The sequence below is a fragment of the Raoultibacter massiliensis genome (assembly GCF_900199545.1).
Lineage (GTDB): Bacteria > Actinomycetota > Coriobacteriia > Coriobacteriales > Eggerthellaceae > Raoultibacter > Raoultibacter massiliensis.
The window spans coordinates 57,672-173,014 of sequence record NZ_LT962670.1; the positions used below are offsets into that span (position 1 = coordinate 57,672).

Genomic DNA, 115,343 nt, shown 5'->3' on the forward strand with positions numbered 1-115,343 from the left:
TTCGAACAGATGACGCCTTTAACGGCACCGTCCTCTTTGTAGAGCTGCACGGCCGGGGTGTTGTAGAAGAACTCGGCACCTGCCGCAGCAAGCCTCTCGGCTATCGCAAGGGCTGCTGCGTTATGGTTGCCCTCCACGTGAAAATACGTGTTGGCATGCAGGTGAATGTCGTACCCGTTGTAGGTAAGCACCGAATCGTGGGGCTTCGATTCGACACCGCCCTGGGCGGCCTCTTCGGCCCACCATCCAATCGCCTCCTGGGAATTATGAGCCCACACGTTTACCAGATCGCGATTCGATCGGTAGTCGCTTTTCCAGTTGATAAAGCTCACGCACGCCTGAACGGCGGCTTCGTCGGTCTGCGACAAATCGATGGAAGCCGCCATGTTGCCGGTCGTCTGCGCGGTGCCGATGTTCTGCACGCATGCAACCGAAGCGCCCGCCTCGAGTGCCGTGTGCACAGCGGAAAGACCCGATTCCCCCGCTCCGACGACAATCACATCGAATTCCTTGGTCTCGGCGAAATCGGTTATCGGCTCGGGCGCTTGCAGAAACGAAGGCCCGCCGGTTGCGGCAGCCTCGCTTGCAGAGGCCTTGGGGTTTTGGTTGGGCTGTCCGCATCCTGCAAGGGTCCCCGCTCCAAGCGCTCCCAATGCAGCTACTCCCCCCAACTTGATGAGGCTTCGACGCGTGACGTTCATATGCTCTCCCATGATTTCCCTTCCTATCCGTATAGATTCTCGGAGGCCACCCGGATCGGCGGCGCCCTCTCGGATATCCACTATGAAACGGCGGAGCCCGTTGCGCATCGACCGGAAGCAAATTTGAAGTTTACTTTTATAAACCAGACTATAAACCTGCCTTGCGAACTGGTATTATCGCCATCAAACACAGAAAGCGCACCGCTTGCCGCATGGATGAAGAACCGGTATGCAGCCTGGCGTTGCACGTGAAACAATGCACTCGGGAGCACGAGCAGTGCCGAGGGGATCGCATCGGAGGTCGTCGTTGCAACAGAAACAGGCAAACCATGTAGTGCGCGGAATCGTCTGCGCGGCGGCTGGCGGTATCTGCTGGGGATTTTCGGGTACCTGCGCCCAATTGCTCACTTCGGGTTTGGACATTCCCGTTTCGTGGATAACCTGCGTCCGCCTGCTTGCAGCGGCTGCAATCTTCTTGGCCATCTGCATCATCAAAGACAGGCGAAACCTGCTCGCAGTGTTTCGGGATCGCGAATCGCTCGTCCAGATCGCGGGGTTCGCGTTGCTGGGCGTATTGTTGACGCAGATGAGCTATCTCACAACCATTTCGTATACCAATGCCGGCACCGGCACGGTGCTCGAGCGGCTTGGGCTTCTCGTCATCATGGCTTATGTGTGCATTCGCGTGCGCCGCCTTCCGAAGCTTCGGGAATTCATCGGGCTTGTGCTCGCCATCGGCGGCACGTTCCTCATTGCAACCAAGGGGCACTTCGATTCGCTCGCCATTCCTCCCGAAGCTCTTTTCTGGGGAGGCATGTCAGCGATAGCGTTGGCTTTCTACACTTTGCTGCCCGTCAAAGTCCTCAAAAAATGGGGGAGTCTGATCGTTACCGGCCTTGCCATGCTGATAGGCGGAGTCGTCGCCACCGCGTTCGTGCGACCATGGACGATTCCCGTCGCCGTTGACGGAGAGGTTCTGCTCGTTTTGGGGCTCATGACCGCAATCGGCACGGTAGCCGCCTACATACTCTACTTGCAGGGCATCACCGACGCAGGTCCCGTTCGGGCAGGGTTGGTAGGATGCGTCGAGCCGGTGTCGGCCACGCTCATATCCGCCGTGTGGCTGCATACGCCCGTAGCGCCCGTCGATATCGTCGGAGTCGTCATGATCATCGCCATGGTATTCCTCGTGACCGACCGCGGCAACGATGCCGAAGGGAAGGAAGAAGAATACGGCGGGGCGCGCGGAGACGTTCCCCTCTTCGAAGGACGCGCTTCGATGCTCGGCTATTATTCTGCACGGAAGGCAGTGCATGCCGACTATCGGCGCATCATGACCCTGCTTGACGAAGGGCACCGCTCCCTCAAGGAAATCGGCGTTGTCGAAGGATTCAAGAAGTATCCCTCGGCAAGGCGCGTCATGAGAAGCATCGACGAGGGGAGCTGCTATGTTGTGGCCGATGACGAAAATATCATCGGAATGTTCGCGATCGAGATGAACGGAGACCCCCACTACAAGCTTGCCCTCGACGGTCAATGGCTCGTCGAAGGAGTCGGGGGCGAACCCGTCTACGCGGCGCTTCATTGGGTCAACGTCGCACCCGAAGCACGGGAATGCGGTGTGGGTTCGTTCATCCTTGGGAGTGCCGAGCGCATCGCACGGGAAACGGGCAAGGAAAGCATCTGCGCCGATATCTACCCGGGAAACGAGCCCATGCGCAACATGCTGCTCAAACACGGCTACCTCGAATGCGGATCGATCCGCATCAAAGACTATCTCGAACGTGAGAAGCAGCGGGCGGTTTTCGAGAAAATCCTGTAGCGCGACACGGGGGCGGGGCATCGCAGCACTGCAGGATTTCGAACAAGGTGCAGAAGCAATCGCGCAACGCTTCGCAAACAAGATTTGGCGCGCCGGATCTCCCAGGGAAAGAGGCTGGTGACAAAAAAGCGGCGGCCCGAAGGTCGCCGCTTTGGATGCTATGTTCTTATCGTGTCAGATCGAACAGAGCTATGCGCGAATCAGTGCTATTTGGCAGCGCCGATACGGCAGATGGTGGTGCCGCAATCGGGGCACTTGCCCTTGGTGATCGGCTTGCCGTTTTTAGTCGTGCTCTCGACGGGATCTTTCATTTCCTTCTTCGCCTTGCACTTCACGCAATATGCTTCAATTGCCATGGTGGTTGAACCTCTCTGTTCGTTCCTGTGGGCCGAAGCCCTCTTTCATACTATGACTGCATAGGCGGCGCATGCATACTCTGCCTGGCTCCTAGTGGTCATTGCTGCGGCCATTATACTGCAAGCACGCATAATACCAGCATATTCGCTGGGTGGCCACTATATATTCTTTAGTAACTCCATAACGAAATCCGAGTTGCGATACAACGTATCCGGATCGACGTTCTCCAAAACATCGTCTCCCTGCGCGAAGAACGCGGGTTTCGAACCGTCCATCCCCGCGATGCTCATCGCCTGGAAACCATGGCGCAACGCAACCGAGGAAGCGCTCTCCGTCCACGCGATCGGCGCCGTCGAAAATTCGACGCCGGTAGCCTGGCTTGCTTTCTTCATATAGCGCTTCATGCGCGACGATGCGGAAACGCGGCGGAACTTGCCCTCTTTCTCAATGAGGCTCAAATCTCCCGCGCCGAGCGCATCGAGGTTGATGATCACCGATCCGCGCAGTTCAGTGCCGTGCTCTGCAAGAAATGCCTTTATGCCGGCGTTACCGGAAAGCTCGGAGCCAAGCGCCACGAACCATACTTCCACGTTCACGTCGGGATGGCGGAACTGATATACCTGCTGCAGCTCTTCGGAAACCTGAGGGTCGGGAGAACTCTGCAGATATGCCGAGCCGTCGCCCTCGTCGGCCTCTTCACCCTGATTGACGAGACGGCGGCGGGAGAACGCTCCGCCCTGCCAAGTGCGCTTGCCGCTGCCGAAATCATCGTCATCGAAATCGTCGATTCCGCGGGAGCCGTCGAACGCTTCGCCCTCGTCAAGTTCGTCATATTCGCTGTAACCATCGGTTTCATCGAAGGATTCCTGCTGGAAGCTTTCCCAACTGCCGCGAGCCGCACCGACGCTGCGGGCTTCGAAATCCTCATCGACGTCGAGCCATTCTTGCGGGCTTACTTCTTCCTGCTTGTTCTTCTTGCCAAAGCGGTCGAAGAAGCGGCGGACGCGCGATTTGGGCATCTCGACGTAGCCGGGCCCTGCAAACGCACCGGTTTCGGTAATGCCCCCCATGTAGTCGGAATCGTCGGCATCGTCGACGTAGATATCGTCGGGGTCCACATTTTCGATCAGCTCGTCGCCTACGGGGGCGAACGTTCCAGTCATCCCCATCGAAGCAAACGATCCCGCCTTGCTCACGCTTCCCGTTGCTTGAACCGCATCGTCGCCGCTATCGGTCTTTCTGATTTCGCCGCTCAGCGAGGGAAGCGCACGCAGATCGGGTTTGGCAGCCGCAGAGGACTCCTGATGGACTTGCGCTGGATCTTTGCCATCCTTCTCGGCGGCGATCTCATCGGCGCCTATGGAGGGAAGCATGGTCAAGAGGCTTTTCGCCGCGACTTTCGTCGACTGCTCCGCTTCGGCAAGCGGGGCGCGTTGCTTGCCCGTTTCGATGACCGGCGGCAGCGTTGCCGCCGACAACCCGATATCGGGAAGGACGATCGCGGGTTTGGACTGCTCGGAATCGACTTCGGGCTTCTGCAATTCAGCAACCTGTGCGCGAAGATCGCTCACGTCTATCGGTGGCATGGCCGTCGTCGAACCAGGTGCCCCACCGACAGGTTGCTGCTGCACGCTGTCGGCAGCGCTCACAGGCCCCGAAGTCCACGGCTCGTCGGGAACGCGCATGCCATCGGGCATCGAAGCATCTGAAACCGAACCGGCCTGCGCGGGAGATGCGGCGTCGAAGGCGGTCGGCGCCGCTTCCGTGCGATCTGCGTTCGAAGAATCCGGCTGGCCTGCCGCGTCCTGCACCGTACGCGGTTCCATAATGCCTTCGCGCATCTGCCTGATGCGCTGTTCGGTTTCCGCGTCGACGATGCGGTTTGCCTGCTCGAAATGGGACGTGCTTTCCGTAACGGCCGCATCGAGCGCATCGGCGTAGCGGGAACGATGGATCTCGCCCGGTTGCGGGGTGCGCGGCTTCTTCGCATTCTCCTGCGCTTTCCTAAACCAGTCGGGAACCGACGAGTCGGATTCGGGCTGGAGTGCGCCAACCTCTGCGAAACCTCCCTGGGCAGACGCAGATGCAACCGCCGCAGCTCCTGCAGCAGCGCCCGCAGCCGCCACTGCACCGGCTTGCGCGTCGACCGCCGTCTCTGCTTCCTGAATCTGCCCATCGGCAACATCGGCACCCACCTGCACCCCAGCCGGGATGCTCGTGAGCGCTTCGCGCGTTTCGTCGCGCTGCTCTCGTATCTCATCTTCGGTGGGTTGCCCGATGGGCGCTTCTTTAACCTGCACAAGATTGCTCGCAATATCCCTCACCGGTTCGCTTGCGGGAATCGGCTTGCCCGTCAAGGCCGCAATCGCGGCCTTCGCCGACGCAAGGCGGTCTTCGGGGGTCTGCGGAGCAGGCTCGGGAGGTTGGACTTTGGCGGCTTCGTAGGCGAGTTTCGCGCCTTCGGGAACGAGGCCGGAAGCGATCGCTTCTTCTTCGCCGTGAATGATCGTGCCATCGGCTTCGGCGCGCGCCTCAAGCTCTGAAGCGCTGACGCGGCCCCGCCCCACGCGGCGGGCCACATCGAGAAGCACCGCGGTTCCCGCAGCATTGGCGTTCGCCGCTTCGTTGTAGGCGGAAAACTTGTGAACGATGGCAACGATGAGCGGCAAAGCGGTGAAGAACAGGCAGATGCCGATGATCACGTAGAACACGATCGCCGTCGTGCCTTCGGCATGCAGGAAGAAAAAGTTGCGTACGATGAGAATGAGGGGCACCAAAATGATGGAAACGAGCACCGCCCACTGAATAAACGGCAGAACGCCCAAAATGGGCGCTTTGAGTTCGGGTCGCACTTTTCCGCTGTCGTAGCGGGCTACAAGGATCACCTTCCGGCGGCGGGCTCCACCCGCCTCGGCGGAATACCCCGGTTCGTACTTCGCCACAACGTTTTGGCTTACCCCGCGGGCGAGAAACCGCGATACGATCGGACGGCCCGTCGCTTCAAACGCGTACAGAATCGCCGAGATTGCTGTGAGGATCATTGCGGGGATGGCAAGAACCGGTAAGAACAGCGATGCAAGGGCAACGACGAATGTTACTGCGCAGCAAAGCGCGCGCGGAGTTTCGGCGTTCGAGGCGCTGTTGAAATCCTCGATAACCGCCGAGAGGCCCGCATCTTTTTGCATCTGCTCGGTGATGTAGAGGGCGGCTTGCTGCTCCTCTTCAGTCCCAGCAGGACGAGGACCGATTTCTTGCGACAGAAACGCAACATGATCCATTAGTTCTGGCATATGCGTGCCTTCCGTTCTTCATCTGGTCATATTTGCATGTAGGCATACCGTAGGTAAGTATACGCTATTTACCGTTTGACCCCAAATAATCACGAATAAATGCATCTGCGGTCGCCGCGACGGAGCGTGCTTCGCTATAGAGCTTGCCAGGTTCTTCGATATCTCGAAGATATGCGCTCCTCACCTGGTCAGAAGGGCTATCCGACAACGTTTCGGCAAGCGCGGCGGCCTCCTGGTCAACCTGGTTGTACGCATCGTTTTGCGAAGCTGCGGTGTCTTTGTCGTATGCGAGGATCGCATCGTCCGAGGCGATTGCATAGTCCATCGCGGCGATGCGCTTCTCGATGTATTCGATGTGGGCGGAAAGATTTGCGCTGGGATACTCTTGAGCCGCGTTCTCGAATTGGACGCGCGCGTCGGAGAACAGTTCCTTGGCCTCGATGCTCTTCGCCTTCGACGCCTCGACGTTTTCCATAGTCGTATCCGCTATGAGCGCTGCGGCGTCGCGCGCAAGGTTGTCAGCCCGAATGACTTCGGCCCATGCAACTTCGACGATATCCGAAGCCTCCTTTGCGGAAGCGGCGGTATCCATGAGAATCGGCCCTTGGGAGATCATATCGCGGCGTGCCGCTATCGAAGCGCGCGCCGTCGCTATCGCCTCTTTTTCCTCGGAAGAATTCGATTCCGATTCCGCTGCCTGAACCGAAGCTTCCGCCGAATCGAGCAGCGCAGCCGCATCGGGAAGCCTCTCTTCGATAGCCGGCACCCTTGCCGCATCCTCGTCGCTCATCTCGCCGGTGATGACGGAATCCATCTCAACGGTAATCTCGTCGGCTTTCATAAGATCGGAAAGCGCCGCCTCGAGATAGGTTACCCGCTCGGTGTGATCGGTGTATTCCTTGTAGAGAAACGATGCGCCCGTTGCCGCAAGGGCGACAAGCGCGATCGCGACTACGCCGATCGCAAGGCCGTTTCGCACGCGGCGGCGCATCTTCCTTCGGGCAATCTCATCGACAGGGGGTTCGTACTTCTTCGTCTTCGCTTCGGGAGCGACCGGAATGGGAGACGATAGCTGGGCGGGCATGCCGACCGGTCCCTTGCTCGGCAAGGGCAGCGCGTCTTCTTTCTGCAGAGTCGTGTGGAGCTTCTTTTTCCCCGGCAGCGTGAACAAGGGGATGCCGCCGAAACGCGGCACCTTCGCCTTCGAGTCGAGCCCCTCCCCTGCATCGGCCGCATTTTTCGCGGCATCGAGCACGCTGAATGACAGCTCGTTCGATGTGCCTTCGGTGTGCCGCTTGATGTGCGCGGCGTGAGAGAGCTTCGTATGCTTGTTCTTGCGACCCATGGTTTGCCTATTGTACGGTATTCGCTCTCGGCAGACGATGCCTGACACAGAATAGGCGTGCTATTCCATGTGAAACGAGCGTTCGTATCAGTCGGTTTCCCTTTCGATGCAACGGATCGTTTCTGCCATCGTGCAAACCTTGATGGTCTTGCTGGGAAGCGAATTGAGAAACGCCTTGCCGTACCCTTTGGTAAGCAACCGCTTGTCGGCCAGGATAAGCGATCCCGAATCCGTAGATTTGCGGATGAGCCTTCCTGCAGCCTGTTTGGTTTCCAAAACCGCTGCCGGGAGTACGTAATGGCTCCATGCATGGGAATCCCTATCGGCCCGCTCGCACGAGAGCGGATCGCTTGGCTTGGTGAAGGGAAGCTTCGGGATGACCACTCCCTTGAGCGTTGCGCCGGGCGCGTCGAATCCTTCCCAAAAGCTTTTGAGGGCGAAAAGCGACAGGTGCTCGTCCACGAGGAAATCGTCGCGCAACCCCTTCACCGACACCCCCCACTTCTGGCAGACCAACCTGAGATCGTCGGATTTGAGAATCGGCTGCACTACATCGTAGCACCGTTCCATTTCCTTGCGGTTGGTGAACAGCGTGAGCATCGAGCCGTTCTGGGCACGGTGAACGCCGATGAGAAGCTCCTGCAGCGCCTCGAGGTAACCAGGCGCATTCGGCTCGGGCATGTCTTCGACAACGTAGACCGTCATCTGCTCGTCGAAGTTGTAGCTTGAAGGCAGTTCGCACATCGAAGTCTGCGAGAATTCGGTCTTGTTGAGACCGAGCGACTGTTCGAATGCCGAAAATTTACCGTCGACCGTCATGGTGGCGGACGCGAAAACGACCGAGTGGGTGTTCGCATACAGCGTTTCGTTCATCTTGTCGCCCACATCGAGGAGAAGAGCCTGCAGGCTTTCGGCGACCCGGTCGTTTTTCTTCGAAAGCGACGCCGCATACGCGTACGTCGGCGGCGCCGATACGAGTATCGTCTCGGCTGCGTTTATCATTTCTTTAAGGGCAATCGCCGTCGAAGCTATTTCCCGCTGCAATTCGGCGGCGCCGTCGAGATCCTCTAGATAGGCGACGATGTCCTGGCACGCTTTCACGAGTTTTTCGGCCTTGTCCGAAAACACCTTGCCGTACGAGCATAAGCCGGCGAACGTATCGCTGTTTCGTATCTGGTCGTTTATCCACAGCTCGACGAACTCGTACCCCTTCGATTTGCTGCTGGGATCGAAGTACAGGAGGTCTTTCATGTGCGCGCTGAACTCAGATGCAGCCTGCTCGAATTCCTTGCCCGCGCTTCGGGCCTTCGACGTCAAAGCGAACAGCAACGTTGATCCGTCGGGCGCATCGCCCAACCGCCGTTCGGTTCGGATGAACACGTTTCGCGACGCGTCATCGGCGGAAACGCGCGATGCCGTCCTCATGATCTCCTCGGCGGAAAGCGCGAGGGAAAACGCCTTGCGCGCTTCCGCTTCCGCACCGTGGGCCTCGTCGACGATCCAATAGCGAATCGGCGGGAGCAATCCCCCATCGGCTACGAGATCGCAGAAGAGCAGGCTATGGTTGGTTACCACGATATCGGCCGACTCGGCGCGGCGGCGAGCTCCGTGAACGAAGCACAGGGTTCCGAAGAACGGGCATTTCCGCCGAAGGCAATCGGTGCTCGATGTGGTGATGGTGTAGCGCGGCAGAGCGCGATAGTCGATTTTCAAACCGTCGATATCGTCGTACTCGCTCTGCTCGATGAAAGAGAGCAGTCCCGCAAGCGAGGGCGCCTGCACGATGTCCTTGCCAGCCACATTGCGCGTTTTGGGTCCTGCGATGACGATGCGGTTTATCTGTCGGAGGCAGGGGTAATGGGAAAACCCCTTAAGGGCGGCGTAATCGATGCCGCGCGATGTCGGTTCGCTCTGTTCGGTCGGTTCGGGCGCGTTCTGCTCTGATTCGCCCGATGCCTCGCTGCATTCTTCCAGCCCGACTTCTCCTGACGGCGCTTCTTGCTCTCCCTGTTCGGCCGCGCGCTTCAACGCATCGTTCAAGAGGGGCAGCTCCTTGTACATCAGCTGATCGAGCAAGGCGTTCGTTTTCGTTGCCACTCCGATCGCAATGTTGTTTTTTCTCGCCGTCAAAGCGGCGGGAAGCAGATAGGCCATCGACTTGCCGACGCCCGTTCCCGCCTCCACGGCAAGATTGGTGGATGTAGCGAACGCTTGCCTCACCGATTCGGCCATTGCAACCTGCTCGACCCTCGTTTCGAAATCCTCGTACAGAGATCCGACGATACCTTCGGGCGAAAACGCCTCCTCTATCTCGCCTTCGGAGGGAAATTGCAAATGGCGAGTGGGATCCGACGCCAACATGTCGGCGTCGTTTTTCGCCTTCCGTTCGATCGACTTGACCCTGTTCTGTCGCATGGCTCGCAGAGAAAACGGTATCTTCTTTTCACGTGGTTCGCCCGCCGAAGCCGTTTGGTCTGCCAACTGCCCTTTTTCAACCTGTTCGGCATCCTGCGATTCCATATCGGACTCGGCTGCCATAGTCGAATCGACCGCAGCAGCAGCGGCGGCTTTTTCTGCAAAGTGCGCAAACACCTTGACGGTCGGCCACTCCTCGACAGTTGCCATCCCTGCGATTTCACTTACAAGGGCAGGCGGCATCGCGTCAACGGCGGCGAGCAGGATGCGATATACCGCGCACAGCGCCTCCACGTCGGCATCAGCTCGATGGGTCGATATGGGAGCATCGAACGCTCGAACGAGATCGATCAACCGATGGGATTTGAGTCGAGGCAGCGCGATGCGCGCGAGATCGAGCGAGTCGATCCACGTGTTTTCCGCAAGCGGCGTGCCATACATGTTCTTCGTTGTGAAATTACGATCGAACTCGGCGTTGTGCGCCACGATGTCCGATGTTCCAACGAATTCGACAAGATCGGCGAGAGCCTGGGCGGGAGTCGGGGCATCGGCGACGTCTTCGTCATGGATATCCGTCAGCCGCGCAACATCTTCGGGAATAGGCTTTCCCGGATTCACGAATGTCACGAACCATTCGATGATTTCCCCGTTTTTCATCCGGGCGGCGGCGATCTGCGTCAGTTCATCGTGGTTGACGGAAAATCCCGTGGTCTCCGTATCGAGAACGACGACATCGCGATCGAGCTCTCCGTAATCGGCGTGCTTCGCGGTTTCATCCAAACGCGCGTACCGATCGCGGATGTCGCGGGGTGTGCCTTCGACGATGTATTTTTGTATGGTATCTGTCTGTTGCGCATTATCTTTTTTCATAGAATGAAGCCTATCATCTATCATGATGTCGCACAAACCGAAAGATCGGGACGCGGAATAATCGCATAACCCACCACCCGCCTCCCTGAGAACCGAAAAGAGGAACTGCTATGCCGGACATCCCTTATTACGGAACGTATGCGCGATTCGACACTGCGTCGAAAAAGGATGCGGCTGTGCTTTTGGGTGCCGACAACCTCGTCGGAGATGTATTCGACATAGAATTCATTACCGAAGAGGGAGTGAGGACCGCTTGGATGAAAAACCGCTTCGGCGCGCTCGTTGGATTCTTCGAACCGGGAACTTCACGCAAATTGAGTTTGTGCGAGGCTAAGGGGTTTAAACTCCAAGCTCTGCTCTCTTTCATCGCTTACAGCGAATCACCTGATCCAGGTAGGTATTGGGGTGAAGCTGCACTTGTTTGCTACGACCCGAAAGATGCCGCCGCATTCGAATGTTTCACGGGAAACATTGCCGCGCGCATGATGGACGGCATACGCCCCGAAGTCGATCTGGGCGAGCAGGGTTTCAACAAAGTCATCGAAACAAACGGTTCCTGGAAACCGACCAAAACGGTCCCCCTCCCCCCGAAACAGGCAGGCGTCGCCCTCCTTAAGACAAGACGGAGCGTCTCAGAAAAGATGATCGAACAGGGCCGTAAGGGCAATAAAGGCTGCTACATCATCAGCTGGGTGTTTCTTCTTGCAGTTGTCGCCGGGGCGCTGTTCGGCCTCCGTTCGTGCGGCATCATCTAACCACCCTTCTCGCCGCATTCCCGAATGACGCATTCCGGAATGCGAAACGGCGGCATGGCGGCACCCGGGAGTACGAGGGCGAATCCAGGGTGAATCAAGGGTTAATTGATGGCGCGGGGCGTTATTCCAGCGCGAGCTCGATGAGCTTCGTGCAGAGAGCGGGAAAATCCATTCCCGCGGCACGCGCCGCATCGGGCAGCAACGAGGTTCCCGTCATGCCGGGAATCGTATTCGTTTCAAGAATCCAGAACGCACCTTCGCCATCCATGATGAAGTCGCTGCGTGAAACGCCTCGGCAGCCTAAAACCCTGTGGGCTTCGACGGCCATCCGCTGAACAGCAGCCGTAGCATCTTCGGATAACGGAGCGGGGCACAGGTGCTGCGAGCCGCCGGGAGCGTATTTCGATTCGAAATCGTAGAACTCATTCGTCGGAACGATCTGAATGACCGGAAGTGCTTCGGCTTCATCGTTTCCAATAACCGCAACGGTGTACTCGTCTCCCTCGACATAGGTTTCAACAAGCACTCCGTCATCTATCGCAAACGCCTTGCCCAGCGCATCGGCGATAGCTTCTTCTCCCTCGACGATGAATACGCCGAGCGCGCTGCCTTCCGTCGCGGGCTTTACCACGCAATGGCGTCCAACTTGCTCGATGATATCTTCAACCGACTTCTCATCAGGGGAGCAAAGCGTGACCGATTGCGGGGTTCTTATTCCCGCTTGCGTGTAGAATACCTTCGCTTTCGCTTTATCCATGGCAAGCGCGCTGCCCCATACGTTCGAGCCGATGTAGGGAAGACCGATTATCTCAAGCATGCCCTGCATCGTGCCGTCTTCGCCGTATTTTCCATGCAGGCAGATAAAGGCGACGTCGAAATCACCGTCGATGAGGGTTTTCAGATCCTCTTTATCGGCGGGATCGATGACCGTAACGGGAAACCCAGCTTCCTCGAGCGCTTTTTTCGCTCCCATGCCCGACGCAAGGGATATTTCCCGCTCGCCGCTTCTTCCCCCCGCAAGCAAAGCCACATTGCACGTTTGAGGTGTGAAAGTATCTGACATGAAAACCCTGCTCCGTTCGCACTGCGGCATACCTGCCGTCAAAAGGGCGCGGCATGCCGTCCATTTGTAATTTGCTGTCGCTTCACCTGCCAACATCTCGCGTAGGCAAAGACGGATGAAGTATAGCAAATACTCCATTTCGAACCATTGGCTGAGCGGTTAAAACATATTGCCCACCCCGGGTCGCCACACCACTTCCCCCTTACTTCGCATTCCGGAACGACACATTCTGGAATGCGTTTATAATGCGCTTATGAAAACCGACATCAAATCATTCACACGCAGCGAAATCGACGAGCTCATCGCCGAATGCAAGCAACCGTCGTTTCGCGCGCGACAGCTATTCCAATGGCTCTATGGACATCACGCCCGATCGTACAGTGAAATGACGAATTTGCCCGCATCGCTGAGGACCGATCTCGAAAGGGGTCACCCCCTCCTCACCGGTACGATAATCAACCGCCAGATTTCATCAGATGGAACGCGCAAATACGTTATCGAATTTCACGATGGTGCCCGGGTTGAAACCGTCGCTATGCCGAGCATGCACGAAGAATCCCCTGATAGGCTTTCTGTTTGCCTGTCGACGCAAGCAGGGTGCCCCATCGGATGCTCGTTCTGCGCAACGGGAAAAGAAGGATTCACCAGAAACCTCTCCGTTGGGGAGATGATCGACCAAATCGTTTTAGCTCAGTCCGATATGGATATGAAAACCAGCAGCGTCGTCGCCATGGGGCAAGGAGAGCCGTTTCTTAATTACGAGAATACGATCGAGGCGTTGCGTATAGCCAACTCCCCCGATTCCCTCAATATAGGAGCGCGTCATATCACCATTTCGACGTGCGGAATCATTCAGGGCATTCAGAGGCTCTCAGACGAGCCGGAGCAGTTCACGCTTGCAATTTCCCTTCACTCGGCTCAACAAGCGGTGAGAGACGCTCTCATGCCTTCCTTGGCACATATTCCACTGCGCCAACTGAAACGTTCGCTTCTTGATTACCGGGAAAAGACGAACCGCCGCGTATCTTTCGAATACTTGATGATCAAGGATTTAAATGACACCGACGAAGCGTTGAAAGCCCTCTTATCCTTCTGCAAAGGGATGCTTTGCCATGTAAATTTGCTTCCTCTCAACAAAACAGCTGGAAATCCCTTTCAACCGAGCGCCGCCGCAACGATGAAACATTGGGTTAGCGCATTATCGCAACACGGTATCGAAACAACCGTCCGCAATTCGCGAGGATCGGACATAGCTGGTGCGTGCGGCCAACTTAAAAACTCTCTATAGCATTCGAGCAAATAAAAAAGAGGGCCGCTCGAAACGTCGTCGAGCGGCCCTCTTTTTTATTTATTCCTGGCGATGTTATTCCGCCTTCTCCTTTTTAAATGAAGTCATGCTTTCGAACAAACGTTCTAATTCTTCTTCATCTTTGAATTCAATCTCGATCTTGTTCTTCCCTTGCACGGTTTTGACTCGCACATTCGTGTTAAACGATTCGCGTAAAGCCCGCGCTACCGTTTTAAACATCTTCGGCGTAGGAACGCGGACGGTCGCTTCCCCTTTTTCTTGCTTTCCAGAAAACAAGCGTGCAAGAGTTTCTGCTTCGCGAACGGATATCTTCTCCTGAACCATCTTATCGGTCAGTTTTTGCCTACCTTCTTTCGAAGGAATGGAAAGAATGGCTCTCGCATGGCCAGCCGAGATCTTCTCCTCGAATAAAAGCTGCTGGGCATCTTCAGGGAGTTCGAGGAGCCTAAGGGAATTGGCTATCGTGGAACGCCCTTTCGATACCGCTTGAGCCACTTCCGATTGCGTCATGTTCTGACGTTCCATCAAACGCCTGTATCCGTACGCTTCCTCGATAGGATTCAGATCCGAGCGTTGTATATTTTCAATTAGAGCAAGCTCAAGTGCTTTATCATCATCTGCTTCTTTGATGCGAATCGGAACCGTCTTCAAGCCAAGAGATTTGCATGCCTGCCAGCGACGCTCCCCTGCTATGATCTGGTATCTCCCTTTCGCGATAGAACGAACAAGGATCGGCTGAAGCAACCCATCCCTCTCAATCGAGGTTGCAAGCTCTTCTATTTCCTCTTGTTTGAAATAGGTTCGCGGCTGATCGGGGTTGGGCTCGATGGAATTCAGATCAACCTCGTCGATCTTCTTTTCCTTTACTTCGCGTTCAACGACACCCTTAATCGTAATATGGTCTTCCTCTTCGATATAAGGTTGATGCTTTTCGTTACCAGATTCGTTCTCGTTTTTTGAGACGACAGGGTTCTCTTGAGAAATTGCTTCACTGTATTGCGATTTCTTCTCAGAAATGGATTGTTTTGCCGGAGTCGGCTTTTGCGACGGTTTTGGCGAGGGGACATCCTCGTCTGCTTTCACCATAGTGCGCTGAACCGGTGCTATGGTCTCAGCCGGTAAAGCTTCTTCCATGCTACCGCTCAAGAGAGAATTCAAACCGCGGCCGAGGCCGCTTTTATTTTGTTTAGCCACGGATTATCACTTCCTTAGCAAGATCGATGTAAGACTGTGCGCCTTTGCCAGTAGGATCGTATTGGGTAATAGGCAATCCGTAACTCGGAGCTTCGGAAAGCTTTACTGTACGGGGAATCAATGTATCAAACACTGTCTTCCCAAAATATGATCTTACTTCGTCGACTACTTGTCGGGAGAGAGTTGTTCTTCCATCGTACATAGTGAGCAAGACACCATAGATATCCAAGCTTGGGTTTAGCAGGCTTTTGACACGTTTCATCGAATCAAGTAGTTTTGTCACACCTTCGAGTGCATAAAACTCGCATTGTATGGGAATCAGAAGCTTATCCGCTGCTACCAATGCATTCACGGTAAGGAGTCCAAGAGAAGGAGGACAATCGACGAAGATAAAATCGTACTTTCCCCTCAGTGAGCCGACGGCGTCCTTCAAGCGGTTTTCGCGCGCCATCTCTGAAACCAATTCGACTTCCGCTCCTGCAAGGTTGATAGTGGCCGGAATAACATCGAGGCCTTCGCAAACATCAGGGATTATTACATCTTCAACTGGCGTTTGGTTCAGAAGAACATCATAGACGCAGTGCTCTACCTGACTTTTCTCTATACCAAGACCACTTGATGAATTTCCCTGGGGGTCTAAATCAATAAGAAGAACCTGTTTTCCCATCTCGCCAAGCGCTGCCGATAAATTAATTGCCGTTGTCGACTTACCTACCCCACCTTTTTGATTGATGATGGCAAGTACCTTTGTTTGACCGATCACGTGTTTCACAGGATCTTTCTCTTTATAGGTCTTAAGGCGTTTAGGAGGTACTTCTTCGATTGTTTCACGTGAAACATCACGCTCCACCACTTCAACGTCCTCAATATCAATTTCTTGAACCTCATTATTGGAAGGAACTTCGGAAGAATCCTGAGTTTCATCCGGCGTGATAGTCTCTGATATCTTTTTTTCTCGTTTCAGACCATCAAACAAGCCCACTGTGCCCCCTTTCATGGATAATCTGCATCAGTATAGCGCAATTATTCAATCATAGTGCAGATATGGGAGTGTTTAACATTGTTTCACGTGAAACAATGCTCCGTTGTATCGCTCAACGTATGTTTCACGTGAAACATACGTTGGATTTATCTCGCAAGTACATGTGCCCCAACGTTGATTATTGTAAGAAATTCATCTCGGTCAGCCCCCATTGAGATGACTTCAAAACGTATCCCCATCTAATACCTGGCAAGATCGACTTGTTATGATTGCCATAACGGAGGTGACCGGATGGGCTTGCCAAGAAAGAATAATTTAGTTCCTCTAGCTTATCAACTTAAGCGGAATGCAACTAAAGAGGAGAGGAAACTCTGGTATAGGTTTCTCTGTACCTACCCCATCCCCTTTAGGCAACAAAAGATTATTGGAATCTATATTGTTGATTTCTTCTGCAATAAAGTAAGGCTCAGCATTGAACTTGATGGTTCGCAGCATTTCGAAAAAGAAGGCATGGTAAAGGACTCGTACAGAACACGATATTTGGAATTACTTGAAATTAAAGAGTTACGCTTTTCCAACTACGATATATGGAACAATTTCGAAGACGTTTGCGAAACAATACATAATGAAGTAACAACGAGGCGAAACGATATCATTACAGTACCTCTCGCTCGATTAACTAATAAAAAATAGCAGGATGTTTCACGTGAAACATCCTGCCCAGCGAGCCATCATACTTGAAATGTTTCACGTGAAACATTTCAAAGCGGTTTCTTCTGAGCCATTCCTGTTCTACGCGGCAATTTCAAAGTAGGATAGCCAACTTTCTCAAACACCACAATCCTTCGCGTTGTTACGCCATCACTCAACATGAAACTCCTGTCGCTGACCAGACGCATAGCTAACGTTTCCTTCAAAGCAACCGCATGTTCTAATTCGCTATCCTCTATATTTGCTTTATAACAAATCAGTCTTCCTTTTTGTTCCAGCAAGGGGCTCGCAAGCTCCATAAGCGATGACAGGGAACTTAAAGCACGTGCAGTAAGCACGGCGAATCGCCCTTTCTTTTCAAGAGCGAGTTCTTCAATTCTACCCCCATAGCATGTTATGCGATCTTGAACCCCTAATTCCCTGACCACCTCTTCTAACGCAGTTACCTTCTTTTTCACCGAATCAACCAGCAGAGTATCGCGCCCGGATACAAGGGCTAAAGGAACCCCAGGAAAACCTCCTCCAGTTCCAAGGTCAGCATACAAACCCGCAGGAGCCTCCTTTAATTCCTGAAATCCTGCAAGAGAATCCTCTAAATGGAGAACCCTGCCCGATTTCAAAGTTTCAATTCGAGTAAGATTGATTTTTTTATTTACCTCGATGATTTTCAACAGGTAAGACTCGAGTAATTGCACGGTTTCAACATCTAGACCGAAGGTACCGGCTATATCCTCAACCCAAGTATCTTTTTCTTCCATTAAAACTCCCACTATCTGCCATTCACAGCGTTTTTAAAAATAGTTCCATATTTCACGGCAAAAGAAAAGGATGTTTCACGTGAAACATCCTTTTCCATTCAATGTCGATTTGAAGCTACTGAGGTATCACCACAACATGTCGCGCGCTGCCTTCACCTTCGGAAGCGGTTTCAACCCGATCGTCATCGCGCAGAGTGATATGGACGATTCGACGCTCATAAGGTGTCATCGGACGAAGTTTTATACTGCGGTTCTGACCAGCCGCGCGATTCGCCGCCGAACGGGCAATCGATTCCAACTTCTGCCGTTGACGACTCTTGTATCCCTCTACATCAACAACAACGGGGTATCTGAATCCCATTTTCCTAACGGTAACAGCAGAAACAAGGAACTGCAGGGAATCCAGGGTCTTTCCGTGACGTCCGATCAGCACGGCAAGATCATCGCCGGTTATATCAAGGATAAGCTCTCCTTCATCACCTTCGTATTCGTCGATCGTCACTTCGCCAACATTGAAATACTTCAGGATATCTTGGAGAATGGAAATGGCTGTATCAGCCACCTCATCGAGCTCCTCATCGCTCAACTCGGGGACTCCGCTTTCCTCGGAAGAATTTCCCTCGTCTTCCGAAACCTCTTCCTCGGTTTCCACGGCATGTTCTTCGAATTCAAGTTCGCTGTTGGTTTCTTCCGCCATATCTATGCTCCTTAGTCAATTCAAGCACGGTTATATAGCCAACATCCTTACATGGATGCGGTTCTCGGAATTTACTTGCCTTTTTTAGTGGGGCGCGGTTTTTTCACCTTACGGGTAACGTCGACCTCGATCGGCTTGACCTCGATGCTCTCCTCGGCTTCCGCATCGCGGCGGCGCATAATCGCCATTGAAATCTGCTGCTGCCCGACGCCGATAAGCGAAGAAGTGCCCCAGAAGAGAAGAACGCCTGCAGGAGAATTCCAGCTGATCCAAAGCATGAATATGCTCATAACGCCACTCATGATGAGCATCTGCTTCTTTTGAGCGCCGTCGTTATTGCGTTGCTGAAGAACCATGGGAAGGAATGTTGCCCCCGCGAAAATGACCATCAGGATTACGTAGGGGATAAACGCGCCTATTCCTTCCGCAAACGCCTGCGAGGGAGTGGTGATGAGGCTGGGCACCAAATTGTAGAATTCATAAGTGGAGCCATGGGTACGAGTACCCATCTCCTGAAGTACCTGGAACAACGCAATGAAGATAGGCATTTGCAGCAACATGGGCAAACAGCCGGCGAGGGGATTGAATTTCGCTTCAGCGTAAAGCTTCTGCATTTCCTCTTGCTGCCTTACCGGATCGTCGGCAAATTTGGTCTGTATCTCTTTCATGAGAGGTTGGACCTTTTGCATCTGGAACGACGATTTCGTTTGCTTATGCATCAAAGGGGAGATGAGAATACGGAATATGACCGTAACGATGATGATGGCCATACCCCAGTCACCGCCGTTAGCGCCGCCAAGCAAATTGTAGAAGAACTCGATAATCCAGAAAATTAAATCTTTAAATGCATCCCACATACTCAGCTTTCCTTCCTATATACCAAAGAAACCCCAGATCATAAAGTGTTTACGGTACTGGATCGTAACCGTGGGGGCCTCCCGGACGACAGCGTAATATCCTCTTGGCGGTAAGTTTGAATCCTTTGAAGAAACCGTAACGGCGAAACGCGATTATTCCGTACTGAGAACAAGTAGGCTCGAAACGGCAACACGAAGGGAACAAGGGGGAAATTGCAGCTTGATAGAACGTAATGAGGAAAACCGCGGCTGAGCACGGTATCTTCTTTATAAAACGTACTATCTTATCCATCTCACAACCTTATTGAGAGGTTCGTAAGCCGATGTCGACAAGCGCCTTTTCACACGCATCGAGAACTTTACTATAAATAGCTTCAGTCGTACGTCGGCGAGCGAGAAATATCACATCGTAGCGATCCCACGGTCCCCCGAGATCCCGGCAAAGCGCTCGCATTCGGCGCTTTGCTCTGTTCCTCCAAACTGCGTTACCGAGTTTTTTACCCGCAACAAAAGCAACACGACCTGTTTGGCCGTGTTGCTTCTCATCCTGTAACACAATCAATGTAACAAAAGGAGTGTTCAAACGCTTCCCGTGCGTAAAGACATACGAAACTTCGGTGCTGGATTTAATTGTTTCCAACACGAGTACCTATCTTTACGCGCAAATGCGCTTGCGTCCTTTTGCGCGGCGAGCAGACAATACGGCACGACCACCTTTTGTCGACATACGTGCACGGAAACCGTGGCACTTCGCACGCTTACGAGTGTTAGGCTGATAAGTGCGCTTCATTTCACAATCCCTTCATGGTTCAAGAGTAACTTCCAAAGTATATACCGAAGAGCACTAAAGTCAAGGTATTTACGCAGGTAATTCTGCATAGATTCTTATCTTGGCATAGTCGTCGAATCGTTGCGTAGCCCACGCTTCTTCATGTTGTAGTTGAAGGTGTCCTATCCTCAATATGTAGGTTCCAAAGCTCGAAGATCAGATTTCCCCAAAGGTTGGTTTTATTTTGATTCTTAAAATATATAAATGGTTTGAATAGTTGTAATAATAAGGGCAGTGGAAATGTTGATAACTGATATCTCCGCAGATCAATCTATGGGATAGAAGACTTTTTTCGTGTTGAGAATCAGCTCTCTCCCTCAACAGTTTTTATCGCTTTTATTATCATTCCCAATTCATCCCAAGGTTTTTAACCAGGTTTGAGTCATAAATGCCTCGTTTGTTTCGGCCTTTAAGGAGACGCGCGGCAAAGAGACTCCCAAGACCCAAGCAATTCTCATGAGGTAGACAGAACCAGGATGTCAGATTTCGCGGATAAGCTGCTTGAGGGCTTCGAGTTCTTCTCTCAGCTCCCTGCTTTCCTTCATCTTCTCTTCAACGTTTGTTACTGAGTACATGACTGTGCTGTGATCGCGGTTGAATTGCTTTCCTATATCGTTAAAAGGCAGATCGAGCAGTTGGCGGCAAAGATATATGCCTATCTGACGTGCATAGATGATATTGCGCGTTCTTTTTTTACCGATGAGCTCGGCATGACTGATCTTGTAGAAGTTCTCGACTTCCTTCTGTATATCCGAGACTGTGAGCCGCTTCGACGGACCGCCGGAGAAGTGGTTCTCAAGCAGATCCCTTACGTCGGCGAGGCTGATATCGGGCTGGTTGAAGAACGTCATCTGGTAGATAACTTTGGTCACGGCGCTTTTCAGCTCCCTGATATTGGAACTGGAGCTTTCGGCGATGTAAAGCTGGATGTCTTCGGGGATGCTCAACTCGCGAATTCCCTCGTTGATCCTGTATTCTTCGACGAAACTCTTCACGATGCCGAGCTTCGTTTCGATTTCGGGGGGCTGGATGTCGAACGTACCGCCTGAATTGAAGCGACTTTTGTACCTCTCGTCGATATCGATGTTCTTCGGCGCCCTGTCTGCCGAGAGGACAACCTGCTTACCTTGGCTTGTGAGCTTGTTGAATATTTGAAAAACGATATCGAGCGTCTGCTTCTTGCCCTGTAAGTACTGGACGTCATCGATCAGCAGCACGTCGGCGTCCTCGTAGCGCGTTTTGAAGTTCTTATAGCTGGATTTTTCTTTATCGTGTGCCGCCGATGCTTCCATGTAATCGCTTAAGAGCTCAGCCGAATCCACGTAGATGGTTGAAAGGTGGGGCATGGTTTCGATGATGTAATTCTGGATGGCCCTGAGAAGATGGGTTTTGCCCAATCCGCTCTTCCCGTAAATAAACAGCGGATTAAGGTGCGCTTTCCCTGGCATTTCGGCAACCGCTACAGCCATGGAATACGCCATACGATTCGAATCTCCGATGACGAAATTCTCAAACGTAAGACTTGACGTGGGTTTTCCCATCTCATCGACATCGGATGAGATTCCATGGGCGGCATATTCCTCAGCGCCGGCCGGGGAAGACGAAGGACCTCCGAGTCCGACTGATGCGGCTCCACCGGCTGCATGGGACGGGGAAGCGTAGGGTTGAGATGGGGAGTACGGGTTGGACTGCGCGGCGGGGGTAGCGCTGACCGGTTGAGTTGCAGCGGCCGGCATCTGCGTTTGGGGTTGGACAGGCGAGGATTGCACAGGAGCGGGCTGGACGTTTGCCTGCGCCGCCGTTACATCGACCTCGATGACGACCATATAAGGAATATGGTAAAGATCGCCGAGCGCTTGTTTGATAACTTCGACGTAGTGTTTTTCAATCCACGTCTTGATGAAATCGTTGTCGGCCGTGAGCATGAGGAACCCCTCGCTCATCGCCTGGGGATGCAGCCGTGAGAAAAACGCGTTGATTTGAGTAGGGTCGATGTTGTTGTAACTTTTTACCTGGCTACATACATCTCCCCATGCTTTTTCGAGCATTTCGCTGTCCATGCCATACATCCTAATCGTTGTTCCGAAGCCGATCGAGCGATCCTGTTTGTTTGCAAATCAGGATGCAAACAAACAGCGAAGTACAGGAAACCACATCGGCGAACGAAAATAGACGCCGATTATACGCTCTCGCTGTGATTGTAGTAAAAATACGCAGGGTCGGCAAAAGAAGTTAGAGGGAATTCGCTACTTGAAACCCTAAATCGGTCAGAATTCGTTTCTGATTCACTGTCTTTTCGATAAGGCCGTATTCCTCGAGCTTTTTGAGCGTTACGTACGTGCTCGATTGGGGAAGTCCGGTGAGGTTAACCAAATCGGTCACTCCAAGGGCCCCTTCGTGAAGGAAGAACGGCAAAAGCTCCTTTTCCCGCGAACTCAACGGGGGAGTGAGAGACTCGATTTTCGGTTGATGCTGTTCGTTTTCGGCCTTAGGAGGAGCAAGACTGACGGTTACGACGGCCCCGGATTCGAGATTGTCTTCTATCGTGATGTTGCCGTTTGAGAAATCAAGATAATCCTTGACGATCGGAAGGCCGGATCCCACTCCTCGAATATAGTGTTTCATCGGCTCTATCGCGGAAGTGAATCCAGGGAGCTGCGCTTTGTCCTTGTTGGCGATTCCCGGTCCTTGATCGGAAAACCGTATGGTTTTCCCTTGGTCGAGGATGGATACGATTATTTCCGAGAATTGGGCGTGAATGAAATTCTCGGAAACTTCTCTGATAACGGTATAGGGGATGGTGCCACCTGCAAGCTTTGCCTGTTCGTAAATTTTCGATGCCAGATTTTCAATGAATTCAGCTGTTGTGTTCGGTTGAATTTCAATAACACGCGGCGCGCTGCGCAGATCGTCGTAGACCGCGATGCGGGCAATGGTTTCAACGAATGAATAATTGAAATCAGCCTTGTTCCCATCAGCGGATTTAGAAGTAATGTTCTGATCTGTCGGCATGGTATTCAGAAAAATTCCTCGTATATTCAGGTCTGTTCAGAAAATTATTCAATCGTATTCAGCCATATTCACACGATTTAGGCAAGAGTACAAGCATTCTACGTGTTTTCATGCGGTTTTCAGTCGATTATTCAGAATTCTTCAAAATGGAAACGTAGTTTTACAGGCAGTTTTCCGAGTTATCCACTTTTTATTCAGAAATTGTTAAAAACCTGGAAAATGCTTTCAGAGGAACGTGAAAAACGGTGAAGAAAAGCTTGCTGATTGTTGAAATTATTGCTTGACAATCGCCTAAAACAAGTTTTCCCAGATGGTTTGAATTCACTTGAGGGAAATATCAAATCTTTGTTCGCTTTTTAGTTGCAAAGTTCTGTATTTAAATCATCATTAGCTGGTATGAATTGCGTTATACCAGTTCAAACAGTATATTTATGATAAATAGACGAGAATTGTACCAAGAGGTGTTGATGTAAAGAATTCCGAAAAAGATTGCTTGACTTTGCTTCGATTTGGAGATTTCCACAGCTTCCTGCGAATAAAAAAATAGTTTTCCCCATTTTCCACAACACAAGGAATGAGAAATGTGGAAAAACAGCCATCTTCTCAAGAGATATCGCCTTTTCTTTCCATGCATGAAAGAAAAAGTTGAATATAGGGAGGTGAAAGGGGTGTAAGGGGCGGCAGGGTAATTAGCGATACCGAAAAGGTGGCTAAGATCCAATGTGGAAGGTGAAAGTGCGGCCCGCCCGCCGCATGGAGGCGGGTGGGCGGTAGGGGCGGCTAAATGGTTTGGCCGCGCAGTTTGGAGAATCGCGTACCGTCCCGCTTCATTATTTGAGATACTGATTGCAACGGAGAACGAAAGGGAGCCAACGTGAAGTTCAGCATCAATCAAACCGAATTGCAAAATGCACTGACGATCGTTATGAAGGGTGTTTCAACCCGTTCGACGCTGCCCATTCTTTCAGGGGTCTACATTCAAGCGCACAACGATTCTCTCACCATGCAAACAACGGATCTTGAACTATCGATTCAGTATACGGTAGACGCTCTCATCGAAGAGGAGGGCGAAACGGTTGTTCCGGGAAAGCTTTTCGCCGAGATAATAAAGAACCTCCCCGATGCCGCGGTTCACGTTGCGGGCAATGAAGAGGCTGTGGTCGTTACGTGCGATGCCGCATCGTTTTCTCTGAAAACCCTTAATCCGCAGGATTTTCCGGGATTTCCAACTGTCGATGTCCATCAAAGCATACAGATACCCTTCGATCGGTTCGCGACGATGGTGAAAAGGGTTGCTCGGGTCGTTTCGAAAGACGAATCCCGCGCTATTCTCACGGGCGTCTTGATTACGCTTGAGGACAAGCTCTTGAAGATGGTGGCCACTGATTCGTATCGCCTCGCGGTAACCGAAGCCGATGTGCCCGATGAAATGGCGGGCGATTTCGAAGCGGTCATTTCGGGTTCTTTCTTACAAGATATTGCGGCGCTGCCGAAAACGGATAACCCCGTTTCCCTGGCGCTCGCGGAAAACCAAATAGTCGTTACGTACTGCAACACGGTTTTCGTCAACCGGAGAATAGAAGGGAATTTCCCCAACTACCGGCAATTGCTCCCCGATTCTTATGTGACCCGCGCTTCCATGAACGTCGGACATCTTATTGCTGCGGTAAAGCGCGCGTCTCTGCTCAGCAACACTGCAACTCCCGTGAAATTCGATGTGAATGTGGGATCGCAAACCGCGCTCCTTTCGAGCACGGCCCAGGATATCGGATCTACTCAGGAGACTCTTTCATGCGAAGCCGAAGGGGAAGACGTAGAGATAGCGTTCAACTATGCGTACCTTCTTGATGGATTGAGTTCTGTGACTACCGAAAAAGTTTATCTCGAGGCGCAATCCTCGATGAAGCCGGGGATATTCAAAGCCGACGAGGGCGAAAACTTCCTGTACCTGGTCATGCCCGTCCGAATTTCCTAATATGGGCTTTTCTTCGGGATCTTATGACAGCCGAGCTTGCCGATAGCAAAGATCTTCGGATCGACTCGATCTCATTCGAGCATTTCAGAAACTACCCTTCGTTCGAACTGGGCGATATCGGTGCGTTGACGGTGTTCGTCGGGAAAAACGCGGTCGGTAAAACGAATATCGTCGAAGGCATTGAGCTTTTAACCGCCCTTTCGTCGTTTCGGAACCCGACGGCGCGCCAGTTGATAGCGTGGAACTCGAACGCCGCAAGACTCAAGGCGACGTTTCTGAACGCGCGGCGTCGTTTGGATGTCGAGTTGAAGATGGAAGACGGAAAACGGTCGTATTCTCTCAACGGGAAGCCGAAGAAAATCCAGACTCTCAAAGGGTTGCTCCCTGCGGTTTCCTTTACGCCTGACGATCTCGATCTCGTCAAGGGATCCCAGAGCGGAAAACGCGCGGCACTCGATGCGCTCGGGTCGCAATTGACTTCGAATTACTATGTGATCCGAAAAGATTACGAGAAGATCCTGCAGCATAAGAACAAGCTTTTGAAAGAGGAGGGATCTTCGTCGTACCTCGAAGCCATCGATGAGACGTTGGTGAGAGTAGGTGCGCAACTATATTGTTATAGAAGTTCGCTGTTTGCAAAGCTTCTTCTGGAAATTCAGAAGTACTATCGCGAGATAACCGGCGGCATAGAATCGGTTCAAGCGGTGTACGTTCCATCATGGCAAGAATCCGATCCGGAGAATATGGAAACCTTCATTCTCTCGAAAGAAGAAGCGACTCAGCAGATGTACGAAGCCCTTGTTGGGAAGAGGGAAGATGAGCGACGCCGCCATCGCGCCATCATCGGACCGCACGCTGATAAAGTGGAATTCTTCATTGAAGGAAAGAACGCGCGCATCTACGGGAGCCAGGGGCAGCAGCGGTCGATCGTGCTAAGTTTCAAACTTGCCGAAGTATCTTTGATCCGCGATATGCTCGATCAGAAGCCGGTGCTCTTGCTCGACGATGTTATGAGCGAACTCGATGAACAGAGGAGAAATGCCCTCGTCGGATTTATATCAGGCGATATCCAAACGTTCATAACGACGACGAATTTGCAATACTTCGCAAACGGCATTCTTGATGAAGCCCATGTGGTCGAACTGGGGTGCTGCCGATGAGGAAGCTGTCGAAAAGCATGCCGGCAACGCTGCTGGCGATGGGGCGGGATAACGGCGATGCAGCGAGGATTGCTCGAAGAACTGCGGAGGTCAGGCAGATGTGGGCGAACGCCGTCGAGAAGATGTGGCGCGATCCCGAAGCGGCGGCCATGATTCTTTCCCATACGAACGGCGTCGGTATCGTCGAGGAAAAAAACCATCGGGATGAAAGATATAAGAAACTCTACGTGTATGTTGACGATAGCATCGTCCTTACCGAGTTGAATGCGCTGCGCGAGCGTATTAAATTGCTGTTTCTGGCGGAATTCAACGAAGACGTCCAGGAGTTCGAAATACGAATCTCACGGGGAGCCCGGAAGAAAGACCGCCCTTACAAAGAAGAGGAACCGCCGCCCTACATCGATAAAACTCCTGCCAAACCCCTTTCGGCAGAAGAGATGGAAGAGGTCGAGCGCCGCGTCGCTTCCATCGAGAACGACTCGGTTAGAAAATCGATCCGTAAAGCTATGATTGCTGATTTACAGTGGAAAAAAGGGCAAAACGAGAAAAATGACAGGTGAGACCTTGATCGTCGCTTGTGTGCGTTCTCTGTTGCCTTAAACGCGTTCAAAACCGATATCACCAAACTACTATATATGGTATAATTTGCAGGTTGTCATGCATACCGTCTGATAACTCATTACATCAAGAAAAATGCAGTACAAAAGGAGCAGTACGTGGCGCAGAAAAATCCTGAGCATTACGATGGTTCGGATATTCAAGTCCTTGAGGGTTTGGAAGCGGTTCGCAAGCGTCCCGGCATGTACATCGGCTCGACGGGTCCGCGAGGCCTGCACCATCTCGTATACGAGGTGGTTGACAACTCCGTCGACGAGGCGTTAGCTGGATATTGCGACAAAATCGAAGTGTGGATACACCCCGACAATTCCGTCACCGTTTCCGATAACGGACGTGGTATCCCGATCGACAAGCATCCAAAAGAGAAGATCCCGACCGTCGAAGTCGTTTTGACCATCCTCCATGCCGGCGGCAAGTTCGGCGGCGAGGGGTACAAGGTGTCTGGCGGCCTGCACGGTGTTGGCGTGTCGGTTGTGAACGCGCTGTCTTCGCGCGTCGAGGTTTTCGTCAAACGCGATGGCGGCGAGTACAAGATCGCATTCGACCATGGCAAAACCTCCGAGAAGCTCGCTAAAGTCGGACCGGCGAAGGGAACGGGAACGAAAACGACGTTCTGGCCGGATCCCACCATCTTCACCGAGACGACCGTATTCGACTACACGACGCTGGCAAATCGCTTCCGCGAGATGGCTTTCCTCAACAAAGGACTCAAAATAGTCCTTCATGACGAGCGCGATCTCGACGAAGAGGGCAATTCGAAAACCGAGGTATTCCAGTATGCGGGCGGCATTCAGGACTTCGTGAAGTTTCTGAACGAAGGCAAGGAAACGCTCAACAAGCCGGTTTACTTTGAAGCTGAAAACGATGACGGAACGGTTGAAGTGGCCATGCAATGGTCTACATCCTATTCGACCAATTCCGTTCTTGCTTTCGCGAACAACATCAACACTCATGAAGGTGGCACGCACCTCGACGGCTTCAAGCAAGCCGTTACGCGTACCATCAACGAATATGCGCGCAGTAAAGGTATCCTCAAAGAGAAGGATCCCAATCTTTCAGGCGATGATACGCGCGAGGGCCTGGCGGCCATCATCTCGGTTAAGCTGCACGACCCGCAGTTCGAGGGGCAGACGAAAACGAAGCTCGGCAACACCGAGATCCGTCCGCTCGTTCAGAACGCGGTGACTCAAGGGCTTGCCGAGTATCTCGAAGAGAACCCGACGCCGGCGAAGCGCATCATCGGAAAGGCGACCCAGGCTCTGAAGGCTCGCGAAGCGGCCCGAAAGGCACGCGAGATGACGCGTCGTAAAGGCGTGCTCGATTCGTTCGCCCTTCCCGGCAAGCTTGCCGATTGCTCGAGCAAGACGGCATCAGAATCAGAGATATTCATCGTAGAGGGCGATTCCGCAGGCGGTTCGGCCAAACAGGCGCGCGACCGTAAGTACCAGGCGATCCTTCCTTTGCGAGGCAAGATTTTGAACGTCGAGCGCGCGGGTCTTCACCGTTCGCTTTCGTCTGACACGATCTCGTCGCTCATCACGGCAATCGGAACCAATATCGGCGAGGATTTCGATGCCGATCAGGCGCGCTATCATCGCATCATCATCATGACGGACGCCGATGTCGACGGCGCGCACATCCGTTGTCTGCTTTTGACGTTCTTCTACCGTTACATGCCCGAGCTCATCACGCGCGGCTACATCTACATTGCGCAGCCGCCTATCTTCGGGCTTAAGAAGAAGAATTCGCGTTCGCCGAAGATAGAGCGCTACATCTACGATGAGTCGGCTCTTTCGGCAACGCTTGCCGAATACGACAATCCTGACAAGTTCGATGTTCAGCGGTACAAGGGCCTTGGCGAGATGGACCCCGATCAGCTGTGGGAAACCACGATGGAACCCGAAACGCGCACGTTGCTTCAGGTGAACATCGACGATGCCGCCGAAGCTGAGCGCGTTGTAAGCGAACTCATGGGCGATCAGGTTGAGCCCCGTAAAGAATTTATCCAGAAGCACGCACGCGACGTGCGGTTCCTTGATATTTAAGGAGATAGTACGTGACTGACGAAACAAAAGATTTCGATTCGACCGATGAACCCGAGGACGGCGACGCTTCGCTGCCCGAGGATATCGATCGGCTGCTCGAGCGCGCCGAGGGTGATTCTGACGACGAGGATCAAGATGACGAAGAAGACGAAGCCCCCCGTTCAACGGGATCGGCGATGTCGGAGGAGGCCGTAGCGCGCTCCCTCATAGCCGATAATCTTCCGAGCGCTCATGGCGAGATAGTGGAAGGGGCCAACGGCGGCAACGGCACGATCGTACGTACCGCGTACCTTGGCAAGGAGATGCAGACTTCGTTCCTCGAATATTCGATGAGCGTTATCGTGGCGCGCGCCCTTCCCGACGTTCGCGACGGTTTGAAGCCGGTCCATCGCCGCATTCTGTACGCTATGAACGAATCGGGATACACTCCCAATAGGCCGCATATGAAATCGGCCCGTACGGTCGGCGACGTTATCGGCAAATACCATCCGCACGGCGACACGGCGGTCTACGACGCGATGGTGCGTTTGGCCCAGCCGTTCTCGCAGCGCGTCCCCCTTGTTGACGGCCATGGTAACTTCGGTTCCATCGACGGCGACGGCGCGGCTGCCATGCGCTACACCGAATCGCGCCTCGACAAAGCGGCTATGGAGCTGCTCCGCGATTTGGAAAAGGAAACGGTCGATTTCCAGCCCAACTACGACGAGAGCTTGGAAGAGCCCAAGGTTCTGCCCGCCCGCTTCCCGAACTTGCTCGTCAACGGTTCGCAGGGTATCGCCGTCGGCATGGCAACCAACATCCCGCCCCATAACCTGGGCGAGACGATCGATGCGACATGCCTCATGCTCGACAATCCCGATGTGACGACCGAAGAGCTTATGAAGGTGCTTCCCGGTCCGGACTTCCCGACGGGCGGCATCATCATGGGCCGCAAGGGAATTCTCGACGCATACGAAACAGGCCGCGGTTCGCTGACGGTACGCGCGAAATGCGAGGTGCAGGAGAAGAAGAACGGACGCAGCACCATCGTCGTTTCCGAGATTCCCTATCAGGTGAATCGCCAGCGGCTGCTCGAAAAGCTTGGCGAGCTCATCCGCGATAAGAAGCTGCCCGAGGTCTCAAACGTCCACGACGGCGCAGACCGCCATGGCATCGACATCATTATCGATCTCAAGCAAAATGCAATTCCGCAGGTTGTGCTCAACAAGCTGTTCAAGCACACTCAGCTGCAAGTTGGATTCGGCGTCATCACGCTTGCTCTGGTGGACGGTGTGCCGCGCGTGCTTTCCCTAAAGGAAACACTGCATTACTACATCCAGCATCAGCAGGAAGTCATCGTGCGCCGCACTCGTTACGAGCTTGCGAAAGCCGAGGAGCGGGCGCATATCCTCGAAGGTCTGATCGTCGCACTCGATCATATCGACGAGGTCATCTCGATCATTCGCTCTTCGCAGACCGATGCGGAAGCATCCGAACGTTTGATGGGGCGTTTCGGCCTTTCGAAGAAGCAGACCGACGCGATCCTCGAAATGCGCCTGCGCCGCCTGACCGGCTTGGAACGCAACAAGATCGAAGACGAGTTGAAGGAACTGCTCGAGAAGATCGCATACTACAAGCGCGTGCTTTCCGATGAGTCGCTGGTCCGCGAGATCATCAAAGAGGAGCTTCTCGAGGTTAAGAAGAAGTTCAACACGCCGCGCCGCACTCGTATTACCGAAGCGGCTAAGGATTTCGACGTCGAAGACCTGATTGCCGAAGAGGACATGGTTGTTACGGTGACCAAATCGGGTTACGTGAAGCGCCTGCCCGTCGCAACTTACCGTCAGCAGAAGCGCGGCGGCAAGGGCATGCAGGGCGTGAACCTTAAGGACAACGATTTCGTCGAGCATCTTTTCGTGGCTTCCACCCATGCCTACATGCTGTTCTTCAGCACGGCGGGCAAAGTGTATCGCCTCAAGGTTTACGAGCTTCCCGAAGCGTCGCGCCATGCACGCGGTACGGCTATCGTGAACCTGCTGCCGCTCGCCAAGGGCGAAACCATTTCAGCCGTCATCGCAACGAAGGATTTTCCCGATGACGAGTACCTGATGTTTGCAACCGAGCACGGCATGGTTAAGAAGACCTCGATGAGTCTGTACGACCGCACCCGCCGCGATGGGCTGATCGCCATCAACCTCAAAGACGATGACAGCCTGATCTCGGTGAAACGCGTCGCTCAGGGCGAAAAGGTCATGATGGTATCATCGGCCGGCAAGGCGATCATGTGGGATGAATCGGAAGCCCGCGCGATGGGTCGCGACACGATGGGTGTACGCGGTATGACCGTGGCGCCCGGCGTCCGCGTGCTCGGTATGGAAATCGCCAAGCCTGGAACAGAGCTTTTCGTCATCACCGAGAAGGGCTACGGCAAGCGGACCCCTGCTTCCGAATACCCGACGCACCACCGTGGCGGTCAGGGTGTCTTCACGATCACGATGACCGAGAAAAAGGGCCTGCTTGCAGCAATGAAGATCGTCCGTCCGACCGACGAGCTCATGATCATTTCCGAGGAAGGCGTCGTGGTTCGCACGCCCGTTCAGGGAATCTCGCAGCTTGGCCGTTCGACGCAGGGCGTGTGCGTCATGAAGGCTTGCGCGGGGGACAAGGTGACGGCGGTTGCCGTTTCGAGCACGGGCAAGAAGCGCAAGGTCAATAAATCGGTCGACGAACCCGAGACGATCGTTGATGCCGAGGAGGATATCAAAAACGCGCTCGATGGCGAAATGAGCGAAGCCGATATCGATCTCGACGATGACGACGCCGAAATCGAGGGCGAAGAAAGCGGCGAGTAACCGATCTTTCTTCAGCAGTTGTTTCGATATGAAAAAGAATGCCGGGTGGATGACTGCCCGGCATTCTCCATCTTCGGCGCATAGGCGAAAGAGTAACGGGCTTCAAGGCGTAGCCAACCAATCGAAGAAGGCTGTATACTCGTTTCGGAAAATTGGGAAAGGACGTCGCAGCAGATGGCTGAAACAAAAGAAAGCACGAATCGATTTTCCTTCGCCGATCTTTTCATCGGTCTTTGCGGCGTTTCGTTCGTGGCAACAGTGCTGCCGTGCTTTTTGAAGCTTGCGTCAATAGAGGCCGCCTGCTTCAATACGGTTGTGTTCGAAACCTTTTCTCTGACCGCTCTTGTAGGTGGACTGGTCGGCGGCCTGCTGTCGTTTTCGGTTGTATCGTTCGAATATCAAGCTGGCAACGGAAAGTTTGCCGTTGCGTCTGTTGGCTCTCTTCTTTACCTGATCGGCTATGGAATGGCTTTTGCCTTTGGCGGCGAGGTTATGCCTTTGATCGGCGGCGTTCTTTTCGGTATGGGCGCTGTTTTGCTTTGCGCAGTATGGGTTTCTTGCATGAGCTTGCGTGATTTTTCTCACGTTGTTTCCAAGGGTTCGCTTGTGGTTTTTGCGGCAGTGTTGATCGATCAAGTTGTTTTCGTCCTCGCTGGACAAGCGGCAGTGATCGCGTCGATGATCCTTCTGGTTTTGGGGATAGCGCCCCCGTTGCGCATTGCATGGAAAAATCGAGCAGAAAAGACGTCTTCCCATCCGAGCGGCGATGCAGTGGGCGAATATGATGGCTTGTTTGCAGCGAAGCCTTCCGCAAAGGAAATTATCAAAGCCCTTTCTTCTTCAATGATGGGGTTGGTGGTATTCGCTGCTTATTCAAACGCAATAAATGATCCGTTTCCCGGCGTCGGCGTTTCAGGAACCTCTTTTGGACTCGTCATTGCATCGCTGGTCATATTTTTGGTTCTTCGGTTTGGGGGGCGAAGGATAACTGCACCGTTTATCTATTGGGTTTTGTTCCCCGCAATTGCCGCGTTGCTTGTTTTTTTGGACAGCTTTCCGATAAATTCTCCTGCCTTCATGGTGGGTGCGACGGGGATCACGGTTTTTTGCTCGTGCCTCGGCTTGTTCGCGTTCGGCTTTCTGCTGATTGCCGGTTCGGAAAACAGAGTGCCGTTTCCTCGGTCGATTGGCCTGACCTTTGCGGTTTTTTCTTTTGCTGGACTTGTTGGTCGAGCACTTCGCTACAGCGGTTTCACATCCGATGAGATCGGTTCGATATTGTTGGTTCTCTCAACGGCGTATATGGTGTATCTGCTGTTCGCACCGGCGGCTCAGTTGTGGAAATCGAGAAAAGCTTCACCTGAACGAGCGGATGAAAGCATGCCTGAAGTCGATGATCTGGCAAATGTATGCGAGAGGGTTTCGAAGAGATATGGGCTTTCTCCCCGTGAAGAGGAAGTTCTCGTATATGTGGGGCAGGGATATAATTCCCCTTATATTGCAAAAGCGCTTTTCATATCGGATAGCACGGTGCGGAGCCATTTGAAAAGCATTTACCGTAAAACGGAAGCGGCATCGCGCATGGATCTGGTCGATCTCATCAGGAACGAGAACGCATCGGCGAGATGATGCACCGGGACCCGAGGGAGGAAGGCCCCGGTGCTGGTAAACCGCTAAGCCGATGCCGCGTGTTGTCCGGCAAGACGGCCGAGCGTGTGGGCTATGGTCAGGCTCTGCCCGGCGATCGAAGTGAAGTACTGCCATCCGAATCTCCCGCCCGATGCGTTGCCTGCAGCATAGAGGCCTTTGACGGGGCGGTAGTCGTCGCCGAGAACAGCGCCGTTTTCATCGATAAGCAATCCTCCAACGGTTACCATCAGCGTGCCTACTTCTTTCGTTCCGCCGTATGCATAATACGGAGGCTGATTCACGGGAATGAGCAGCGAAGGATCCTTTCCGAAATCCTCGTCAACCCCCTTCTCGCAAAGCTCGTTATAGCGTTCAATTGATGCGACAAAATTGCTGAGAGCTTCGCCTTCGTATCCCAGGTAGCCACCGAGGGTTTCAAGGTCATCTGCGGCGTAAACGGTTGCACCGCCGCCCATAGATTTGTTTGCGCCCGCTTCGGCTTGCTCTTCTTCGCCATCCGACGAACCTTTTGCTCCGCCTGCGTACGCTTTATCCATCGTTTCGTGCAACGCATCGAATCCGGTTGTGACATCGAACCCCATATGGCCGAATGCTTGCACTTTCAGCAATTCTTCAACATTGCTGTCGAACACCGTGACGATCATGCCGTCGGGTTGGCGAGCTCCTGGCAGTGCCATGATTTCCGTAGAGCCGAATCCTTCGTTCGAGTAACGTTTTCCTTCGGCATTGATCCAAAGAGCAGCCGTCGCGCCAAGGGGATCGGTCGGAGAGTCGCACGGGTACCAGTAGGCGCCGTCCATTGTTCCCATGCAGGGATCGAGGCGCCCTCCAGCCCAATACCCCATTTGGATTCCCGAACCATCGCGATCGAGCATGTTTGCTATGCTGTTGCTCTCGCTCATGGTTTCCTTGATTTCATAAAGAAGGTCTTCGCGCATTTCCTCGTTGGCTCCAAAGCCTCCTGTCGCGATGATTACGCCTTTCGAGGTGTTTACCTTTACGTAGCCGTCAGGCCCTTCGCCGATCGCTCCGATAACGGATCCGTCGCCATCGGTAACGAGTTGGCATCCCTTCGTTTCGAAAAGCACCCGGCCACCGCTCTTTTCCGCTTCTTCCACGCATCTCATCAGTGCGGATTCGAGGATTCCTTCTCCTGCTACGGCGGTGCCCACCCATGATTTCATGCCTGAAAATTCACGTACGTAGGGTCCACCTTCGCTAAGGCAGCGAACAGAGAAGGTCTTGTAATCTTCGTCGCTGATGTTGTCGAAGAGCCAATCGAACGTGTCCCCGCAGTGCTTTGCGTAGTTCATGATTAGTCCAGGATTAGAGCGATTGTTTGATCGTATCTGCCAGTCGTTGAAGAATTCGATAGGGTCAACTTTCGGTACCCCAACGCTCTCAAGGTATTTTGAATTCATGTGACCCATTTGGAAACCCTGGAACGTCCATGACTCTTGTGCCATATCGTGCATTCCTATAGCAACCGCGCCTGATTCCGCTGCTGCTCGCAGTGCGCAGCAACCAGCATGGCCAAGTCCTATGACGAGCACGTCGCAGTCATAAGTAGTAACGATATCGCTCTCGGGTATTTCGGAGGGCGGCGTTCTCCAGGAGGTGCTGTTGGTTTCTCCGGTAGAGGTAGAGTTACCTGTGGCGGCTTGCCCTTCATTCGATGGCGAGCAAGCCGCCAACGAGCTTGCGCCCACTAAACCTAACGCGCCGATGCCTGCACCTTGAATGAATCTTCTTCGTGATATAGTCCCCATGGTCCATTCCTTCCTCTGTTGCATGTCATTCTTTTACGGATCGCCAAAACATCCGCAATATCAGAATGTCTATTCGAGGAATACGAAGGAATCACCGAAACGTGGAAATCAAGCCATATGCCTGGTTATGGTATGGACGGAATGGGGGAATTGCGATCAATCGACAAGAAGTCGAACAAATGTTTCACGTGAAACATCGCGAAATGCCGTGCAAGCGATGTGCGCCTGGAAGATTTACTCTCCGAAGTCTTCGGGCGCCAAGTCTTCAACGAACTTGCGGAATTCTTCGACTTCCGCTTCTTTATCGAGGTTCGATTTGAACACGTAGGGAAACGACGCCTTCTCAAGCACCTCTTCATTTATGTAGATAGGCGCTTCCTGACGGATGGCAAGGGCAAGGGCGTCGCTTGGACGCGCATCAAGTTCTATCAGGCGGCTGTGTTGGCGAAGCACGAGTTTCGCGTAGAACGTAGGGCCGTTCACCTCGTTAATAAGCACATGATCGATTCGCGCATCAAGATTAGTGAGCGCATCGAGAAAAAGATCGTGCGTCATCGGTCGCGAAAAGCGAGCCTTTTCAAGAGCAATGCCCATTTGGGTTGCCTCGTTGACACCGACCCAAATGGGCACGATGCGAAATTTGTTGTTCTGCGAAGTCTCTTCGATCGGCTGTAATACGATAATCGAGGGGGAGGATGCGCTCGATACGATGAGCGTTTGAATTTTAACGGGAACCATGAGCACCTCCTTGAAAATCAACGGCGATTCGTTTGGTTTTGCTTTCGAACGAATCCGTGCTAGTATGGTAGCAGAAAAAAGTTCTTGACCCGCTGACTTATCTTGTTATACAGTGTTCAGGCACTTTTTTTACGGGCCCGTAGCTCAGTTGGTTAGAGCGCACGCCTGATAAGCGTGAGGTCGCTGGTTCAAATCCATTCGGGCCCACCATTTTTTGCGATAAACGCTCCACCGTGAGCCGAGTTTGCCGGTGGAGCGTTTATTAATGAAAACCGTAAGTGTGCATCATCCGTTCGGGAAGCCGAACACCCCGTATGGGGCCTTAGCTCAGCTGGGAGAGCGCGGGCTTTGCAAGCCTGAGGTCAGGGGTTCGATCCCCCTAGGCTCCACCATGAAATTCAGACAGCCGGCCAATGAGCCGGCTGTTTTGCTGTTGTGACCCGTGTCCTTGTGCGGAACCTGCGATGCCCGCTGTGTATCGATTCCCCAGTTCGTCATGCGTGGTAAGATACGCACTGCGATTGACCGAAAAGCGAACACAGGATTGAAGATGAATCGGCTCGAAGCATTGCGAATTCTCGGTCTCGATGAAGACGCAACCATTGACGACATCAAAACCGCATACAAGGAAACCGCGCAGATCCTGCATCCGGACCGCTTTGCCACGAACAAGAAGCTTCAGGAGCGGGCAACCGAGCAGTTTAAGAACTTGCAGGAAGCCTACGAGTATTTGACGAGCGGCAAAGGATCGAAGGCGACCCGCGCCGCAGGTTCGTCGAGCTCCCAGCGCAGCGCCGGCTATTCGACGGCCAGTCAGCTCGAAGCTCGTCTTGCAGGCATCGCGGCGGCGCGTACGCAGTTGGTAGCACAGCGCGATGTGGTGCTCGACGAGCGCCGCAACGGTATGCTCATGGCTGGGATCGGTGCGATCGTCGCGCTGTTCACGGGGCGCAGGCCGTTCGGGTTGTTCGGAATCGTGGCGGCCATCGCTTCCGCAGCGACGGTTTGGGGTATCGTTTCGATTGTATCCGCACAGCGGACGCTTTCTAATCTCGATTCTCATATTCAGGAGCTCAACGCCGAGCAGCGGCGCATCTCCGACGAACTCGACGATCTGTGATCGGCGACAAGCATTCAGAAGAAACAGAAAGAAGCAGTATGAAACAAGAAAACATCCGCAACGTCGCGATCATCGCGCACGTCGACCACGGCAAGACCACGCTGGTCGACCGCCTTCTCTACACAGGGGGGGTGTTTCGCGAAAACCAGCAGGTGGAAGAGCGCGTGCTCGACTCCAACGATCAGGAACGCGAGCGCGGCATCACCATCCTGTCGAAGAACATTTCCGTTCGCTACAAGGATGTGAAGATCAACGTCATCGACACGCCGGGCCATGCCGACTTCGGCGGCGAGGTGGAGCGCGTCCTCAACATGGCCGATGGAGCGCTGCTCATCGTCGACGCGTTCGAAGGTCCCATGCCCCAGACGCGTTTCGTGCTTCGCCATGCGCTGAGCCTTGGTTTGCGCATCGTGCTCGTGATCAACAAGATCGACCGACCGGGAGCGCGCCCCGAAGAGGTTGTCGATGAGGTATTCGACCTTATGGTCGAGCTCGAGGCATCCGACGAGCAGCTCGATTTCCCCATCATTTACGCGAGCGCGGTGAACGGGTATGCGCGCTATGCTCCCGAAGACGATAACATGAACATGATCCCCCTCCTGGAAACGATCCTCAAGGAGGTTCCCGCGCCCGATTGCGAACCGAACGGTCCGGTAGCCCTGCAAATCTGCACTGTCGATCATTCGAGTTTCGTCGGCCGCATCGGCGTCGGCCGCCTGTTCTCGGGCACCATTCACAAAAACGAACCGGTGCTTGTCATCAAGAACGACGGGACCCGCTATAACACCGCCATCAAAGAAGTGTTCACATTCGAAGAGCTTGGAAAGAAAAAGCAGCTCGAAGTTCATGCCGGCGATATCGTAGCCGTCGTAGGCGTCGACGATGCCGACATCGGCGATATGGTGACGAGCCGCGATCATCCGGTTCGACTTGATCCGATCGAAGTGGAAGAGCCTACAATGGCCGTCGTCTTCGAGGCGTCGACGAGCCCGCTTGTGGGCCGCGAGGGCGAGATTGTGGGAGCCCGCCAGCTGAAAGAGCGCCTGATGCGCGAATCCGAGAGCAACATTTCGATGCGCATCGCGGAGCTTGAAGACAAAACGGGCGTCGAGGTTGCCGGTCGCGGCGTTCTTCATCTTTCGGTCCTTATGGAAACCATGCGCCGCGAAGGGTTCGAGTTCCAAGTCGGACGTCCGCGCGTGCTCATCAAGAAGGATGAGAGCGGAAAGAAGATGGAGCCCATCGAAGAGGCAACGGTCGATACGCCGAGCGAGTACGCCGGAAAGGTGATCGAAGTGTTCGGCAGCGCCGGCGGCGAGATGGCCGACATGTTCCAACGCGGCGACCAGACCCATCTCGTTTTCAAGATTCCCACGCGGGGAACGATGGGCTTGCGCACGCGCCTGCTCAACGCGACGCGCGGCGAGGCCAACATGTTCCACCATTTCTCCGAGTACGGTCCGTATCGCGGTGATTTCAACGGACGCAAGAACGGCTCGATGATATCGATGTCGACCGACAAGAGCGTCGCTTACGCGCTCGATACGCTGCAGGAACGCGGGCGCCTGTTCGTCGGGCCGGGTGAAGATTGCTACGAGGGGATGATCGTGGGGCAATCGGCCAAGGAAGGCGATATGGTCGTCAACATCGCCAAGAGCAAGCAGCTCGGCAATCAGCGCTCGTCGGGCGCCGACAAGGCTATCCAGCTGACCCCGCCGATGACGTTCACGCTCGAAGAAGCGCTCGAGTACATCGAAGATGACGAGCTTGTCGAGGTAACGCCGAAGAGCATCCGCCTTCGCAAGCGCATTCTTTCGGCGGTTGAGCGCAAGAAGGCGAACAAGAACTAACGGTTTGAGTGCAGATTAAGGCAGGGCTCGGGTTTTCCCGGGTCCTGTTTTTTGTTGCAAACGTTGATTCGGCAGTCTCTTTCGGTTTTCCGATTTTGCGAAGAAGGGTATCCGCTCGGGCGAAAAAAGAATTCAATACTCCATATGGGGTATCTCGGGCTTCATTCTCGCATGACGGAGTTTTTCATCGATATGCGCGACCATAGAGGAAAGTCGAATCTCCGAACAGGTGAAACCGTGCATCGAAAAGACGCAACGCTTCCCAAAAAGTTATCAAAGAGATTACATATATAGGTGGTATGAGAAGTGAAGATGGGCTTCTTGTGCAGGGCTTTAGCCCGATAACGGCGCTGTGCGAAAATAACGATTACTGTATAAGAATCCATGCCGACGGGCATGTACGAGGGAAGGTACTATGAAAGCATCTAGATTAGCCAGGTTCGTGTGCGCGGCGGGCATCGTTTCCGCGTGCGTCGTTGGCCTTGCCGGTTGTTCAGAGAATTCCAACCCGAGCGGTTTGACTGGTGGCACCGCTGCCACGATCAACGGAGTCGAAATTCCCGAAGACACCGTTACCAACTACGTTCAATCGTTCAGAGCCACCTATGGAATGGACACTGAGGACTCATGGGGCGAGTGGCTCGCCGAAAACAACATGACGCCCGAATCGGTCCGCGAGGAAGTCATCAACTACTACGTGAGCCAGGAGCTTGTGAAGCAAGGTGCTCAAGAAAACGGCGCAGAAGTGGACAGTGCGAAAGTCGATGAGACCATCGCGAAAATGAAGGCGAACTACGATTCCGAAGAAGCATGGCAGGAAGCCTTGACCAAGGCGAACACGACAGAAGAAGCCTATCGCGAATCCGTTGTGCTCTCCCTTACCGAAGCATCGCTGAAAGAAGCGGTCGGCAAGGGCGAAGCGCCTACCGATGAGGAACTGCTCGAGTACTGTGCCATGTACGACGGCTCGCGCCGCTCTTCGCATATTCTCTTCAACAGCGAAGACGAGGCAACTGCTCAAGAAGTGCTCGACAAGATCAATAGCGGCGAACTCGATTTCGTCGATGCCGTGAAGGAATATTCGCAGGATGCCGGTACCGCCGAAAACGATGGCGATGTGGGTTGGGACAATCTCCTTTCTCTCGACACCGACTACAAGACTGCACTGGGAGAACTCGATAAAGACCAGATAAGCGGATTGGTTGAAAGCCAATTCGGGTGGCATATCATCAAGTGCACCGACCTCTTCGAGGTTCCCGAGGACGGCTTGACGAGCACCGATCAGGTTCCCACCGAGATTCTCGAGAGCGTGCGCACGAGCTTGCAGAGCCAGAAGGATTCCGAGGCGTTCAGCAACTGGTATACGGAGTACAAGGAAAGCGCCGATCTTGTGATCAACGAGATGCCTTCGAACGTTCCCTACAACGTGGACATGTCGAAGTACCAGACCGAGGATTCTTCCGACGATGCGGCAACCGACGGTTCGGCTGACGGGAATGCCGATGGAGCTGGTAACGCAGCCAACGGCACGGATGCTGCCGATGGAACCGATGGCGATGCGTCGAACGGCGATGGCACCAACGCTTCCGATGCCGCTGATGGCCAGACGTCGGGCGGAACCGATGACGGTGCCGATGGGGCCTCGGCAGACGAAGGGTCGGCCGACGAGGGCGCATCGAACAATCAGCAGCCCGCCGAAGCGGCATAGCTTCGAACCAGGCTGTTTTTGAACACCGCCCCGGACCATACGAATCCAACGCAACCGCTTCTGCAATTCGCAGAGGCGGTTGTTGTTCGTTCGGGGACACCGATTCTCTCAATCGATTCGTTCGTACTGCATGAGCGAGAAAACATCGCCGTGCTCGGCCCGAACGGATCGGGTAAATCGACGTTCATCAAGCTCATCACCCGCGAGGTGTTCCCGCTGCATCGAGATGATCCCCCGGTTTTGTTTCGCGGCAGCGAGCGCGTGCTGCTCACCGAGGTGAAAAAGTGCATCGGCGTGGTTTCTTCGACGATGCAAGACCAGATCACGGCTCATATATCTGTCGAAGACGTCGTTTTAGGCGGGCTGTTCGGAACGTTGGGCGTGCTTCCGCATTTTCAAGTGCTCGAAGATTCGAAAGAACAAGCGCTCAGGGCGATGAGTCTTATGGGAGTCCAGGACCTTGCTCCGCGCGATATGAAAACGCTTTCGACCGGGCAAGCGCGCCGCGTTCTGTTCGCTCGCGCGCTCGTGCACGATCCCGACGTGCTTGTGCTCGACGAACCCTGCACGGGCCTCGACCCCGAGGGCATGTTCCATATAAGGGAAAGCATGCGTCACCTTGCGCAGGCGGGCAAGTCGATCGTGCTCGTTACCCACTATCCGGAAGACGTCATTCCGGAAATCATGCGGGTTGTTCTGCTGAAAGAAGGAAGAGTGTTCGCCGATGGCTTGAAAGACGAGCTGCTGTCAAGCGAGACGATGACGGCGTTGTTCGAGGTACCTTTGCAGATTCAGCGGAGGCGGGGATATTATTCGCTTGTGAGCGAATACTAGCTGATGTATACTACGTATCCGCTGTTGCTTTTTGGCTTTGAGGGTCATGCGGCGGCGGAAACGTATAAGTGGAGAGATGACCGAGCTGGCCGAAGGTGCACGATTGGAAATCGTGTGTGCGCCAAAAGCGTACCTAGGGTTCGAATCCCTATCTCTCCGCCAGCTGAACATCGCGCTTCGGCGCGTGATCATAGGGCGCTATCGCCCGAGGGCAGCGGAAACGGTGCCTGGCGGATTTACCGGCTTGCCGGCTATCCGCCGAAGCCTTGAAGGTCGGCTCTGAAAACCGAGGCGGCCTGCCCCAAGCGGAGGGGTGGCAGAGTGGTTGAATGCGGCGGTCTCGAAAACCGTTTCACCGGCAACCCCGGTGACGAGGGTTCGAATCCCTCCTCCTCCGCCAGTTTCAAATCGAGCGGCCTCGCATTGCGCGGGGCCGTTTTCTTTACCCGTTTAATACCTATCGTTAAATTTTTTCGGTGAACGGCATTTGCCCCAAAGAGAAGCGCCGCTCTCTTTTTTTGTTAGTTTCACGACATCATTTTTTCGCCTCCCATCAGCGTCGTTACTGCGGAGAACCGTTCTCATGAGGCAAGCGTTTTGCCTGATAGATTAACAATTTAGTCAAATATAACCAAGCTGCGAAGCGTTGAAGATAATTTCTTACCTATGCTAAAAAACGGTGAGTTAGCAACTTAGAAATATCTGGTAGGAGGCTGGATAGAAGGGTATTGATCGCTGGTAGGGACGACTGTGGTCTTTCCGTCGACGTTGTATCGGGACGAGGGATCGGCTGACTGCAAACTCCTGTGCGTAAGACGATTCGCATTCTCTTTCAGCCTCCAAACCGAAACGACTCGACGTAGAGGTGAGCCGACATGAACCGCAACAGCAAAGCATTTAAGGTGCTTGCCGTCCTGATGACCGTGACTTTGGCAGTACCTGCTCTGGGAACGAGCGCGGCGCTTGGAACCGAGAGCTCTGCCCGCACCGCTCAGGAAACAGTCCCAGAATCGCGGGGGGGGGTGGATATTTCTGCTGAGGGTTCTGTTCCTTCAAAAATTTCTGACGAACGCATAGTGTCGATATCGCCGTATGATGCAAGGGATGACGAAGAAGCGGGCGAAGGCCAATCCGATTCGGCAGGATCGCAGACGCCGAGCGCNGTGGATATTTCTGCTGAGGGTTCTGTTCCTTCAAAAATTTCTGACGAACGCATAGTGTCGATATCGCCGTATGATGCAAGGGATGACGAAGAAGCGGGCGAAGGCCAATCCGATTCGGCAGGATCGCAGACGCCGAGCGCAACCGATGTTACTGATAACATCGATCTGGTCAAGCTCTCATCCAGGCTGGCATTCGGCGATGATCGTCCGGATACCGTAACCGAAGCGGGTCTGCCCGACAACATTCCAAGTCAGTTGAGCCTGACCGTCGAGATGGACGAGCAGCTTGGTACCGCCCCGTTCCTTTTGCGCATCAAGTTGCCCGAGGGCGTGCAGAGCAGCGCCGCATCCTTCGTTGAGGGAGACGCGTTCCGCTTGGATTACCGGGTCGAAAGCACTGAAGACGACGGGTGGTTCCTCGTCGTCGAAGGCATGCGGAAGTCGAGCGCCTCGTCCAAAACCGTCGCGTCTTTCGATATGGATGCAACCATCGCCTCATCCCTGTTCGACAGCACGCAGCAGAATACGATCGAGTGGCTTCTTCAAGATCCTAGCGACCTCGAAGGCGACGAGGTCGAATCTCTCCTTTTGCTTCCTTCGAAAACCGATCTATGCAAAACATGGGATGTTGCCGTGAACGGCGATGTTACCCATAACGCTGAGGCCCTTAAGCTCTCCGCCGTCCTCGAATTCTCCGAAACGCGGCCCGAGAGCGTAGAGATCGATGTTTCGGATCCCAGCCAACCGCAGTTGCCCGAAACCCTTCCGGCAACGTTGACGCTCGATTTCGAAACCCTGATGAAAACGGCAGCGGGAAGCACCTTCTTCGAGGTGGCCCTGCCCGAACACGAATACCTTTCGATTGCGGAAACCGAGGGCGAGCTTGCAACGGCAAACGCATCGGCTACCTATACCGTCAAAGACGGCAAGCTCAAAGTGACGTTGTCAAAACCTGCTCCCGGCGGCGAAACCCTCGAACCTATTGCAGATGAGATCGTGCTCGACGCTTTTGTTTCCCGCGCCGCTCTTGCGGAAGATGAAGAAATCGCGCTGACCGAATGGATTCTCCAAACGCCTGCCGCGACGGAGGCCGATCCTGATCCAGCGCCTGTCAAGGCAGCTCTCGCTTTGCCGGCAGTCCGCACGCTGCTTGAAAAGTGGGTGCCCAAGCCGGTGGGCGATCCGGTTGTCACCACCAGGCCGGGTGCGGCCGGCGAGCAGGCGATGCTCACCACCATGTGGTGCGACAATAACAACCATTCGCTGCGACCCGATGTGAACGGGGTCGCGTGGCAGAGCAACCTGGTTCCATATTTCACCATCGAGGGAGATGAGACGCCTTATCCGCTCGTGAAAACCGACGCAGACGGGAATCCTGTGCTGGACGCCATGGGCAAACCGACGATTTCCGACAAGGCGAAAGAGCTTCTCTATCTGAGCAGCCTTCCGACAAACTACCTTACCGTTATCGAGCCGGGAGACAGCATCACGGAAGCTTCCACTTCCGGTTTGCCTGCCACCGCAATTAAAACCACGACGATCTCCTATGACGATGGCACTGTTAGGACCGAAACGGAAAGGAAGAAGGTTACCTGGATTGCCATCAAAGATCGCAATTCCTACGTCGACGATTCGGGTGCGCTTGTTTACAAACGCAACGAAAGCATTCCCAACATCGATTCGGCCGAGCGCGATAAACTGCAATACATGCAGGTCGTTAATTCCTTCGGGTTCAATATCGTCGGGAAAACCGGCGATGACGATCTGCATGAGCTCGTGGGCAAGCTGGATCAGGTGAATCCAGAGGCAAAGCTGTGTTTGCATGTGCGCATCGCTGCCGGCGGCGGGTACGAAGAGCAGAGCGTGGACATCGATGTGCGGGATATCATCAATGATGGAGGCATGGACGTAGCCGACCTCGAGGATGCGAACGGTTTGACGCTGAATGCTGTTGGCTGGCCAGTGTACTGGGTCAACGGCAATCCTATCGAGTACAGTCTTGTTTACGAAGCGAACCCCGACACCCAAGCCGAATACGCTGATTATTTCCAGCCTATATACGACAATGCAGCATCGCCCAATCATGGTGCGGCAACCGATGCCGTGTGGCCGGGAGGCACGCTCAACCTCGTGCACGTAGGCAACACCACGTTCAACGCCACCAAGGAATGGATGGACACCGATGCCAGCGGACGCGGCGACGTCGTCTTCACGCTGTGGCGATATTCGGCTCGACCGGGTGGCAGCGCAACGGCAGTACCCGTATCGTTTAACAGGTCGCAGGTTGCGATTACGGTCGATGCGGAAGTAAGCCAGGCGGCCGCAGGCGGCATTATCGATCTTGGCGCTCTACTGCGCGAAGAGTACGGCGATTTCAAGCTCGACAAGTACGATCCCGATGGATACCCTTACATTTACGCTTTGCGCGAAGGACCCCTCTCGAACGGTTACGAACGCGTTCTCGGTAAGGTTGCAACCGACGCTGCGGGTAAAGAGACGGTAACCGATATGGCTCCCAACTACTACGAGCCCGGTGGAGAAGGCTCCGGAACAGACGCCATCGTGTACGTGAACGACGGCGAAATCATGCCCGTCGAGCGTCTTGATGGAGAAACGTTCATCTACAACACTGGCACGGTTACCAATAGAAAATCCGGCACCATCAAGCACGTTCAAAAGAAAACCTGGCTCATCAACGCGTTTCAGGGGCAGCTGACCGATGTGGCATGTACGTTCCAGGTGCAAAGCCGCGTGCTCGATGAAAACCGTCCAGAAACCGATGATACCGATTGGGAATTTGCCGTCAACGAGAAGGGCGAGCGCTACGAGAAGGTTCTTACCGATTGGACGCTTGAGAATCTCACGCAGGACATATCGGCAAACCTGCCCAAGTACAACGGGGAAGGCAAAGAACTGGAGTACCGCTGGGTCGAAACCGCTGTCACGCAAGGCGGGGGAGAAAATCTTCTCAAAGACGGTTGGTTCACGCTGACGCTTTTCGATGCGGATGGGCGGGAAGTCACGCAGGATTTCTTCTCGACAACCTACCCCGATGATCCGACCACCATCGTCAACTCCTTCAACAACGAAACGGACGAGGTGGTAGACAAGTGGTGGCAGCCCGAGGGCGCGGATGGCTTCACGCAGGATCCCGCCGTTTTGGCGCAGTACGGCGTATCGAGTGCCGAGGCTACGGTTCGCCTTATTCAAGACGACGTCGAAATCGGATCGTTCACCATGGACGGCAAGATCGATGCCGCACCGCTTTCCATCGACGGGCTGCACGGGGCGACCTATCAAGAAACCAGCCCCTATCATCTGGAATTTCGCAATCTGCCGAAATACGATGAGGAAGGATCCAAGCACATCTACCTTGTGCTCGAATCAGGCACCGAACCCGGCGCTTGGCACACCGAGCGCGATTATACGCCCGATACCGATCGGTACCCATGCGCCGCGGGCCACACGGTGAACCTCACCGAACTGTGGAACACCCAAGGGCCGGGAGAGGCGAGCACCATCAACGTGACCAAATCATGGGCCGATGGGAACAACTCCTCTTCGAGACTTTCTGTGCTGGTGCAGCTTGTAGCGAAAAACGATATCTACAGCGCGATCAATCCCGATCAGCTGATATTTAAGTCCGGGGAGGTTATTTCTCCCGGCGTGCATAACGGATACACCGTATCCATGACCAACGCCGATGCCGAAGGTTCCATTCTCATCACCGAGGGATTGGCGTGGTTCGAAGACGTCGACATCAACATCGGCGGTATAGAGCTCGACGATGTGGATATTCGGGAAACCTTTATGGTGGACAAGGTGGAGTACGACGTTGCGACCAAGAAGTGGTCGGTGGCGGCCGATTCTGCGTACTACCCGGTATGCACCTACGACGAAGCCAAGGCTGCCGGCGTGGAAAACGGTGCCGTGAACTGGATGCGCGGATGGGAATCCAGCAAAAACATCGAGCGTGTCGCAACCGATGAAGATGATCTGGTTAACGGTCATGTGTACGAGGTGACATACGGCGACAACGAAGTCAAACAGTCCAAAGAGGTCGACAACCGACGGCTGGGCATCGTCGACATCGAAATCATCAAGGAGTGGATCGACGGCGAGGATGATTGCGTGCGTCCGGCGGCGGAAGTCGTGCTGTACAGCACAGATGCTTTAAAGCAGAAAAACGCCGATGGATCCGAGCGCCCGTACAACTTGTTTTCCATCAAGGGGGATGAGGTCTTCGTCACGTTGCCGGGTGGCAACAGCCTTCCCATTCAGCACTACGATGAGGCTTCGGGCGGCCGCACGAACATCAGCGTGAGCGAAGCGGGCATTTACCTGGAAGACGACGAGGGAAACAACTGCGGCAGCGATGACGGCGCGACTGGAACCAAACTCGTCTTGCCCATCGATACGAAAACCATCGGCGCCCAAGGCGAAAAAAATCGATGATTTCGAATACGAATTTGCCAGCATGCCCAAGTTCGACAGCAACGGCACGATGATTCATTACGCTGTCGAGGAACGCTGGGCGCAAGGAGCCGATCGAAGCGAGTACTCGTCTTCTTTGGTTGCCGACGAGTACCAAAGTTCCGCGCTTCATTTCGAGGATATGCAGCACTACGATATGACCAACCGCCACGTTGGCAGCAAGGCCGTAGAATTCTACTACGATTGGCACGACGTGTATGTAAACGAAACGCTCGGCAAGCGCCCCGACATCTACATGACGCTGTACGCGCTGCAGCCCGACGGCTCGCTTAAGCCGGTGAAAATCGAATACATGGCCGTCGAGAATTGGGAGAAACCTGACGGATCTGCGCCCGACGAGTATTACCAGAAGATAACGATCTCGAACCTGCCGAAATACGACGCCGAAGGCAACGAGATCATCTACTACGCCGGAGTCGGCACAACAATCGATTACGCGAAGTACGATTACCTGCCGCATGGGCATTCCTACGAACATGTAGACGCCGCCGTGCCCGAGGCGGAGCGGGAAATGATCTTCGATCAAGACCTCGCCGACGCGAACGCGGGCAAACGCGGTTGGGTGCTGCGCGAAGACGGCACGTTCGTATTCGCCATCGATAACGATATGGTCGTGGGCGGAACGAAGCTGTGGTCGAACGTGCCCGGCAACGTAGAACAGCCGGTCGATCTGCCTGACATCACGATCTATCTGCAGCAACGACTCAAGGTTGAGGGACAGGGCGTTGACGAGGGGGAGTGGGGCAGCGTTGAGCTCGAACGCGATGGTGACGCGTTGAGGCTTGTCGGCGATACCATCGTCGCATGGACATCCGATTTCAGCCACGATAGCGTTGCCAACCAGTACACGTTCAAAATGACGCACTACGGAGAGAATTCCATAGGCGATTCGGGTACTGCGCAATCGGTCGCCGGCTTTTTAGGATCTCTGCTTGCCGGCGGCGTGGGCGCAGACGGCCAAACGCTTCTGCCGAAATATAACGAAGACGGCATGCCGTACGAATATCGCCTGTTCGAAATGGTGAACGGCCTTGCCGATGTTCCGGGCGGGTTCAACCCCGACGATTACATCGGTAAGGAAGTTGCCGTGGAGGCGCTGAGTGCGCTGGTGGGCAAGGTGTTTACCGTCCGGCATGGCGATGGCGGATCGTTTATGATAGAAAACGCTTACAGCGCCGAAACGGGTCGTCTGACAGTGAAGAAGGTGTTCGACGATGAATTTCGCATTGACGGCGAACCGTATCCCGATGTGACGTTCAGCCTGTACCGCCAGTACGAAGGCGCAGATGGCATGAGCGAAGCGGCGCTGGTGGCCACCCAGACGATCGCGGGAGGCGATTTCGAGAACGGGATGGGGAAAGTCACCTTCGATAACCTTGAAATGTATGCGCCCAACGGCCGATACTGGCAGTACTACGTTGTGGAGAAGGCCATCGACGGGCACGAGACCGCGGTCATGCTGGGAGAAGCCCAGAACGCCTCCGATCCCGGGTTCGACAAAGGCACGGCGGCCGATGGCGGCATTCGGTCTGAATACGCCATGAACGATGACGGAACCACCATGGTGGCAGATGACGACACCGTTGACGTGACTTTCGCCAACAGGTACGTGCCGAGTAAGATCAGCCTGGTCGGCGAGAAGAAATGGAGCGATTACAGCAATGTTTTCGGCCTGCGCCCCGACAAGATTGAAATCTCGCTTTCCCGCGTGAGCGGCAAGGGGTGGACCGATCATGGAGCGGATAACCCCATCAAGCTGCAGACTTCGGATCAGAGCGCCGATTTCTACCTTCAATGGGATTACGGCAGCAGCCCCTCCCAAGCCGATAGCTGGAAGTACACGATCTCGAATTTGGAGCAGTGGGCACCCGACGGAACCGCGTGGCGTTATACCGTAACCGAGACTCCGCTCGATGAAAGCCTGGGCTACGGTACAAACCCGTCGAGCGGCAAGGTGACGGCCAACGCCGCGAATGCCAAAGATGACGGTACGCTTTCCATCACCGCCATAACCAACCGTCTCAAAGGAACGTACGGCGTGCGGAAAAACTGGGAAGACGGCGGTGATCCATGGGGCTTGAGGCCCAAGAGCGCTACGGTTGTTTTGCAGGCTCGGGCTGCTTCTCAGGGTGCCGACGCCATCGAGGGCACCGCGCAGGACGTGCTCGCCGAGCTTGTTGGGGACGACGCGGCGCTCAAGGTCGCATTGGGCGATTCGCTATACGAAAGCATTGGCGAAAACGGCGTTGTGCTTGATGAAGGCAACGACTGGAACCATGAATGGTCGACGCTTCCCGTCAGGGTGAAATCGTCGCGAGGCGAGGTCTACGATATCGCCTACAGCGTCGTGGAGACGAAAATCGGCACCGCCGAAGTGAAAGACGGAGCCGCTAATTCCTATGTGGTTTCCTACGAGTATGCTGCCGACGGCTCGAACGCCATCGTCACCAACACGCTCGAACCGACCAAAATCGAATTCCAGAAGCAATGGGACGATCAGGACAACGCCTGGGCAACGCGTCCGGGAACGGGGTCCGAATGGAAGCTCACGTTTTACTTGCAACGCACCGTGAAGGAAAACCCCGGCGGCGGTGCCGATGGCGAATGGAAATGGATATCCGAAGAGCACGGGGATGTTGATGACTGGTCGGATGACAACGATTTCGTCAAACAGGAAGTCAAGGGCGACAACGGTCAAAGCCTGAGCGAAGTGTTCTTGTTCGACAATCTCCCCCAGGTTGACGCTGCGGGCAACGCATACGCCTACCGCGTGGTCGAACATGCGCCATGGGGCTACGCGCCCGATGGGGTGCAGTTCGTCGGCCAATCATCCGATGGGCGCTGGCTTTGGACGCTCTCGAGTGCAGCCGGCCCGCTTGTGAACGCTTTGCAGACGATCAGTGTGAGCGGCACCAAGATATGGGAGGATTACGGCACAGGGATGGCGCCCGACTTCGATTCGGGCGAGCGCCCCGAGTTGGAATTGCGCCGCAGCACGACCAAAGCCACTGGGGGAAACCTTGGCGAGAAGGCGACATACGCAGACGGGTCGGTTCCGCAGCCCGTTTGGGAGAAGAACGGCGACGGCACATGGAAGTACACCTACTCCGATCTGCCGCGCTACGACAAGGGGGGAAACACCTACTATTATTGGGTAAACGAGGTGTCAATCGGCGATACCGAAGCCGGTTTCTATCCGGTGTACTCGTATACGATGGATGACGGCTCCGATAAGGCCGGTCCCGAATCGTTCGGCTCTTCGGGCACGACCGTCGATGGGAGCACGGGCGACCAGACGGTCCAGACCATTACCAACTGCCTTACGCGCTTTGCGCTCGATAAGCTAAGCGAGGAAACAGGAGCCGACGGCTTTGCCAAGAAGCTGAACGGCATCGAGCTTTCGGTGGTATCCGAAGATGGAGCCGCCACGTACGCCGTTTGGATCCGCGATGGGAGCGGTGCCGTTTCCATCAAGGTTTGGCCCGAGGGCACGACGGATGCATCGCAGGGCGGTATCGAGATGACCGGCGGCAACGTCGGCTACGTGGTCGGTCTGCTTCCAGGCGATTATCTTATTCGCGAAACGGGCGCTGCTCCTGCGGGCCATGCCCCCGCGAGGGACGTTTCTCTTCACGTGAGCGGCAAGCCGCTGTTGGTTGACGGCAGCTACACCTGCATCGAATGCGAAGGCGAAGCGGGCAGCTTCGAAGTGCGGCGATCCGATGCGGACGAATACGGCGTTTCGCTCGTGAGCATCAGCATAGTCGATCCGATATTTCGCGCATACGTATCGTTTGCGAAAACGCTTGATACAGGTGCCAAGCTCGAAGGCGCGCAGTTCGATCTGTATCGGGTAGGTACGGGCGCGGAGGGCCCGAGCGGCACGGATGAAAAAATAGCAACGGGAATCGTCACCGACGAAAACGGCAGATGGACATCCAAGGGAAGCGCGGTGGAGTTTCTTTCCAACGAGTCCGATGGCCGCGCGACTTTGGGCGAAGGGTTGCTTCCGGGCAGCTACTACTTCCTGGAAACCGATGCCACGGCAGGCGGCGTGCTGCCTCGCGACCCTGTGACGATCCTGTTCGAGATACAGCAGGGCACGACGGCGGCAAACTCGGATCATGGCAAGGTGAAAGACATCACGGCGGATAAGGGCGGGTCCCTTGTCAACGAGGCGTTTGCAGCCACCGTCACGCTTCCGAAATACGATACGACCGATAACGCCGGCATCGAGAACGCCGCGTTCAAGCTCGAGTACGCCGAGGGAACCACGACAGACGATTTCGAGAAAGCGGAAGCAGAGGGCAACATCGAGGTCACTGAGGAGAAAACCGATGAAAACGGCCTGCTCGTTCTCGAGATTGCCAAAAAGGGCGTCTACCGCTTAACGGAAACGGGCAACAAGGGCTACGGTGTTCCGGACGGCGGGCTCGCCATCGGAACGTTCATCGTCGAAGCGGAAGATCACAGAGGTTCGTTTGCGCTGAACGATGCCTCCCAGGCAGCCGAGATAGAATTCGCTCCTGCGGAAGGCATCGATCTCGACCCCGTTTTGGGCCTTGCAAACGATCGTAGCACCGGTGCGGTGGATATCGCGAAGATGGGTCCCCAGAGCGAAGACGGCAAAGATTTCGCGCTTATCAACGGCGCGGTGTTCAAGCTTGAGCTCAAGCAGGCCGACGGCACGTGGAAAACCGTCGCCGAAAACCTGGTAACCGGAAATAAATACGCCTACGATGCAGCCTCTGCTGAGGCAACGGCGAAAACCGAAGCGGATCACAGCGCCGGGCGCCTGAAAATCTCGGAGTTGCCCTGGGGCGACTATCGCTTGGTGGAAACATCGCCTGCGCACGGTTACTACGGTCGGGCCGAAAAGGAATTCACCATAGCGCGCGACACGGCGGGCCAGACTTTGGAATACATAACAGAAAAAGATGCACTCAAAAACACGCCCACGAGGCTTGCCCTTGCGAAGGAAAGCGAAGACGGCATTGCCCTTGCGGGCGCAGAGTTCGAAATCAAGCCAGTCGAAGGCAGCCATTTTGCCGATTGGTCGAACGACAACTCGGTGGAGCTTTCATCCGAGCCGATGAGCATCGAGGTGGGCGAAGACGGCACGCTGAATATCGTGGGGGAGGCTCCCGCGGGGTACAGCCTCAACGGCGATGGCATCACGATAACGGCTGTCGACGAGCTCATCGACATCGTGCTTAAGAAGGCCGATACGAACGGCAATGCGCTTCTCGGAGCCACGTTCACCATCAGCGGCGTTTTCTCCGATTCCGCAAGCGGCGTTCCGACGACCCATGCAATCGCCCTTACGAAGGCGGATACCTACGTCATCAAAAACGTCGTGGTGGGCAACACCTACACGATTGCCGAAACCGCCGTGCCCGACGGATACGAGAAGATTCCGGGCAAGGCCACGTTCACCGTTTCCGAGGACGGTACGGTGACGTTCGACGGGGGGGCTTCCCTGTCTTACGGGATGGAAGTCGAGGGCAATACGGTTACGGTAACGGCCAAGGACCCGGCCATAGAAGCGCGCATATTCAAGGTTGACGAGGCGGACGGCGCCACGCCGCTAGCGGGAGCCGTATTCAAGATTACAGGCGCATTCGTGGACGGCAGCACCGAGAAAACGGTTACCACGAAAGATGACGGATATGCCGAAATAGAATCAGGCCAGCTTAAAGCAGGTGAAGAATACGCCATTGAAGAGGTGCAGGCACCCGCCGGATACGAGCTTGCCGGGCGCGCTACGTTCACGGTGGACGAACGCGGCGTCGCTGCCATGACGTCCGGCGCAGTGGGTGGAAACGGTACGTTTGCAGCCCTTGCCGAAGGCGGGATCGCCGTGATCAAGGCGACTAACGTGGAAACGGAGATCACGATCCGCAAGACCGACGATGAGGGCGCCCCGCTCGCGGGCGCGGAATTCACCGCCCTTGCCGCCGACGGCAGCCATGAGATTCGGGCGGTCACCGACGAGGACGGAACAGCTGCTCTTCGCGGCTTCGTTGCGGGGGTTTCGTACACGCTGGCCGAGACCAAGGCCCCTGCGGGGTACAAGCAGCTGGCCGATACGCTGTCGTTCAACGTGCTGACGGATGGCACCATCGTGGCCGAAGGCGAAGTGCCCGCGGCGTATCTGATAGGCGATGGGAGCATCTCCATATCGGTGGTAAACGAACCGACGTCCATGCGCATGGCCAAGGCTGCATCCGATGGAGCCCCGCTTGCGGGAGCCGAGTTCGTTATTGCGCCCGCCGCCGCATCTTCGTTCGCCGACGGCGCCCACGCGCACACGCTTGTATCCGGCGAAGACGGCTCTACCGAAACCCTTGAGGGTGCCCTTGTCGTCGGGGACGTATACACCGTCACCGAGACGAAGGCCCCTGCGGGGTATGAACTCATTTCCGGCAGTTTGACTTTCGGAGTGAATGCCGACGGTTCGCTGCAGGTGCTCGGCGCCGCGCCTTTGGGCTACTCTCTTGTTGATGGGGGAGTAGCCATCGCGGCGACCGATGCTCCCATCGAAGCCGCCATCAGAAAGATCGATGCGCAGGGCGAGCCGCTTGCCGGCGCCGAGTTCGAACTCGTGCCCGCAGAAGGATATTGGTTTGCCGATGGAACGGCTGAAGCAAAGGTCATCGCCGTCGGTGAAAGCGGCACGGCGATCCTCGGAAAAGCGAACCTCGTTGCGGGATCGGAGTATCTGCTGAGGGAAACCGAAGCTCCCGAAGGATATCAGCGAATCGAGGGCACGGCGGCGTTTACCGTGGCGGCTGACGGAACGGTAAGCCTTGCAAGCGATTCGCCCGAGGGCTACGAAATCGACACCGACGGTGCAACCATCGTGGTTACGAACGAGTCGGGGTTGCCCGGTCTGACGAAGACCAACGATTCTATGGGCCAGGCGGCTGCGGTGTGCGCTGCGTTGGCTGTAATTTCGGTAGCATGCGCAGCGGCGAGTGGGCTGCACGGCTTCCGGCGACGCCGAAGCTAAGGCCCGCGCCGCACCGACTGCCGAAGGAGGGCGAAGATAGGCGAAGCGGGAGCCGTTCGGCTCCCGCTTCGTTGCGTGCGGAAAAGAAACTTGATAACCGATCGGATGAGGCTACACCGTCTGCTCGTTCGCGGCATTTTGCCCCGCGATGCGGCCGTTTACCAGGCAGTCGGCCGTAGCACATGATCCCAGGCGGCATGCGCCGTGGATTCCGCCAACTGCTTCGCCTGCAGCGTACAGGCCGGGAATGACCTGAAGGTTCATATCGAGCACGCGACAGTCCACGTCGGTCTTCACGCCGCCCATGCAGTGATGCACCTTCGGCCACAGACGCACGCCGTAGAACGGGGCTTCGTCGATGGTTTGGGCATCGTCGGGGATGGGCTTGCCGAAGTCTTCGTCAACCTTGTTCGTCACGAACGTGTTGTAGCGGGCGATCTCTTCCTTTACGGCATCAACCGGCATGCCGTAGTGTTCGGCTGCTTCCTCGATCGAAGCGAATTCGGTCGTGATGCCTGCTTTGATGGCGCTTTCAAGGCCGCTTCCCCCGTCGTAAAGCGCTTTTTTGCAGGTGATCTGGACGCAGGGCTGGCCGGTTTCCAGAATGGCATCCGCATAGCGCTTGCGGTCGGTCAGCTCGTTGACGATGCGCTTGCCGGTGGCAACGTCGAGCGTGGGAGCGTAGCTCGCTTGCCCGTCGGTGTAGAAGGCGGCAACGCCGTAGCCCTGCTCGTCGGGGCTCATGAAGGGGAGCAGCTGAATCCAGTCGGTGTGCACCGCCATGGCTCCGGCGGCAACCGAAGCGCGCAGGCTTTCGGCCGTGGCGCCCTCTTGGTTCGTGCAGTCGACCGTATCGTCGAGCCGTGGGTCTTGCGCCTGGCGAAAATCGAGGTCGCGGCCGAACCCGCCTGCTGCCAACACGACGGCTTTGTTCGCTTTGATGGCGACGGGCGTGCCGCTTTCCGTATCGTTTCCGCTCGGCTTGTCGTGCACGATCGCGCCGATCACGCGTCCGTTTTCGTCCTTCACCAGTTCTGTAAGCATGCGCTTCGTCTCAACTTCGACGCCCATTTCCTTGAGCTTTTCGGCGAACGGGCCCGTGACGTTCGCTTCGCCGCCCTCGCCCTGCGCTATGGAGCGCATAACGGTGTGGCCGCCATACGGGTAGAGGAAATAGTCGCCGTCGTCGTTTTTCGCCCAGGTAGCGCCCATTTCGATGGTCCACTCCCACGTCTCGTTCGATTTTTCGGCGATAACGCGGCACTTTTCCTTATCGTTAAGGTAAAGGCCCGCTACCATCATGTCGTCCACATACTGCTCGACGGAGTCCTGCACGCCTTCGCGCTCCTGAACGCTGGAATTGCATACGGCGAAATCGCCGGCGGCAAGGGCCGAATTGCCGCCTACGCGCGCGGTCTTCTCGATGATTTTAACGTCCGCGCCGGCGTTTTTCGCTTCAAGGGCGGCGGCGAGGCCGGTGTATCCGCTTCCTACGACCAGGACGTCGCACTCCTCGTCCCATTTCGTATTCGTTCCGTTTCCGGCGGCCGATGCGGTTTGTTCCCCTTGCGGCGCGCAGCCTGCCAAGCTCAGTCCGGCCAGCACGCTTGCAGCGGCCGCTCCGGTTATGAACGAGCGCCGGGATACTCCCGTAGAATGTGATTTCGTGCTCCCCATAGATGCCTCCTCTGTTGCGGTTCTCTTGTTCGTTGCTCGGATGCGCTCGAACGCGTCATCCGTTGAGGCCCAGAGTAGGCAAGCGGGATCGGATTTACACCCCACCTGATGCGGGTAGCTGCAAAACCCCCCTTGAGGTGGGGTGCACGATCAGGCGTTATGCGATGAGTTGTCGGAGGAGACGAGGTCGATGATCTCCTGCTTGCTGTGAACTCCCAGTTTGGAATAGATGGTCTTCTGGTAGCTCTTCACAGTGTTTTTCGATAAAAACAACGTCTCGCAGATAAACGTGAGATCGCGCCCTTGGGCTAAGAGGTAGAGAATATCTCCCTCGCGGTTGGTCAGCCCGTGCTCGGCGGCCAGATCGCCGCACCGCAGCTTTCGCACGTTTTCCTGCTCCTGTTCGAAGCGTCCCAGCAGTTCGTCGGCGGCGCGGGCTTGCGATTCCGCCCGCTTCCGTTCATGTGAGTTCACCATCCAGATGACCATGAGGATAAGATACAAAAGGAAGAACGCAACCGCCGTGGTTCGCACGAAATCGGTCGTGCTTCCCACGCCAAGCAGCTGTGCGACGTTTTGCCCGACGAACAACCCGAAGCGAGGCAGCGCGTAGGCAAGCGAGATGCCGACGATCAGCTTCGTGCGGCTTCGCGCGTACGTGACGACTACGAGATAGAACAGCGAGAGCAGAACAAGCTTCCATCCAGCGGCGGCAAGTATGTTGAGCGATACGGCGTAGTCGCTCGAGAGGAAGGGGAGAAACAATATGCCGGTTGCCAGAACGCCGAAAACCACGTTAAAGAGCAGCGAGGTTGCAGGCTTTGCCCGCAGGCCGAAGTAAGCGAGGAAGATGACGGCCGCCGCAATGCCGCCGAATTGCGATATGAGGATGGACTCGGCGGGCGAGGAGCCGGTGCCCGCAGCCGCGGTGTCGATGATGCCGTACACGATGGACAGGGCGAACGTGCACACGCCCGATACGAGAAACACATCGAGGAAATCGTTCTTCGTGAGGATCGCGTGGGACGAGGGCGCGCGTCGGGAGGTCTTATCGCCGTCGCGCCGCGGCTGTTCTGCGTGATACGCAAACGCAAGACAGACCGCCGACGCTGCCAGCAGAGCCACATGCAACGCAAGCGATGCGGCGGCGGGAGCGAAGCCGAGCAGCATGTTGATCGCCATGCCCCCGAGAGACATGATGCCGAATGCCGCGGCAACGCGGCGGGGCGAATAGCGGGAAAACGCTTCGAAGTAAAACGGCATGACGAGCCCCATGCCCAGGCCGGCCGCCGCAGCCGACGCGGCGATCACGGTAGGGTCGAGATCCGTCGTTGCGGCGAAAAACGCGCTTCCCAAAGCAAAGGCGAACCCGCCATAGCCGATCGTAAGATAGACCGTGCGCCGAAGGGGCAGCCTCGAACTTACCAGAAGCGAAAGCAGCAGCGAAGCTGCAAGTATCGAGGGGTTGAGCACGTTGTCGAACGTTGCGGGAGAAAAGTCCGGCCGACCGATGAGCCAACTGGAATAGAAAAACGAAACGCATACGGCGTACAGGCAGACGAACCCGATAACGGCAATCGGATAGCGATTTGCCGTAGGCTGCCGTGCTGCGTTGGTTGTGCGGTTTGCTTGTTCCACATCTCCTCCGTTGCGATCCTGCGGCTGCCCGCGCGAAACCAACCGCCAGGGAAGCCTGTTGCTTGACGCATCGCGGTATCGCCGTTTCGAGATTCCCTCACCTCAATGGAAAGTTCGCATCATTGTATCATTCGCCGGGCGCGCTCATGGTACCGAAGGGCCGATGCGGGCGTGCGCAGGCGTTCCTGAAAAGCCGCTTGCTTTCTTAATACAGCACCGGGTTCTCATCCATGAGCAGTTCTTTGAGGCGAGGGCGATCGAGAATTTCAAGGTGGGTCCTCGTTTTTCGCACAACACCGCGCTCCTTGAGGGATTTAAGCAGTTTGTTGCAGGTGGCGTAATGGATCAGCAGCAAACCCGAAAGTTCGTCGATGGTGAGGTTGCAGGGAATCCGGTAGACGCCATCGGATTCGGGCGCGTTCGCCTCGCAGAGCTTTTCGAGCCAGAGAAGAATGCGCTGGCTGCTCGATTGGTGGGCGGTCGTATCGAGGCGATGTCCCATCTGGGCCATGTTCATATGCGAAACGTACAGGTAATCTTCGAGAAACGCTTCGTCCTTCCGTATGAATTCCATGGTCTGGCGGTACGTGAACCCAACGAGCACGGTGTTTCTGACGGCTTTCAACGTGAAGCGGTTGGCGCCGAACGATAAGAATCCCTGTCGGCTGCAGATGACGGCATCGCCTTCCCCTCTCACGTAGAACACCGTGTACGAATCGGCGCCGCGCATCAAGCCTGCTTCGAGTGCTCCCGACTTCACGAAGTACAGATAGATGTCATCCTCGCCCTCGCACACGGCATCGATTTTTTCGTCTACAAAAAGCTTGACCACGGTTCCTTGGTCGAGATAGCGTGTGAAATCGACTCGCTGGTGCAGCGCGGACATGAAGACGATAGACGTCTCGTCATTGCATCCTTTTTGTCCCTTTACCCTCATGTCGCCTCCCGCTTGCGCCAAGGCTGCAATGCCTCGCAGATTCCCTATGCTGAATGCCTTCCCCGCATTCGCTTTCAGCTGAACGTATTGTAGCAAAGCCGATCATTCGCCAAATAGGATAAATACCCTCGCCTGCGCGCGGGTGCGACCTGCGCAAAAAATGGGGTGCTCTGCAATTCGGCGCGACTATGGACAGAACTTGTTTTTTCTTACAATCGACTCAGGGGAATCATGCCAGATCACCTCGGCAAGCAAGACGATTTAGGAGGAAGCGAATGAAAGCCAAGCAAAGACTGACTGTGCTTTCGGTGTGCCTGGTGCTCGCACTCGGCCTTTTGGCCGCATGCGCGCCAAGCGAAACGAAAGCAGACGGAAGCGACGATGCTGCGGAAAGCTCGTCGCCGATAAACTACGATAGTTTCGGGCGCATAGGGAATAACATCGGATACGCCGAAGACGGAGGGACCTATCTCGAGAATTACGCGGAGTATGCCGAAAAACTCAAGTACGCCGATAAAGTTGCTGCCAATGCAGAACGCAATACTCCCGAAACCTATACCGACCAATTCGGGTTTACCTACCAACCTGTTCCGTCCGATCCGAAGGGTTGGAACATCAGCTATCTCGATGCCGACGATCGCGGATGTCTTGCCTGCCACGAGTCGATCGAAGACGTGGTGATGAGCCTCGACACCAAGCACAACGTGTATGCGATGGGCTATCCCACGCAGGTGACGATCGCAAACTGCCTCGGTTGCCATCGCAATGCGGGGTTCGGAAACATTCAGCTCGTGGAAACGCTCCATGGCATCCATAACAGCAATCCTCAGTTCACGGCGATGGACGGCAGCTGCGATTCGTGCCACTACATCGATTCCGATGGCAAGTTCAACCTGTGGGATTACGCGAAGTATGACCTGTACAAGGGAATCACCGATGTAAAGGCAGAGGAAGCCAACCTCGACGTCACATACGATCAGGACACCATCTCGGAAAACAGCCAGCTGTTCTTCGAATCGCTCAACAACGAGCCTTCCGAGTGGCGCACCGATACCGATCCTGCGGTAGCGGACGCCTGGACGCTCGTCATCGACGGCGAAGTGGAGAACCCCATCGAGATGACGGTTACCGAGCTCGTTGAGAAGTTCGGCACCAAGAGCTCTGTTCAGAAGCAGGGCTGCATTGAAAACGCAACGGGCAATGCCTGGATCTACCAAGCAGAGCTGACCGGCGTTTCGATGAAGGACATCATCGACTACGTGAAGCCCGCTTCGACGGTTACGAACATCAAGTGCACCTCCGAAGACGGCTATAACATGGTTTCCCCTGGTTTCAAGGAGATCAACTACGAGGATTGCCTGCTCGTTACCGAGATCAACGGAGAGCCGCTTCCCGCGCATCAGGGATATCCGGTTACATTGGCGGTGCCGCGCAATTCGGCAGCTTCCTACATCAAGGCGATTCAGTCCATCAGCTTCGTAACCGCCGAAGCGGACGATTCCGATGAGGAAGAAGGGGTGGGCACGCCGCTCGACCCCGACACCGGCAAGATGCAGGGCAAGCCCAACAGCGCGATCCTCAACTATCCCGACGGCGTTGTTCTCGACGGGCAGGCCGGCAAGGAAATCACGCTCGAAGGTTACGCCGATGCGTATGATGAGCCGATTTCGAAGATCGAGTATTCCCTTGATCACGGTAAGACGTGGACGACGGTTGAGACCCCCGACAACGATCCGACCCGATGGACCTACTGGAGACTGAAGTACACGCCGCAAGAAGCGGGAAGCTATCTGCTCAAGGTGCGCACGACGAGCACGCAGCCCAACGGCGAGGATCGGGTCTGCTCGCGCGATACCAACTTCATTTTCCATGTAAAGTAGATCGGAGATACGAGCATGCAAGACTATAAGAGAAACATTCTTGCCGGCACCATGGCTGCATCCCTGGTGCTCGGCGGAGCAGGAACGGCTTTTGCCGAAGAACCCGCACAGGAAACGGATGGCACCACGGGCGCGGCGACGCCAGCTGCTGTGGAAAGCGCTGCTGCGAGCGCCTCGGCAGCCGCTGAAGCCGATGCTGCCGAGGGGGCGTTCGCCTACGATCAGACCACGATCACCCCGAACAGCATCATCAGAGACGTGTTCCAGCGTGCGACCGCGGCGCTGTGCAATGCGACCGACGATTTTGCCGTGAGCAACCCGCTTGAGTGGAAAATTGCGGTATCGGGCGATGTCGATCAGGCGTTTACGGCTGCAGTTGACGATCTTGCCTCCGAAAGCAGCGTGAAGCAGGTTATGACATGCACGTGCGGGGGAAATCCCGCCGACGGCGCCGCGATCATCACGGCCGACGTCAAGGGCATCCCGGTTTCCTACCTGCTTGATCGTGCCGAAGCCCGCTCGGGAGTCAACACCCTGACGTTCGTTTCGAGCGACGGGACCGAGCTTGCGATGCCGCTTGGCTATGTGGTGGGCAGGCACGGCGTGATTTCTTACGAGATCAACGACGAGGACCTTTCGGCTTCGGTTGGCGGCAACAACCAGCTGTGGATGACGCGCACGCCCGCCAACTACTTCATCCGCGATATCGTTGAAATCAGGATAACCAGCGAGGCGAATCCCCCTGCGAATCCCGGTGAGGAGATGGATTTTCCGAACAGTCCGAACGTGGGCATTCTCAAAGCCGAGATCGACTAGGAGGAAACGGAATAAGGCAAAACCTCGGCGCCCGCCTGTTTACCTTGCGCAGTCGCCCAACCGTCCCGTCGGCGGTCGTGCTCTGTGGCATAATATCGGCAACAAGCATACAGTTCGAAAGTCTCCGGGAGGAGACGATGACCGATACGAGGACGCACATGGTAGATCGCGTTGTTGAAAGCGGCGAAACCGAGGTTCCCGAAATTCCCGAGATTCTCGAGAAGGTTTTGCTCTTCGCACTCGACGAGGCAAAAGAGAAGATGAGCCAGGGAGCCGACGTCGTGCCGTTCACGACGCTCGTCGTTAAGGAAAACCTGTTCATTGAAAGCCATCCGGGAGACTCGGCCGAAGAGTGCTTCGCCTTCGCGCGCCACACCGTCGAGGGTGCGCGAGGAGCCGAAGCGTACGGATTCTGCTACGACGGTTACGTGGAAACCGATGCAGGTACGCAAGACGCCATCATCGCCGAGGGCGGAGTCCCCGGCGATGATGAAGGCTATGCGATCGGATATGTTTACAACATCGTCGACGACAAGCCCGTCTTCGAAAGCGATCCGGCCTACATCGGCGCCGCTCCGAACTTCATGGCGAAGCTGAAGGATGCCGCGGAATACGACGAAGAAGAGATCGACGAGAAATACCTCGACGACGAGTTTGACGAAGAAGAGGTTGCGGAAGAGGAATAGCCTCTTACGCCTGCGCCGCCGCAAGATTTCGAATCCGCCGGCTCTCCTTTTCGTTTCGAGAGCACAATGCCTTTCAGGCTCTGCGATGAACCCGATACCCGCACCCCATGCGGGTATCGGTCTGTTCAGACCCCTTTCTGATTCCTTCGCGATAGCGGATCGCGCGGCATTCGCGTCGGCTTCGCTTCCGAAACCGGTAAGGTTTCCATCCGCCCGAGTGCGCTCATGCATCTGTCGAGCATCGCGTTTTTCAGACCGGATGGGAGGCTGAAACGCGTTATGATTCCGACACGTTCGGAGGACAGGCATGGACGATGCGGCGTACCAAGTGTGTTCGAAGCGTGGAAGAGCGCAGACCGAGTGCAGAAAATTCCTTGCGGGGGCAAAACCCCTCTGCTAGAATAGGCAAGCTAATCCTGCTTCGGGTACGTGCCTTCAACAGCCCCGAAGCCGTAAAGTCCAGAGGAGGTGAGCTGATGAAGGCTTATGAATTGTTGTTTTTTGTGTCTCCGTCAATCGACGAAGAAACCCGTGCTGCAACCATGAAACGCGTTGAAACCGCCATCGCCGCAGGCGAAGGTGCCATCGATAACGTGGACGAGTGGGGAAAGCGCAAACTCGCCTATGAGATCAACGGTTTGACCGACGGTGATTACACCCTGATCGATTTCCATGCTAAACCCGAGAACATCGCGGAATTGGATCGTGTGCTGCGTATTACCGACGCAATCGTGCGTCATATGATCGTCAAGCGTACGGATCGCGACTAAGTGAGCGAATGACACGGGCGGCGATAAAAGCGCCGTCAAGCATGAGAAGAGGTGGAAGAACATGAGCATCAACCGAGTGATAATCAGCGGCAACCTGACGCGCGATCCCGAATTGCGTTCCACGGCCAGCGGCCTTCCGGTCCTCGGTTTCGGCGTTGCGGTCAACGACCGCCGCAAGAACCAGCAGACCGGCGAATGGGAAGACTATCCGAACTTCATCGACTGCACCATGTTCGGTGCGAGGGCGGAAAGCCTTTCGAGGTTCCTTTCGAAGGGAACCAAGGTCGCCATCGAGGGCAAGCTTCGGTGGAGCCAGTGGGAACGCGAGGGGCAGAAGCGCTCCAAGATCGAAGTGATCGTCGACGAGCTCGAATTCATGTCGAGCCGCGATGGTGGCGGACAATCTTACGGTTCCCAGCCCTCCTCGGGGGGATATGCGCCCGCTCCGGCGGCAGCAGCCCCGATGCCCGACGCCTCTTCTTCGGTCTATGATGAAGACATCCCGTTCTAGTAGGTACGAAAGAGGTTAGTAAAATGTCTGATTACGCAAAGCAGCCTCGTCGTAAGTACTGCCAATTCTGCAAGGAAGATGCTCAGTACATCGATTACAAAGATACACAGATGCTGCGTAAATATGTAACTGACCGCGGAAAGATCAAGCCTCGTCGCGTTACCGGTGCGTGCACCCAGCACCAGCGCGATATCGCCGCCGCCGTAAAGCGCGCGAGAGAGATGGCTTTGATGCCGTACGCGGTTCCTGCCGTCAGTGGTCGTGGCGACCGCCGCAACCGCTAGGCAAGGGGGTAACTGATGAAAGTTATTTTGCTTCAAGAACTGAAAGGCAGGGGAGGCGAAGGCGACGTGATCGAAGTCGCTGCCGGTTTCGCCAACAACTACCTGTATCCTCAGAAGATCGCTATTCCGGCTACGAAGGGCAACCTGAAGCAGCTCGAGCAGCGCAAGCACAACATCGAACTGCGCGAGGAAACCCGTCTTGGCGGCGCCTCCAAGTTCAAGGAGGCCCTTGAGGGCAACGTCGTTAAGGTCGAGGCGAAGGTTGGCGAAGAAGGCCAGCTGTTCGGCTCGGTCACGTCGGTCATGATCGCCGAGGCCATCAAAGAGGGTCTCGGACTCGATGTCGATAAAAAGCGCATCGACCTCAAGACCCCCATCAAGACCGCAGGCGAGCACGAGGTTGTCATTTCGCTGTACCGCGATATCAAGGCAACGCTGAAGCTGTTCGTCGGCGCCGCTGGCGAAGAGATTCCTTCCGAGGAAGCAGCCGAAGCGGTTGAGGCCGCCGAGGATGCCGAGGCTCGCGAAGAGCTCAAGGCCATCGAAGACGCCATCGTCGAAGAAGCCGCTGCAAGCATCGAGGCCGCCGATGCGGCTGGCGATGCCCAGGCTGCATCCGAAGCAGCTGAAACGGCCGCCGAGTTCATCGAGGCCGAGGACAAGCAGTAACCCGGTTGGCGTTCGAGTAATCGACCGTTGAGCCGACGAGGGGCCGCATCGCGTATGATGCGGCCCCTCTGCATGTGCGGGCGACGAGAGGAAGAGCTTGGAAACAGGTGGAATCGCAGTTGTCGTTTCGAAGCAACCGCGCGAGATATGCCAGCGGTTTTCCGTTCATCGGAATTTTTTTCCACAGCATGGTGCGGTGGAAAATGTGGAAAACCGCTTTCGCGGCAGGTGGGAAATGCCTGGGGAAAGGCTTGTGCTGTGGATAACCGAAACCATGGTTTTACCACACGAAAATACCTTGGTGAACTGCGGTTTTTATAGTGTACTATACTGATGCCGACAGGCGAGGACACGAGTGGAAGGATGGGCATGCCGGCTAGCGGACCAGGCTCCTACCATAATCCCGATTTTGCACCGGAAGAGACGAGCGTCGAGCAGAAACGCAAATCGCTTCCCCAAAACATCGAAGCCGAGAAGTCGGTGCTTGCCGCGTGCATGCTCAACCAGGAAGCGGTCGAGGAAATTGCGACCAAGCTCAATCCCGACAGCTTTTTCCGCCCCGCGCATCAGCGCATCTTCGAGGCAATCCTCGATCTGTACGTGCGCCATATCCCCATCGACCAGATATCGCTTGCCGATCATCTGAATGCGGCGGGGCAGCTTGAGGCGGTCGGTGGAAAGGCGTACCTCGTCGAACTGGGCGATAATACGTTTGCCCTGACGAATTGGCAAAACCATGCTGAAATCGTGAAGCGCACGGCCATTCTTCGCGAACTCATCTACGCTTCGGCGGAAATCAACGCGCTTGCCTACGACGCTCCCGACGATCTTGACGTCGTGGTCGAGGAAGCCGAGAAAACGCTGTTCAAGGTTACCGAAAAGCGCGTCTCATCAGCGTTTCAGAAAATGGACACGCTCTTGAACGATGCGTTCGAGGAAATATCGGAACTTGCGAGCCGTCAATCGCACATGGCGGGTGTTCCCTCGGGTTTCAAGGACGTCGATGATCTGTTCCATGGATTCCGCGGCGGCGATCTCGTTATCCTTGCCGCCCGTCCCGGCGTCGGCAAAACATCGTTCGCGCTGAACCTTGCGGTCAATTCGGCCAAAGAGGGAACCACGGTCGCGTTTCTTTCCCTGGAAATGAGCGCATCCCAGCTCGTGCAGAGAATCTTGTGCTCGGAGGCGCGCGTGAGCCTGTCGCGGGTACGCAGCGGCCAGCTCCAGGAAAGCGATTGGGCCGCCATCGCCGATGCATGCGGCACGCTTGCGAACCTCGATCTCTACATCGACGATACTCCGGCGCTCTCCATCCTCGAGCTGCGCGCGAAAGCCCGCCGCGAGCTGCGCGACAAGAAGCAGGGCATGATCGTGGTCGACTACTTGCAGCTTATGCAGCCGCCCCAAACGCGTCGCGACGGCAACCGCGCCGTCGAGGTCGGCGAGATATCCCGTGGCCTCAAGGTTCTCGCGAAGGAAATGGATATGCCGGTCGTGGCGCTCTCGCAGCTTTCGCGTGCCGTCGAAATGCGCGGCAAGAAACGCCCCATGCTTTCCGACCTCCGCGAATCGGGCTCGATCGAACAGGACGCCGACATCGTTGCGTTCATCGACCGAAGCATGGATGAGATCGAAGCCGAAAGCGACGATCGCCCCGACTTGGGTACTGCCGAGCTGATCGTCGCCAAGCACCGTAACGGCCCCACGCGCGATATTCCGCTTGCGTTCAATCCCGAGTTTACGAAATTCATGAACTTTGTCGACGATTCGCGCGCGGCCGGCTACGCGTAGCCGCACTGCGCCGACTTTCGCGGTACACTGGGATCATGCCTAAACGCGTCACATTCATTCATGCTGCGGATCTGCACTTGGGAGCTCCGTTCAGAGGTTTGCGCGCGCTTTCCGACACCTGGGCCGACCGTCTGCTGTCGGCGATCCCCGAAAGCTACGACCGCGTGATCGAAGCTGCGGTGGAAAACAACGTCGACTTCGTGGTGATCGCGGGCGATATCTTCGATTCGGCCCGCGCATCGTATGCCGATTACCTTCATTTCTTCGATGGCCTGCATGTACTTGACAGGGCGGGAATCCCGGCGTACCTCTGCACTGGCAACCATGATCCGTTCACGTCGTGGAAGCAGGATTTCTTCGCGTTTCCTCCGAACACGTTCATGTTCTCGGCGGACAAGCCGAGCTTCGAGGTATACGAACGCGATGGCGAACCGCTCGTGCTGCTCGGCGGGCGCGGTTACTACAACCAAACGTGGCCGTTCGATCGGGACATCGCAGAAGGGGTGAACCGCGCGGCGGCCGAGGAAGCCACGAAAGCCGCAGCCGCGCCGTTTGCGGTGGGAGTGCTGCACACCGGCTTGAACCTCGACAACACGAAAGCCCCGACCGACCCGACTGCGCTCATGCGCACGGGTATGGATTACTGGGCGCTCGGCCATATCCACAAGCGCTATCTGTATCCAGAGGATAACCCGATGCTCGTGTTTTCCGGGTGCATACAGGGGCGCGACGTCAACGAGACGGGAGAGCGGGGGGTATTCAAGGTCACGCTGACCGAAGGAGCTCCCAACCAGCTCGAATTCATTCCCACGGCGAGCGTCGTGTGGCAGAAGATGCGCGTCGACGTAGAGGACTGCGCGAGCATCGCGGAAGTGAACGAGAAGATCATGCGCGAGCTGTTCCGCGTGAACGGGAAATCGCATTGCGAAGAGATGTGCGTGCGTATCGAGCTTGTCGGCAAAACGCAGCTGCACCGGTTTCTCGAATCGCCTTCGGTGCTCGCTGACCTGCGAAAGAGCATTAACGACAGCTACGCGTTCTTCTTTTGCGATACGCTGACCGATCGAACGGAAATGCCGATCGATAAAAAAGCCCTCGCGGGCGAAGGCTTGTTCCCGGCGGTGCTCATGCAGGTCGCCCATTCTCAGAAAGAGAATGCGGAAGAGAGCCTGTTGTATCTGCAAGACGAGTTCATGAAAAAGAACCTCACGGTGCCCCGCAGCGTCGAGCGATCGCTCGACAAGCTTGCCGACGAGGCGGAGAATCTGGTGCTCGATCTTCTCGGGCAGGGCGAGGTGCGCTGATGAACGAGTTATCGCATGAAGCACCGCACAGGATGGAGCCAGGCGAGGGAGGATCCATCAGCAGCCTGTATGTAAGCCGCATGAAAATCGTGAGCTTCGGCTCGTTCTCGAATCGCGTGATCGGTCCGTTTACGCCCCACCTCAACGTAGTCCATGGGAAAAACGAGGCGGGCAAGACCACGCTGAACGCGTTTTTCGGGGGAGTCCTGTTCGGTTGGGAAGACGCGCGCGGGGCGAGGAACACTTACAAACCCAGCAATGCAGAGAGGGCGGGGTCGATCTTTTTCGCCGACGAGGAAACCGACGAAGAGATCGAGCTTGTGCGTGTGAAGAACGCCGAGGGTTTGCAGGGCCCCGAGTATCTGCTCGACGATATCGACAAGGAAACGTTCCAGACCATGTTCGCGCTGACAAGCGACGAGCTGCGCAGCCTGCGAAACACGACGGACGTGACCGCGAAGCTGCTCACGGCTGGCTCGGGCACGGGCGCTTCCCCGGCGCAGGCGCTCGGTGAGATCCAGCGGCGCATCGCGGAGTATACCTCGCGCGCTTCGGGGATCGATCATTCCATTACGCAGCTGTCTGCCGAACTCGACGATCTGCGCGCGAAGATAGCCCGGGCCGGAGATGAGTCCGAACGATTCAAGCACCAGGATAAGGAATTCCACGAGCTTGCCCCGCAGCGCGAGGCGCTCATCGCGTCGCTTCAAAAGCTCAACGCCGAGATAGAGGCGCTTTCGGCGGGCAAGGCGAGCCTCGAGAAGCTCGATGAGGAGCTTGCGCACAGCCTTGACAAGCGCAAGGAGCTGCTCGAAGAGGAACGAGAGCTCGTTGCCGACCATCGTCGCCACGAGCAGGCCATCGACCCCGGGCTTACGTCGATAGCTCCCGCAGAAGAGCACTCGCTGCGCGATCGCATCGATATGCTTTCCGAAGAACGCAGCAAATGCCAGCACAGCGTCGATCTTGCGAAGGAAAACTACACCGATTCGAAATCGAACTACGAGGCGCTTCTCGAGGCGCCCGATCTTCAGGAGCTCGAGAACCGGGCTCGCAGGCAGCGCCATGTTCAGATCGCCCTGTCAGTCGCCCTTCCCGTGCTGTTCGTGATAGCAGGCGTGCCCGTATTCATGCACGGGCGGGAAATCACGAGCCTTTCGTTCACTGCGCTCGGAATCATCTTGGTCGTGTTCGCTCTTTTCCTAGCGGGCGCCGCACTTGTCATGCTGTTCAGGCCTTCGAAAACCGAAGAGGCGCTCACGCAGCGCAAGCAGGATGCGCAGTGGATCATGCTGCAGGATAAAAAGAAGCTCGAAACCTGCGAAGAGGGCCTTGCCGCCCAGATGATCCAGACCACGACCTTCCTCGAGCGCTCGGGGCTCGGCGCCGCGCAGGGTTCGCTTCGCCGCGCACGCTCCCTGCTCGACGAAGCGAGGGACGCCCGCGCTGCTTCGGGGCTGTTCGTGCAGAAGCAGCAGGCGCTCGTTGCGCAGCTCTCATCCATCGAGGATCGCTTGGCCGACATCCAGAGCCAGAAGGGCAGCTTGTACAGACGCCTCGGCCTCGCCGTCGACACGCCGCTCTCCGATATTGCGACGCTTATCGAGCAGAAATCCCACCAGCGCTCGGGCCTTATCGAGACGAGCGAGAACGTTAACCGGCGCTACGGCGAGCTCAAGCAAGAGCTCGCCCATGCGAAGCACCTGCGGAACTTCGACGCGCTCAAGCTCGAATACCAGCAAGTGAATACGCAGCTTGCAGAAAGCGAGCAGGATCTCGCGCGGCTTCTGCTTGCCAAGCACATGCTCGAATCGGCCATCACCGCATGGGAAAGCAAGAGCCAGCCCGAGGTGTACCGGCAGGCAAGCCGCCTTCTCTCGATGATGACGGCGGGCGCGTGGGTGCAGGTTCGCATGAGCGAGGAAGGGAAGCTCCAGGTGATAGATCGGGTGAAAACGGTTCGCGAGCCCATCCACTTGTCGCTTGGAACCTGCCAGCAGCTGTACTTGAGCCTGCGCATAGCGCTGCTCATGACGGCGGAAAACGTGGGGCGCGCCATCCCCATCATGGCCGATGACATCTTGGTCAATTTCGACGAAGAGCGCCGGCGCGGCGCGGTTGGCGCATTGAAGGAGCTGTCGGCCCGCCGGCAGGTGATTCTCTTCACGTGCCACGAGGAAATTGTAAGGCTCATGCAGGATGCCGATTCGCAGCTCAACTTGGTCGAACTGTAATATAATCGGAATTTGCTGAGGTAAGGCGGGCGAGGGCCCGCATACGCACGACCGGAGCGGTTCGGGAAACCCCGGACGCGAACGGCCAAGGAAAGGAACGAACGACATGCCCAGTACGGTTCTCGTCGGCGCCCAGTGGGGCGACGAAGGAAAAGGCAAAATCACCGACATGATTTCGAGCGATTACGATTATGTCGTCCGTTACCAAGGGGGGAACAACGCAGGCCATACGGTCATTCACGGCGATCGTAAGCTTGCACTGCACCTCATTCCGTCGGGCATCATGTACGAAAACGCGGTGCCGGTCATCGGCAACGGGGTCGTAATCGATCCGGGTGTGCTCGTCAAAGAGATGGCCATGCTCGAAGCGGAGGGCATCTCGTGCGAACGTCTGCTCATCTCGTGCGACGCTCACGTCATCATGCCGTACCACAAAGATTTCGACGGCGCCGACGAGAAGCGCCTCGGCGAAAACAAGATCGGAACCACCAAGCGCGGCATCGGCCCTTGCTATCAGGATAAGGCTGCTCGCAAAGGCATTCGCATCCAGGATCTGCTCGACGAGAAAATCTTCCGCCTCAAGGTGGAAACCGCTCTTGCGCAGAAGAACCCCGTGCTCGAGAAGATCTACGGCATGCCGACCTATACGGTCGAGGAGATCTGCGAAGAATACCTCCCCTATGCGCGCATCCTCAAACCGCACATGACCGAATCGGCCCAACTTTTGAACGACGCGCTCCGTGCGGGCAAGAACATCCTGTTCGAAGGCGCGCAGGGAACGCTCCTCGACATCGATCACGGCACGTACCCCTACGTTACCTCGTCTTCATGCTGCGCCGGCGGTGCGGCAACGGGCAGCGGCGTGGGTCCTACGGCCATCGATAAGGTGCTCGGTATCCAGAAGGCCTACGTTACCCGCGTGGGTGGCGGCCCCTTCCCGACCGAGCAGCGCTATGCCGAAGACGGCGGTACGCCCGAAGAGGCCGAGGTCGGCGAAACGCTTTGCGAAGTGGGTGGCGAGTTCGGCGTGACGACGGGTCGCAAGCGCCGCTGCGGTTGGTTCGATGCGGTTATCGGACGCTACGCGGCCGAGGTCAACGGCCTGACCGACGTGGCGCTTACCAAGCTCGACGTGCTTTCGGCGTTCGAAACCATCAAAGTATGCGTCGCCTACGAATGCGAAGGCAAAACCTACGATTACTTCCCCATGCAGCAAAGCGTGCTCTTCCACGCCAAGCCCATTTACAAGGAACTACCGGGTTGGAAGGGCGTTGATATCACCGGATGCAAGACGTTCGAGGAGCTCCCCGAAAATGCCCGCGCATACGTGGAGTACCTCGAGGAGATCACGGGCGTGCGCATTTCGATCATCGCCGTCGGCCCCGACCGCGATCAGACGATCCTGCGCGGTTGGCAGGCGTAATCGAATTGTTTCACGTGAAACATTTGTTCGTGTAAAGCAGTAGGAAAGGATTTGCAGTGAACATCTTGGTTTTGGGAGGCGGCGGGCGCGAACACGCGATTGCCTGGGCGCTTGCTCAATCACCGAACTGCGACGATCTGTTCGTCGCTCCCGGCAACGGGGGTACGGCGCAGATTGCCGAGAACATAGCCACGCTCGACGTCGATTCGGGTGCAGCCGTACTCGGGTTCTCGCGCGATCACGATATCGATATGGTGGTGATCGGCCCCGAAGCCCCGCTCGTCGCGGGCGTTGCCGATGTGCTGCGTGAGGCGGGCATCGCCGTGTTCGGCCCCGATGCGCAGGGCGCGCGCCTGGAGGGCAGCAAGACCTACAGCAAGCAGTTCATGGAAGACAACGGCATCCCGACTGCGCGCTATGCGAGCTTCACCGAACTTGATCCCGCTCTTGCCTACATCCGCGAACTGGGTGCCCCCATCGTCGTGAAGGCAGACGGGCTGGCTGCGGGCAAAGGCGTTTTCGTTGCCGAAACCGAAGAGGTTGCCGAAGATGCGGTGCGCAGCTGCTTCGATGGCGCGTTCGGCGATGCGGGCTCCACGGTGCTCATCGAGGAGTGCCTGACCGGCCCCGAGTGCTCGCTGCTCGCGTTCGTTACGAACGGGCATGCCTTCTGCATGACCACCGCGCAGGATCACAAGCGTGCGTTCGACGGCGATCGCGGTCCGAACACCGGCGGTATGGGCGTGTATTCGCCGGTGCCGATCGTCACCGATGAAGAGCTCGCCGAAATGCGGCGCATCATGGAGGTTGCCGCCGCAGCGACGGCGAAAGAGCCGTTCGAACATGACTATCGCGGCGTTCTGTACGGTGGGTTCATGCTGACCCCCGAAGGGCCGAAGGTCCTTGAATTCAACGCGCGTTTCGGCGATCCCGAAACGCAGGTTGTGCTGCCCCGCCTTGAAAGCGATCTGGTCGAGGTCATGTACGCGGTTGCCCAGGGGCGCTTCGAGGATATCGATCTTCGCTGGTCGGATACCTGGGCGGTCTGCGTTGTGCTTGCAAGCGAAGGGTACCCGGGCGCATACGAAAAAGGCAAGGTCATCCTGGGCATCGACGAGGCGGAAGACCTCAAGGGCGTGACGGTGTTCCACGCGGGCACCGCGCTCAACAGCGATGGCGAGCTTATCACCGCCGGTGGCCGCGTGCTCAACGTGGTTGCGCTCGGCGAAAGCTTCGACGATGCGCGCGAAGCTGCTTACGATGCGGTCGATCTCATCAACTTCGAGGGCAAGCAGTACCGAACCGACATCGGCAAGCGCGCGGCATCCGGGCGCGGAGCTTGGGAGTAACCCGTATGCTTTCCGAACGAATGCTTTCCACCGTTGTTCGTCAATGCACGAAGAGCTACCTTAAGCTCGAGCCGACCAATGATGCGTACGTTCCCGCGCCTGCGCCGGGCCAGCCCTATATGCTCTACATGCACGTGCCGTTCTGCGAGAGGCTCTGCCCGTACTGCTCGTTCAACCGTTTTCCCTTTGACGAAGGGCGCGCGGTTCCGTATTTCGAGAACATGCGCAAAGAGATGCTCATGCTCAAGGATCTCGGGTACGATTTCGAAAGCCTGTACGTGGGCGGCGGTACCCCGACCATCATGATCGACGAGCTGTGCGATACGATCGATCTGGCGAAAGAAACGTTTTCCATCAAAGAGGTTTCGAGCGAAACCAACCCGAATCACCTCATTCCGTCGTATCTCGATAAGCTGCAGGGTCGCGTGCAGCGGCTCTCCGTAGGGGTGCAAAGCTTCGATGACGGCCTGCTGAAGCAGATGGATCGCTACGACAAATACGGCTGCGGTGAAGAAATTCTCGAGCGCGTGCGCGAGGCGAGCCCGTATTTCACCTCGTTGAACGTGGATATGATATTCAACTTCCCCGCGCAGACCGAGGCGATCCTGCGCGCCGATCTCGAGCGCGTGATAGAAAGCGGCACGAGTCAGACGACGTTCTATCCGCTCATGGCGTCGCCGTCGGTTGCCCGTTCGCTCAAAGCAACGGTCGGCAAGGTGGATTACACGCGCGAGCGGAAGTTCTACGAGATCATTTCCGAAACGCTTGCCGGGGGGTCCAACCCACTCTTCAAGCATGGGAGCGCTTGGACGTTCAACAAGGCCGAACTCGATGAGTCGGGCGAAGACGTCATGATCGACGAATACGTGGTGGATTACGAAGAGTATCCCGCCATCGGCAGCGGCGGCATCACCTACCTGGGCGAATCGTTGTACGTGAACACGTTCTCGGTGCAGGAATACAACAAGGCGATCGAGGCGGGGCGCATGTCGCTTATGGGTAAGACCACGTTCTCGAAACATGATCGCATGCGTTACCGCTTCATGATGCAGTTGTTCGGTCTGCGCCTCGACAAGAAGCAGTTCGAGAAGGATTTCGGATGTACGATCGAGCGAGGCTTGCCTGTTGAGATGACGTTCATGAAAGCGTGCGGAGCCTTTGCGACCGACGATGAGAACGAGCTGACGCTTACGGCGAAGGGGCGCTATCTCATGGTGGTCATGATGCGCCAATTCTTCATCGGAGTGAATAACCTGCGCGATCAAGCCCGCGCGGCGTTGACGGGAGAGGAGCGCGAGCTCATCTTCGGCTGACGCGCGAATCTGCGGTCGCCGCTTCGGATGCAGGCGAGCGAGTCGCGCGTGACGGCTACTTGCCAGCCGAATGACAAATGCTTGACAAAAGGGCCTCTTGCAGGCTCTTTTTCATCTGCGGCCGTATACTCTATATTCCATGTGCTCGACAATGCACATGCTGCGCGTGAGAAACGAACCGACCGAACGGGAGGCGAAAGGTCGTATGTTGAACGAAACGCAAATCGACGAGTTGATTGCCCACGGCATCGACTATCGCGGCGGCGTCGACCGCTTCGGGGGCAATTCCGCCATGTTCGAGAAGTTCATCTTTCGCTACCTTGACGACGAGCATTACTCCCTGCTTGTCGCAGCGGTTGAAGCAGGCGATGCGGAGGAAGGGTTTCGCGTGGCCCATACGCTCAAGGGCGTGGTGGGCAACCTTTCGTTCTCGTCGTACTTCGCCGTGCTCGATCCGGTGACCGAATCCCTCCGATCAGGCGATTTGGAGTCTGCTCGCCGTTTGATGCCCAATGTCGAAAAAGCCCATATGGAAACGATAGCTATTTTGGAGCAGTTGAGCTAAACTAGCGTCTTCTTAATTCCACGTTGTATACTAATCGTTTACGGAAGCGATCAAGTATGCAGGGAGCGAATTCGCTCTTGTGGAGATGGAGACGATTGCTGGTTTATGCTTGGCCAGGATAGGAATAATCGGGGTTTTACCCTAGCTGAACTGCTGCTGTCGATTGCAATAGTCTTGATTCTTGCGGCCCTGGTCGCCCCCTCCATCGCCAATATCCAACGCACCGCGCGCATAGCGCAGCTCGATTCCGCCGCAAGCGACATCGCCGTAGCCGCCCAGCAGCAGATGACTTCGATGAAGGTGTCGGGCACGTGGCTCGCCCTGTTCGACGACGGCGGCGTGCTGGCGGGAAGCCCCGCGGCCACGGGGGTGCCCTCCGCTGTGACCGACAGCCATCCCGTAAGCAACGATTTGTGCTACATGACCGCCGATCAGGCGCGCAGCAGCGGTGTTCTTCCCGCCGACTCGATCGATTCCGAGGTGCGCAACGGCGATTTCATCATCGAGTACAGCGTTTCGACGGCAACGGTGTTCGGCGTTTTCTACACGGATGGCAAGACGGGCTTCTTTCAAGATCAGCCGATCCTCGGCGCAGCGACTCCTGCCCAGACCTACTACATCGATGGCGGCGATTCTGCGGTAAAGCGAATGCAGAGCGCGCGCCTGCAAGCCGATCCGCTCATCGGCTACTACGGCGGGACGCCCGCGGGGGCAACCAACGCGGTAGCGCTTGCCAATCCGACCATCTGGGTTGATGAGGAAAGCGGTCTGCTGTGCATCCAGGATACGAACCTTTCGAAGCATGGCGAATGGTTGACCAGTCTCGAAGTTCTCATCGAGAACCAAAAGACGGGCTCGACGGCAACCATCGCTTTTGCCGGGCTGCAAGGCGGCAAATATGTAGGAACGTATCAGGGAGGAGCTAAAAGCGATAGCCTTCTTACCTACCAGAACAGCGGTGATACGAAGCTCTACTCGGTAGGCTACCGTTCGCCTCTCGACGATCCGTCCTTGCCCGCCGACGTGTACACGTTCGACCTCGAGATGCTCAAAGCAACCGGCGATAAAAGCCTGAATGCCCTTGCGGAAGGATTCTCCTACGGGGATACGGTCAAAGTTACGGCAACCGTCAAGACCGGCCAGGTGGCTTACACGCCAACCTCTTCGACCGCCTACATCGAATGGCCCGAGCCCGTTTCGATGTTGCGCGTTGTGGTAACCGATCCCTCGAACGGGGAGAACGCTACGAACGGCGAGCGCATAACCGGCACGTATCGAGGACCCGAGATCAGGCAGATTCCCAAAAGCGGGGATGACCAGGTAACCGGATTCGACGATCTGAAATCGTACGCTGAAAAGCACACCATCAAAAATACGAGCAGCACGCTTACCGGGGAAAACGAAGAAGCGGCTTACCAGCGGTACAAAGGCGGGCAGATAAGCTTTGCAGATGCGCTTGCGAATCTCGTCGATATCGAAGCGGCGGTGGGGGGATATGCACCCGCTGACGAGGCGGGCGAATACCGATATCAGATTTACGAGCTGTGGCTCGGCGTCGGCTCGGATGCTGCAACGAGCAAGAAACAGCGAATCGGATACATGGTTGACAACGAATGGAAGTGGGTTGCGGCCGGCGAGACGCTGTCTTCGTGCATAAGCGGCCTGAGCGCCGGTGCCGATACGGCGGGAACCACAACGCTTTCGATCGATCCGGTATCTTTCAGCGAGAAGCTGGGGGAACTCGGACTTGAAAACGAAGTGATTACGATCTACATCCGCACCGCGCCGAGCATCGACGATGTGCGCAAGTACATTACGGGGCAGTCCGATCCTTACGGGCACGACGAGAGCTCGCTCGGACAGATACCGAAGATAGACGGGGAGCTCACGGGCAACTTGACGATGGGATCGCGCGGAACGGAAGCCGCCGCGCAGAAGGAATTCCGCCGACTCTTCGAAAACGAGTTCGGATGTTCGTCGTCTGACTGCTCGTGGGCGTTAACGAAGAAGTCGGATTCGGGGCAGTTCGGAAAAAACGGGAGCAATTTTCCGGGCAACGCGAAGGACATACGCATCTACTATGCAGTAACGCCGGCATTCGCATTCAATGCAACGCTCAATGCCGCCGACAACGAAGTGACGAATGCGGCATTGTGGTACTACTCTGCGAAAGAGAAGACCGTCTACTCGCAGGCGATGGTGTATCCCTCGCGCAGCGGGAACCCGTATTACATGGCTTCGACGAGAAGCAGCGGTCAGATAAACGCCGATTTCGAACTGATGACCACAAGGGACTATCTGTTCTACCGCGTCTTGAAATTCTACGGGAAAACCTCGCTTGACGGCAAAACCATTGCGCTCGATATGGATCTCCAGTACGTGCCGTTCTCGTTCCAGAACGACGCGCGCGTTGCCACGCTTCCTTACGGCAACGCGATCAACGACGAAGCAGGCAAGCTCGCGAAGGTTTTTTCGCAATGGGTCACCAACGATACGAACCCGAAAGGCCGAGATCCCCTTGTTCTCGAGGCCGATGCGCTTCTTGGAAGCTATCACGAAAGCCTTGATTACATGGGAGCGTCTTTGTACGCCGAATACGTCGATGCCGGCATCGGCATGATGTATTTGGAATTTGGCGAAAACGAAACGACGGGCGAGCAGGTAACGGGCTATTCGGGCTATTTGACCCCCGGGCAGGGAAAGGTCGAGAACCTGCTTACCAACGATTCGAGCATAACGAGTTGGGGATACTATGCGCTGGTTCCCTCGGCATTGGACACGGGCCGGGCGCCCAAAGTTTCGGGCAACGACATGATAATCTCCGCCGATTCGAAGACGGTGGTTATCAAAGGCGTTTCCTACCGGGCGTACCAGGTGCGGCCGCGGGGAAATGCAGCTAAGGCCCGCAATCTTTCGGGAACGCTGACGCTTCCCGCTCTCGGCGATCAGACGTATGCGTATACGATCAACAGCAACTTCGCCTGCGCAGTCGAAATAGACGGGAACAAGGCGCAGAACTGGGGCAAGTCGGAAGGGAACTCCTGGCAGGTGCGGCATGCGACGCAGTTCATCGGAGCCCTATCGCTTCTTGACAAGGTTCAGCTTACCTACGTCGGCGACTGCTTTGCGCAAACGCACACCATCGATATGAAAGACGTATCCGAGACGGATCCCAAGCTGAGCATCAAGCTCGACAACGTGTTCACGGGAATCTACGATGGCGGCAGCGAAGCCGGAAACGTTGTCAAAAACGTGCAGTACTGCCTGACGAGCTATTACGTCATCAACAATTCGCCGATCGCACTCGGTCGGGGAAGCGGCATGTTTCCAAAGGTCGCCGGAGTGACGGTTGAGGGCGGGGATGGCTCGACGTCGACGACGAAGGCGCAAATCAAAAACATCAAAGCGGTGGTGAGCGGCTCGGATTTCGGCGAAGGAAGCAAGGGCGTTTACGAATGGGCCACGCAAAGCCCCTACTCCCATGTGGGGGTTATCGTAGGCTATATGGAAGACTGCGACATGAGCGGCTGCGAGATCGTGGGAGATGCCGATGACGTTCCAACCATCAAGATGGTGTTTCAGACGACTTCGATCCGAGGATGGGGTTTGATCTTCGGCGGCGCGGAGAACAGCACCGTGTCGGATTGCGAAGTAAGCTCGATCAACCTGATAGCTACGAGGAAAAACAGCACCCAGTGGGATGGATGGGATGAAAACCCGAAGATGGGGGCTCTCGGAGGCCAGGCCATCGATACGGAAATCACCCGATGCTCCGTGAAAAAGGCGGATATCGGCACCGACATAAAAACAAAAGAGCAAAAGGATCTTGCCATAGGAGGCCTGGTCGGCGATATATCGGGCGACGAGAGCTCATGCAGCAACGTTGTGCTCGAGTCGGTGAACTTGATAATCGCGCCCGAACAATACGATGCAAAGCGAAAACGCGATCTGCATTTCGGTGGATTGGCGGGCAGGAGTACTGTCGCCTTCGATGACACGTGCTCGTTTAGCCAGGTTGTGCTCAAGGTGGGGGCGGTTGCCGCCTACGATGTGGTTGCGGCTGCGAACGAGATCGTGGAGAGCGTATCGGCGATATCGGAGGAACCGGCGGCCCAAGAGCCGAAAAACGATCCCGTCGAAGACGGCGCTTCGGATGCGCCGGAGGTCGCGCCTTTGACCAGCGAGGCCGATGGCTTGACGGATGCCGAGCAGGAAGCGGCGGCGTAGCATGGGCGCCCGTCCGACATCGAACATGAAATCGAGCCGAAGCGCCATGAGGGTGCGGCTTGCGTGCAAGCTGCGCGATACAACGGGCTCGTCGATTATTCTGGCGCTCGCATTCTTTATCGTCTGCGCAGTCGTCGGTGCGATTGTGCTCACGGCAGCATCGGTGAACACGAAGGCGACCATCACGTACGAAGAAACGCAGCAGGCCGAATATACCGTAACGAGCGCGGCCGATTTTCTAGGCGGCTGCTTGTCGGGTGCGGGAGTCGTGTGGAAGTACCCCGAAGGTTCGGAAGCCCCCGATTTCAGCGACCGTATGAGCTATGCCGATGAGGATGGGCTTATGACGGAGTTATGGGATAAATACGGAAGCAAGATTTGGGATAGCTACAAAAAGAACAGCGGGTTTCCGATAGACGATACGTTTACGATCAGCGTAGATGGATTCGACACCGTCTATGCAAGAATCTCCTTCGATGCCGATCTCAACGTGGTGGCGCGGCTGTCGCTGGCTTCGGAAGCCGATGCCGTCGGCAATTACGACGAGCTGGTCAATGTGCAGGCGACACCCCATTTCGATAACGCAGGAAAGCTGATTGCCGTCGACTGGAACGGCTACACCGTCGTAAAAGCCGCCTCGGCAAGCGATCCGGCTTCCGTTTCGTCGAGGGGAGGCGCAACCTCGTGATGGCACGATGCGAAAAGCCGCTTCCCTCCCGTCTTCGCCGGGCGCTTTCGAGAAAGCTCTCATCGACTGCGGGCGATACGCTCGTCGAGATACTCACGGCTCTGCTCATTAGCGTCATGGCCGTTACTCTCATGGCAACGATGGTGATGACCGCAACAAACGTTACCTCGAAAAACGACACGAGGATGGCCGCTCTGTTCGAAGCTCAAAGCTCCCTTTCCGTTCCGAGCAAGAAGGATCTGGTGAGCAGCGCGGCTCCTGCGACGATATCGGGCGGGTCGATTGATTCGATAAGCATCAAGGTCGATATCTACGGAGACGATGCGTTTTTGCGCTATGAGCTGTTCGACAACGGCATGATGGGTGGCAGATGAGATCGGTTCTCGACATAGCGCCCAAGCTTGTCCGCACTCTGCGCGATCGCGTGGGCGATACGCGGGGCTTCACGTTGGCGGAGCAGCTCGTGAGCATCGTATTCCTTGGATTGCTTTGCGTCGTAATCGGCGTCGGCCTCAATGCCGCGCTCAACGCGTATCGCGTGGCGAACGAATCGACGCGCGCCAACGAACTGCTTACCCGAGCGGTTGAGGAAGTGAGCGACGAGCTTGCATTCGCTCCCTCGGTCGAGGGATCGGATTCGAAGGATCCGATTACGATAGCGGATTGCAAATTCGTGAGCCCAACGTTAAAGAGACCGGTCGTGATCGGAAACGATCCGAACGGCGGCGGCATTACGCTTGTTTTGCAGGAGAGGGAAACGGGCGCGGACGGAACGGTTTCCACGCCTTTTCCGCGGGTGCTCGTCGCCTCGTCGCATGGCCTGACCGTTCAGATATCCGATGTGGCTTTTAATGTGAATAAAGACAATAATAATTATCAATATACTTGGAATTACACCATTGCAGTCACCCTGCAAGGAAGCTCCTCCGTCATCGCTTCGACCAGCATGACGGTTGCGTGGACAGGATAAAGAAAATGGCATACAAACGGCTTGGTGATTTACTTACCGATGCGGGGCTGATCAGCGATGAACAGCTCGATTTGGCGCTTTCCCATCAGAAGGGAACGAACCGGCGTTTGGGCGAGGTCCTCATCGACGAGGGCATCATCACCGAAGCGCAGCTCATCGAGGCGCTTCAGATGCAGCTCGGCATCGAGTTCATCGACCTTTCCCAATACGACATCGATCCCGAGATGAGCAGGGTCATTTCGAAGAACGTTGCGCGCACGTACAGCGTCGTGCCGGTTAAAGCTACGCCCGAAGAGGTTTTTCTGGCCATGAGCGATCCTCTCAACTTCCTTGCCATCGAAGCGGTGAAGACGGCATCGCGCAAGCGCGTGGTTCCGATGGTCGCGACCAACGATGCGATCCAGCGCGCAATCATGACGCTGTACGGCAACGAGGGCGCTGCCCGCGCCATCGAGGAAATGCGGCGAGAAGTCAAGGCCTCCGAAGACACCGCAACGTTCACCTCGTCGACGCTCGGCGACGACACCGATGCGCAAAGCGCCCCGACCGTCCGGTTGGTGAACAGCATTATCGAGCGCGCTGCGACCGAGCGGGCAAGCGACATCCATCTCGAACCCCGCGAATCGGATATGCACGTTCGCATGCGCATCGATGGAATCATGCGCACGATTCTTACGGTGCCGAAAGAATTGCAGCAGAGCGTGATCGCCCGCCTGAAGATCATGGGAACCATGAACACGTCGGAGCGCCGCATACCGCAAGACGGCCGCGCGAACGTGCGCATCAAGAAGCAGGACATCGACCTTCGCATATCAACGCTGCCCACGATCCACGGCGAAACCGTGGTCATCCGTCTGCTCGACAAAGACGAGAAGCTTCTCGAGGCGGAGGGCATTGGGCTTGCGGGCGAAGATCTTGCAAAATACCGATCGCTCATCGGCGCAAGCAACGGCATGGTTCTCATCGTGGGCCCCACCGGTTCGGGCAAGAGTTCCACCATGTACACGATGATTCGCGAGCTCAATACCGATGCGGTCAACCTCGTTACCCTCGAAGATCCCGTCGAGTACAACATCGACGGCGTGAACCAGGTGCAGATCAACGAGAAGGTGGGCATGACGTTCGCCGAGGGTCTGCGAGCGGTGCTGCGCCAGGATCCCGATATCGTTGCGGTAGGCGAGATTCGCGATGGGGAGACTGCCGAAATCGCCATGCGATCTGCAATCACAGGTCACCTGGTGCTCTCGACGGTCCATACCTACGACGCCGCTTCGACAATCGATCGCCTCATCGACATCGGAGTGGAGCCGTACCTCATAGCGAGCGGCGTAAGGGGCATCATTTCGCAGCGGCTGGTTCGCTGCGTATGCCCGCATTGCCGCGAGGCGTACGATCCCGACGAAGAGGAGCTCGCCTTGCTCGGCTTGACCGCCGCCTCCGATGCCAAATTCTATCGGGGTGCGGGCTGCCCTATGTGCTTCAACACCGGGTACCGTGGACGCACGGGCGTGTTCGAGATTCTCATACTGGACCGCGATTTGCGCTCCCGCATCACCGGCGGCGCGACGCGCGAGGCCCTGCAGGATGCGATTGAGGCCACCGGGCATCATCAAAACATGGATCAGGGCCTTCGACGGCTCGTGCTTGCGGGAGTGACCACCGTTGAGGAAGCACGCAAAACGATGACTGCGATGGATTAGGGGCGCCATGAACATCGTCGATCTTATAAGTCGGGCACATGACGTCAACGCATCCGATATCCATCTGGTGTGCGGCCTGCCTGTAAAATTCCGCGTCGGGGGGCGCCTCGTTTCGGCAACCGAGGAGACGCTTACCCATGAAGATTGCGAGCTGCTTGCCCGCGATCTTGCCGGTGGCCGCTACGATGCCATGAAGGACATCGGCGAGCTCGACCTGGCGCGCACGATAGCGGGGGTTCGCATCCGCATCAATCTGTTTCGCGCCCAAGGAAGCGTGAGCGCTGCACTGCGCCTGCTTTCCGACGAGATTCCCGATCTTGAAACGCTCGGGTTGCCGCCTGCCGTCATGGCTTTCCCAAGCATGCAGCGCGGCCTGATCGTGGTTACCGGCGAAACGGGCAGCGGCAAGTCGACAACGCTTGCTGCGCTGATCGATCGGATCAACCATACGAGGGCTGAAAACATCATCACGATGGAAGACCCTATCGAGTACGTGTACAAGCCCGACCAGTCGATCGTTTCGCAGCGAGAGATCGGTCAGGATACCGAGAGCTACCACGCCGCCCTGCGCGCCGTGTTGCGCGAAGATCCCGATATCATCCTGATCGGCGAGATGCGCGATCTCGAAACCATCCAAACGGCGCTGACGGCGGCAGAAACGGGGCACCTGGTGCTTGCGACGCTGCATACGAAATCGGCGGCGGATTCGATCGACCGCATGGTAGACGTGTTTCCCGAGGGCTTGCAGCGCCAGATCCGCATGCAGCTCTCAACGTGCCTTGTCGCCGTGCTGTCCCAACAGCTGCTCCCCCGTCGCGACGGGATGGGGCGCGCTCTTGCATGCGAGCTCATGATGGTGACTCCCGCCATCCGCAATCTCATTCGCGAAGGAAAGACGCCCCAGATCGCAAGCTCTCTTGCCACCTCGGCGGCGGCGGGAAGCGTGACGATGGACAACGCGCTCATCAACCTTTACCGCGCCCGGGCGATCAGCGCCGAGACGGCGAGGGAAAACGCCCATGACCAAGACTACATGAGGAAGAATACGCTGTAATGCCGACATTCACCTACAGAGGAGTTACCGACGGCGGCATGCCGACCACCGGCGTGGTTGAGGCGTTCGACGAGATCGGAGCCATGGAGGCGGCACGGACCCAGTGCAGGATCGTCCAGGAAGTCAAGCTCGTTCGCAAGCACAAGAACCTGCTTACCATGGACATCACGAAGCCGCGCGTAAAGCTGAAGAACCTCGCCATCATGTGCTCGCAGTTCTCGATCATTCTTGAAGCGGGCCTTCCCATCGGGCGGGCTGTGGCGCTTGTAGCCGAGCAAACCACCGATAAGTACCTCAAACGCGTGTTGGGCGATGTGGCTTCCGACGTAGCAGCGGGCCATGGATTTGCCGATAGCCTCGAGAGTAAGGGAGACAGTCTTCCGAACATGTTCATCGAGACGGTGCGCTCGGGCGAAGAAAGCGGTCATCTGCCCGAAGCGTTCTCCCGCCTGCACTCGTACTACGATAAGCGGTCGAAGGTCGCGGCAAAGGTTGCGAGCGCGCTGACCTACCCCATATTCGTCCTCATCATCGCGGTTGTGGTTGTTGCGGTCATGATGGTCATGGTCATTCCGGCCATGACGAGCATGATCTCGTCGCTTGGTTCGGATATGCCCGCGATCACGCAGTTTCTCATCGACGCTTCGACATGGACGCAGCAGAACATCCTCTGGGTCGTCCTCGTTTTGGCGCTCGTTATCGTGGGCTGCAAGCTTTACGGTCGCACCGAAGCCGGCAAAACCCTGTATGCGGTCATCAAACTGAGGATTCCGATTTTGGGAGTCGTATCGGTGTATTCGGGTGCGGCGCAATTCGCAAATTCGATGTCCACGCTCATTGCGGCGGGACTGTCCATGCCACGCGCCGTGCAAGTTACCGCGCGCGTGCTTGACAACCATGTGCTTTCCAGCGAAGTGGGCCTGATGGAAGTGGGGCTCACCGAGGGTAAGAGTCTCGGCGAATGCATGGGGGATGCGCATCACTTCCCCCGTACGTTGATCGAAATGGCTTCGGTGGGGGAGCAGACGGGCGAGCTCGAGGAGACGCTCGAGACGGTCGGGGCGTTCTACGATTCGGAAACCCAGCGCGTGACGGATCGGGCGCTTTCTTTGCTCGAACCGGCATTGCTGGTGCTGATGGCGTTTTTTGCAGGTTTCATCGTTGTTGCGCTGTACCTGCCGATGTTCACCATGTATGCGTCGATGTAGCGTTGGGTCGGCTTCGGCCGATGCGGGCTCGTCGTGCAGATAGAGAGGGTCCGGTAGAAAATGCCGGGAAGAAAGACGTTGTTCGATCGATTGGTCGAACGCAAAGAAAGGAAGTGTCATGAAAGAGATGGTCAAGCGCATACGCGAGGAGAAGGGCGGCTTTACGCTCGCCGAGCTCCTCATCGTGGTGGCGATCCTGCTGGTGCTCATCGCCATCGCAGTCCCGTTGTTCACGGGAGCTCTCGGAAGGGCGGAGGCTGCTGTTGACAGCGCGAACCAGAGAGCTGCCACCTCTGAGGCGAAAGTCGACTATCAGTTGGGAAACAAGAGCGGTAGCGTAACGTACATATACTACTACGATGGAAACGGCAACGAGCTGACGGGATCCGGCCCAGATGCAAGCGGGACGGCACCCACGGGGGCTGTTTACAAGTACCAGCTGACGATCAGCAAGGGAGTGACGGATGCCGACAAAGGCGATATCAAAATCGAATACGCCGATGGCAATGGCAAAATAACCGGTTAGCCGAAGGCTGGCTTGGCGTTTAGCACCCTACCGAAGACCGTATGAGCGCATCTCTGTTTGACATAGCCCCCGCACTCGCAGCGTATCTCTCGATACTTGCTGCGGTGCTGGGGGCTTGCATGGGGAGCTTCATGAACTGCCTGGCATGGCGGCTCGTTGCAGGAGAAAGCGTCTTGCGAGGGCGGAGCCATTGCACCGCTTGCGGCGCGCAGCTTACGGCGATCGATCTGATTCCGATCGTTTCGTGGTTTGCCCTGCGCGGAAGATGCCGACACTGCAAGGGCAAGATCTCGCCTCGGTATGTCGTTGTGGAAATCGTCATGGCGGCTGTGTTCCTCAGCATTGCGCTCGAGTACGGGTTTACGGTGCAGGCGCTTGCCTATGCGGTGCTTGCTTGCATTCTGTGCGGTGTCACGCTCGTCGATGCCGATACGTACACGATACCCAACGGATTCGTTATAGCCGGGTTGGCAACCTGGGCGGCTACGGTTTGGTTCATGAGTGTTCCTTCGCAGGGTTTTGGGCCGGGAACCATATTCGCGGCGCAGCTGGGCGAAGGGTTTTTGGCGGTGCTCGCAGATGGCGTTGCGGGCGGTGTGTTGCTCGGGGGTGGGATACTTGCGTTCTCGCTGTTGTTCGAACAGGTGACGAAGCGCGATTCCCTCGGCGGCGGAGATGTGAAGCTGTTGTTCGTGGCGGGGCTGTTCCTCGGCCTTCCGCTGGGATTGTTCAGTTTGCTGCTGGCCTGTTTTATCGGGTTGGCGATCGCGTTTGTTCTGAAGCTTTCCGGCGAGCCGTCGGATTCGGATGTGCATGGCGAATCCGATGACGGTTCAGGGGAGTTGGAAAGCTTCAGAACAAGGGCGATACCATTCGGACCCGCGATTGCCGCGGCGACGATGCTGACGCTTTTGATAGGGTCCCCCTGCATGGAGTGGTATGTGGGACTGCTGATGTAATGCCGACTTGCCTGCGCGGGCGCTTGCAGGCACAGGGGCTTATGCGAGAAACGGATAAACGAGCGTATGGGAAAAACATATACAGGAGTAGACATCGGCAGCAGCACGCTTAAGATGGCGGTCTGCGATGGCGACTCCATAAAGAAGATCGTTTTAGAAGAGCTTCCTGATGGCTTGATGGCCGAAGGGCGCATCACGAGCTTTGAGGCGATGGCCGATTTCATCAAGTCGTGCGCAAAGCGCTCCGGGGGAATGACGAAGCATGTCGCATTCGTTATCCCCCAAGTGGATTGCGTGACCCGGCGCATTCAGATGCCTGCAATGAGCATAAGGGATTTGGAGATGAACCTGCCCTACGAGTTTCGCGATTACATCACGCAGGGCAAGGATAAGTTCTATTACGATTACGCCGTAGTGGGAACCAAGGAGCAACCCGACGGCACGCCCGAGGCGATGGATCTGCTCGCCGTCGCCGCTTCGAAGCAGGTTATCGCCGATTACGCGCGGATGTTCTCACGTGCGGGAATGAAGCTTGTCGTCGCTTTGCCGGTGGCGGCGGCGCTGCAGAACATCATTCGGGGAAACGCTGCGGCAAAGGCGAATTGCTGCATCATCGATTTTTCGCACGCTTCGACGCAACTGCATTTCTTCGCGAACGGAGCCTACGATGTATCGCGCGCAATAGAGATCGGCATGGTCGATCTCGACCGCGCTCTTGGCGAATTGCATGGCATCGATGCGCATGCGGCGAGCGGGTATCGGCGCAGGGGTCTTCGCGATGAAAAGGAGCTCCAGGCTGTGCGCGGTGTTTGCGAATCCATTGCGGTTGAAGTGGGAAGGGCGTTGAGCTTCTACGGCTTCAACAATCCCGATACGTCGATCGATGCCGTTTACACCTGCGGGGGAGGCTCGATGGTCGAACCATTGGTAGCTACGGTGGCGGAATACATCGATCTCGATCAGCAGCCCATCACCGACATTCTTCCTGTTGCGGCGGATGGCGCCTCCTTGGCGTGCCAGTGCTCGGCGGCTGTTGGCGCTACGATGGGAAGGGGGTAGCCATGAACCTGCAAAAAGAGATATCTTTCGGCGCGCCCAAAAGGGTCGATTACCCCGTGAAAACCGACATCAACCTCATGAAAGCGGAAGTTACGCGGGGAAACACGCTTGTCAACATCCTTCTGTTCCTTGTGTTTTTGGTGCTGCTAGCGCTGTTCGTAAAGTTCGCCGTTGCGGATCCCCTTTCGACGGGAATGCAAAGCAGCCAGGCCCTTACCGCCGCTCAGGCGAAACTCGATGCGCTCAAGGCGGAAAATGCAAGCTATATAGAGTTGAACCAGGAGTACTCGAAATACATTCTCGACGGGTTGACCGAAGAGGAGATGAACCTTGTGGATCGCAACGATCTGCTCGATCTTCTCTCGGAGACGGTCATGCGCGTGACTTTCGTATCAGGGGTGAAGGTCGTGGGCAATTCCGTTGCGATCTCATGCATAGGAGTCGACCTCCAATATCTTTCGGAGGTGGTTCGGATACTCGATCACGATGAGCGCGTTGCCTACGCAACCGTATCGGCTGCACAAGAGGAAGACGGAGCCCTTCTTGCGGCAACGATTCAGATCGTGCTCAAAGAGGCTTCGGCGGCCGAAGCCGATGACGAGGCGGGGCAGAGCCCGTCGCCTTCGGATTCGTCGGGCGTTGATCTTGCCGGTGCTCTGGGGGTAACGTCTTCGGCGGGAGGAGCAAGCGATGAAAACTAGCATTTTGAACAGGTCATTCTCGACGCGAGAAAAAGGTTTGATTCTCGCGCTGGTCATCGTGTTGCTTGTTGCCGCCTACTATTTTCTGGTTGTGCGCAACGTTGCCGAAACCCAGGAAGCGAACGCGGCGGCCCTTGAGGAAGTGCAGAGCGAGATCGATGTGCAGCTTGCGATGGCTCAGGTTCGAACCAGGATGCAAGCCGAGCTCGACGAGCTCGGAACCCTTGAGAGGCTGCCCGAGGTTGCCGTGTACGACAACCTCAAGAACGTGCTTGCCGAACTCAACACCATTCTGGAGCAAACGAAGTCGTTCAACATCGTCTTCTCCGAACCGGAAGTCGAGGGCGAGACGGTGCGAAGGATCGCAGATGTCACGTTCACGGCATCTTCTTACGAAGACGCCTTTTCGGTAATCGAGCAGATGCAAAACGGAAGGTACCGCTGCGATGTGACCGATTTCGCTTTGGTGGCGACACTTGCGGCGGATGGAAGCGCGACAGCTGTGAACGCAACGCTCAAAGCAACGTATTTCGAGACGACGAATGGGGCGCAAACCCTGAATGGTTTGGTCGAAAAGACCGCATCCTGAGTGGTTCCTGCGGAAATAGCTTGACCGCATCGCATCGCACAGGTAAAATAATGCCCCGCGTCTCGAACTGAACGTTTGAGATACGTATATGGTCGGGTAGCTCAGTTGGTAGAGCAGCGGACTGAAAATCCGCGTGCCGAGGGTTCAAGTCCCCCTCCGACCACCATGATAACGTAGGGAGTGTTTGCGCTGCTCAGGACTGGAATTCTGGTTGAGCGCAAACACTCCCTTTTCAATCACGTATTCGTAGTTTTCATCTTCGGTGCCGTTTGAGCCATGCTCGGTTTCGTGAGGTCATGATTCTGCCCGCTCGTATCGTTTCGAACTAGAAAAAAACTCGAGCTTTTGGCTTGGGCTTCTTCGGATTGCAGTTGTTTGCGCCGCCTAAACTTACAGTGTGGTGCATTCGGGCGCGCTTTGGCTGGAAATCACGGCCTTGAACAGGAAAAATGAATGGTCTGACCTGTGGAATCCCATATTCCAGAGGTTTATCTGCGGATCGGGAGTATACTGGAGCGATTGCTGTAAATCAGCTGCCGTGAGAAAGTGGCTTTTTGAAAGGGTGAGGGCATGGACGTCCAGTCGGTCTACGAAGCACTCGGCATCGATTTTTCCGATGTGCTCGCCCTTCTGCGGAAAGAGGATCGCATCGCTTTGTATCTTGAGCAAACGATGTGCGACCCTGCATTTCAAACGCTCGACGAGGCCATGTCGCGGCAGGATTGGGAAGCCGCCTTTCGCGCGGCGCACACCATTAAGGGCATGGCGCTGAACCTCATGTTGGAGCCGCTGGCGCATGCGGCAATCGACCTGGTGGAATGCCTGCGCGGCGGCGCGCCCGACGAGCGCGAGGCGCGTGAGCTGTACGATAGCCTGCGCACGCGCATCGCCGACATCGAGCGGTTCATGAGCTGCGACGCGGCAAAGGCGGCAACGATTCCCGATCTAAATGGGTCGGCTCTATGAGCGCTTCGAAAAAGCAGACCATTCTCGTTGTGGACGACACCGCGGTGAACCGCATGGTTCTGTCGGATATCCTGTCCGACGAGTACGAGGTCATCGAGGCGCGCGACGGTCTTGAGGCCCTGAACATCCTTCATCGCAAAGAAGGCCAGATCGCGCTCATGCTGCTCGATGTGGTCATGCCGAACATGGACGGTTTCGAAGTACTCGCCTTGCTGCATCGCAACCAGTGGAGCGCCAACGTTCCCGTTATCATCATCTCGGCCGAGACGTCGTCAACGTACATCCGCAAGGGTTTCGAGCTGGGTGCGGTCGATTACGTGAACCGCCCGTTCGACCCCGAGGTGGTGTTGCAACGCGTGCGCAACACAATCACCCTGTTTGCGAAACAGGGTATCCTGCGTGACCTCGTGGCTGATCAGGTAGCCGAGCGCGAAAAGACCAATACGCTCATGGTGGATATACTCAGTACTATTGTTGAATTTCGCAATGGCGAAAGCGGATTGCACGTCACGCGCATTCGTATCATAACCGAACTTCTGCTCGAGGCGATGCAGCGCAGGTTCCCTGAGTACGACCTGACCCCTTCGAAGATCGCCAATATTTCAAATGCGGCGGCGTTGCACGATATCGGCAAAATCATCATTCCCGAAGAGATACTCAACAAACCGGGTCGCTTGACTCCCGAAGAATTCGAAGTCATCAAAACGCACTCTGCTGTGGGCGACGCAATGCTCAAGGGGCTTCATTTCGGCAAAGAGGAAGAATTGGTGGAGTACGCGCGGGAGATTTGCCGTTGGCACCACGAGCGATGGGACGGGGAAGGGTATCCCGATGGTCTCGTTGGCGACCAAATACCCGTGGCCGCCCAAGCGGTGGCACTTGCGGATGTATACGATGCGCTCGTGAGCGAGCGCGTATACAAAGCGGCATACTCGCATGAGAAGGCTATCTCCATGATCAAGGGTGGCGAATGCGGTGCATTCAATCCCGACCTCATGCAGTGCTTCGTCGACGAAGCCGACAATCTGAACGAAATGATTGAGATACGCAGCGACAGCGCGGCCAAACTGTTCGACGTCGACCAATTGTCCTCGGAGTTGATCGAGCGGAAGAGCCCGGGGCTTTCGGACAAAACGGTATCGCTGCTCAAGCGCGAGCGCACCAAGCTCGTGCTGTTCTCCGAGATGACCGAAGGCGTCCTGTTCGATTACGACTATGAAAGCGATACGGTGTTGCTTTCAGGTCGCGACGCCTCGCGGTACGGCTATCCTCAGATCATGGCGGGCGGCGAGCAGAAGTCCCTTGCCGAGATGTCGGAAGATCCCTGCGTGATGCTCATCAGAGAGTATCTTGAAGCGATGAAGCCCTGCGATTCGGTGCTCAGCATGAACGTCGATTACGTGTTCCCCGATGGGGTACGTCGATCATGCGAGATCAGAAGCACCGTCATGTGGAGCGAGGACGAAGAAGAATGCCGAAAGCTCGGGGTGCTTGGTCGCATCCTCCCGGCGGGCGACCTGCAATGAGCGATCAGGAAAGCCCTCGACCTGCGAGGCGTTTTGCTCGGTTCCCCAAAGTGGCCTCGTACGCAGTCGTCGGCGCGCTCGCAATCTTGCTGATGATCGGCGGCTATTGGCTGTACCGTCAAAGCGTGACGCAGGCGGTGAACGCCACCACCACGTCGTTCATGAGCCAGATTGCCGATCACGACGCGCAAAGTATTTACAACCAGATCGACCATCAGTGGAGTTCGCTCGAATCGCTCGTCGACCGCCTGCTCACTACGCGCGAAGACGATCTGGGTGAGTTGTCGTACCAGCTCAGCGTCGAGTCGCAGACGTCTTCGTTCACCAAGCTCTACCTGGTTGCTGCGGACGGAGCCGTCCATGACAGCGCTTTGCTTACCACAGAGCTCGATAAAAAGAGCTGGGCGGACGTGTACCGTTCGACCGAAACGCGTTCGGTGATGCGCTACGATTTGAACGAACCCGAGCTGTGGGGCGAATTCGTCATGTACACGGTGAAGCTGGAGAAGCCCATGATGTGCGAAGGCGAGCTCATCGAGGGCATTGTCGGCCTGTCCCCGGTGCAGGACATGGAAGAGGGCCTGCGGTTCGAGAGCTTCGACGGGAGGGGCGTCGCCATCGTCGTCCAATCTTCGGGCGACGTGGTGACGGCGAGCGAATACTATCGAAGCGACGATGGCGAGAACTTCTTCGACCAGCTGGAAGGGGCCACGTTCGTGTCGGGCTCGTACGACGGCATGCGCGCCTCCATCGAAGGCGGCAAAGATGCGGTCATCGAGTACGAAGCCGATGACGGGCGCTACTACGCGTCCATCATGCCCATCCGCGACAGCGACTGGTACCTTGCCGTCAAGGTGAATTCGTCGGTTGCGTCCGATCAGGTCAACGAGCTGTTGTCCCGCTCACTCGTGTTCTTCGCCGTCATGGGCGGGCTCGTTGCGGCGGTGGCGGTGGTCATCGTGCGCTCGGTGCGCGATGCGCGCGTGGCACGCGCTTCCGAGCAGGCGAAATCCACGTTCCTCGCCAACATGAGCCACGAAATCAGAACGCCGCTCAACGGTTTGGTGGGGCTGCAGTACCTCATGCGACAGAACATCGACGACCGCGAGCGGCTTGTCGAATACCTCGACCAGGCCGATGCGTCGGCGACGTTCCTCAAGAGCATCATCACCGACGTGTTGGACATGTCGAAAATCGAGAGCGGCCAGATGGGCCTGTACGCGAAGCCCTTCGAGCTTCCCTCGCTCATGTGCGATATCGAGTCCATGATGATGCCGCAGATGAAAACCCGATCGCTCAATTTCGTCATCGACGCCGCGGGGGTCTTCGCTCCCGACGTGGTGGGGGACGAGATGCGCATCAAGCAGATCATCGTGAACCTGCTGGGCAATTCGGTCAAATTCACGTCCGAGGGCGGCGACGTCACCCTCTCGGTTTCGCAGCGTGCGGGCGGCAGCGGTGCGCCCATCACGGAATTCCGCGTGAGCGACACCGGGTGCGGCATGAGCGCCGACTTCCTTTCGCGCATTTGGGAGCCGTTCGAACAAGAGCAGCGTGCGGCTTCGCAGAACGGCACCGGATTGGGCACGGCTCTGTCCAAGATACTCGCCGAGGCCATGGGCGGCACCATCGACGTCGAGAGCACGGAGGGCGTGGGCACGACGTTCACCGTGTCGTTGCCGTTGCCGGTCTCCGATGAGGAGCCGCCCGTTTCCGCGTCCGAGGAAGCCGTCCCTGCCGATACGCTTGAGGGCCGCCATGTGCTCGTGGCTGAGGACAACGCCGTGAACCGCATGATTATCGTGGACATCCTCACCGACGAGGGATGCGAAGTGGTCGAAGCGAACGACGGTCGCGCCGCCCTCGATGCCTTCAAGGCAAGCGAGGAAGGCGCCTTTGACGTCGTGCTCATGGACTTGCAGATGCCCGAGATGAACGGCTACGAGGCGGCCGCGGCCATACGCGCGCTTTCTCGGGGGGACGCGAAGAGCGTTCCCATCATCGCGCTCACCGCGAACGCATTCCGAGAGGACGTTGCGCGCGCGTTGGATCACGGCATGAACGACGTGGTGACGAAGCCGCTCGATGTGTCGTTGCTGCTGGAAAAGCTCAAAGCGCTCGGCTCGAACTAGATTGCGAAGAAGGGAAGTTGGCATGAGAGGAACGAAAGCGTTAGGCCTGGCACTATGCGCGGCATTGTGCTGCGGGATCGTCGGCTGCAGCAGCGCGCAGCCCGAGGCGCCAACCGCACAGAAGAAGCAGATCACCCTCAACGTGAAATGCCCGCCGTTAGCGCTTGCCTTCGACGCCGGTCACTCCGATTCCGAAGCGATCGACCTGCTGAAAGAAGCAGGAGAAGCGTTCTGCGCTTCCTACGAAGATGCCGAGGTGACCATCAACTACACGCGCTTCCCGTATCCGGAGGAAGGCGAGGCGGTGTTGGGATCGTTCGGCACCGACAAAGCGGTCGACGTGGTGTTGGGAGGGCAGTTCAACGTGCCCACCTACGTGCACTCGGGTCGTGCGGCTGCGCTCGACGACATCATCGACGATGGGCTGCGGTCCGACATCGACCAATCCATCTGGGACCAGTGCTCCGACGGCGGGAAAACCTATGTGCTTCCGTTGTACCAGTTGCAGAACACGCTGATGGTGAACCCCGAGCTTCTGCGCGATGCGGAGCTTGAACGGTTTATCCCTGCTGATGGGACGGTTGCGCAATGGTCTACCGACGAGTTCAAAGAGATCGTCGCCGGCCTCAAGGAATCGATGGACGATGGGGAGACGTTCCCCCTGGCTTTATGGGCATCAAACAACCAAGGTGACACCCACATCATGTCGCTGCTGCGCTCGCATGGGTTAAACCTGTTTGACGATCAGGGTCGCTTCCAGGTGAACACGCCGGAAGGCATTGCGGCGCTTACCTGGCTCAACGAACTCAACGAAGAAGGCATGGTGCCGAAGGGGTGCGAGAACCTGGAATACGCTTCGGCTGTCGATCTTTTCGACAACGGCCAGATTGCCATCTGCCCCGGCAATAAGACCACCATGCTCGCCGAGCGCGCTGCCGATTTCGAGCCGTTCGCCGCGAATTTCCCCACGCCTGATGGCAAGGGTTGCGCTACGACGTTCCTAACAGGGTTCACCGTGTTTGACAACGACGACGCCGATCGCGTCCAGGTGGCCAAAGATTTCGTGCGCTTCATCTACAGTGACGATGCCTACTTGCAGTACGCGTTGTCCGGCACGCCGGTGAGCGCGTCGTTTATCGAGCGCAACGAGAGCACCGGCGAGTCCGCCGAGCTCGACAAGGAGTTCAGCGCCAACTCCGAGAACGTGTACGACTTCTTGAACAACACGCCGAACTGGGACGGCGTGCGCAGCCAGTTCTACCTCAGCATTCAGGATATGCTGCGCGGCTCGATCACCCCTGAAGAAGCTGCGGCGAACATTGACGAGACGTGCAACGCCGCTATCGACGAAGGGTACGCCGCCGCGGGAGGTGCGTAATCGGACTCGTCTTATAGGGCCAATCGGGAGAGGCAATCGCGAAAGGAGAAACGCGACGAGGCGCCGAACGTTTGCGCAAAAGCTCGTGGCTCCCCATGTTTCCAGCGATGCGGATGCGGATCTGGTGCAAGAGGCTTCGAGCGGGCCTTTCCCGAGGTCTGTTTCTTGTCCAATACGCCTTGGATGTTTGGAGTCATGCAGTGTGCTATAGTTTCCCTCATGGAGAAGCTGCTTAACAAATTCACGGGTAACATATCCCCCGTAGCTCTCTTGGTGTCGTCCTTCTACTGGTCGTGGTTCGACGTCGTTCCTTTCAGCCCTGCGCTTTTTTATGCCGCAGGGGTGCCCGTCGATACGCTTCCCCTTACGCTTTCTTTGGCGGTAAGCGTGGTGGCGTTGGGCGTGCTGGCCGTGCAGCCGCAGCTTCGGGTGGCCGTTACTCGCGCCGATGTCTTTGCGGTCAGCTCTCTTGTGTGCGGAGCGGGCGGATCTCTTCTCGTGTATTCAGGCGCGCTAACGGCATCCCTGCCCTTGTTGATTGCAGGATCTTTGCTGATCGGCGTGTATCAGGGAATGGGCATCCTCGCCGTCGGGTGCCTCATCACGTGCCAAGGGACCACGAACGCTCTTGTGCACATTGCCACCGCTTTGCCGTTCAACATACTGGCGATTCTTCTCGTCATGTTCCTTCAGCCGCTCCCCTCGGCGGTGTTCGCCTTCCTGTTGCCGCTCTGCTCTTCCTGCTGCTATGCCGTGTTTTCGGTGCGCAAGCGAAACAGGGCGCTTGTGGACGCGCTTGTCATCGAGGGCCGAAAGCGCGAAAAAGCCGCCATCTCGAACCGCGGCAGAAGGTTCGCGCGGTACAACCCGTACTTTCTCGCCATCCTGCTGGTCGTGTGCAGCTCGTTCGGCTTCGTTAACTACAGAACCGTGTTCGTCGGCGGTGCAGGCGAAGGGGCCTTCGATTACCTTTCCCTTGCAATTCGCGCCGTAGTCAGCTTAGCGGTGCTCGTGGGGTACATTCGCTATTCCCAGCGTCCCTATTCCATTCTGCGAATCGCTCTCCTGCTCATGGTTCTGGGGCTTTTCGCCACGCCATCTCTCGCCATGCTCGATTCTTCCGACTCCCTGTTGCCCGAGGGGTTGTTCCTTGCAGGATATGCGTGCTTCGATTTGGTCATTTGGGCGATTATCATCATATTGAGCGGCAAGGCGAACATGTCGATCCTCAAAACGATCTGCGTTGTCGATACGGTTGATCAGCTGGGGATCTTTTTGGGCACGTTGCTGGGAGCTTGGTACGGCGAGGGCAATACGGCTTTGGTGGCCTGCATCGTGTTCGGCGGGTTGCTGCTCGTGCTCATGCTCGGCTTTACCGAAAAGAAAGATCCTGTGAACGACGATCTGAGCGCGCTCGAGGTTGAATTCGCCCTTGCCGCAGACGCCGCGGAAGAACGCGGTGCGCCGCAAGAGCGGGCTGTGCCGGCGATGCCTTCTGCTTCGGAAAGCGCGATCGCGGCGCTTGCGGACCGGCACTTTCTCACGAAGCGCGAAGCGGAAGTGCTCTCCTTTCTCGTCGCAGGGCGAAGCGGCCCCTATATTTCCGAGCAGCTTTGCGTGTCCGACAATACCGTCAAGAGCCATGTGCGCCACATCTACACCAAGCTCGACGTGCACAACCGCCAAGAGCTCATCGATCTCGTCATGCATCAGTAGCGCTGCGTCCGTTTCTCGCCCCGTTTCACCTCCCTTCTCATCACAAACGGGTGATTTATGGAAAAACGCCCGCAAGTGATGAAGAAACCCATGATGGAATTTCATTCAATGGGGGCAGGCCGTCGTCCTCGCATCCGAGGTGCGGCCTACAGGGAAGGAATCAAGGAGAAGGGAACAATCATGAAAGAAGAAGCTCGGAGTAGTGCACCCAGGCGCATGGCGATGCTTGTCGCGTTGGCGGTTGTCGCGGTTCTGTCGCTCGGTCTGCTTGCGGCATGCGGCTCGAACGGATCGGGTTCATCGGGCGGAGGCGGTGCGGCCGCAACCGACGAAACGACCATGACCACGAAAACGCTTGTGAAGACGGCTGCCAACGAACTGGCGCTCGTCGATTGGGACGTTACGGATGCGGATAGCCCGCTCACCATTTCCAGCGACGATCCGAAGTACGCCGAGTACGTCGAAGATCTGAGCAAGCTGACCGGCTACAACATCGAAAGCCTCACCATGCAAGTAAGCATCACGACGGTTCAGGGTGCGGAAATCGGCGCGACGCACGAATTCACGTACGAGAACACCTATACGGTCGACAGCCTTGAAGCGGTCGTCGATTCGAAGACCATCACCTATAAAGACGGCGATTTCAAGTAGTCGCCCGCGAAAAAAACCGTTGGTGCTAAGAAAACCGTTGGTGCTGCGATTCGATTCGCGGCGTGAAATTGAAAGAGGGAATACAATGGCTAAACTTTCAAGAAGGAATTTCTTGCTGGGTGCAGGTGCTGCTGGTGCGGCTTTGGCGATGAGCACGGTTGGAGGCGTGGCGTTTGCCGCCGACAAGAAGCCTGAAGAAGGGGATTGGGCGAACCAGGTAACCGAAGAGATCTCGTGCGATATCCTGGTTATCGGCGGAGGCCTTTCGGGCGTATGCGCTGCCGTGCAGGCGGGCGAGAACGGCGATAACGTTCTCTTGATCGAAGGCCAGCCCGCGCTGGGCGGCAACGGAACGGGCGTGGAGTGCACGAACGCCTACGGTCTGCATCCCAATTCGGCGGATGTGACGCTTGGCGAAATGGTTGCTTTCGAGGTTAAATCTCAGGCGTACACCATCAACCCGCTGCTGGTTCACGATATGGTGGGCCATGCCGCCGATAACGTGCAGTGGCTCATTGACAACGGGGTGGAGTACGAGGCTATCGAAGATCTCGATCCGGCATATCTCGAAATGTACAAGGCGGGGCGCTATCGCGCAGAATACAGCTTCGATTTCGTATACAAAGGCGGCGCCGCAGGTGTGGGCTATTTCCCGGCCATGAAGGCGAAGCTGCAGGAGTACGGCGTGAACTTGCGCCTGGGAACGCGCGGTCGCGATCTCGTCCTCGATGATTCGGGCAACGTGGTCGGTGCATACGCAACCGATTCCTACGGCGATACGATCAAGATCAACGCGAAGGCGATCATCATTGCGACCGGCGGTTTCGGTGAAGATGCCGAACGGATGGGCAAGCAGGGCGTCGATCTCACGGACATCCGCATCATCGGTACGCCGGGGCACTATGGAGACGGCGTTACCATGGCGATCAACGCGGGCGGCATCGAGCATGGGGCTCCTGCGTTCGGCTGCACGAACATCATCGGCTCGGCTGGACCCTGGGGGCCGATTTGGGACAAGCTGTGCTGGGGCGGGCCGAGTTTGTGGGTGGACATCCATGGCGAGCGCTTCTCCGACGAGGCGTGCTCGGCTTATACGCACAACATGGAACTTCAGAACGTTCCCGTGCGCTTGAACGGCGGCACGTGCTGGACCATCATGGACTCGAAGATTCTCGAAACGATGCTCGACGGCGACGAAGAGGCGGCTCAGCTGTGGGACGAGATGATCGAGAAGGGCGACGATGCGTACAAGGCCGACACCATCGAAGAACTCGTGGACATCATGGGCGTCGACAAGGACCTTTTCCTCGAGAACGTGAAGACTTACAACGATCATGCGGCGAAGGGCCTCGATGCCGACTACGGTAAGGATCCCCAGTACCTGATGGAGATTTCGACGCCTCCGTTCTACTGCGGTCTCATCCGCGGTGCGCTTGAGGGGCTGTACTCCGGCGGAGTCAAGACCGATCGTCAGTTCCGCGTGAAGAAGCCGGGACGCGATCAGGCATTCGAAAACCTATTTGCGGTCGGCGCCGACGGCGGCATGCTGTACAACCACGTGTACGGCCTCGACATCAACGGCTCGATGAGCTGCCACGGCATCAACAGCGCACGCACCGCTGCGAACACGGCTCACGAATACCTGAGCGGTAAGTAGGAAGGCGAACCGGAAAGGCAACGATCTGCTGCCCGAACAAGCGCGCTCCCGAACCGGATGTTCGGGAGCGCGTGCGTTTACCCGGGAACGCGCGAGGCGTCACAAGGCGATGCTGCGTCCGCGCGGGCCGCTGTTGCGGGGCGGCCATGGTCTTTCTTGCTACGCGCCGTAGATCGTTTCCGTGCTGGTCGAATCGTCGGCATTCGGTGTCGCATGGATCCTGTCGCAGCTCCTTTCCATGGGTCGGCTGGCTGTGTCGCAATTCCGGCGACGGAACAAGGCTGATTTGCACGAAAATTGCCAGATTCATACATCTTTGGACTCTCAGGGGTGGATTCTGCGAAAGCGTGCAAACGCGCAGGGCCTTGAACAGGCATTATCGAAAAAGACGTCGGAAGGCTGTGTTGATGCGACGGCATGGGTGTATGAATCTGGCAATTTTCGTGCAAATGGAGGCTTCCGAGGTGCAGCGGAGTTTACCTGCTATACTATCCAACCGTGCTTGGGCGCTGCAGCGTCGAGCACCCGCGTTGGCATCGATGGGCCCTGCTCTCGCGGTTTATCAGTTGCCCATAACCCTCGGCATGCGCCGTGAGGAAAAAGGAGAATACCGTGAGAAACAAGAAGACGTCCTACGTCGCTCAGGCGGGCATGATCGCCGCCGTCTACGCGGCGGCAACTCTCATCACCATGTTCCTGTTGCAGGGGCTTGCCTGGGGGCCGGTCCAGTTCCGCATTTCCGAAGCGGTTACCGTGCTCGCCGTGCTGACTCCGGCGGCCGTTCCCGGTCTGACCATCGGCTGCGTGGTTGCCAACCTTATCTCGCTCGCGATAAACGGCACGGGTGCGCTCGGGCTGCTCGATGTAGTGTTCGGAAGCTTGGCAACGTGCCTTGGCGCGCTGTGGTGCTGGAAGTTTCGCAACCGCCCCAAAATCGCGCTCTTGGGGCCGGTGATCGCCAACGCGCTTATCGTGCCCGCTTATTTGCCGATTCTGCTTCAAGGCATCGGTTGGTATACGATTCCCTTCACCGATATCAGCCTCGACGGCGCTTACCTTCCCATGTATGTGTTCGGCGTGTTTGCCACGGGCATCGGACAGGCGCTGGTGGTGTATGTGCTGGGGTTGCCGCTTCTGAAAGCGCTCAAGCGGTTTGCCGTGGCGGACGATCGTCGCGCGTCTTGAGGTTGAGGCGGACTGCTGTTTCGATGAATAGCGGCGTTGCGATTTGCAAAACGGATACAATATCTGCGTATATCCAACGTTAAAAGGAAGCGAATGAATCCGGTTATCGTCATCCCGACCTATATATCGGCGCGCCGCAGAAAAGAAGGCGGCAACATCCTTGCCACATACGACCACACGACTCCGCTTACCCAGCAAGGCGAACTGGGCCGTTGCTTGGATTCGTTGCAGAAGGTGCAGGGTCTCGGGCAGATTGTGATCCTTGTTGTCAGCGAGCCTTCGATTGAAAATCAGGCAGCCGAAAAGGTACAGGCGATAGCCTCTCAGTTCCCGAGCCTCAACATCGTCGTCATCGGCGCCCCCGAGCATGCGCTGATCCAGCAGCGCATGGAGCAGCTCGGCCTTGGTCGCCTGAACAAGGAAATCGGGCTTTCCGGTTATGGTGCGGTTCGCAATCTCGGTTTGGTCGTTGCCAACACGCTCGGCTTCGATGCGGTGGTTTTCGTTGACGATGACGAAATCATCGAGGATGCCGGCTTTCTTCAAAAGGCGATGTACGGCATCGGGAAGCTTACGAAGAAGGGCATTCCGATCCTTGCCAAGACGGGCTTTTACTTCAATTCGGAGGGCAACTACCTCTCGAAGAGCATGGATAAGTGGTACAACCACTTCTGGCAGCAGGGCAAGGCGTTCAACAAATGGATCTCGAAAGCCATGCAGGGGCCTCGTTTGTCCCGTTCGAACCATGTGTGCGGGGGGTGCCTGACACTTCATAAAGAAGCGTTCAAGCGCGTGAGCTTCGATCCGTGGATTCCGCGCGGGGAAGACCTCGACTACCTGCTCGGCCTGCGTATGTACGGTTCCGACATCTGGTTTGACAACCAGTGGAGCCTTCTGCATTTGCCTCCCGAGACCCCGAGCGAGGGAACGCGGTTCAGGCAGGACATCTTCCGTTGGCTCTACGAGTATCGCAAGATGGAATACAGTCGCACTCAGATCGATCTCATGCAGGTGAAGCCATCTTCGCTCGAGCCGTATCCCGGACCTTTCTTGGAGCCTGGCATTCGCAACCGCATCCGCACGACGGCGTTTTTGCGCAGCTTGGCGCGCCCCGACAAGAAGGCGTACCGCAAGGCGGCGAAAGCGGCCACGGGTGAGGCCATGACGTACGCGCAGCGCAACTGTTCGAAGTACTTCGAGTTCCAATTCGTGTGGCCCGAACTCATGGCACGTGTCGAGAACGACAAGATACTGCGAACGGCCTTGCTGCAATCGGCGGCCAACCGCCAGGCGAGCGGCGCCGCGCAAGCGGGGCAGCAGCCCTCTCGCCAGGCGAGCGTTCCGCCGGCAAACGTTGCGGCGGCTGGCATCGATCCCGGATCCACGACGGAGATCCGCCTCAACATCGCCGACTAGCACCGAAAGGGCAACGATCCCGTGACGGTGGGCGAAGCGCAAATGCGCCAGTGGCACAATCGAAGATGCGCCGCATGCTCTGAACCGCAGGGGCTGTAGCGGCGCAGCCCTTTTGAGATAAGATCACCATGCAGCTGTTGAAAGAAGCGATTACTCGATGGACATTTTCGTAGCGTACATTGCGCCAGTGCTCGTTGGCATCGGCATCGGAATATTGTCGGGCATGCTCGGCATCGGCGGCGGCACCGTCATGGTGCCGATATTTCGTCTAGCCTTCGACATGAGCGCCATCATGTCCACCGCAACTTCGCTGTTCACCATCATTCCTACGTCTATCTCGGGGGCGGTTTCGCATATTCGCGCGAAGACGTGCATCGTCTCGCTCGGCGTTGCGGCGGGCATCGGCGGCGCGTGCACATCGCCTTTGGGCGTATGGCTCGCGACGGTTTCTCCCCCTTGGCTGATCATGGCAGCTGCTGCGATCATCATCGGCTATTCGGCCATCAGCATGCTGCGCAAAGCGCTTAAGATGAAGCCTGCCAAGGCTCCAGTGGTTTCGGATGAGGCCGAGGCCGTTCAAGTGGAGGCGGCGGGTGCCGTCGACGGCAAGCTGACTCGCAAACAGCTTCTGATCGGAGCCGGGATCGGCCTGGGTGCAGGGCTGGCCTCGGGATACGTCGGCGTAGGCGGCGGATTTATCATGGTTCCCCTCATGCTTTCGCTCATCGGCATCTCTATGAAAAAGGCCTCGGGCACCTCGCTCATCGCGGTAATGATCCTTGCGATTCCCGGTGTCATCGAGCAGGGAATACTCGGCAATATCAATTATACGGCAGGCATCATGGTGGCAATCGGCTCCATTCCCGGCGCGGTTATCGGAGCGCGCCTTGTCCGCAAGGTGCCAGAGCGTATACTGAGATTCATCTTCGGCGGCTTCCTCATCGTTGCGGCGATCATGCTCGTTTTGAACGAGACGGGCATCATTGCGTAGTCGACTCAGGGCGCGGCCGACAAGCACGGTATTGGAGGACGCCCCTATGGCCCAGAATAAGAAATCCGGAAAAAACCGGCAATCATCGACGTTGCCCCGTTTCTTCACGCTTGAGATGCTCATGTTCACTTTCGTGGTGCTTTCGGGCTTCGCCTTGCTCTGGTCGATCGCCATGCCTATCAAGAACATCGGCATCATGGTGGGCGCGGGCATCGTGTTCACGTTTTCGCTCGTGGTGGTCATCCGGCTGCTCATGGATCCCGACAACGTGCGGGCTCGGCAGTCCGATGCGATGCTGAAGCTTGCAAGCCAGACGCTTGCCTGCATGAAGGAAGGCCTGAACAAATCGTCGGCGCAGAAGGTATGCCGGCTGCTGCTTCCTTCGACGGCGGCGATTGCGGTTGCCATAACCGATAAAGACCAGATCCTCGGCTACGCAGGCAGCGAGGAGGAGCGTAATCCCACGGGCAGCGAGGTTCGCACCCATGCAACCCATGCGACGCTTGAAGACGGAAAAATGCGCATCCTCTTGACCGCTGAAGACATCGGGTTCCCCACGGAGACGAGCATCAAGGCCGCCATCATCGTGCCGCTTGCCATGGGCGGGCATGTTGAGGGAACGCTCAAGTTCTACTACCGCCGCCCGCATCACATCAGCGAAACCCAGAAATCCATCGCCGAGGGCTTCGGCAAGCTGCTTTCGACTCAGATGGCGGCAGCCGCGCTCGAACAGCAGACGAAACTTGCAACGAGCATGGAGCTCAAGGCGCTGCAAAGCCAGATCAACCCGCACTTTCTGTTCAATACCATCAACACGATCGCGTCGCTCATCCGAACAAACCCCGAAAAAGCGCGCATTCTGCTTCGGGAATTCGCCGTGTTCTATCGCCGAACGCTCGAGGATTCGGCCGAGTTGATTTTGTTTGCGCGCGAACTCGAGCAAACCCTGCGCTACTTCTCGTTCGAGGTGGCCCGCTTCGGCGAAGACCGTGTTTCGATCGATGTCGACGTGGAGCCGGAAGTCGAGGACATGATGGTTCCCCCGTTCTTGATCCAGCCGCTTGTTGAAAACGCCGTACGCCATGCCATGCCGTCCGAGGGCATGCTCGAAATAGAGGTGACCGGCACGCGCGAAGGCGACGATGTGCTTGTGTGCGTGAAGGACAACGGCGTCGGTATGACCGAAGAGGCTCGTCAAAACATCCTCCATCCCCATTCCTCGAAGGGGCTCGGCATTGCGGTGAAGAACGTGAACGACAGGATTCGCGGGCATTTCGGTCCGGGGACGCATATGGAAATCGAAAGCGAGCTTGGCAGGGGAACCGTTGTGACGCTTGTTCTGAAGAACGGCGCGATCCGCGATTTCCCGTCGCTTGGGGATAGCCAATAGCGACGGCGGAAAGGCTGCGGGCGCTTCCGATCAGCCTGAAATCGAATCGGAAGGGCGCGCCCTTTGCGTTTCAGGCTGCCGGCAAACCCTGCATGCGGGACACGCCAGTGACTTGCCCCGTTCGGAGCGCTATTCTGATCATGCGCGGCTTGCGCCGCCTGCTGCGTAAGTGTATGTCGAAACGGAAGGACGCTGATCATGAGAGAGTTGAGCGACGAAAAAACGCTGTTCGCCTTTGCGCGGGATTTGGAGCCGGCTATGACGGTCGAGTCGGGTGAGACCGTGCGCATTCGCACGAAGGATTGCTTCGGCAATCAGATTCGCGCGGCGGAGGACGTGCTCGACGAGATCGATTGGGATGCGATCAACCCTGCGACGGGCCCGATTTATGTACAGGGCGCCCAGCCGGGCGGCGCTCTTAAGGTTGAAATCCTCGATATCGAACTCGACGGGCAAACCGTTTCGTGCACGGGCAAGGACGAAGGCGTGTGCGGCGACATGTTCGAGGCGTGGAGCACTCACCTGTGCGCCATCGAGGGCGGGAAGCTCATCTGGAACGACAATCTTTCGATTCCGCTCAACCCCATGATCGGCGTGATCGGCGTGGCTCCTGCGGGCGAGCCGGTGAACTGCGGAACGCCCGGTTCTCACGGCGGCAACATGGACAACACCGCCATCACAACGGGTGCGAAGCTTTACTTCCCCGTGGCGGCCGAGGGCGCGCTGTTCGGATGCGGCGATATGCACGCGACGATGGGCGACGGCGAAGTGAGCGTTTCGGGTGCCGAGGTTGCGGGGTGGGCGACCGTGCGGCTTACGGCTCTGCCCGAGATGCAGGTGAAAAATCCGCTCATCGAAAACGAGACCCAAATAGGCGTGATCGCTTCGGCTGAAACGCTCGACGAGGCCGCATCGATCGCCGTGCACGATATGGTCGAGCTGGTAAGCGCCAAGACGGGCGCGGCAAAAGACGAGCTCGTCATGCTCTTCTCGCTTGTGGCCGATGTGAAGGTGTGCCAGATGGTCGACCCCGAAAAGACAGTGCGCTTCATGGTGCCGAAGTACGCGCTTGAGACGTATGGGTTTGCGCTGTAGGAAAGTGATCTGCAGCGCCTTTGACGCTACTTGCCGACGCTTTTCTTCAATGTATGCGATTCTCAAAAGATGGGACGATCTTGCTCTATAATGGGGCTTGTTACATCAGCCTTAGCGCACGAGTTGGAGGCACCATGCTAAAAGCAATGATCGTAGACGACGAAGCGCCCGCGCGGTCAGAACTCAAGTACCTGCTGGACGAACTCGGACAGACCGAAGTGGTCGCCGAGGCTGCCAGCGTGCGCGAGGCCATCGAAAAGCTCAAAGAATATCCGTGCGATGTTATGTTTCTCGATGTGAACATGCCCGAGGCAACAGGCCTTCAGCTGGCCGAAGCCCTGCAGCACTTGAAGTTCCCGCCCGCCGTCGTGTTCGTAACGGCATACAGCGAGTTCGCACTCGATGCATTCAAGGTGAATGCGATCGACTATCTGGTGAAGCCCGTTGAAACGGAGCGTCTGTCGCAGGCTATCGCCCGTGTGCGCGAGCACGTTTCGCTTCATATGAAGGCGCAGCGTTCCGAGCGCATTCCGGTTGAAAAGGGCGGTAAGAAAATCCTCATCGGCATCGACAAGATCCGGTTCGTCATGGCGCGCGACGATTACGCGTATCTGCAAACCGATACCGATCGCTATTTTTCGACGGTCAGCTTGGCTCAGCTCGAGAAGCGTTTGGACGGCCACGGGTTCTTCCGCGTGCATCGCGGCTATCTCGTGAACCTTTCGCTTGTCGAAGAGATCGAATCGGTCTCAGGCGGAACGCTTCTGCTGACGCTCGACGGCACCGACGAGAAGATCCCCGTATCGCGCCGTCGCGTTTCGGCGCTGAAGAAGGCGCTGGGGCTGTAATACCAGGTTAATCAGCAAGGGGGCCGCAACACGCGGCTCTCTTCTCGCATTTTGGGCCAGCGCAAAGGCGTTGATGCTGGTCGTTGGGCTTGCCCTTTCGCTTTGCTGATTCGGCTTTCTTCGGCCTCCCGCAAAGAAGCAGGCGGCGTGCAAACCGTCGGAAGCTGTTCGTTCGAATCAGCTCGTCTTGAATCGGGGCTTCGCGCCTAGCCTTTTCGGGGTGGGTTACTTTTCCCTCTGCGTAAGGTTCGGAGGCCGGCGATTCCGCGCGAATCCGAGAAACACTACGGCTGACACAATCGGAAGCACGGCGAAGCACAGATACATGCCCGAATAGCCCAGTGCTGCCGCTATCCAGCCCGATACCACGGATCCGACCCCGATGCCCCCATCGAAGCCGACGAGGAATGTGGCGTTTGCGGCTCCACGGTGCTCCGGTTCGGCATCGGCTACCGCCATGGTTTGCAGCGTCGATTGGCACCCCGCAAAGCCGAAGCCGTACAAGAAAGCGGTCAGGATGAACATCGGAAGCGAATGCGCCAGGGACAAAACAACGAGTGCAGTGGCAACGAGCGCGATTCCCGGCAGCAGAACCACCGCATAGCCGCGTTGGTCGACGAACTTACCGAGCAGCGGTCGCGATAAGGCAACGGCAATCGCGTAAGCGGTGAAGAAGAACCCGATGCCCTCGACGCCTTGCGATTCGGCATGGATGGCAAGAAAGGTTACGAGCGATCCGTAGCACGAGGTGAGAAAGAACATGATCGTTGCAGGTAGAATGGATGAGCGGTTGAACATGGAGCTCGGCTTGAACGAAGCCGTCTTCTTTATCGGTCGGTACTTGAGGATGCTGGCGAGCACGAATGCCATAACCAGCACGCCGACCGCTACGGCGACGACGTACGTCATGCCGCTTGCATGAAACAGCTCCAACGCAATGCCGGGAGCGATGGCGAACGCAAGGCTTGCTGAAAGCGCGAACAGGCCCATGCCTTCGCCGAATCGCTTTGGAGGTATGATGTCGCTTGCGACGGTTTGGCTTGAGGTGCTTGTGATGCCCCAGGCAAGACCATGGACGAACCTCATCGCTAAAATGATGCCCACGATGGGAATGAACGCGAACGAGGCCGATGCAAGGCCCATGAACGCAATGCCTGCGAGAAAGATCCCCTTGCGGCCGAATCGATCGAGGATGATGCCGCAGAACGGACGGATCAACAGCGCCGATATGGTGGTGATGGCGGTCACCCAGCCGAGGACGGTATCATCTGCCCCCAGCGTTTGCAGGTAGACCGGCAGCACGAACGGCAGCGTTTGCCAACTGCTGAAAACCAAAAAGTTCACAGCGGCGATAAGGATGAAATCCTTTGTCCAGAGTTGTTGCTTCGACAAGTCTTCTTCCATGGCTACCGGCCTCCTTCGCCAGCGTATGCCATGGTAGCACGGGCAGGTGCGGAGTGTACCCTGATGTTGGGAAGCCTCGGCTGAAGTGCGGAGCTTTCGCCGCGGCGGGCCCTGCGCAGGGGTGCGGGCTGCGTGGGGGAATGCGGGTTCGCGGGTTCGATTTGCGGATGGGCGGCATGCGGCGATTCGGTCAGCCTCCTTCTTTCATGCTGCCCGACGCAGCTGGTTTTGCAGGCCGAAAGTCGATTTTTTGCCGAAAATAACCGATCTGAAGAGATTTGACGGGTTGCGAAAGCTTTAGACGGCTTCTGCGGAAACCTGATGAAGCTCCCCGATGCGAAGAGATGACGATATGGCGTTGTGACCTGGTGCTTCTTGATGGAAGAAAAGAACTTGTCAAAACATGCTTCGCCGCCTTCTGGCGAAGTCCTTCAGATCGGTCCTTTTCGGCAAATCTAACGTATCTGGTCTATGGAATTCGCGAAGATCGCGTTTCGGGCGCAATTGCACGTGTTCCGGCGCGCGAAAGCCCGATCGCTTTGCCGTTCGGGATCGGTTCTGGTTGAATTCTAACCAGCAGAAATAGGCGCCGCTCGAGCAGTGGTCTTCTCGGGCGGCGCCTTGGGATCTTGGAATGCTCCGAAGGCTAGCCGATTGCCAAAACGTCTTCTTCGGTGATGGGCTTCGAAGCCTCGAGCTTACCGCCCGTTGCGGCTTGGATGCCGCAGATGCGACCGGTCATAATGCAGTGGCCGGCCGACATGCCGCCCTGATACATCGACCAGTCGGGGCTGCCGCACAGCTGGCCGGCGCTGAACCCGGTAACCCACAGGTTCGGAATGACATCGCCGTTCTTATTCAGCGCCTGGTAGTTTTCATTTACTGTAACACCTGCGCACAGGGCGGAAACGCGTACGTGCTTGTGGATGCCCCAGAACGGAGCTTTCTCGATTTTCTTCATATACTTTTGCGCTTTGCCGAAATCGGCGTCGAATCCCGCATCGCACAGCTCGTTGTACCGCTCGACCGATTTCTTCAGGGCGTCGGCGGGGATGCCGAGTTTTTCTGCGAGTTCGTCGAGGGTGTCGCAGCAGTAGGTGTCGATGAGCCCTTCGATGACGTTTGCCCCGCTCTCTGCCGAGCGATCCATCTCGACGTCGGGCATGTAGGGCTTCATCTTCTCTTTTTCGGTCGGTTTTCCGCCCCAGTCGGTGACGGTCTCAAAGTAGTTGTCATCGAAGATCTGGGAGTACCAGCCGGGTTTCGGCTGATTGCGCAGCACGCAGTTGATCTCTTCGAATACGCAGTCTTCGTTCATGAAGCGCTCGCCGTTTTCGTTTACGTTGAGGAACGGCTCGTTGTACATGGGGCCCGAATCGAAATCGTGCATCATGTGCGAGTGCCCGACGGGGACGAAGCCGGCTCCGATCGCCATGCTCATAAGAATGCCGTCGCCTGTTTTGTTCACCTGCTTGCGGTCGAATTCCTTGACGTCGGGACAGTAACGCTCGACGAGGCTTTGGTTATTCTGGTAATCGCCTGTGGAAAGGATGACGCCCTTAGTGGCATTGAATTTGATGTAGCTGTTTCCCGATTTTCCGATAATGCCCGTTACGGCGCCGGATTCATCGGTTACGAGCTGCACGCCTGGGGTCGAATAGAAAATCTCGACGCCCTGCGCGGCTGCATAATCGGCAAGATGCTCGATCATGGTGCCGTTGTTGTACGGCTTGGGTCCGAACATGATGCTGCGTCTCGAGCACTTGCTGCCGTCGTCGTAGGTGGTCACTGCGGTCGGACGTACGTTGTAGGGAGGGAATCCCGCTTCGGCGCTGCGTACCTGAAGCCAGCGGATCGATTCGCCGGAATACTTGCAGTACGTTTCGGCGAGTCCGCGATCGGCGCGCCAGCGGCAATCTTCGAGGTAGCCCTGCAGGTAGTTCGCCACACCCTGCTCGTCGCTTTCGTCGAGCAGTACTCCCGAGCATGTTCCTCCCTGAGCGATGGCCTTCGATTCCTTTTGGAGCAGTGCGACAGTCGCCCCTTCTTCAAGCGCGGAGAGCGCCGCTGGAACGCCGCCGGTACCGGCGCCTACAACCACCACGTCGTAGGTTTTCTCTTCGGCGAATTCGGTGATGGGGGCAAGCTCCGCCGCCGATGCTTCGAAGTCTTGCGCAGTCAAGCCGTCGGGATACTGCATTCCGTTTGCGTCAGATACAGCGTTCGCGTCGCCGTCGTTGGTTGGTGAGCAGCCGACCATGCTTGCACCCGCGGCGGCGGCCCCGGCAACGAGTGCGCCTTTGAGAAAATCGCGTCGATTGAGTTCCATGATAGAACCGTCCCTTCCTTGGTGTTTTTCTCGCCTACGGATTGCGACGGGCTTCCGATGGCCGATTACCGCGACAAGCTTTCGACTCGGTTGCGCAAATGCCGAATCCGCTCTTCAAACCTATCAAGCGGAAAGGATTTTTTCCTACCACAAACGGTATGAAGTTGCCGCGGTCGAACGTTTCTGCAGCTGTTTTCTGGTATATATGTCTTTGGGAGGAAAGATGATCAAACGCTTCGCAAGCACATCCGTGCATATAGGGGTAGCCGTCATCGGCTTTGCTTGTGCGCTGCTGGTTCTTGAAATCCAGAGGATGCCCGCCGTCCAGCATGTCAACTTCTCCATGTTCGCGCCTGCTCCCTATTTCGTTGAGGTTGCTCTCATCCTTGTTCTTGCAGCGGTTTACGGTGCGAAGAAGACCCTGAGAATTTCCGCTTCGCCAGTTGCCCGTGCGGGAATCGCTGCTTTCGCGGCGGTCTTTTCCCTTGTGGTGGCATCCGGCGTTTCCCTGCCAGGCGAAGCGGCCGTGCTTGTGATCCAATCGCTGTATCGGATCGGAAGCGCTTGTCTTTTGCTGTTTTGGGGTGAGCGTCTTGTCGGGCTTGGTGCTCGGAGGTCTGCGCTGGTGTTTGTGGCTGCGTGCTTTGTCTCAGGAGCGATTACGCTGGTACTCTCGGTGCTTGATCAAAGCGTTTCGTATCTGATCGTCTGTGCGCTTCCGATCGTTTCCGGCGCAGGGTTCATCTTCTATGTGCCGAAGGTGGTCATACCTGGCGAAGGAACTGAGGCCGATGCTGAAAACGACGAGAAGCTAGCCCAAACGCTACCGCGGTTCTCCTGCGCAAGCAAACGGGAAACGGCAGTTGCCTTCGGCTTGATTGCTTTGCCCCTTTTGTGCCGCGGGCCGTTCGTGTCGATCCAATCGGCGTGGATGCCGTTCCAAGAAGATTCCCTCATCACGTTTCTCATTCAGCTCAGCATCGGGTGCGGAGTGCTGATTGCTGCAGCGGTTGCCTTGCTTGTTGTTTTGCGGGTATGGAACCGTAACTTCATCCTCGTGTTCGAGCTTTTCGTGCTGCCTATAACTTTTCTTGCGTTCTATGCGTCGCAGGCATCGGCTGATTTGTGGTTCATCTATCTGCTCATCATAGATGCCACCTATAAGATCACGCTGTTCTATTTGTTTGCAACTCCTTTTTTGTTTTCGGACAGAATCAATCCGCTGCTTCCCTTGTTGCTTTCGTTTGCGCTGATGATTTTTGCGCGGGCGGCATCGTCGGCGCTCTATGCGGTTCTTCCTGCGGCGGCGTTCGCGGCCATCGCCTCGGTTGTCGTTCTTGTTACTTTCATCGGCGGCGGCATTCTTGCTTTTCTGATAATCCAGAAGAACATGGCTTCAGGCGTTGTGGATGCAGGGGAGGGCAACGTAGCGGCGGAGAACGCCTATCGGGATTCATGCGCAGTGCTGGGAAAGCGGTTTTCCCTCACGGCGCGCGAGGGCGAGATACTGTGCCTGCTTGCGCAGAAATACCATGCCCCCTACATTGCAAAGAAGCTTGTCGTCAGCCAGTCCACGGTGAAGACGCATATGCGCAACATTTACGCGAAGCTGGGCGTGCATTCGCAGGCCGATTTGTACTTGCTTCTCGATCAGGTGGAAAACGAGATCGAGGTGCTTGGCGACGAAGGTCGATAGGGGGTCTCTTTCGCCGGTCGGATTTTGCAGAAGGAGCGAGGCGGTTCAGGAAGAAAAGCGGCCGAACTCGATCAAGTTCGGCCGCTTATGGGCGTGCTCGCTGCTTGCAAACGAACGGCACTCGTTGTCCCGAGGGCTCGCTCGGTTGAAATGCGGAGAACCCCGCCGTTCGCAGCCTAGTACGCAGTGAACGACTCCTTGGGGGCAAGGCAGATCGGGCAGGCTGTGAAGTTCTCGCCCTTGTGGATATAGCCGCAGATGGGGCACAGGTAGTACTTGTCATCGGACGGCTCGTCGATGGTGTTGTACGCATCGAGGTAGCGTTCCGCATGATACGCTTCGGCAAGCTTGGCGCGAGTGAATACCTGGACCGCCTTTTCGTTGCCCTCCTCCTGGGCCTTCTTGATGAAAGAGGGGTACATATCGGACGTTTCGTAGATTTCGCCGTTGGCGCCCAAGATGAGATTGACGCCCGAATCGTATCCCTGCACCTCGGGAGGCTCGGGCTTCTCAGTTGCGGGATCGATCTCTTTCGCAAGGTTGTACTCGAGTTCGATATGGATCTTCTCCGCATCGGCCGTGCAGTTGAACAGCCTTGCTATCTGAGTGAAGCCCTCTTGTTCGGCAACTTTGGCGAACGCTTGGTACTTCGTGGTCGCGCCCGTTTCTCCTTCGATTGCGGCTAGCAGGTTTTCGTAGGTTGTTCCGACGACGGTCTTGCTGTCGGGCACCGTTTCGAAGTTGCTCGCCGTTTCGGCATCGGGTGCCTTGGTGGGCGATAGCACGTTGGCCGCAGGTGCTCCGGTTTGGGGTTCTGCCCCTGCCTCGGTCTTCGGCTCTTCGGCGGCCGGTTTCTCCTCTGCCGCGCACGCGGCAAGGATGCCTGCAGTTGAAAACGCCGCCGCTCCCAGTGCCGCTGTTTTCACGAATGCTCGTCTTGATACGTCTGCCATGTTGCCTCTCCTCCCGACGGATAACTCCGTCTGTCTTTGTGCAAGTCCTCCCACTCGCACAATGGATTCTAAAATAGTAACAAATATTAATTAGGAAGTAAACCTAATAAGTAAACTAATCAAATAAGTTTTGGCCCTTGTCGAGGATGGGAGCCCGTTCGGTGTACGTGCGGCCATGCAAGAGAATCGGTCGATACGTTTTCAAAGGGCATTGCCGCAAGCGATATCCTCAGGGAAGCAGGCTGCGTCAAGCAGGGTTTTAGATCGAGAGAAATACCACGTCAGAAGTAGGAAATGCTGTGCATTCGGGAAGATATGCGAAGAAAAGGCTTCTCGGCGGCACGTCTGATAGAATAGGGGGACTTTCGCAGAAAGAAGGACCCTATGTTAGTCGGTGAAGTTGAGAAGCTCTACCCTTCTGCAAAGATGCTGGTGAAGGAAAAGGTCGCCAGTCGAATCCTTGCGAAGGATGCGAGCCTCTACGAGTTTTCTGATGAAGCAAGCGCATGCGCTGCCGAATATATGGGCTGGACGGATTTGGCCAGCAACCCCCCGTATCCCCTTGAGGACATTCAGTCGTTCGCTGATGACGCGATCGCCCGTGGACTGAAAACCGTTGTGCTTATCGGGCAGGGCGGCTCGACGCAGGCTCCCATGACCATCACGAAGTACAACAAAGTTGATTCGGGCATGGTGTCGTTCAAGACGCTCGACTCTGATTCCCCGGTGCGGGTGAGGGGCATTCTCGCCGAAGCAAAGCCCGAGACCACGCTTTTCATCATCTCTTCGAAGAGCGGCGGCACCATCGAACCGCGCCTTGCGTTGCGTGCAGTGCGAAGCGAACTCGCCGAATGCATCGACGACGAGGAGTTCGTCAAACGTCTCGTGGCGATCACCGATCCGGGATCCGATCTTGAAAAGCAAGCCAAAGAGGAGGGCTGGGCTGCGGTGTTTCCCGGCGAGCCGACTGTCGGCGGGCGTTTTTCGGCGCTTTCGGTATTCGGCCTCTTACCCGCGGCGCTCGTGGGGATAGATCTGCGCCAGCTTATGGATCACGCCGTGGAGGCGGAACGCCGATGCAGCGAAGATGCGATCGACAACCCTGCCGTCGGCCTTGCCGCGTTTCTGTACGACAACTACGTGCAAGGGCGCAACAAGTTCTCGTTTCTTACGCCGAAGCGCGGTCGCGTGCTGGGCTTATGGATCGAGCAGCTGGTTGCCGAAAGCCTCGGCAAGGGAGGCGAGGGCATTCTTCCCAACATCGAGCTCGATGCCCTGCTGCTCAACAAGGATACGGGCGATCGCACCGCCATCGTGTACCAAACCAAAACCGACCTGTGGGACGAACGCAAGAACTTCGAGATGAGCCTTGCGTATCTTGACCCCGCGATTCCGCGTCTCAACTTCAAAATCGATAACGCCGCCGAGCTTGCCGAGCATTTCGTCATGTGGGAATACGCCATCGCGATGTGCGGCTACCTCATGCACGTGTGCCCGTTCGATCAGCCCGACGTGTCGTCGGCCAAGCAGGCGGTGCTCGGCATCCTGCGCGACGGCCAGCCCGATCCCGACTTCGTCGAAGACTACATCGGCGATGTGCATACCGGGGAAGTCGAAGTCAAGGTCGCTCCGATGTTTGCAGACGCCACCGATCTGCGCGCCGCCTTGCGGGCGCTGCTTGGCAGCATCAAGCCAGGCGATTTCTTCGCGCTGAACGCGTTTCTCCCGTTTACCGGCGAGGGTCGCCGCGAGGCGCTCGAGACGATCCGCCACGGTGTCGGCGTCACGTGCCATGTGGTGTCGTGCCTTGAGGTCGGGCCCCGCTACCTGCATTCCACGGGTCAGCTTCAAAAGGGCGGCCCGAACGACGGCGTGTTCCTCATCCTTTCGGCCGACGAGCTGAAGGATATTCCGCTCGAACAGGAGGCATCAAGCCTCGGTGCGCTGGCAAAAGCCCAGGCAGCGGGCGATCTCATGACGCTTGCCGATCGCGGTCGGCGATGCATTCACATTCATCTTCCCGATCATTCGGGTGTGACGCTGCGTGCGCTGTCCGAGCTTGTGGTCGAAGTGCTCGAGGAGCTCGAGCAGCAATACGAGCGCGAACGGAATGCCGAAGAATCCGAGTAGGGAAGCCGAGCATGGTTCAGGGGCGCAGCGCCGAAGAAGTCGAGCGGAAATCGGGCGGCGTGATCGATTCGACGCAGCCGATTGATTCATAGAAGGATTTTGCGATGATCGAAGCATTGGACATTCAGGTTCGCGGTATCGTTCAAGGGGTGGGTTTCCGCCCCTTTGTTTACCGTATGGCTAAAAAATACCTGATAAACGGCTGGGTTCTTAACGCAACCGACGGCGTGTTCATCCACGCTGAGGGCGAGGGAAAGCTGCTTGACGAATTCGTGATCGAGCTTTCGGAGAATCCGCCTGCGGCATCGCAGGTTGATGAGATCGAGCTCAAAGAAGTGCCGCTCGAAGGGTTCGACTCCTTCGAGATACGCTTTTCGGATGCGGGGGCCGTCGAGAAGACCACGCTCATTTCGCCTGATCTTGCCACATGCGAGGATTGCGCCCGCGAACTAGCGAACCCGAACGATCGCCGGTATCGCTACCCGTTCATCAACTGCACGAACTGCGGCCCCCGATTCACGATCATCGAAAAGCTCCCCTACGATCGCAAGAACACCTCGATGAAGGAATTCCCGATGTGTTCTCGCTGCCAGAGCGAATACGACGAGCCGCTCGACCGCCGTTTTCACGCGCAACCGAACGCGTGCTTCGAATGCGGCCCGAAGGTGAGCTGGCGTGTGACGGCGGCGGGNAGGAAAGATCCTCGCGGTCAAAGGGCTTGGCGGATTCCACCTGGTGTGCGATGCCGAAAACGAGGCCGCAGTTGCCGAGCTGCGCTTGCGAAAGCGCCGCGAGGGCAAGGCGTTTGCGGTCATGATGAAGGATATGGACGCGGTTCGTCGCGTTTGCGAGGTGAACGAGGCGGAAGAGAGGCTGCTTACCGGCTCGCAGCGTCCGATCGTACTGCTGAAGAAGCGCATCGGAGCATCGTTCGTGCCGGGGCTTGCCGATGGCCTGACCGAACTCGGCGTCATGCTTCCCTATACGCCGGTGCAGCATCTGCTGCTTGCCGACTATGGCGGCATGCTCGTCATGACGTCGGGCAACATCCACGACGAACCGATCGTCACCGATGACGACGAGGCGTATCGCGTGCTCGGCGGCATTGCCGATGCGATTCTCGGCAACAATCGTGTGATCTGCGCGCGCTACGACGATTCGGTGGTGCGCGTGCTCGAATTGGGAGAAGCGGGTCAGGTCATTCAATTCGTGCGCCGTGCACGTGGGTACGCGCCGATGCCGCTTGCGCTGCCGCTGCTCGGCGGTGCGGATGGCGAGGGCGATGGGGGCAAAGCGGCCGACGAGGGTGCGCCGAACGAAGCGGCCGGCGGTCCCGCGTCTGACAAGCGTTCACCCGCTTCGATATTCGCGACGGGCCCCGAACAGAAAAATACCTTCTGCCTTACGCGCGAGAGCGAGGCGTTCGTTTCGCAGCACATCGGCGATATGGAGAACGCCGAAACCTACGATGCGTGGCTTTCCGCGAAGGCGCTGTACGAGCGCCTGTTCGAAATTGCGCCCGAGCGCATCGCGTGCGATCTGCATCCCGAGTATCTGACAAGCAAGTGGGCGCACGAGCAGAATCTTCCCGTTGTCGAAGTACAACATCATCATGCCCACATCGTGTCGGTCATGGCGGAGAACAAGCTTGAAGGCCCGGTTGCGGGTTTTGCGTTTGACGGTACGGGCTTCGGAGCCGATGGGAACATCTGGGGTGGGGAAGTGCTGCTGTGCAATCTTGCAGCTTATGAGCGCTTCGCAAACTTCGCTTACGTTCCCATGCCCGGAGGCGCCGCCGCCATCAAGAATCCGCTGCGCATGGCCTATGGCGTATTGTGGGCGTTTGATCTGCTCGAGCATCCAGGTGCCCGCAAGGCTCTTAGCGAGCTTGGGGAAGCGGCGGATGTATGCGGCCTGATGATCGATCGCGGGCTCAACACCCCGCTTACTTCGTCGGTTGGCCGTCTGTTCGATGCAGCGTCGGCGCTGCTCGGCATCTGCATCGCTCCGAAGTACGAAGGAGAAGGCGCGATTCTGCTGGAAGCTGCGATATCCGCAGAGGACAGAACACGAACAAATGTTTCATGTGAAACAGTCGATGCCGCTGACGCCGATGCGGCGGAGCGCTATGCGATCGACATCGTCAAGAACACCGCCACGTCCGAGAGCACCGCGCTCGATACGTCGGTCGTGCTCTACGACGCCGCCCCCACGTTCAAGGCGCTGCTCGACGATTATGCGACGGGCGTTGCCGCTGCGACGATCGCGCGGCGTTTCCACGACGCGTTCGTGACGGCAATCGTGCAGGGAGCCCGGCTTATCCGGGCGACGTACGGCATCGATGCCGTGGCGCTGTCGGGCGGCGTGTTCCTCAACCGCTACATCATGGAACATGCGATTTCGGCACTTGCCGAACAG

General features: G+C 56.6%; 82 protein-coding genes, 5 tRNA genes and 1 pseudogene (2 of these 88 cut by a window edge). 64 read left to right on the forward strand and 24 right to left on the reverse strand.

What is annotated here, in order from left to right; genetic code table 11:
- Positions 1–713 carry the 5' end (the start) of an FAD-dependent oxidoreductase gene (locus C1719_RS00340; protein ID WP_180963387.1) on the reverse strand. Its footprint begins 919 nt before the window's first position, so 713 of the gene's 1,632 nt are visible here — the first part of the coding sequence; its start codon is at positions 711–713; its stop codon lies off the left edge, out of view.
- A 295-nt stretch (positions 714–1,008) separates the two neighbouring features.
- Here C1719_RS00340 and C1719_RS00345 point away from each other — a divergent pair, with 295 nt between their 5' ends.
- On the forward strand, positions 1,009–2,523 hold the full coding sequence (locus tag C1719_RS00345) for a GNAT family N-acetyltransferase (protein WP_342745882.1): 1,515 nt from the start codon (positions 1,009–1,011) through the stop codon (positions 2,521–2,523).
- Positions 2,524–2,729: 206 nt separating this feature from the next.
- On the opposite strand, the gene C1719_RS15605 is transcribed toward C1719_RS00345, so the two are convergent.
- From C1719_RS15605 to C1719_RS00360, 4 genes are all read right to left on the reverse strand, one after another.
- Positions 2,730–2,879 (reverse strand): DUF5679 domain-containing protein, encoded by a 150-nt coding sequence (locus C1719_RS15605; RefSeq protein WP_180963388.1) that lies wholly within the window; start codon positions 2,877–2,879, stop codon positions 2,730–2,732.
- A 159-nt stretch (positions 2,880–3,038) separates the two neighbouring features.
- The gene (locus tag C1719_RS00350; RefSeq protein WP_180963389.1) at positions 3,039–6,170 is read right to left on the reverse strand and encodes an aminopeptidase; all 3,132 of its coding nucleotides are present in this window, start codon (positions 6,168–6,170) and stop codon (positions 3,039–3,041) included.
- 64 nt (positions 6,171–6,234) lie between these two features.
- Positions 6,235–7,515 (reverse strand): hypothetical protein, encoded by a 1,281-nt coding sequence (locus tag C1719_RS00355; RefSeq protein ID WP_102373296.1) that lies wholly within the window; start codon positions 7,513–7,515, stop codon positions 6,235–6,237.
- Positions 7,516–7,602: 87 nt separating this feature from the next.
- Positions 7,603–10,800, reverse strand: coding sequence for a helicase C-terminal domain-containing protein (locus C1719_RS00360; RefSeq protein WP_102373297.1), 3,198 nt, complete (start codon positions 10,798–10,800; stop codon positions 7,603–7,605).
- Between the two features lie 110 nt (positions 10,801–10,910).
- On the opposite strand from C1719_RS00360, the gene C1719_RS00365 reads away from it, so the two are divergent.
- Positions 10,911–11,555 carry a hypothetical protein gene (locus C1719_RS00365; RefSeq protein WP_102373298.1) on the forward strand — a complete coding sequence of 215 codons (645 nt, stop codon included), beginning with the start codon at positions 10,911–10,913 and terminating at the stop codon, positions 11,553–11,555.
- A 121-nt stretch (positions 11,556–11,676) separates the two neighbouring features.
- On the opposite strand, the gene C1719_RS00370 is transcribed toward C1719_RS00365, so the two are convergent.
- Positions 11,677–12,618, reverse strand: a complete 942-nt coding sequence (locus C1719_RS00370) for a D-alanine--D-alanine ligase family protein (RefSeq protein WP_102373299.1) — start codon at positions 12,616–12,618, stop codon at positions 11,677–11,679.
- Between the two features lie 253 nt (positions 12,619–12,871).
- Between C1719_RS00370 and rlmN the strand changes: the two genes are divergently transcribed.
- Entirely contained in the window at positions 12,872–13,906 is a 1,035-nt protein-coding gene (rlmN, locus tag C1719_RS00375) for a dual-specificity RNA methyltransferase RlmN (protein ID WP_180963390.1), read from the forward strand.
- A gap of 75 nt (positions 13,907–13,981) precedes the next feature.
- On the opposite strand, the gene C1719_RS00380 is transcribed toward rlmN, so the two are convergent.
- Together C1719_RS00380 and C1719_RS00385 are read right to left on the reverse strand one after the other, a co-directional pair.
- A complete protein-coding gene (locus C1719_RS00380; RefSeq protein ID WP_245874218.1) occupies positions 13,982–15,121 on the reverse strand; it encodes a ParB/RepB/Spo0J family partition protein in 1,140 nt (379 codons plus the stop codon).
- The gene (locus C1719_RS00385) at positions 15,114–15,995 is read right to left on the reverse strand and encodes a ParA family protein (RefSeq protein WP_102373917.1); all 882 of its coding nucleotides are present in this window, start codon (positions 15,993–15,995) and stop codon (positions 15,114–15,116) included. Before C1719_RS00385 ends, C1719_RS00380 begins: the two co-directional genes overlap by 8 nt.
- A 399-nt stretch (positions 15,996–16,394) precedes the next feature.
- Between C1719_RS00385 and C1719_RS00390 the strand changes: the two genes are divergently transcribed.
- Positions 16,395–16,796: an endonuclease domain-containing protein gene (locus C1719_RS00390; RefSeq protein ID WP_102373301.1), complete on the forward strand. Its 402-nt coding sequence runs from the start codon at positions 16,395–16,397 to the stop codon at positions 16,794–16,796.
- 68 nt (positions 16,797–16,864) lie between these two features.
- On the opposite strand, the gene rsmG is transcribed toward C1719_RS00390, so the two are convergent.
- The 8 genes from rsmG to C1719_RS00430 form a co-directional block, all read right to left on the reverse strand.
- A complete protein-coding gene (rsmG, locus tag C1719_RS00395) occupies positions 16,865–17,572 on the reverse strand; it encodes a 16S rRNA (guanine(527)-N(7))-methyltransferase RsmG (protein ID WP_102373302.1) in 708 nt (235 codons plus the stop codon).
- A 115-nt stretch (positions 17,573–17,687) separates the two neighbouring features.
- On the reverse strand, positions 17,688–18,269 hold the full coding sequence (locus C1719_RS00400; RefSeq protein WP_102373303.1) for a Jag family protein: 582 nt from the start codon (positions 18,267–18,269) through the stop codon (positions 17,688–17,690).
- Between the two features lie 71 nt (positions 18,270–18,340).
- Positions 18,341–19,126, reverse strand: a complete 786-nt coding sequence (locus C1719_RS00405; RefSeq protein WP_102373304.1) for a YidC/Oxa1 family membrane protein insertase — start codon at positions 19,124–19,126, stop codon at positions 18,341–18,343.
- 49 nt (positions 19,127–19,175) lie between these two features.
- Positions 19,176–19,418 carry a membrane protein insertion efficiency factor YidD gene (yidD, locus tag C1719_RS00410; protein ID WP_180963391.1) on the reverse strand — a complete coding sequence of 81 codons (243 nt, stop codon included), beginning with the start codon at positions 19,416–19,418 and terminating at the stop codon, positions 19,176–19,178.
- Between the two features lie 9 nt (positions 19,419–19,427).
- The gene (gene rnpA, locus C1719_RS00415; RefSeq protein ID WP_245874219.1) at positions 19,428–19,769 is read right to left on the reverse strand and encodes a ribonuclease P protein component; all 342 of its coding nucleotides are present in this window, start codon (positions 19,767–19,769) and stop codon (positions 19,428–19,430) included.
- Between the two features lie 12 nt (positions 19,770–19,781).
- Positions 19,782–19,916, reverse strand: coding sequence for a 50S ribosomal protein L34 (gene rpmH, locus C1719_RS00420; RefSeq protein ID WP_102373305.1), 135 nt, complete (start codon positions 19,914–19,916; stop codon positions 19,782–19,784).
- Between the two features lie 518 nt (positions 19,917–20,434).
- Positions 20,435–22,015, reverse strand: coding sequence for a chromosomal replication initiator protein DnaA (gene dnaA, locus C1719_RS00425; protein ID WP_102373920.1), 1,581 nt, complete (start codon positions 22,013–22,015; stop codon positions 20,435–20,437).
- 172 nt (positions 22,016–22,187) lie between these two features.
- Positions 22,188–22,967, reverse strand: a complete 780-nt coding sequence (locus C1719_RS00430; protein ID WP_102373306.1) for an ATP-binding protein — start codon at positions 22,965–22,967, stop codon at positions 22,188–22,190.
- An 874-nt stretch (positions 22,968–23,841) separates the two neighbouring features.
- Here C1719_RS00430 and dnaN point away from each other — a divergent pair.
- The 6 genes from dnaN to C1719_RS00460 all read left to right on the forward strand — a co-directional run bounded on the left by dnaN (position 23,842) and on the right by C1719_RS00460 (position 33,225).
- Positions 23,842–24,942, forward strand: a complete 1,101-nt coding sequence (gene dnaN, locus C1719_RS00435) for a DNA polymerase III subunit beta (RefSeq protein WP_102373307.1) — start codon at positions 23,842–23,844, stop codon at positions 24,940–24,942.
- A gap of 23 nt (positions 24,943–24,965) precedes the next feature.
- Positions 24,966–26,102: a DNA replication/repair protein RecF gene (gene recF, locus C1719_RS00440; protein WP_102373308.1), complete on the forward strand. Its 1,137-nt coding sequence runs from the start codon at positions 24,966–24,968 to the stop codon at positions 26,100–26,102.
- Positions 26,103–26,119: 17 nt separating this feature from the next.
- Entirely contained in the window at positions 26,120–26,662 is a 543-nt protein-coding gene (locus C1719_RS00445; RefSeq protein WP_146007809.1) for a DUF721 domain-containing protein, read from the forward strand.
- 156 nt (positions 26,663–26,818) lie between these two features.
- Positions 26,819–28,765 (forward strand): DNA topoisomerase (ATP-hydrolyzing) subunit B, encoded by a 1,947-nt coding sequence (gyrB, locus tag C1719_RS00450; protein WP_102373310.1) that lies wholly within the window; start codon positions 26,819–26,821, stop codon positions 28,763–28,765.
- Between the two features lie 11 nt (positions 28,766–28,776).
- Positions 28,777–31,596, forward strand: coding sequence for a DNA gyrase subunit A (gene gyrA / locus C1719_RS00455; RefSeq protein WP_425439789.1), 2,820 nt, complete (start codon positions 28,777–28,779; stop codon positions 31,594–31,596).
- Between the two features lie 174 nt (positions 31,597–31,770).
- Positions 31,771–33,225 carry a helix-turn-helix transcriptional regulator gene (locus C1719_RS00460; protein WP_102373311.1) on the forward strand — a complete coding sequence of 485 codons (1,455 nt, stop codon included), beginning with the start codon at positions 31,771–31,773 and terminating at the stop codon, positions 33,223–33,225.
- A 44-nt stretch (positions 33,226–33,269) separates the two neighbouring features.
- On the opposite strand, the gene C1719_RS00465 is transcribed toward C1719_RS00460, so the two are convergent.
- Positions 33,270–35,039 carry an FAD-binding protein gene (locus tag C1719_RS00465; protein WP_102373312.1) on the reverse strand — a complete coding sequence of 590 codons (1,770 nt, stop codon included), beginning with the start codon at positions 35,037–35,039 and terminating at the stop codon, positions 33,270–33,272.
- Positions 35,040–35,249: 210 nt separating this feature from the next.
- Positions 35,250–35,753, reverse strand: a complete 504-nt coding sequence (locus tag C1719_RS00470; protein WP_102373922.1) for a bifunctional nuclease family protein — start codon at positions 35,751–35,753, stop codon at positions 35,250–35,252.
- A gap of 133 nt (positions 35,754–35,886) precedes the next feature.
- On the opposite strand from C1719_RS00470, the gene C1719_RS00475 reads away from it, so the two are divergent.
- The 10 genes from C1719_RS00475 (at position 35,887) to C1719_RS00520 (ending at position 53,934) form a co-directional block, all read left to right on the forward strand.
- A tRNA-Ile gene (locus C1719_RS00475) sits at positions 35,887–35,963 on the forward strand.
- A gap of 106 nt (positions 35,964–36,069) precedes the next feature.
- Positions 36,070–36,145, forward strand: a tRNA-Ala gene (locus C1719_RS00480).
- Positions 36,146–36,303: 158 nt separating this feature from the next.
- Positions 36,304–36,873 carry a J domain-containing protein gene (locus C1719_RS00485; protein ID WP_102373313.1) on the forward strand — a complete coding sequence of 190 codons (570 nt, stop codon included), beginning with the start codon at positions 36,304–36,306 and terminating at the stop codon, positions 36,871–36,873.
- Between the two features lie 38 nt (positions 36,874–36,911).
- Positions 36,912–38,723 carry a translational GTPase TypA gene (gene typA / locus C1719_RS00490; protein ID WP_102373314.1) on the forward strand — a complete coding sequence of 604 codons (1,812 nt, stop codon included), beginning with the start codon at positions 36,912–36,914 and terminating at the stop codon, positions 38,721–38,723.
- Between the two features lie 415 nt (positions 38,724–39,138).
- On the forward strand, positions 39,139–40,431 hold the full coding sequence (locus C1719_RS00495) for a peptidylprolyl isomerase (RefSeq protein WP_102373315.1): 1,293 nt from the start codon (positions 39,139–39,141) through the stop codon (positions 40,429–40,431).
- Positions 40,432–40,449: 18 nt separating this feature from the next.
- Positions 40,450–41,265, forward strand: a complete 816-nt coding sequence (locus C1719_RS00500) for an ABC transporter ATP-binding protein (RefSeq protein WP_180963393.1) — start codon at positions 40,450–40,452, stop codon at positions 41,263–41,265.
- Positions 41,266–41,335: 70 nt separating this feature from the next.
- Positions 41,336–41,427, forward strand: a tRNA-Ser gene (locus C1719_RS00505).
- 145 nt (positions 41,428–41,572) lie between these two features.
- A tRNA-Ser gene (locus C1719_RS00510) sits at positions 41,573–41,665 on the forward strand.
- Positions 41,666–42,482: 817 nt separating this feature from the next.
- The gene (locus C1719_RS00515; protein ID WP_180963394.1) at positions 42,483–46,883 is read left to right on the forward strand and encodes a Cna B-type domain-containing protein; all 4,401 of its coding nucleotides are present in this window, start codon (positions 42,483–42,485) and stop codon (positions 46,881–46,883) included.
- 22 nt (positions 46,884–46,905) lie between these two features.
- Positions 46,906–53,934 carry a SpaA isopeptide-forming pilin-related protein gene (locus C1719_RS00520; protein ID WP_180963395.1) on the forward strand — a complete coding sequence of 2,343 codons (7,029 nt, stop codon included), beginning with the start codon at positions 46,906–46,908 and terminating at the stop codon, positions 53,932–53,934.
- Between the two features lie 111 nt (positions 53,935–54,045).
- Here the strand turns inward: C1719_RS00520 and C1719_RS00525 are convergent, their stop codons facing one another.
- From C1719_RS00525 to C1719_RS00535, 3 genes are all read right to left on the reverse strand, one after another.
- Positions 54,046–55,611, reverse strand: a complete 1,566-nt coding sequence (locus C1719_RS00525) for a flavocytochrome c (RefSeq protein ID WP_102373318.1) — start codon at positions 55,609–55,611, stop codon at positions 54,046–54,048.
- A 150-nt stretch (positions 55,612–55,761) separates the two neighbouring features.
- Positions 55,762–57,249, reverse strand: coding sequence for a response regulator transcription factor (locus tag C1719_RS00530; protein WP_102373924.1), 1,488 nt, complete (start codon positions 57,247–57,249; stop codon positions 55,762–55,764).
- 205 nt (positions 57,250–57,454) lie between these two features.
- On the reverse strand, positions 57,455–58,186 hold the full coding sequence (locus C1719_RS00535) for a Crp/Fnr family transcriptional regulator (protein ID WP_146007810.1): 732 nt from the start codon (positions 58,184–58,186) through the stop codon (positions 57,455–57,457).
- Between the two features lie 275 nt (positions 58,187–58,461).
- Here C1719_RS00535 and C1719_RS00540 point away from each other — a divergent pair, with 275 nt between their 5' ends.
- The 40 genes from C1719_RS00540 to C1719_RS00735 all read left to right on the forward strand — a co-directional run bounded on the left by C1719_RS00540 (position 58,462) and on the right by C1719_RS00735 (position 104,413).
- Complete coding sequence (locus tag C1719_RS00540) at positions 58,462–60,066, forward strand: molybdopterin-dependent oxidoreductase (protein WP_180963396.1); 1,605 nt, start codon at positions 58,462–58,464, stop codon at positions 60,064–60,066.
- A gap of 15 nt (positions 60,067–60,081) precedes the next feature.
- A complete protein-coding gene (locus C1719_RS00545) occupies positions 60,082–60,882 on the forward strand; it encodes a molybdopterin-dependent oxidoreductase (RefSeq protein ID WP_102373321.1) in 801 nt (266 codons plus the stop codon).
- Between the two features lie 158 nt (positions 60,883–61,040).
- On the forward strand, positions 61,041–61,568 hold the full coding sequence (locus C1719_RS00550) for a hypothetical protein (RefSeq protein ID WP_102373925.1): 528 nt from the start codon (positions 61,041–61,043) through the stop codon (positions 61,566–61,568).
- Between the two features lie 476 nt (positions 61,569–62,044).
- Positions 62,045–62,338 carry a 30S ribosomal protein S6 gene (gene rpsF, locus C1719_RS00555; RefSeq protein WP_102373322.1) on the forward strand — a complete coding sequence of 98 codons (294 nt, stop codon included), beginning with the start codon at positions 62,045–62,047 and terminating at the stop codon, positions 62,336–62,338.
- Between the two features lie 61 nt (positions 62,339–62,399).
- Positions 62,400–62,849, forward strand: a complete 450-nt coding sequence (locus C1719_RS00560) for a single-stranded DNA-binding protein (RefSeq protein ID WP_102373323.1) — start codon at positions 62,400–62,402, stop codon at positions 62,847–62,849.
- A gap of 23 nt (positions 62,850–62,872) precedes the next feature.
- Positions 62,873–63,133 (forward strand): 30S ribosomal protein S18, encoded by a 261-nt coding sequence (gene rpsR / locus C1719_RS00565; RefSeq protein WP_102373324.1) that lies wholly within the window; start codon positions 62,873–62,875, stop codon positions 63,131–63,133.
- Between the two features lie 15 nt (positions 63,134–63,148).
- Positions 63,149–63,802 carry a 50S ribosomal protein L9 gene (gene rplI / locus C1719_RS00570; RefSeq protein ID WP_102373325.1) on the forward strand — a complete coding sequence of 218 codons (654 nt, stop codon included), beginning with the start codon at positions 63,149–63,151 and terminating at the stop codon, positions 63,800–63,802.
- A 369-nt stretch (positions 63,803–64,171) separates the two neighbouring features.
- Positions 64,172–65,593: a replicative DNA helicase gene (gene dnaB, locus C1719_RS00575; RefSeq protein WP_102373326.1), complete on the forward strand. Its 1,422-nt coding sequence runs from the start codon at positions 64,172–64,174 to the stop codon at positions 65,591–65,593.
- A gap of 35 nt (positions 65,594–65,628) precedes the next feature.
- On the forward strand, positions 65,629–66,897 hold the full coding sequence (locus C1719_RS00580; RefSeq protein WP_102373327.1) for a metallophosphoesterase family protein: 1,269 nt from the start codon (positions 65,629–65,631) through the stop codon (positions 66,895–66,897).
- Complete coding sequence (locus C1719_RS00585) at positions 66,897–69,131, forward strand: ATP-binding protein (protein WP_245874221.1); 2,235 nt, start codon at positions 66,897–66,899, stop codon at positions 69,129–69,131. The genes C1719_RS00580 and C1719_RS00585 overlap by 1 nt, the downstream gene beginning before the upstream one ends.
- A 106-nt stretch (positions 69,132–69,237) precedes the next feature.
- Positions 69,238–70,554 (forward strand): adenylosuccinate synthase, encoded by a 1,317-nt coding sequence (locus tag C1719_RS00590; RefSeq protein ID WP_102373328.1) that lies wholly within the window; start codon positions 69,238–69,240, stop codon positions 70,552–70,554.
- A gap of 56 nt (positions 70,555–70,610) precedes the next feature.
- On the forward strand, positions 70,611–71,903 hold the full coding sequence (gene purD, locus C1719_RS00595; protein WP_102373329.1) for a phosphoribosylamine--glycine ligase: 1,293 nt from the start codon (positions 70,611–70,613) through the stop codon (positions 71,901–71,903).
- Positions 71,904–71,908: 5 nt separating this feature from the next.
- Positions 71,909–73,216, forward strand: a complete 1,308-nt coding sequence (locus tag C1719_RS00600; protein WP_102373330.1) for a coproporphyrinogen III oxidase family protein — start codon at positions 71,909–71,911, stop codon at positions 73,214–73,216.
- Positions 73,217–73,421: 205 nt separating this feature from the next.
- The gene (locus tag C1719_RS00605) at positions 73,422–73,781 is read left to right on the forward strand and encodes an Hpt domain-containing protein (RefSeq protein WP_102373331.1); all 360 of its coding nucleotides are present in this window, start codon (positions 73,422–73,424) and stop codon (positions 73,779–73,781) included.
- A 105-nt stretch (positions 73,782–73,886) separates the two neighbouring features.
- A complete protein-coding gene (locus tag C1719_RS00610; RefSeq protein ID WP_102373332.1) occupies positions 73,887–78,008 on the forward strand; it encodes a prepilin-type N-terminal cleavage/methylation domain-containing protein in 4,122 nt (1,373 codons plus the stop codon).
- Position 78,009: 1 nt separating this feature from the next.
- Positions 78,010–78,696 carry a hypothetical protein gene (locus tag C1719_RS00615; RefSeq protein ID WP_102373333.1) on the forward strand — a complete coding sequence of 229 codons (687 nt, stop codon included), beginning with the start codon at positions 78,010–78,012 and terminating at the stop codon, positions 78,694–78,696.
- A complete protein-coding gene (locus tag C1719_RS00620) occupies positions 78,696–79,070 on the forward strand; it encodes a hypothetical protein (protein WP_102373334.1) in 375 nt (124 codons plus the stop codon). Before C1719_RS00615 ends, C1719_RS00620 begins: the two co-directional genes overlap by 1 nt.
- Positions 79,067–79,666, forward strand: a complete 600-nt coding sequence (locus C1719_RS00625; RefSeq protein WP_102373335.1) for a hypothetical protein — start codon at positions 79,067–79,069, stop codon at positions 79,664–79,666. The genes C1719_RS00620 and C1719_RS00625 overlap by 4 nt, the downstream gene beginning before the upstream one ends.
- 5 nt (positions 79,667–79,671) lie before the next feature.
- Positions 79,672–81,366, forward strand: a complete 1,695-nt coding sequence (locus C1719_RS00630; RefSeq protein ID WP_102373336.1) for a GspE/PulE family protein — start codon at positions 79,672–79,674, stop codon at positions 81,364–81,366.
- 7 nt (positions 81,367–81,373) lie between these two features.
- Positions 81,374–82,420: a type IV pilus twitching motility protein PilT gene (locus C1719_RS00635; protein ID WP_102373337.1), complete on the forward strand. Its 1,047-nt coding sequence runs from the start codon at positions 81,374–81,376 to the stop codon at positions 82,418–82,420.
- Positions 82,420–83,628, forward strand: a complete 1,209-nt coding sequence (locus C1719_RS00640; RefSeq protein ID WP_102373338.1) for a type II secretion system F family protein — start codon at positions 82,420–82,422, stop codon at positions 83,626–83,628. The genes C1719_RS00635 and C1719_RS00640 overlap by 1 nt, the downstream gene beginning before the upstream one ends.
- A gap of 118 nt (positions 83,629–83,746) precedes the next feature.
- Entirely contained in the window at positions 83,747–84,154 is a 408-nt protein-coding gene (locus tag C1719_RS00645; protein WP_102373339.1) for a prepilin-type N-terminal cleavage/methylation domain-containing protein, read from the forward strand.
- A gap of 41 nt (positions 84,155–84,195) precedes the next feature.
- Positions 84,196–85,113 carry a prepilin peptidase gene (locus C1719_RS00650; protein WP_102373340.1) on the forward strand — a complete coding sequence of 306 codons (918 nt, stop codon included), beginning with the start codon at positions 84,196–84,198 and terminating at the stop codon, positions 85,111–85,113.
- Positions 85,114–85,179: 66 nt separating this feature from the next.
- On the forward strand, positions 85,180–86,172 hold the full coding sequence (gene pilM, locus C1719_RS00655) for a pilus assembly protein PilM (RefSeq protein ID WP_102373341.1): 993 nt from the start codon (positions 85,180–85,182) through the stop codon (positions 86,170–86,172).
- Positions 86,173–86,174: 2 nt separating this feature from the next.
- Positions 86,175–86,873, forward strand: a complete 699-nt coding sequence (locus tag C1719_RS00660) for a hypothetical protein (RefSeq protein ID WP_102373342.1) — start codon at positions 86,175–86,177, stop codon at positions 86,871–86,873.
- Entirely contained in the window at positions 86,863–87,462 is a 600-nt protein-coding gene (locus tag C1719_RS00665; protein WP_102373343.1) for a hypothetical protein, read from the forward strand. The genes C1719_RS00660 and C1719_RS00665 overlap by 11 nt, the downstream gene beginning before the upstream one ends.
- Before the next feature lie 90 nt (positions 87,463–87,552).
- Positions 87,553–87,628: transfer RNA gene (locus C1719_RS00670), tRNA-Phe, on the forward strand.
- A 404-nt stretch (positions 87,629–88,032) separates the two neighbouring features.
- Positions 88,033–88,428, forward strand: a complete 396-nt coding sequence (locus C1719_RS00675; protein WP_245874223.1) for an Hpt domain-containing protein — start codon at positions 88,033–88,035, stop codon at positions 88,426–88,428.
- The gene (locus C1719_RS00680; RefSeq protein WP_102373344.1) at positions 88,425–89,954 is read left to right on the forward strand and encodes an HD-GYP domain-containing protein; all 1,530 of its coding nucleotides are present in this window, start codon (positions 88,425–88,427) and stop codon (positions 89,952–89,954) included. Before C1719_RS00675 ends, C1719_RS00680 begins: the two co-directional genes overlap by 4 nt.
- Complete coding sequence (locus C1719_RS00685; protein WP_102373345.1) at positions 89,951–92,086, forward strand: hybrid sensor histidine kinase/response regulator; 2,136 nt, start codon at positions 89,951–89,953, stop codon at positions 92,084–92,086. The genes C1719_RS00680 and C1719_RS00685 overlap by 4 nt, the downstream gene beginning before the upstream one ends.
- Before the next feature lie 22 nt (positions 92,087–92,108).
- Positions 92,109–93,464 (forward strand): ABC transporter substrate-binding protein, encoded by a 1,356-nt coding sequence (locus C1719_RS00690; RefSeq protein ID WP_180963397.1) that lies wholly within the window; start codon positions 92,109–92,111, stop codon positions 93,462–93,464.
- Positions 93,465–93,659: 195 nt separating this feature from the next.
- Positions 93,660–95,180 carry a response regulator transcription factor gene (locus C1719_RS00695; RefSeq protein WP_180963398.1) on the forward strand — a complete coding sequence of 507 codons (1,521 nt, stop codon included), beginning with the start codon at positions 93,660–93,662 and terminating at the stop codon, positions 95,178–95,180.
- A gap of 180 nt (positions 95,181–95,360) precedes the next feature.
- Positions 95,361–95,831 (forward strand): hypothetical protein, encoded by a 471-nt coding sequence (locus C1719_RS00700; RefSeq protein ID WP_146007811.1) that lies wholly within the window; start codon positions 95,361–95,363, stop codon positions 95,829–95,831.
- Between the two features lie 85 nt (positions 95,832–95,916).
- Positions 95,917–97,488 carry an FAD-dependent oxidoreductase gene (locus C1719_RS00705; protein ID WP_102373349.1) on the forward strand — a complete coding sequence of 524 codons (1,572 nt, stop codon included), beginning with the start codon at positions 95,917–95,919 and terminating at the stop codon, positions 97,486–97,488.
- Between the two features lie 612 nt (positions 97,489–98,100).
- A complete protein-coding gene (locus tag C1719_RS00710) occupies positions 98,101–98,673 on the forward strand; it encodes a QueT transporter family protein (protein WP_245874224.1) in 573 nt (190 codons plus the stop codon).
- Positions 98,674–98,766: 93 nt separating this feature from the next.
- Positions 98,767–100,089 carry a glycosyltransferase family 2 protein gene (locus C1719_RS00715; protein WP_102373350.1) on the forward strand — a complete coding sequence of 441 codons (1,323 nt, stop codon included), beginning with the start codon at positions 98,767–98,769 and terminating at the stop codon, positions 100,087–100,089.
- 157 nt (positions 100,090–100,246) lie between these two features.
- A complete protein-coding gene (locus C1719_RS00720) occupies positions 100,247–101,080 on the forward strand; it encodes a sulfite exporter TauE/SafE family protein (RefSeq protein WP_102373351.1) in 834 nt (277 codons plus the stop codon).
- A 46-nt stretch (positions 101,081–101,126) separates the two neighbouring features.
- On the forward strand, positions 101,127–102,470 hold the full coding sequence (locus tag C1719_RS00725; RefSeq protein WP_102373352.1) for a sensor histidine kinase: 1,344 nt from the start codon (positions 101,127–101,129) through the stop codon (positions 102,468–102,470).
- 198 nt (positions 102,471–102,668) lie between these two features.
- Entirely contained in the window at positions 102,669–103,565 is an 897-nt protein-coding gene (locus C1719_RS00730; RefSeq protein WP_102373353.1) for an acetamidase/formamidase family protein, read from the forward strand.
- 134 nt (positions 103,566–103,699) lie between these two features.
- Positions 103,700–104,413, forward strand: a complete 714-nt coding sequence (locus C1719_RS00735; protein WP_102373354.1) for a LytR/AlgR family response regulator transcription factor — start codon at positions 103,700–103,702, stop codon at positions 104,411–104,413.
- Between the two features lie 225 nt (positions 104,414–104,638).
- Here C1719_RS00735 and C1719_RS00740 read toward each other — a convergent pair whose 3' ends face one another.
- Entirely contained in the window at positions 104,639–105,817 is a 1,179-nt protein-coding gene (locus C1719_RS00740) for an MFS transporter (protein ID WP_102373355.1), read from the reverse strand.
- A gap of 646 nt (positions 105,818–106,463) precedes the next feature.
- A complete protein-coding gene (locus C1719_RS00745) occupies positions 106,464–108,146 on the reverse strand; it encodes an FAD-binding protein (RefSeq protein WP_102373356.1) in 1,683 nt (560 codons plus the stop codon).
- 223 nt (positions 108,147–108,369) lie between these two features.
- Between C1719_RS00745 and C1719_RS00750 the strand changes: the two genes are divergently transcribed.
- Positions 108,370–109,842: a helix-turn-helix transcriptional regulator gene (locus C1719_RS00750; protein ID WP_102373357.1), complete on the forward strand. Its 1,473-nt coding sequence runs from the start codon at positions 108,370–108,372 to the stop codon at positions 109,840–109,842.
- 176 nt (positions 109,843–110,018) lie between these two features.
- Here C1719_RS00750 and ngr read toward each other — a convergent pair whose 3' ends face one another.
- Positions 110,019–110,795 (reverse strand): nigerythrin, encoded by a 777-nt coding sequence (gene ngr / locus C1719_RS00755; RefSeq protein WP_102373358.1) that lies wholly within the window; start codon positions 110,793–110,795, stop codon positions 110,019–110,021.
- Between the two features lie 384 nt (positions 110,796–111,179).
- Between ngr and C1719_RS00760 the strand changes: the two genes are divergently transcribed.
- The 3 genes and pseudogenes from C1719_RS00760 to C1719_RS00765 all read left to right on the forward strand — a co-directional run.
- Positions 111,180–112,925 carry a glucose-6-phosphate isomerase gene (locus C1719_RS00760; protein WP_102373359.1) on the forward strand — a complete coding sequence of 582 codons (1,746 nt, stop codon included), beginning with the start codon at positions 111,180–111,182 and terminating at the stop codon, positions 112,923–112,925.
- 176 nt (positions 112,926–113,101) lie between these two features.
- A pseudogene (locus tag C1719_RS15930) lies at positions 113,102–113,554 on the forward strand (acylphosphatase); the annotation flags it as partial.
- A gap of 106 nt (positions 113,555–113,660) precedes the next feature.
- A protein-coding gene (locus tag C1719_RS00765; RefSeq protein WP_245874225.1) for a Kae1-like domain-containing protein crosses the window boundary here: on the forward strand, positions 113,661–115,343 show its 5' portion. The gene runs 87 nt beyond the window's last position; 1,683 of the gene's 1,770 nt are visible here — the first part of the coding sequence; the start codon lies at positions 113,661–113,663; its stop codon lies off the right edge, out of view.

Excerpts from the sequence above, each read along its gene's own strand:
- C1719_RS15605 (WP_180963388.1), bottom strand. The coding sequence starts at position 2,879 with ATGGCAATTGAAGCATATTGCGTGAAGTGCAAGGCGAAGAAGGAAATG.
- C1719_RS00350 (WP_180963389.1), bottom strand. The coding sequence starts at position 6,170 with ATGCCAGAACTAATGGATCATGTTGCGTTTCTGTCGCAAGAAATCGGT.
- C1719_RS00355 (WP_102373296.1), bottom strand. The coding sequence starts at position 7,515 with ATGGGTCGCAAGAACAAGCATACGAAGCTCTCTCACGCCGCGCACATC.
- C1719_RS00360 (WP_102373297.1), bottom strand. The coding sequence starts at position 10,800 with ATGAAAAAAGATAATGCGCAACAGACAGATACCATACAAAAATACATC.
- C1719_RS00365 (WP_102373298.1), top strand. The coding sequence starts at position 10,911 with ATGCCGGACATCCCTTATTACGGAACGTATGCGCGATTCGACACTGCG.
- C1719_RS00370 (WP_102373299.1), bottom strand. The coding sequence starts at position 12,618 with ATGTCAGATACTTTCACACCTCAAACGTGCAATGTGGCTTTGCTTGCG.
- rlmN (WP_180963390.1), top strand. The coding sequence starts at position 12,872 with ATGAAAACCGACATCAAATCATTCACACGCAGCGAAATCGACGAGCTC.
- C1719_RS00390 (WP_102373301.1), top strand. The coding sequence starts at position 16,395 with ATGGGCTTGCCAAGAAAGAATAATTTAGTTCCTCTAGCTTATCAACTT.
- rsmG (WP_102373302.1), bottom strand. The coding sequence starts at position 17,572 with ATGGAAGAAAAAGATACTTGGGTTGAGGATATAGCCGGTACCTTCGGT.
- C1719_RS00400 (WP_102373303.1), bottom strand. The coding sequence starts at position 18,269 with ATGGCGGAAGAAACCAACAGCGAACTTGAATTCGAAGAACATGCCGTG.
- C1719_RS00405 (WP_102373304.1), bottom strand. The coding sequence starts at position 19,126 with ATGTGGGATGCATTTAAAGATTTAATTTTCTGGATTATCGAGTTCTTC.
- yidD (WP_180963391.1), bottom strand. The coding sequence starts at position 19,418 with ATGGATAAGATAGTACGTTTTATAAAGAAGATACCGTGCTCAGCCGCG.
- rpmH (WP_102373305.1), bottom strand. The coding sequence starts at position 19,916 with ATGAAGCGCACTTATCAGCCTAACACTCGTAAGCGTGCGAAGTGCCAC.
- dnaA (WP_102373920.1), bottom strand. The coding sequence starts at position 22,015 with ATGGACAGCGAAATGCTCGAAAAAGCATGGGGAGATGTATGTAGCCAG.
- C1719_RS00430 (WP_102373306.1), bottom strand. The coding sequence starts at position 22,967 with ATGCCGACAGATCAGAACATTACTTCTAAATCCGCTGATGGGAACAAG.
- recF (WP_102373308.1), top strand. The coding sequence starts at position 24,966 with ATGACAGCCGAGCTTGCCGATAGCAAAGATCTTCGGATCGACTCGATC.
- C1719_RS00445 (WP_146007809.1), top strand. The coding sequence starts at position 26,120 with ATGCCGGCAACGCTGCTGGCGATGGGGCGGGATAACGGCGATGCAGCG.
- C1719_RS00460 (WP_102373311.1), top strand. The coding sequence starts at position 31,771 with ATGGCTGAAACAAAAGAAAGCACGAATCGATTTTCCTTCGCCGATCTT.
- C1719_RS00465 (WP_102373312.1), bottom strand. The coding sequence starts at position 35,039 with ATGCAACAGAGGAAGGAATGGACCATGGGGACTATATCACGAAGAAGA.
- C1719_RS00470 (WP_102373922.1), bottom strand. The coding sequence starts at position 35,753 with ATGGTTCCCGTTAAAATTCAAACGCTCATCGTATCGAGCGCATCCTCC.
- C1719_RS00485 (WP_102373313.1), top strand. The coding sequence starts at position 36,304 with ATGAATCGGCTCGAAGCATTGCGAATTCTCGGTCTCGATGAAGACGCA.
- typA (WP_102373314.1), top strand. The coding sequence starts at position 36,912 with ATGAAACAAGAAAACATCCGCAACGTCGCGATCATCGCGCACGTCGAC.
- C1719_RS00495 (WP_102373315.1), top strand. The coding sequence starts at position 39,139 with ATGAAAGCATCTAGATTAGCCAGGTTCGTGTGCGCGGCGGGCATCGTT.
- C1719_RS00520 (WP_180963395.1), top strand. The coding sequence starts at position 46,906 with ATGCCCAAGTTCGACAGCAACGGCACGATGATTCATTACGCTGTCGAG.
- C1719_RS00525 (WP_102373318.1), bottom strand. The coding sequence starts at position 55,611 with ATGGGGAGCACGAAATCACATTCTACGGGAGTATCCCGGCGCTCGTTC.
- C1719_RS00535 (WP_146007810.1), bottom strand. The coding sequence starts at position 58,186 with ATGAGGGTAAAGGGACAAAAAGGATGCAATGACGAGACGTCTATCGTC.
- C1719_RS00540 (WP_180963396.1), top strand. The coding sequence starts at position 58,462 with ATGAAAGCCAAGCAAAGACTGACTGTGCTTTCGGTGTGCCTGGTGCTC.
- C1719_RS00545 (WP_102373321.1), top strand. The coding sequence starts at position 60,082 with ATGCAAGACTATAAGAGAAACATTCTTGCCGGCACCATGGCTGCATCC.
- C1719_RS00550 (WP_102373925.1), top strand. The coding sequence starts at position 61,041 with ATGGTAGATCGCGTTGTTGAAAGCGGCGAAACCGAGGTTCCCGAAATT.
- rpsF (WP_102373322.1), top strand. The coding sequence starts at position 62,045 with ATGAAGGCTTATGAATTGTTGTTTTTTGTGTCTCCGTCAATCGACGAA.
- C1719_RS00560 (WP_102373323.1), top strand. The coding sequence starts at position 62,400 with ATGAGCATCAACCGAGTGATAATCAGCGGCAACCTGACGCGCGATCCC.
- rpsR (WP_102373324.1), top strand. The coding sequence starts at position 62,873 with ATGTCTGATTACGCAAAGCAGCCTCGTCGTAAGTACTGCCAATTCTGC.
- rplI (WP_102373325.1), top strand. The coding sequence starts at position 63,149 with ATGAAAGTTATTTTGCTTCAAGAACTGAAAGGCAGGGGAGGCGAAGGC.
- dnaB (WP_102373326.1), top strand. The coding sequence starts at position 64,172 with ATGCCGGCTAGCGGACCAGGCTCCTACCATAATCCCGATTTTGCACCG.
- C1719_RS00580 (WP_102373327.1), top strand. The coding sequence starts at position 65,629 with ATGCCTAAACGCGTCACATTCATTCATGCTGCGGATCTGCACTTGGGA.
- C1719_RS00585 (WP_245874221.1), top strand. The coding sequence starts at position 66,897 with ATGAACGAGTTATCGCATGAAGCACCGCACAGGATGGAGCCAGGCGAG.
- C1719_RS00590 (WP_102373328.1), top strand. The coding sequence starts at position 69,238 with ATGCCCAGTACGGTTCTCGTCGGCGCCCAGTGGGGCGACGAAGGAAAA.
- C1719_RS00600 (WP_102373330.1), top strand. The coding sequence starts at position 71,909 with ATGCTTTCCGAACGAATGCTTTCCACCGTTGTTCGTCAATGCACGAAG.
- C1719_RS00605 (WP_102373331.1), top strand. The coding sequence starts at position 73,422 with ATGTTGAACGAAACGCAAATCGACGAGTTGATTGCCCACGGCATCGAC.
- C1719_RS00610 (WP_102373332.1), top strand. The coding sequence starts at position 73,887 with ATGCTTGGCCAGGATAGGAATAATCGGGGTTTTACCCTAGCTGAACTG.
- C1719_RS00615 (WP_102373333.1), top strand. The coding sequence starts at position 78,010 with ATGGGCGCCCGTCCGACATCGAACATGAAATCGAGCCGAAGCGCCATG.
- C1719_RS00620 (WP_102373334.1), top strand. The coding sequence starts at position 78,696 with ATGGCACGATGCGAAAAGCCGCTTCCCTCCCGTCTTCGCCGGGCGCTT.
- C1719_RS00625 (WP_102373335.1), top strand. The coding sequence starts at position 79,067 with ATGAGATCGGTTCTCGACATAGCGCCCAAGCTTGTCCGCACTCTGCGC.
- C1719_RS00630 (WP_102373336.1), top strand. The coding sequence starts at position 79,672 with ATGGCATACAAACGGCTTGGTGATTTACTTACCGATGCGGGGCTGATC.
- C1719_RS00635 (WP_102373337.1), top strand. The coding sequence starts at position 81,374 with ATGAACATCGTCGATCTTATAAGTCGGGCACATGACGTCAACGCATCC.
- C1719_RS00640 (WP_102373338.1), top strand. The coding sequence starts at position 82,420 with ATGCCGACATTCACCTACAGAGGAGTTACCGACGGCGGCATGCCGACC.
- C1719_RS00645 (WP_102373339.1), top strand. The coding sequence starts at position 83,747 with ATGAAAGAGATGGTCAAGCGCATACGCGAGGAGAAGGGCGGCTTTACG.
- C1719_RS00650 (WP_102373340.1), top strand. The coding sequence starts at position 84,196 with ATGAGCGCATCTCTGTTTGACATAGCCCCCGCACTCGCAGCGTATCTC.
- pilM (WP_102373341.1), top strand. The coding sequence starts at position 85,180 with ATGGGAAAAACATATACAGGAGTAGACATCGGCAGCAGCACGCTTAAG.
- C1719_RS00660 (WP_102373342.1), top strand. The coding sequence starts at position 86,175 with ATGAACCTGCAAAAAGAGATATCTTTCGGCGCGCCCAAAAGGGTCGAT.
- C1719_RS00665 (WP_102373343.1), top strand. The coding sequence starts at position 86,863 with ATGAAAACTAGCATTTTGAACAGGTCATTCTCGACGCGAGAAAAAGGT.
- C1719_RS00675 (WP_245874223.1), top strand. The coding sequence starts at position 88,033 with ATGGACGTCCAGTCGGTCTACGAAGCACTCGGCATCGATTTTTCCGAT.
- C1719_RS00680 (WP_102373344.1), top strand. The coding sequence starts at position 88,425 with ATGAGCGCTTCGAAAAAGCAGACCATTCTCGTTGTGGACGACACCGCG.
- C1719_RS00685 (WP_102373345.1), top strand. The coding sequence starts at position 89,951 with ATGAGCGATCAGGAAAGCCCTCGACCTGCGAGGCGTTTTGCTCGGTTC.
- C1719_RS00690 (WP_180963397.1), top strand. The coding sequence starts at position 92,109 with ATGAGAGGAACGAAAGCGTTAGGCCTGGCACTATGCGCGGCATTGTGC.
- C1719_RS00695 (WP_180963398.1), top strand. The coding sequence starts at position 93,660 with ATGCAGTGTGCTATAGTTTCCCTCATGGAGAAGCTGCTTAACAAATTC.
- C1719_RS00700 (WP_146007811.1), top strand. The coding sequence starts at position 95,361 with ATGAAAGAAGAAGCTCGGAGTAGTGCACCCAGGCGCATGGCGATGCTT.
- C1719_RS00705 (WP_102373349.1), top strand. The coding sequence starts at position 95,917 with ATGGCTAAACTTTCAAGAAGGAATTTCTTGCTGGGTGCAGGTGCTGCT.
- C1719_RS00715 (WP_102373350.1), top strand. The coding sequence starts at position 98,767 with ATGAATCCGGTTATCGTCATCCCGACCTATATATCGGCGCGCCGCAGA.
- C1719_RS00720 (WP_102373351.1), top strand. The coding sequence starts at position 100,247 with ATGGACATTTTCGTAGCGTACATTGCGCCAGTGCTCGTTGGCATCGGC.
- C1719_RS00725 (WP_102373352.1), top strand. The coding sequence starts at position 101,127 with ATGGCCCAGAATAAGAAATCCGGAAAAAACCGGCAATCATCGACGTTG.
- C1719_RS00730 (WP_102373353.1), top strand. The coding sequence starts at position 102,669 with ATGAGAGAGTTGAGCGACGAAAAAACGCTGTTCGCCTTTGCGCGGGAT.
- C1719_RS00735 (WP_102373354.1), top strand. The coding sequence starts at position 103,700 with ATGCTAAAAGCAATGATCGTAGACGACGAAGCGCCCGCGCGGTCAGAA.
- C1719_RS00740 (WP_102373355.1), bottom strand. The coding sequence starts at position 105,817 with ATGGAAGAAGACTTGTCGAAGCAACAACTCTGGACAAAGGATTTCATC.
- C1719_RS00745 (WP_102373356.1), bottom strand. The coding sequence starts at position 108,146 with ATGGAACTCAATCGACGCGATTTTCTCAAAGGCGCACTCGTTGCCGGG.
- C1719_RS00750 (WP_102373357.1), top strand. The coding sequence starts at position 108,370 with ATGATCAAACGCTTCGCAAGCACATCCGTGCATATAGGGGTAGCCGTC.
- ngr (WP_102373358.1), bottom strand. The coding sequence starts at position 110,795 with ATGGCAGACGTATCAAGACGAGCATTCGTGAAAACAGCGGCACTGGGA.
- C1719_RS00760 (WP_102373359.1), top strand. The coding sequence starts at position 111,180 with ATGTTAGTCGGTGAAGTTGAGAAGCTCTACCCTTCTGCAAAGATGCTG.